We start from the raw sequence: 109,730 nt of genomic DNA, 5'->3' as shown, positions 1-109,730 counted from the left end.
GGCGATCGTCGGAATGATGAATTTCGGCTGGCGGTTGGAGCCGTCGAGGCAAAGCCGGCGTATGGTGTCGCCGATCTTCGGATTGGAGAAGCGGTGCTCGATGAGCTGGTAGTAATCTTCGAGGTCGGTGTCCGGAACCGGCGGCACGGTCGGGATGATTTCGTCATGCTCGAGCTTGTCGAGGAAGCCGCGTACCAGCGGCTCCTGCATCGCCTCATGGACGAAATGGATGTCCATCAGCCCGGCCGGATAGGCGATGGTCGCGTGGCCGCCATTGAGGATGCGGATCTTCATCAGCTCATAGGGCGCGACGTCGCTGACGAACTGCACGCCGACCTTTTCCAGCGGCGGGCGGCCGTCGGTGAAACGGTCCTCCAGCACCCATTGCTTGAACGGCTCGCAAAACACCGGCCAATTGTCGTCGAGGCCGAACTCGCTGGAGAGAATACCGCGCTCGCGGTCGGTGGTGGCCGGCGTGATGCGGTCGACCATGCCGTTGGGAAAGGCAACGTTTTCGCTCACCCAGTTTGCCAGATCCTCGTCGATCAGCCGCGCAAGGCCGATGACGCCATCCGAGGTGACGTGGCCGTTATGGGGGATGTTGTCGCAGGACATGACGGTGAAGGGCACGATGCCGTCGGCGCGGCGACGCAGCAGCCCGGCGAGGATGAGCCCAAAAACGGTCTTCGGTGTCGCCCCGGGTTGCGCGTCGGCAACGATGTCGGGATGCGTCGGATTGAAGACGCCGGAAGCCGGATCGATGAAATAGCCACCCTCGGTAATGGTCAGGGAAACGATCTTGATCGCCGGATCGGCGAGCTGCTCGACGATTGCGATCGCGTCGCCAGGCACCAGGAAGTCGATCATGACGCCGGTGACGCGCGCGCTCAGATGGCCGCTGTCCTGCTCGACCACGGTGGTCAGCCAGTCCTGCTCCTGCAACTTGCCGCGGCCGACCTTCTCGCCCTCGAAGACGCCGGCGCCAACAATGGCCCAGTCGTGGCCGACACCCGAATTGAACAGGTCGTCGAGATAGACGGCCTGGTGCGAGCGATGGAAATTGCCGACGCCGAAATGCACGATGCCGGCCTTGAGTGCTACGCGATCATATTTCGGGCCGGCGACCTTGGGCGGCAGCTTGGCGAGGATGGAAGAAGAGAGTTTCACGGTCATCTGCTTTTACCCTTTAGCGGGACGGCTCTTCCCCCCGTGGAGGAGACGGGGAGAAGAGCGCCTTCGCCCCCCTCAACTCATCCACTGGCCGCCATCGACATTATAGGTCTGGGCGACGATGTACTCGGCCTCATCGCTGGCCAGGAACACCGCCATGCCGGTGAGGTCTTGCGCCGTGCCCATGCGGCCATAAGGCACGGCTTCGCCGACCAGCCTCTTCTTCTCGCCCCTCGGCCGGTTCTCGAACTTGGCGAACAAGGCATCGACATGGTCCCAGTGCTCGCCGTCGACGACACCAGGGGCGATGGCATTGACGTTGATGCGGTGCTTGATCAGGTCGAGCCCTGCCGACTGGGTGAGCGAGATGACCGCAGCCTTGGTGGCGCAATAGACGGCGACCAGCGCCTCGCCGCGGCGCCCGGCCTGGCTTGCCATATTGATGATCTTGCCGCCCTTGCCGCGGGCAATCATCGAACGGGCGGCGGCCTGCAGCATGAACAGCGTGCCGGCAACGTTGACCGAGAACAATTTGTCGTAGTTTGCCTTGGTGATCTCGACGATCGGCGCCAGGTCGAACAGGGCAGCGTTGTTGATCAAGATATCGAGACCGCCGGCCTTGGCTTCGACCGCCTTGACGGCCGCATCGATAGACGCGAGATCGGTGACGTCCAGCTTCACCGCGTAGGCATTGCGGCCGATTTCCGAAGCCGTCTTCTCGGCAGCCTCGAGATTGATGTCGCCGATGGCGACCGTCGCCCCCTCGCGCATGTAGGCTTCGGCAAACGCCCTGCCGATGCCGCGCGCCGATCCGGTGATCAGCGCCGATTTACCTCCGAGCCTCATTGCAGCATCGCCTTCCCATCGGTGCCGAAACGATGCAGCTTGGTCTTGTCCGGTGTCAGATAGATCGTGTCGGCGTGATGGGCGGGCAATTCGCCGTCGGCACGCACCGTCAGCTGCCCGACACCATCTGCCTGGACGTGCAAAAACGTGTCGGAGCCGAGATGCTCGGCAACGCCGACCGTCGCCTTCCAGTCGCCTGACGTCGTCGAAATGTTCATATGCTCCGGGCGGATGCCAACTGTCTTGGCGCCATATTTGGCGGCCGGCGCGCCTTCGATCAGGTTCATCTTCGGCGAACCTATGAAACCGGCGACGAACAGGTTCTTCGGCGTCTTGTAGAGCTCCATCGGCGAGCCGACCTGCTCGATATTGCCGGCATTGAGCACGACGATCTTGTCGGCCATGGTCATCGCCTCGATCTGGTCGTGGGTGACGTAGACCATGGTGGTCTTGAGCTGGTGGTGCAGCTCGCTGATCTCCAGCCGCATGGTGCCGCGCAGCGCCGCGTCGAGATTGGACAACGGTTCGTCGAACAGGAAGGCCGAAGGCTGGCGCACGATGGCGCGGCCGATGGCGACGCGCTGCCGCTGGCCGCCGGAGAGCTGGCCGGGGCGGCGGTCGAGGTAGTTGGTGAGGTTCAAAATCCGCGCGGCGTCCTTCACCTTCTTGTCGATGGTGGCTTTGTCCTCGCCCGCCATCTTCAGCGGGAAAGCGATGTTCTTGGCCACCGTCATGTGCGGGTAGAGCGCGTAGGACTGGAACACCATGGCCAGCTTGCGCTTGGCCGGCGCCTCGCCGGTGACGTCGCGGCCATCGATATTGATGGTGCCGCCGCTGGTGTCCTCGAGGCCGGCGATCAGACGCAACAGCGTTGACTTGCCGCAGCCTGACGGGCCGACGAAGACGACGAACTCGCCGTTCTCGATGACTAGGTCGAGGCCGGGAATGATGGATGTCGCCCCGAAGGATTTGGAGACGTTCTTGAGCGTGATGTTTCCCATGGTTTCCTCCCCCGAAGGGCTATTTCGTCGTGTTGCGTCAGGCAGTTTCCGTTACTTCACCGCCCCAAATGTCAGGCCGCGGACCAGCTGCTTCTGGCTGAACCAGCCCATGATCAGGATCGGCGCGATCGCCAGCGTCGAGGCGGCAGAAAGCTTGGCCCAGAACAGCCCCTGCGGGCTGGAGAAGGAGCTGATGAAAGCGGTGAGCGGCGCGGCCTCGGTAGTGGTCAGCCGGATCGTCCAGAATGCCTCGTTCCAGGCGAGAATGATGTTGAGCAGCATGGTCGAGGCGATGCCGGGCACCGCCATCGGCGTCAGCACGTAAATGATCTCGTTCCAGAGCGACGCGCCGTCCATGCGCGCCGCTTCCAGGATCTCGCCCGGGATCTCGCGAAAATAGGTGTAGAGCATCCAGACCACGATCGGCAGGTTGATCAGCATCAGCATGACCATCAGGCCGATGCGGCTGTCGAGCAGCCCGGTATCCCGGAAGATCAGGTAGATCGGAAACAGCACGGCGACGGCGGGCATCATCTTGGTGGAAAGCATCCACATCAAGATGTCCTTGGTGCGTTTGCCCGGCGAAAACGCCATCGACCATGCCGCCGGTATGGCGACGAGCAGAGCCAGGACGGTCGAGCCGACCGACAGGAACACCGAGTTCAGGAAGAACTTGAAATAGCCGTTCTGCGCCTGGACCTCGGAATAGCTCTCCGTGGTTCCCGACGGGAACAGGTTGAAGCCCTGGATAGCCTCCTGCTCCGACTTGAACGAGGTGATGATCGTATAGAGGATCGGGAAGAAGATCAGCAGCGCGACGATCCATGCGGCCGCGGTCGCAATCGTCTTGTGCTGGGTGGTGACTGCACGTGCCATCTTAGCCTCCCTTATTTGTCCAAGTTCTTGCCGACGGCGCGCATGGCGAAGAAGGCGACGATGTTGGCGAGAATGACGGCGATGATGCCGCCGGCGGACGCCTGGCCGATTTTGAACTCCAGCAATGCCTTCTGGTAGACGAGGAAGGGCAGGTTGGTGGAGGCGTAACCCGGGCCGCCATTGGTCGTGACGAGGATCTCGGCATAGACCGACAGTAGGAAGATCGTCTGGATCAGGATTACGACGGTTATGGCGCGCGACATATGCGGCAGCGTCAAATAGATGAAGCGGCTGATGAAGCCGGCGCCGTCCATTTCGGCGGCTTCCTTCTGCTCGCCGTCGAGCGACTGAAGCGCGGTCAACAGGATCAGCGTCGCAAACGGCAGCCACTGCCAGGCCACGATGATGATGATCGCCAGGAGCGGGTGCTGCCCGAACCAGTCGATCGGCTGCCCGCCGAAGAAGCGCGCAATATCGGCGAAAACCCCGTACTGCGGATGCATGATCATGTTCTTCCAGACCAGTGCTGCCACCGGCGGCATGACGAAGAACGGCGAGATGACGAGGATGCGGACGATGCCCTGTCCCCACATCGGCTGATCGAGCAGAAGCGCCAGCAAGATGCCGCCGATTACCGTGATCAAAAGCACGCTGACGACGATGGTGAGCGTGTTGAGGATCGACTGTAGGAATGCCGGGTTGGAATAGAACAGCGCGTAGTTCGAAAAGCCGACGAAGCCGTCGCGCATCGGATTGAGCGGATTGTACTGCTGGAAGGAGAACCACAGCGTGAATGCCAGCGGCACAATCATCCAAACCAGCAGCAGCACCACGGATGGCGCCATCATGAAACGGGCAAGCGAACGGGTCTGCTGAGTAGCCATGACGGTCACCCTTCGAGGTCAGCCAAGTTTTTTCAGCGGTATGAAGCTGGCCGCCCGAACTGGGATTCGGGCGGCCGGGGCCGATTGCTATTGGCAACCGGCACCGGGAGGAACCTACTTGATGTAACCGCCCTCGGTCATCGTCGCGGTGGCGGCGTCCTGCGCCTGCTTCAAGGCATCGTCGACGCTCGACTGGCCGGCAAGTGCCGCTGAGAAGAGCTGGCCGACGGTGGTGCCGAGACCCTGGAACTCAGGAATGGCGACGAACTGGACGCCGACATAAGGCACCGGCTTGACGGTTGGGTGCGTCGGATCGGCGGAGTTGATCGAGTCCAGCGTCATCTTGGCGAAAGGCGCTGCCTTTTGGTACTCGGGATTGGCATAGAGCGAGGAGCGCGTTCCCGGCGGAACGTTGGCCCAGCCTTCCTTCGAGGCGACGAGCTCGGCATAATGCTTGCTGGTAGCCCAGGATACGAACTTTTGAGCGGCGTCGGCCTTCTGGGTGCCGGCGGGGATGGCCAGCGACCATGCCCACAGCCAGTTGCCGCGCTTGCCGAGGCCATTGTCCGGCGCCAGCGTATAACCGACCTTGTCGGCGACGGTGGAGTTCTTCGGGTCGGAGACGAAGGAGGCAGCGACGGTGGCGTCGATCCACATGCCGCATTTGCCCTGCTGGAACAGCGCCAGGTTTTCGTTGAAGCCGTTGGACGACGCGCCCTCGGGGCCGTCGGCCTTCATCAGGTCGACATAGAATTGCAGCGTGTTCTTCCATTCGGGCTGGTCGAATTGCGGCTTCCAGTTCTCGTCGAACCAGCGCGCGCCGAACGAGTTCGACATGGCGGTCAGGAAGGCCATGTTCTCGCCCCAGCCTGCCTTGCCGCGCAGGCAGACGCCGTTCACGCCGTTGGCGCGGTCGGTCATCTTGTCGGCGGCCTGCTTGATGAAGTCCCAAGTCGGTGCATCGGGCATCTTGAGCCCGGCCTTTTCCATCAGGTCCTTGCGGTACATGACGAAGGAGCTTTCGCCGTAGAACGGCGCTGCGTAGAGCTTGCCGTCGACCGACAGGCCGCCGGCTATGGCCGGGATGATGTCCTTGACGTCGTAATCGTCGCCGAGCTTGTCGAGAGGCAAGAGCCAGCTCTGCTTGGCCCAGATCGGCACCTCGTAGGTGCCGATGGTCATCACGTCGTACTGGCCACCCTTGGTGGCGATGTCGGTGGTGACGCGCTCGCGCAGGACATTTTCCTCGAGCGTGACCCACTGCAGCTGGATGTCGGGATTCGTTGCGGTGAAGTCGTCGGTCAGCTTCTGCATGCGGACCATGTCGCCATTGTTGACCGTGGCGATGGTGATGGATTCGGCATGCGCGGCGAAAGCAAGCGCGCTGGCCGAGAACAGGCCTAGGGTGAACGTGCGAAGTTTCATCAAAATTCCTCCCATAAACCAAGATGAGCATTTGCCTTGGTTGTGAGCAATTACTCACTTGCGCTGAATTATGTCAAGACGGATTCGTTGCTGCAGCGCAGCACGCCGGTCTCGTGCAGTGACAAGCCTGGGCCACTCGCGGGATTTGTGGAGAGGGGTTCGGGCGGGCTCATCGCGCCGCCAAAAGCCGGAGCTTTGCTGTCCGGGTGGCTGGGATTCAGCCTATTGGCAAGCGATCTCGCTCAGGATCCAATCGCGGAAGGCGCGGATCTTCGGCACGTTGCGCCGCGCCGTCGGATAGACCAGCCAATAGGCATGGCCGTCGTCACCAACCAGATCGAAGGGCTGGATCAGGCGGCCGTCGGCAAGTTCGGTCTTGAACAGCGCCTTGGTAACGATCGCCACGCCGTGGCCGGCAATCGCGGCATTGGCCTCATAGGCCTGCGCGCCCATGCTGGTGCCGGGGCGCTTGGCCAGTTCCTCGACCGGCAGGCCGGCGGCGGCAAACCAGTCCCGCCACCAGATGTCGCCCGGGTCGAGGATCGGCAGCCGCAGCAGGTCGGCCGGCTCCTTGACGCCGCCGATGCTTGCCGCGAGCTTTGGGCTGAGAACCGGCGTGAAATCGGCCCTGAAAAGCATATGGGTCTCGACGCCCGGCCAGTTGCCGCCACCGGAGCGGATGGCGATGTCGATATCCTCTCTGGCAAAGTCGACAACCCTGTTCGAAGTATCGACGCGCACCGCCAGCGACGGATGCGCGACCTGGAAGGAACCGAGATGCTGCGCCAGCCAATTGGAGGCAAAGGTCAGCAGCGTCGAAACGCAAAGCACGCCATCGGCGCCAGTGCGCGCGGCGGCATAGGCGCCGCTCAACAGCGCGAATGCTTCGCTGACCGCGGGCGCCAGGCGTTGGCCGGGTTCGGTCAGCACGATCTGTTTTGGCTGGCGCAGGAACAGAGGCGCGCCGATGCGCTCCTCCAGAAGCTTGATCTGATAGCTTGCCGCCGCCTGCGTCATTCCAAGCTCCTGGGCGGCCTTGGTGAAGGAGAGATGCCGCGCCACCGCCTCGAACACCCGGATCGCCTGAAGCGGAGGAAGCTGCGAAACCAGCTGTCGTGAATTGAGCTCCGGCATAAGCCCTCCTTATGGGCAGTGATCGACGTTTGATTGGCGGCACCAGCCGGTCCTACCGATATTCCGTGTTGAAAGATCAATTACGCCTAGAGATAGCGAAGGCTGACGATCATGACCACAATACAGGAAAAGCTGCTTCTTGCTCCAGCCCACGGCTGGTTTTCACGGCTGGCGCGGGGATTGGCAAGGCACGCGGCGCGGAAACGGGCCTATCTCGACGTCCGGGAACTGCCGCCGCATCTGCAGCGCGACATGGGCTTCCTCGACGGCAATGATCCTTGCGGACGTCGCCAGTAGTGTCGCTCGTTTTATCGGGGGTTCAGATGCGTTTCGATTTCACATGATCGTTTCCGACCGTCAGGGGCTCGGAGATCATGCGCCCGCCAGCAGGGCGGCGGCGGTCCGCTCATCGGTGATCAGGCCGTTGACCAGCCGCCGGTTGACGGCGGCGAAGATGCCCGGCAGCTTGCGGTCGCCCATGGCAAGCGCGATCACCAGCGACTTTTCGCGCGACGGCAGCGGCGCCGACGACACCCGGTCGTTGGTGATGCCGTCGATCATGCGGCCGTCGCGATCGAACACCCAGCCGACGATCTCGGCGACGCCGCCGGCCTTCTGCAGCGCCTTCAATTCACCCTCCGAAATGAAGCCGTCCTCGTAAAGCGGCGCCTTCGGGCCGAGATCGCCTATGCCGACAAAGGTGACGTCGGCCTCAGCCGCAAGCGCCAGCGTCGGCTGGATCATCGGCTGGCTGAGCAGCATCTCGCGCTCCTCCGGCGAGGAGGCGATGACCGGCAAAGGCATCGGAAACGAGCGCGCCTTGACCCTGTCGGCCATGGTGAAGATGACGTTGTAGAAGGCGGCCGAGCCGTCCGGCGAGATGTTGCCGGTCAGCGATACCACTTTGTGCTGCGGGCATTCCATCGGCGGCAGCTGCTCGATCGCGGCCTTCAGCGTGCGGCCGGTGCCGATCGCCATGACAATCGGGGTCGGCGACCTCAGCCGCCGCTCGATCTCGGCCGCCGCCGCCTCGGCGACGCCGATGACGGTGGAGGACGAAGATGGGTCGCTCGGCACCACCTCGACCAGATCAAGGGCAAAGCGCGATTTCAGCCGTGCCGCAAGGTCGAGGCAATTGGCGATCGGATGGTCGACGCGCACCTTGATCAGCCCTTCGGAGACTGCGAGCGACACCAGCCGCTGCGCCGTCTGCCGCGAGATGCCAAGCGTGGCGGCGATCTGGTCCTGGGTGTTGCCGGCAACGTAATAGAGCCATCCGGCGCGCGCCGCGTCGTCCAGCCTGTTGCCGCCGCTGTCCTGCCGCGAATTCAAGTTCCTGCCTCCCAACCCGCCGAGCATAAGAGGCGGAGTACCATAGTTTCGCAGGGAATGAACTTGCGCGCAATTGCCTATTGTACGAGCAATTGCTTAAGGACTTGGTGGTTCGAACGAAGTGACGGGGTCGACCTAGTCTCGTCGCAACAGCAAGGCTGTCGAGGTCGCACCAATCTCGGTTCCAAAGCGCGACGTGTTCGATCGGCCTCATGCATGTCGTTATCGCAAAACCGCTGCACACTTTTGCGCGACATGCATTAGCGGGGACGCGGCGGTTTATCTCCCGCGCTAAACGCTTTAAGGGATTTTGGAGAATGGAGCCTTGCATGACGCCGAAAGCGGTTTTCTGGGATATGGACGGCACGCTGGTCGACAGCGAGCCGCTGCACGAGGCGGCGCTGATTGCGGCGCTGCACAGCGTCGGCATCGCACCGCCGGCCGACCTGCACGAGCGGGTGCTCGGCATCGCCGCATGGCCGGTCTACGAAATGCTGCGCGACGAGTTCGGCCTCGACCTGCCTTTCGACGACTGGATCGTGCGTAAATACGATCACTATCTGCCGATGGCCGAAACGCTGATGCCACGCACCGGCGCGATCGAGATTTTCAACGAGCTGCGCGCGCTTGGCGTTGAGCAGGCGGTGGTGTCCAATTCCGACCGGCTGATCGTCGACGCCAATCTGCGCGCGGTCGGCCTTTTCTACCCCGGCATGAAGACCATCAGCCGCAACGACGTGCGCGAAGGCAAGCCGCATCCCGAGCCATTCCTGCGCGCCGCCTGGCTGGCCGGCGTCGATCCCGCCGAGGCCGTAGCGGTCGACGACAGCGTGACCGGCGCCACGGCCGGGCTGGCGGCGGGAATGAAGACGGTCTTCTGGCCGGAGGCGCCGATGGAAGGGCCGCCGGGGGCGATTGTCATCAACAGCGCCGAGGAATTGCGAGCTGAACTGGGACTCTGAGCGCACCGCAAACGTAGATGCTGCCCCACATCTACAGGTCGAAAGTACCAATCCTAGCTGATGCTACGCTCGGCCCGCGCCTTTTCAAATGCGGCCACGGTCTCCGGGTCAAGATCAATCAAGCGGGCAAGATCGTTGATATCTGTGAAATGGTCCCAAAGCACAATGAATCCCTTATCATGATCCATATTATGAAACTTAAACTCTGAACCCAATGTTGGGTCGATTATTTCTACATCCTTAAATCCTTCTGCAGCTAAACCGAAAAGACCGTCTTCGGCCACATAGAAAACAACTCGATCCTTAAATTCCAAATCATCAGATATATAAAATGCAATCGCATAAACATCGTATTCTTTCTTGCGGCCTTTATTTCTTATCTTCATGTCAATTGCTTCCGACGCGTCGAACGGGTTTTAGGCCGAGCAGCAACGCAACGGTGAATCCAGTTATTACGCGTATAATCATGCGAACCCGCCCCTGACCGCAAGTATACGCTCAACTAAAGAGAGAGCCGCATGAACGTTAGGCACTGAAAGTTGTGGATGACGGCGCGACTTTGCCAGGGCGCCCTCTCTCGTCAGCGTCCGCGGAAGTCTCTGCTCTCAGTTCCGGTAGCCAGGTTCCTGCTCGTCGAGGATCGCCTTCAGTTCGGAGAAATGGCGTTCGGCCTGGCCGGGATAGTCTTCCTGTTCCCTTGCCGCCTTTTCGGCGATCTCATCCGACAGTACCCGCAGCGGCTGGCCGGTCCACAGCGCCTTGATATAGGTTTCGGCGGCGCGCTCGAAATAGAACATGCGGTTGAAGGTGTCGGCGACGCTGTCGCCGATGACCAGCACGCCATGGTTGCCCATCACCATGACCTTGACCTTCGGGTCGACAAGAAGCCGCGAGCAGCGTTCGCCCTCTTCCTCGAAGGCCAGCCCGCCATAATGAGCGTCGACGACATGGCGGTTGAAGAAGATTGCCGAGTTCTGGTCGACCGGCGGCAGCGTCGAGTCGGCAAGCGAGGCAAGCACGGTGGCGTGGATCGAGTGGACATGCATGACGCAGCGCGCATGACGCACGTTGCGATGGATGGCACCATGCAGCCCCCACGCCGTCGGATCGGGCGCATTCGGGCCGACCAGCGTGTCGGGATCATTGGCGTCGATCAGAAGCAGGTCGCTCGCCTTGATGCGCGAGAAATGCACCTGGTTAGGGTTCATCAGGAATTGCGAGCCATCGTCGTTGACCGCCAGCGAAAAATGATTGGCCACCGCCTCATGCATGTTAAGCCGCGCCGTCCAGCGGAAGGCGCAAGCCAGATCGACGCGCTCCTCATAGAACGGCAGGTTAGTCAGCACTTCCTTCTGCAGGCGCGTGATGCTCATCGTAGACCTCCGTGAATGGAGCGAGCATGCCGCGCGGCTGGAACAGGCGCAACCGGTTTCGTTTGGTGCAGGCGAGCGCCGTTATGCCGCCGTGCTGGTGGCCGCGCCGGCTCTCAGCCCGCCATGCTCGACGATGAAATCTATCACTTCCTGCAGTCCCTTGCCGCGCGACAGGTCGGTGAAGCCGAACGGCCGTTTGCCGCGCATGCGGGCAGCGTCACGTTCCATGATGTCGAGATTGACGTTCACATAGGGCGCAAGGTCGCTCTTGTTGATGACCAGGAAATCGGACCGGGTGATCGCCGGTCCGCCCTTGCGCGGAATCTCCTCGCCCTGGCAAACCGAGATGACATAGAGCGTCAGGTCGGCAAGGTCCGGCGAGAAGGTGGCGGCGAGGTTGTCGCCGCCCGATTCGATGAAGACGATGTCGAGATCCGGGAATTTTTTGGTCATCTCGGCGATCGCCTGCAGATTGATCGAGGCGTCCTCGCGAATGGCGGTGTGCGGACAGCCGCCGGTCTCGACGCCGACGATGCGATCCTCGGGCAGTGCCTGCAGCCGGGCCAGCATCATGGCGTCTTCCTTGGTGTAGATGTCGTTGGTGACGACGGCGATCGAGAACTCGTCACGCAGCGCCTTGCAGAGCTTTTCGGTGAGCGTCGTCTTACCCGAGCCGACCGGACCGCCAATGCCGATGCGAAGAGGACCGTTGGGCGATATCATGCGGGGAACTCCGTGAGGGCAAGAACAGCAAAGCCAAGCCCGATCAGCAGGCACAGCGGCGAATAGTAACGCAGATCGAGCCGCGCGAAAGGCTGTTCGGGCGTCAGCCGGCGCCACCACGGCGTGAAGCCGGCAATGCCGCGCGCCAGGAAAACCAGCGCGATGAGTAGCGACGTGGCGGCAAGCCCGGCCTTGTGAAAGGGCGTGGCGAAAACACCCTTGAGCGCCATCGGCCACAGTGTCGCCAGGCCGAGGCAGGCGGCAACGGCGAAGCTGGCGAAGGGTGCCGGCATTTCGTCGACGCCATGAAAGCCGATGACGGCGCGGGCGCAGGAGGCAGCATCCCTGCCCGGCCAGATTCCGCCAATGCCCCAATAGACATGCAGCGCGGTGATCAGCAGCAGGACCAGCGAGAGGGCGAAAGCGAGGACGATCATGAGCGGAACAGCCGCGAATACTGGGTTTCGTGCTTCATCGCCATGATGTCGGAGATAAAAGCGCAGCCGCCGAGATCGTCGAGCGTGGAGCCGGCAGCGCGGGCTGCGGTCGCCAAGGCTAGCGGCTCGAAGCCGGCGAGCAGCGCGGTCGCTCCGGTCTGGCCAACGACACCAAGCCGGATCGCGGCCTGGACGAGGTTGGAAAAGAAGGCCTGCAGGAAGCCGGCCAGCGCATCCCGCAGCATAATTCCGTGGCCGCCGGCGACGGCACCGACGGCGACGCAATAGGCACATTCGGCCGGCAGGCGATCCAACACCTGGCACGGCCAGGCGGAGGCCGCTTTCAGGAAAGCGGCGCCCTGCAGCATCGTCTCGGTATGACGCTCGCGTGAGCCGACCAAGGCCTCGGCGAGTGCTGCGATTTCGGCGAGATCGCCGGCTTCGCGGGCACGGCGCCAGCTTTCGGCAAACAGCACCGCATCGTTCCAGCCGGAACCCATCTCGACCAGCGTCTCCAGCCACGCGGCGAGGTCTTTGCTGTCGGCAACCAGCCCGGCATGCACGGCTTGTTCCAGACCATGGCTGTAGGAAAAACCGCCGACCGGAAAAGACGGCGACAGCCACGCCATCAGCCGCAACAATGCAATGTTGGAAGGCTGGGCAACGTTGGAAGGCTGGTCAGTCATGGTCATGGTCGTGCGAATGGCTGTGGGAACGCGATTCGCTATGGCTATGGGAATGCGCTTCGGCGTGGCTGTGCGCATCCGCCTCGGAATGAGCATGGCCGTGCCCGCCATGGCCGGAATAGGCGCCGCGCACCGGCTTGAACGGTTCGGAGACGTCGCTCACGGTGGCGCCCAATCCCTCCAGCATCGCCTTGATGACATGGTCGCGCAGGATGAGGATGCGCCCAGCTTCGATGGCGGCGGCGAGATGGCGGTTGCCGATGTGCCAGGCAAGCTCGGCCAGACGGACAGGGTCGCTGGCCCGGACATCGTAGAGCGGCTCCTCGGCCGCGATGATCTCGATGTGGCGGCCATCTTCCAGCACCAGCCGGTCGCCATCATTCAAGGTCACCGGTACGGGCAGGTCGACCAGTACCTTGTCGCTACGGGCCGTTTCGATGGCGCGCCGGCGCAGATGCCGCTCGTCATGGGCAAGCACCGCACTATCGTATGGCGTGGTGGTTCCGGCTTCGCCTGCGGCCAAGACGGAGACGGCGCGCGGGAATTTGGTGAAGTCAGTGCGGATATCGAGCGTCATGTAAAACTGCCTCTCCCAAAAAAGCCTAGACTATCCGATCAGCCGCTCCAATGGCGCTCAAACAATCGTGTCGAAGAGCCGCAGGATAAACGATATCTGATAGACGAGCGCGCCGGCGACAAAGGCGATGTGAAAGCGGCGGTCGCTGATAAGAATCGCGATGACACAAAGCGCGACGAACACTGGGGTGCGGAACAAATATTCAACGCCGAAGCGGGCAAAATGCTCGGGCCCTTTCAGCAGCGTGTCGACCACGTCCAGCAAATAGGTCGCCGCCAGCAGGCCGAAGAACCAGGCCCGGCGCGAATAAAAGAAATCCTCATAGCTGGTGTAGTCCAGCATCGAATCCGGAAACAGCAGCGCGCAGAGCAGAAACAGCGTGACGGCGTAGAAGATGATGAACAGGTATTTGCCGAAGGTCCAGCTCTCGATCTGGAACAGGCCGAACTCCCACCACCAGAAATGCACCAGCATCAAAAGCACCGACGCAACCCAGGCGAGGTGCACGGGATAGAGCCGGTACTGGCCGGGATGCTGGACGATGCGGGCGAGCCCCGACAGCAGCCGTGTGACGCCAAGGCCGATCACCATGCCCAAGACGATGCGAACATGCGGGAAAATGTCGTGGGCGTAGGGGAGTTGCTGGTCCATAAGCCTGGCGCGGCATGTTCTACATCGGTCGTTCTAACGCCTATGGTTCAGAACAGGAAGTAGCGTTGCGCCATCGGCAGCACGGTGGCCGGCTCGCAGGTGAGCAACTCGCCGTCGGCGCGGATCTCATAGGTTTCGGGGTCGACCTCGACATGCGGCGTGGCGTCGTTGAGCACCATCGAGTGCTTGCCAATGCCGCCGCGGGTGTTCTCTACCGCCACCATCTGCTTGTCGATGCCGAGCCTGCCGCGCAGGCCGGAATCGAGCGCGGCCTTCGAAACGAAGGTCACCGACGAATTGGTCATCGCCTTGCCATAGGCGCCGAACATCGGCCGGTAGTGCATCGGCTGCGGCGTCGGGATCGAGGCGTTGGGATCGCCCATCGGGGCGGCGGCGATCATGCCGCCAATCAGCACCATGTCCGGCTTGACGCCGAAGAAGGCCGGATTCCACAGCACAAGGTCGGCGCGTTTTCCCACCGCCACCGAACCGATGTCCTTCGACAGGCCATGCGCGATGGCCGGATTGATGGTGTATTTGGCGATGTAGCGGCGGACACGGAAATTGTCGTTGTCGCCGGTCTCCTGCGGCAGCGAACCGCGCTGGCGCTTCATCTTGTCGGCGGTCTGCCAGCAGCGGATCGCCACTTCGCCGACACGGCCCATGGCCTGACTGTCCGACGAGATGATCGAGAAGGCGCCGATGTCGTGCAGAATGTCTTCGGCGGCGATGGTTTCCTTGCGGATGCGGCTTTCGGCAAAGGCGATATCTTCGGGGATCGACGGCGACAGATGGTGACAGACCATCAGCATGTCGAGGTGTTCGGCCAGCGTGTTGACCGTATAGGGACGGGTCGGATTGGTCGAGGACGGAATGACGTTGGGCAGGCCGCAGACCTTGATGATATCAGGTGCGTGGCCGCCGCCGGCGCCTTCGGTGTGGAAGGCATGGATGGTGCGGCCCTTGATCGCCGCGACCGTGTTTTCGACGAAGCCGGACTCGTTCAGCGTGTCGGTGTGGATCATCACCTGCACGTCGTAATCGTCGGCGACCGACAGGCAGCAGTCGATTGCAGCCGGTGTCGTGCCCCAGTCCTCATGCAGCTTCAGCGAGCAGGCGCCGGCGAGCACCATCTCCTCGAGCGCGGCAGGCAGCGACGCGTTGCCCTTGCCCGACAGGCCGATATTCATCGGGAAGGCGTCGAAAGACTGGATCATGCGCGCCAGATGCCACGGCCCCGGCGTGCAGGTGGTGGCCAGCGTGCCGTGCGCCGGGCCGGTGCCGCCGCCGAGCATGGTGGTGATGCCCGACATCAGCGCTTCCTCGATCTGCTGCGGGCAGATGAAGTGGATATGCGCGTCGAAGCCGCCGGCGGTCACGATCTTGCCCTCGCCGGCGATAATCTCGGTGCCCGGGCCGATGATGATGGTAACGCCGCCTTGAGTATCCGGATTGCCGGCCTTGCCGATCGCGGCGATGCGGCCGTCCCTGAGGCCGATATCGGCCTTGATGATGCCGGCGGTGGCATCGACGACCAGCGCATTGGTGATGACGGTGTCGACGGCGCCTTGCGCGCGCGAAACCTGGCTCTGGCCCATGCCGTCGCGGATGACCTTGCCGCCGCCGAATTTCACCTCCTCGCCGTGCAGGGTGAGATCCTTTTCGACCTCGATGAACAGCTCGGTGTCTGCGAGCCGGACCTTGTCGCCGACGGTCGGGCCGTACATCTGGGCATAGGCGGCGCGGGTGATTTTAGCCATCAGCAATTGCTCCCGAAATACAGCCCGAAAATACCGCTTGTCGAAGCCGAGGCCCACATTGCCGCCATCCTATGGTCACGCAATGACCCGCTGAGCGACACTTTCCGATCCCATTTAGCGTTTGAGGTGGCTGGGCCACCCCAAAACGACCATTTGCCAATCGATGGAAAGGAACATCCATGCGCAAAACGACTCTTCTGGCAGCCGCCGCCACGCTGGTGCTCGCAACTGCCGCCAGCGCCCAGCAACAGCCTGCTCAGCAGCCCAGTCCGGCGCCGGCCGCGCCTGCTCCTGCCGCGCCCGGGGCGCAGCCACAGGCGCCCACCATCCAGGCGATCAACGTCGTCGATATCAAGGACCTGCCGGCGGACACTCAAGCCAAGGTCAACGAGGTGATCGCAAAGCGTAGCGATGCCGACCTGCAGAAACTGCGCGGCTCGATCGACGCGACACCGCAGGTCAAATCCGCGCTCGAAGCCAAGGGGCTCACCTCGGCGCAGGTGATCGCCGCCAGCATGAGCACCAATGGCGCGCTGACGCTGATCACCAAGAAAGCGAGCTGACGAGACGAGGCGGCGGGCCGGCGCTCGGTCAGCCCGCCGCATCGCAAAGGGAACCTTCACGGGGGACGTTACGTTTCGGTCCTGTCGCCCTGACACAAGCCTCGAAAAGGACCCTGAGAACGAGCGATGGCGATCACCACCTTCTCCGACACCAGATGGCTGCATGGGATTGCCGCGACCGCGTTTCTGGCAGCCAGCATCCCGCACGCCGCGCTGAACGCGCAGAGCCTTGACAGCGCCGAGACCGTCAACCGGATCGTCGGCTCGGAGGTCGGCCAGGAAGAGACCAAGACAAATGCGGAAGCCGGCAAGGTCAGTTCGGCGATCGACCGCACGCGTGAAAACATCGCGGTCGTGCGCAAGACATCCAAGCTCGACAAGGTCGATATCGTGTTTCTTACCGACGCCGCGCGCACCGAAGGCGGCCCGCCACCGGCGATCGAGAACAAGGTCAGGCAACATCGGGACGACATTGCCGAGTTGCGCAAGGAGATCGAGGCGAACGCATTGCTGTTCAACGCCATCGACTCGCGGCGAGTGCAGACCGAGGACGTTCTGGCGGTAGAATTCGACGATCCCGGAAAGGTCGTCATCTATGCGGCGGCCAAGCCGCCCGGCTGAGCCGAAACTGCTCGACGCCTTCGATCTCACAGCGCGCCCATGATCTTCTGCTGAAACCCGTAGACCTCGCGCTTGCCGCCGAGCGGCACCAGGGTAACGTCACGCTCCTGCCCCGGCTCGAAGCGCATGGCGGTGCCGGCAGCGATGTCGAGGCGCATGCCCCGCGCCTTGTCGCGATCGAATCTCAGCCCTTCATTGGTCTCGAAGAAGTGGTAGTGGCTGCCGACCTGGATTGGCCGATCGCCGCTGTTGGCTACCTTCAAGGTGACTGTCGGCAGACCCTTGTTCAGCTCTATCTCGCCGCTTGCCGTGATGATTTCGCCGGGGATCATTGATTGCCTTCCGTTTCACGCCGTTTCACGGTCGCCGGATCAGGCGGCCTTGCGGGGGCCGCAGCCTTCGGCCTTCAGCACACGTCTGGTGGAGGCCGGATATTTCGTCAGCAGCGCTGCCGCACGGATCGGGCGGGCCGAGAAGTTGCCGCCGCAATTCGGGCAGGCGCCGCCGAGCACGTTTTGTGCGCAGTCGGCGCAAAAGGTGCATTCGAAGGTGCAGATCACCGCATCCGTCGCATCGGGCGGCAGATCCTTGTCGCAGCACTCGCAGTTGGGACGCAGCTCAAGCATTTTCCTCTCCTTGGCGGTGTTATCTGATCGGCTCGTGCACGGTCACCAGTTTGGTGCCGTCTGGAAACGTCGCCTCGACCTGCACGTCGTGGATCATTTCGGCAATGCCTTCCATCACCTGGGCCCGGGTGACGACATGGGCACCGGCCTCCATCAGCTCGGCGACCGCGCGGCCGTCGCGGGCCCCCTCAACGACGAAATCGGTGATCAGCGCGATCGCTTCCGGATGATTGAGCTTGACGCCGCGTTCGAGCCGCTTGCGGGCCACGATCGCCGCCATGGCGATCAGCAGCTTGTCTTTCTCCCTCGGCGTCAGATTCATGCTTTTTCCTGCAGTGGGACGATCGAAATCAGAGTGACCATAATTTGGGCAGGCCTGCCCGTCCGTTGAGCGATTCGACAAGCGGCACCAGCCGCTTGCGGAGCTGGTAGCCGTCCTCGGCGAACAGCCTCGCAAGAAGCTTGCCAGATTTCCGCACGCTCCAGAAACTGACGCCGCCCTGGCCGCCGACGATATTTCGGGCCGGCTCGAGCAAAGCTTCTGCCCGCGGCGACACCATCAGCAGCGTCGCCACGGCGATGCCGCCGCCGGCCACTGCCTGACGGTTCAAGGGGGCCGCGATGTCCGGCCCGATGCGGAACTCCTCGGCGTGCATCAGCGCCCCGTCCTGGCGGACGCGCCAGCGGTCGTGGAATTGACCTTGCGAAGCCCGTTCCCCCATGGCCAGGCGGCCGAAGACGGTAGCCTCCAGGATCAGCGCCTCGGCTCCGGCGGCAAGCTCAACGTCAAGCGTGCGGGCAAAGGCCGAGCGGTCGAAGACGATGGTTTCCTGCGGCAGCCAGGCAATATGGCCATCTTCGCCGACGGTCAGCTGCACCCGCACTTCGGCGCGGTCGGATGCGGCGCGGTAGATTTTCTCGCAGGCCTGCGTTGTTATGGTTGCGGAGGCGCCGGCACCGACATCGACCTCCCAGGCGAGACGGTCGCCACCGGTCAGCCCACCGGCAGTGTTGATCAGGACGGCTTCGAGCGGATCGGCCGAGACCGCCGGCATGCGGATCTTGGCAGAGCCGTCCTGGTACAGCCGCCGAAGACGCGTGCGGCCTCCGTTCCAGTCGCAGGCAAGCCGCGCGACGCCGGCAACACGCTGGGCCGGCGGCACTGAGGTCAAGCTATATGCGATCGTATCCACGACACCAACGTTAAGCACTGCGGCGGCTTTGTCGATATATAGCTTGTTGCTTGACAGCGTTTCGGTTTCTATAGAGGGAGCCACCTTGGTACGGTCACCGGCGCTTGGCGGGGGTAAAAGGCGACGATGACGACGTAATCGAGGACAAAAGGGGCGCTGATCAGTTGGCGTCGGGAAACGACAGAGTTGGGGAAGAAACCGAATGGCTGACCAGCTGGCAAACGATATCATCGCCAAGATCAAGGCTCATGCCGAGCCGGGCGGCGAGGAAATCACCACCAGTACCGAACTGACCGCCCTTGGCATCCATTCGCTGGAACTGACGGAGATCATCTTCGATCTCGAGGAAGAGTATGGCATCGAAATCGAGATGAACACCGTCGATGCCTGGAGCAATCTGAAGAATGTCGGCGACATGGTCGAGGCGGTTCGCGCGCTGATCGCGAAAAAAGCCTGACTGAATGCACAAGCGCATCGTCATCACGGGCATCGGTGGGTTATGCGGCCTCGGCACCAATGCACCGGCAATCTGGAATGAGATGCGCGCCGGCCGTTCGGCAATCGGCGCGATCGACAATCCGCTGCTGCATGATCTGAAGGTCAAGGTCGGCTGCGAAATCAAGGCGCTTCCCGAGCACGGCATCGACCGCAAGCAGGTCGTGTCGATGGACCGCTTCAGCCTTCTGGCGACGATCGCCGCGCGGGAGGCGGCACAGCAGGCGGGATTGAACCCGCACGCGGCCAACACATACCGGATGGGTACCATCGTCGGCGTCGGCGTCTGCGGCTGGGAGGCAATCGAAGAGAACTATCGCGCCATCCTGCTCGAAGGCAAGAACCGCGCCGGCATCTTCACCGTACCGAAAGTAATGCCGGGCGCAGCCGCCGGCCATGTCAGCATGAATCTTGGTCTGCGCGGGCCGGTGTTCGGCATCACCTCTGCCTGCTCGTCATCCAACCACGCCATTGCCTCGGCGGTCGATCAGATCAGGCTCGGCCGGGCCGACGTCATGGTCGCCGGCGGCACCGATGCGCCGCTGGTCTGGGGCATCCTCAAGGGCTGGGAGGCCCTGCGGGTCCTGTCGCCGGACACCTGCCGGCCGTTTTCGGCCGACCGCCAAGGGCTTGTGCTCGGCGAAGGCGCCGGCATGGTGGTGCTGGAAACATATGAGCATGCCATGGCGCGCGGCGCGGCCATCCTTGCCGAAATCGCCGGCGTCGGCCTTTCCGCCGACGCCTCCGACATCGTCGCGCCAACCATCGAAGGGCCCGAGGCGGCGATGCGCTTCTGCCTCGTCGATGCCGGGCTCAATCCGGAGGACGTCGACTATCTCAACGCGCATGGCACCGGCACCAAGGCCAACGATCAGATCGAGACGGCGGCGATCAAGCGTGTCTTCGGCGGCCATGCCTACAAGCTTTCTATCTCCTCGACCAAATCGATGCATGCCCACTGTCTCGGCGCGTCCGGCGCGCTGGAAATGATCGCCTGCGTGATGGCGATCCGCGAAGGCATCGTGCCGCCGACCGCCAATTATCGGGAAGCCGACGCCGACTGCGATCTCGACATCACGCCGAACGTGGCGCGCGAACGCACCGTGCGCACCGCGATCAGCAACAGCTTCGCCTTCGGCGGCACCAATGCGGTGCTGGCGGTCAAGGCCGTGTAACCGCACCCCTTGCGGCCCTTCACCGGGGCCGGTGAAACTTTCCATGCGCATATTGATGGCGCCAGGCGTCGCGCCTAACTCTCTGCGACCCGCCATGACCGTGCCGCTCGGCGCGGTCCCCGACCAGGAGCTTCGATGACCGATCTGTCCGCGTTTCCGATCGCCACGCGCTGGCCGGCGAGCCACCCCGACCGCATCCAGCTGTATTCGTTTCCGACGCCGAACGGGGTGAAGATATCGATCGCGCTGGAGGAACTTGGCCTGCCGTACGAGCCGCATGCCGTCGACATCGGCAAGAACGAGAGCTGGACCCCGGAATTCCTGTCTTTGAACCCGAACGGCAAGATACCGGCGATGATCGATCCGGACGGCCCGGGCGGAAAGCCGATCGGCCTGTTCGAATCCGGCGCCATACTGCTCTACCTCAGCGACAAGACCGGCAAGCTGGTCCCGGCAGACGCAACGCTGCGTTACGAGACGATCCAGTGGGTGTTCTTCCAGATGGCTTCGATCGGGCCGATGTTCGGCCAGGTCGGGTTCTTCCACAAATTCGCCGGGCGCGAAATCGCGGACAAGCGCCCGCTGGAACGTTATCGCGACGAGTCGCGACGGCTGATCGGCGTCCTCGAAACGAGGCTCAAGGGCCGCAGCTGGATCATGGGCGACGATTACACCATCGCCGATATTTCGATGCTTGGATGGGTGCGCAATCTGATCGGCTTTTACGAGGCACGGGAACTCGTCGGTTTCGACGACTTCCCCAGCGTGGGCGCATGGCTGGAGCGCGGCCTCGCCCGGCCGGCGGTGCAGAGGGGCCTCGCCATTCCGGCCAGAGCCTGATCGAAAGCCTGACTGGACCGGCTATTTTGCCTTGGTCCGGCGTTTCGAGCTCTTGCCGACTACGGAAGCGGCAAGCGAGGCCGCACCTTTGGCGGTCGCTAGCACGGCACCGGCGGCGACGTTGGCCGTCGTTTTGACGGTGCGCATTGCGCTGCCTGCGATCGATCCTCTGCTGCTTGCCGGCTTTTTAGGGCTGGCGGCTTTGGGAGTTGCGGCCTTGCTCGCAGCAGGCATCACCTTTTTCGGCGCTGCCTTGCCAAAGCTGGGCTTTGCCGCATCCTTGGAGCGGGCCGCCGCTGCCGGGCCGGCGCTGGTTTTCGCTCGAGTTACTTTTCGTGTTGCCCTGCCCTTGGCGGGCGCAGGCTTTCTTGCCATGGTTTCCATCGAACTGTTCCCTCATGCGGCACGATTGCCGTGTCCGGGATAACGGCCTGAAAGTGTTAAGGTTCCGGCCGAACAGTCCTTACAGATCAGGCTTGGTCGCCGACCACCAGGTCGGCGGGTCGCCGACGGGCAAGCACCCGATCGATGTTCGGCATGTCGTTGGAAGCGATCCAGGCGCGCGCGTCCTCGTCGGACCGGCCGTGCTCGTGCCATCGCTCCAGCAGCCGGCGCTCGAGCTCGGCGCGCGGCACATCGACGAAGATCGAGAAGTCGAACAGCGGCGCCAGCCGCGTCCATGGCTTTTCGTCGAGCAGCAGATAATTGCCTTCGACCAGGATGAATTTGGTCTCGGCGGCGATGATCGCAGCGGCGGCGCGCGACAGCTCCATGCTGCGGTCGAAGACCGGGATGGCGATATCCGGCTCGCCGGCGCGGATGCGCTTCAGCAGCGTTTCGAAGCCGGCAAAATCAAAGGTTTCCGGGGCACCTTTTCGCGCGCGAAGGCCGCGTTGCTCGAGCACGACATCGTCGTAATGGAAGCCGTCCATCGGCACGACCTCCGCCGTGCCTTCCGGCAGCAGGTCGTGCAAGCCTGCCGACAATGTCGACTTGCCGGCGCCGGGCGGACCGGCAATGGCAACGACGAAGCGCTGTGCCTTGCCGGCGCGCTTGAAAATGGCAGCAGCGATATGGGCGATCTCGGACATTGGAGCCTTTCTGGCTGAGTGTTTTCGATCTTGGCGACAATTCGCGGGAATTTCAAACCCGAGATTAGCTTCCTCGCTCAGGGATTTTGACCGTCCGTTGGCAAATCGCAAAGCTTTGAGATTGCCCGAAACGATCGTCCCTTTCGTCATCCCAGGGTCTCCGCGACGTCGCTTCGCTCCTGCTCCGCCCTGGGATGACGAAGGTGGGGAGGCGAGCTCTCAAGCTGGGACCGACCTGCCGATCCGCAGGAAATCGCTGTCGAAGACAATGTCGCGCACGGCGTCGTCGGCGGCCAGGATGCGCATGCGGCCCGGCGAGGTCGTGACATCGCGCGGCTCGCCGGATGGCCACGGCAGCGCGCCGATGACATGGCGGAACGAAAAGCTGCGCCCTTCAGAAAGGGCAAAGGCGGTCGCCACGCCTTCGCGCTTCAGCCAGTTGTCGCCGAGCGATGCGGCATGGCCGACGGCGGTGCGGCCGTCCTCGATGCCGAGCACGCCGCGGTGGCGGCCACTCCATGGCGCATAGTCGCGCCCGCCATTGCTGACCCACAGCATGGTGACCGGCAATTCGGCCGGGTTCTTCAGCACCAGCACGAGATCGGCTTCCGCCTGGCGCGCCAGCGCGGTCCAGCCCGGCCCGCCATGATCCGCCTCGACCAGCGTGACGAAGTCCTCACGCTCCTGGTCCATGCGATAGGCGGTCAGGTCGATCGTGCCGCCGTTGGCGGCGGGAAAGCGCGTCAGGTCGGTGCTGCGCGCCGGGTAGGCAAGCAACGAGCGGCCGCGGGCCGGATCGGGCTCCGGCGCCTCGTTCGGCGTCGCGGCAAGGCGCTTCGGCGAGAAGGCCAGCCTGCCGCCGGCCGTCATTACCGTCATCGGGTGATGGGCGACGGGAATGACGCCGGCGCCGCCGGAAAAGACGTGCTCCTGATAGAGAAACGGATGATCGTCGCGCAAGGTCAGGATCTTGTCGACGGTCGCGCCCATAACCGGGCGCTGCAGGCGGAAGACGGCGCGCCAGCCATCGGCGGTTGCCGCGCTGTCGACGACATCCCAGCGACTATTGGCCGGCCAGCCATGCAAAGGTGCCGCTTCGACGTCGCTGACCGAGAACGGCGCGCAGAGGAAATCGCCGGACAGGTGGACCGTCCCTTCAGGCAGGTCTTTCGGCAGCGTCTCGCGCGGCTCGCCGACCCAGGGTGCGCGATGCAGCGGCTTCAGCCGGCGGCCATCGATATCGACCGTCATGTCGGCGAGATGGCCGACGGCCAGATCGACCGATACCGAAATGCCTTTTGCCGCGATCGCGACCGTATCCATGTGCACCTACCGATCCTCCCGGATTCTGCCAGCCCGATTCTGCCGGCGCCAGCAAAGCCCACTCGCCGTCGGCTGCGCAAGCGGTGCGGCCGGCAATTCCCATCACACGGCGCCTGCACGGCCGCATCGCGAGCCTGTGGACAGGGCACCAATCCAGGGCCAGCCCGATATTAACCAAATGGACTGTGCCTTTGCGTTAAGATAGCTTCGCCTCGTCTCAGAAACAGCCTGCCTTCGGAACTGACTTGTCCGCCTTCCGGTTCTTTTCGTTCATCCACAAATGCGTCGCTGTGCTGGCGCTGCTGCTGTTTGCTGCCGGCTGTACGACGGTGACGCCGCCCGACAGCGTGCTGGCGGTACCGGCGCCGCCGCAGAAATATGCCGCGATGGTCATCGATGCCGGCACCGGCAAGACGCTGTTCGAGGTCAATTCGACGGCGCCGCGTTATCCGGCGTCACTGACCAAGATGATGACGCTCTACCTTCTGTTCGAGGCGCTCGATTCAGGCCGCATCAGCAAGGAGACGCAAATTCCGGTGTCGGACAACGCCGCCCGGCAGCCGCCGACCAAGCTGCGGTTCAGGCGCGGCGAGACCATCGACGTCGATTCGGCGATCCGCGCCATCGTCGTCAAATCGGCCAACGACGTTGCGGTAGCCGTTGCCGAATATCTCGGCGGCAGCGAAGAGGCGTTCGCCGGCATGATGACCGCCAAGGCGCGCCAGATCGGCATGAGCAGCACCGTTTTCCGCAACGCCTCGGGCCTGCCGGACGGCGACCAGCACACGAGCGCGCGCGACATGGCGGTGCTCGGCATGGCGCTGCACACCCGCTTCCCGCAGCATTTCCACTATTTCTCCGAAAGCGACTTCATGTTCCGCGGCAGGCTGGTGCGTGGCCACAACGACATGCTCGGCCGGGTGCGCGGCGTCGACGGCATCAAGACCGGCTACATCAGGGCTTCCGGCTTCAACATCGTTACTTCCTATAATGCGGACGGGCACAGGCTGATCATCGTGGTGATGGGCGCCGACAGCGCGCGCCAGCGCAACGACCATGTCGAGGCGCTGATCCAGCGCAGCCTGTTGCCGACCTCCGAGGCAAAGACGCGGCTGCTGTATGCCGAGGAGCAGTGACGGTTGAAGTCCGAGAGTTGACCGCGTGCGGGTTCAGGCGACAAACGCAGAACCGCCGTTTTGCGCGATACTGCTGAGATATTTTGCCGGCGGCTTGCCAAGCGCTTTCTTGAACATGGTGATGAAGGCGGTGACCGATTCATAGCCGAGATCGGCCGAAACCTGCTGCACGCTGGCGCCGGAGGCCAGCTCGCGCAATGCGACGATCAGGTGCAATTGCTGGCGCCAGCGCCCGAAGGTCAGCTCTGTCTCCTTGACCACGAGACGTGCGAGACTGCTTTCGCTGAGCGCAACGCGATTGGCCCATTCCGCCAGGGTGCTGCGATCGGCAGGATCTTGCGCCAACGCCGCGGCGATGCGCCTCAAGCGTTGCTCGGACGAGATCGGCAAATGTAGCTTCTGGACAGGCATGCGCGGCAGTTCGGTCAGCACAACCCTGGTCAAGAGCTCGCTCCTTGCATCATCGTCCTCACCGCGATCCGCCAGCTCGATGATCAGCTCGCGCAGCAACGGCGAGATCGACAGCGTGCAGCACCGGTCCGGCAGGTCGGCAGCTCCCGGTTCGATATAGACGAAGAAAATCCGGGCATTGGCGGTCGCGATATTGCTGTGCTCCATATCGCTGGGAATCCACACCGCGCAATGCGGCGGCACCATCCACAGGCCGCTGGGGACGCGACATGTGACGCCACCGCCGAGCGCGAAGACGAGTTGCCCTTTGCGGTGGTGGTGGTCCGGCACCTCTGCCCTGGTTTCGGTAACGTCGACGCGCACGGCGATTGCCGGCGCGAGGACGTCATCCGGATCGAAAGGCCAGGGGTAACGGAGAGGCTGTCTCATATTGACTGATTTTAGCGATTAACTGCCAAGACATCTAAATTACTCAAGCAGGAAAGTCGATAGTTTAGGCCTCCAGATGAGGAACTCAGGAGCCGGCAGCGGGCCTTCAGTGCCCTGCTGGCGTTCTGAACGTCGAACCGGCAAGCCCGGCACAGGAGAACCGGCTGGCGTCCGCCAGGCAGCAGGAAAGTACTAACCATGCTCGGCTTAATCACATCTCCCGACAGCGCCACCGGGTTGAGGCTCGCAGAGCTTGGCGAGCCCGAGCCCGCCCCGCACGAGGCGCTGGTCTCGGTCCGGGCAGTCTCGCTGAACCGCGGCGAACTGCGCCTGCTCAAGATCCGACCGAACGGCTGGGTGCCTGGCCAGGACGTCGCCGGAATTGTCGAGCGCGCCGCGGCCGACGGCTCCGGGCCGCCCATCGGCGCCCGGGTTGCGGCTCTGGTCGACGAGGCCGGGTGGGCCGAACGGGTCGCCGTTCCGACCGACCACCTTGCCGTCCTGCCGGACGAAGTCAGCTTCGTCGCCGCCGCCACCGTTCCGGTTGCAGGCACGACCGCGCTGCGGACTCTGCGCCTCGGCGGCGACCTGGCCGGCCAGCGGGTCCTGATTACCGGCGCAAGCGGCGCGGTCGGCCGTTTCCAGATCCAGATCGCCCGCCAGCAGGGCGCATCGGTGGTCGCGGTCGCCGCTGCCCGGCATGCCGAAGACCTCCACGGCCTCGGAGCCGAGCGGGTCGTCGAAACGATCGAGCTTGCCGAAGGACTGTTCTCGCTGATTACCGAATCGGTCGGCGGCGATAGCCTGGCCCACGCGATCGAACGGGTGGCGCCCGGCGGGACCGTCGTCATGTTCGGCTCGAGCAGCGGCGAACTCACGCCCATCGGCTTCCGCCAGTTCGTTCCGGGTCACGAAGGCGCGCGGCTGCAGACCTTCGCCTACTACGCTTCCGGTCCGCAGGTTGGCGCCGACATCGCCTCGCTGCTCGCGCTGATCGCAGCCGGCCGGCTCGAAACGCGCGTGGTCCTGACGGTGCCGTGGCGGGACGTCGGCCAGGCCCTGGACGCGCTGCGGCAGCGCAGCATCAGCGGCAAGGCAGTGCTTACCGTGACAGAATGAGCAGGCGCGGCGCCGGACGGGACAGCGTCTGGGTTGCTACGGCAAGTTGGGCCCGTCCGCGATTGCCCGTTGAAGCCGGCGCGTGCTTCCGCTAAGAAGCCGTGGCTGGCCGGTTTACCGGCTGGTTCGTTTTTGGGATCGCCGATCCTGAAGGCACCCGTAGCTCAGCTGGATAGAGCGCTGCCCTCCGAAGGCAGAGGTCACAGGTTCGAATCCTGTCGGGTGCGCCATATTTTCAAGTGTACGGCCCGGACACATGGGATCCGTTTCTGCTCAGTAGCCACTCTGACAGCCTCAGTCGTTGAGGATGATCTCGGCGCTATGGTCCAGCCGCGACTTGATCACCTCCCAGCCCGGCATGGACCGTGTGAGAAGGCGGAAGAACTCGGGACTGTGATTATGTTCCCTCAAGTGGCAAAGCTCGTGGGTGATGACGTAGTCGACCGCCTCGCGTGGAGCCTTGACCAGGAACGGATTGAGCGTGACTGAGCCGCCCCTCGCGCAACTCCCCCATTGCCGTTTCATGTCGAGCAGCCGGAAGGGCGGCGACTCCTGGACCCAGGGCAGCGCCTTGGAAATGGTCTCGATGCGGCCGGCGAAATAGTCCCGCGCCTTGACGCGATACCAGGCCCGCAGGCGAGCCCGGAGCGCCGCCCTGTCGGTGTTGTCGGTCGCAACAACAAGCAGGCCGCGCTTCAGCTTGATGGACCGCTCGGCCTTGGACACCTGGATGACCTTAAGGACATAGCGGCGTCCGAGATAGAGTGCCTGCTCGCCGCTGACATATTGCCGTGGCAGGACATGTTCGAAGCGCTTTCGGGCGTCGGTGACGTGCCGGAGGACCCAGCGGGCGCGTTTCATCACGGCCTTGCGGATGGCCTCCTCGCTGGCGTCCTCGGGGGCCTCGACCTCGACGGCTCCATCCGGATGAACATGAATGGCAATGCGCTCGCGCCGGGCAGGGTTGACCCGCACGGCATAGGCGATGTTCTGGTCGCCATAGCGCAGCGTCGACAGGTTGCGCTCAGAGAGTGCCACGGGAAGCCCCCAGGCGAACGATTTCGACGATGCGGTCTACCAGCGCCTGGGCCTTGTCCAGCCCGCCCAGCGCCTTGAAATAGCGCGGCAGGAGCCTGTTCCTGATGTCGGCCTCGATGTTGGCCGGATTGATCGAGAATGTCGCTACCGAGTTGCTCACGATCCCGTCGATGTGGAAGGCCTCGGCGACAAGCCAGTCCTCACCTCGATCCCGCGCTGCGACCTCGCCCATGACGATAGGGAACAGACCGAAATAGGCCTGCGCATGGGGATTGTCCGGAAAGCGGTCGGGGACATGGGGATTGGCCCGCATCCGCGCCTTCTCCTCCAGGTCCTTGAACAGAATGTATTGCTTGTGCGGATGATCGAAAAGGGATTCCGCCTCCCTGATCGCTTGGCGCAGCAGGTCGGAAAAGACCGCCTGGGCATAGGGGTCATCGGCCAACGTCTGTTCTATGGTTTTGGTCAGCCTGGTCTTGATGACATCGGTTTCGGCGCGGGCCTTATCGTCGCTCCACCCCGACGCGTCATAGCCAGCCTGCGTGTGGTCGCTGAAGCCCGTGAGGTCGATAACTCCTTGATCTCGACGCCGACGACCTGCTTGTCGACTAGCTTGCGTATCTGCTCCTCGTAAGCTGAAAAGTCGACGGTCTCCATGGCATCTTGCTTGGCCTGGATGCGCAGCTCGGTGAAGAACTTCAGGTCCTTCTTGTACCCGGCAATCGTCGACTCGGTGAAGGAGCCATCCTCGAAGAAGGCGCGTGAGGAAAGGGCGAGCTTCAGGCACATGCCGAACTCGGTCAGCGCGGCATAGAAATCCTCGCGAACTTTCTGATTGCGATCGTAGCTTGCGCCGTCTTCGCCAAGAACCGCATCCGGGGTCAACACCAGGCGGAACTGCTCGCGGTCGCCCTTGTTCTTGACGCTGCCGAAGATTGCCCACAGCGAGGCATGGAGGCTAGGCAGGCGCTTGTACTCGGTCGCAACGCTGGCGAAGGTGCCTTCGATGTCCTCGATGTCGTAGCCGCCCTGCGTGCGCTCGGCGAAGTCCTGGTAGTCCTTCAGCGAAGTGTCAAGTTCCGTCAGGATGCCGCGATAGTCGATCAGAAATCCGAACTGCTTAGCCTCATGCAACCGGTTCACCCGCGCGATGGCCTGGAGCAGATTGTGCTCCTTGAGGTACTTGTCGATGTAGAGCACGGCATTGCGCGGCTCGTCGAAACCGGTCAGCAGCTTGTCGACGACGATGAGGATGTCGGGCTTGCCCGGTGTGCCGAAATCCTCGATGACGCGCCGCTCATATCCCTCCGCATCGTTGCCCACATTGGCCGCCCACCATTTCTGCACTTCCGGGGTCTTCGCCTCGTCGGTGTCCTCATGGCCTTCGCGGGTGTCGGGCGGCGAGATGATAACGGCGCTGGTGACAAGGCCCGTGGCATCGAGCGCCTGCTTGTAGCGGATGGCGGAGAGCTTGGAGTCGGTCGCCAGTTGCGCCTTCAGCCCGGTGCCAAGCTCCTTGAAATTCTGCGAGAAGTGCGTCGCGATGTCCCAGGCGATAAGGTCGATGCGGTTGCCGGCCCGGTAGACGCTGCCACGGGTGGCGAACTTCTTCTTCAAGTCCGATTGCTGCTTGTCGGAAAGGCCCGTGGTGATCTTGTCGAACCATTTGTCGATCGCCTCGGCATTCACGTCTACCACTGGCCGGCGCTCCTCATAGAGGAGTGGCGTTACGGTCCCGTCCTCCACCGCCCGCTGCATGGTATAGGCGTGGAGGATCGGCCCGAACTTGTTCTGCGTCTTGTCGTCCTTCAGTAGCGGCGTCCCGGTGAAGGCGATGAATGCGGCGTTGGGCAGGGCCTTGCGCATCCGCTCATGGTTCTCGCCGCCATGGCTGCGGTGCCCCTCGTCGACCAGCACGATGAGGTCTTCGGACGCGTTGTGGCATTCCTTGAAGCGTGTCGCCGAGTTGAACTTTTGAAGCAGCGTGAACATGATGCGCTCGCTGCCCGAGCCGATGCGCCGGGCCAGGTCGCGACCTGACGAGGCCTTCGCGTTCTCGCCGTCCTTCTTCGTCGCCACCGCAGAGCCGAAAGCGCCGCCCGCCATGAAGGTGCTCGACAGTTGGCGCTCCAGGTCGACCCGGTCGGTGATGACGATAATGCGGCAGCGGGCAAGTGCGTCGTGGATCAACAGCGCCTTCAGCAGAAAGACCATGGTGAAGGACTTGCCCGAGCCGGTGGTGTGCCAGATGACGCCGCCCTCGCGCCCGCCGTCGCGGTTGCGCTTTCCCATCCGCTGCAGCATCGACTTGATGCCGAAGACCTGCGGATAGCGGGCGGCGATCTTGCCGAGCTTGCGATCGAAAAGGAGGAAGTAGCGGATGAACTCTAGAAGGCGATCGGGCCGCAACAGGGAAATTATCAGCCGATCCTGTCCGGTCGCGGCGACAGGCTTCGACCAGAGGCCATCGAAGAAGGCGCGGACATGGGGCGGGCGCTCGGCGAACAGGGCGGAATGTTGCTGCGCCGTTAGCCTGGTGTTGGCCATTGAGTCGATGTTAGTGGCGGGAATCTCCTCCTCGCGCCACAGCGACCAGAATTTGGCCGGGGTCTCGGTGGTGGCGTATTTGCCGTCCTGCCCGGAGATGGAAAGCAGGAGCTGGGCAAAGGCATAAAGCGCGGGAATGCCGTCAGGCTTCTGGTTGCGAAGATGCTGCGAAACGCCCTCGGCCAGCATCAGCTTTTCGGCATGGCTGCCGGTGGGGCGCTTGGCTTCGATGACGGCTAGGGGGACGCCGTTGACGTAGAGCACGATGTCGGGCCGATAGCGGCCATGCCCGCCCTCCCGTTCGACGGAAAGCTCCTCGGTAACGTTGAGGCGGTTGCCCGCGGTGTCCGCGAAGTCGACCAGCGGCACGGTGACGGAATGCTTGTGTCCGTCCGGCATGAACTCGGACACGGTGACGCCAAGAGCGAGATGCTTCCAGACGCGCTCGTTGGCCAGCGTCAGGCCCTCGTTGAGGCCGGTGTCATTGAACGCCTTCAGAACCTGGGCGATGCCGCCGGCAGAAAGCGCGTGGCTCGCGCCGCGATAGGCAAAGCGCCAGGCTGAGAGATAATCGCGGATCACAGCTTCGAGCAACACCCTCCGTTCGCTGCCGCGCAACCCTAGGCACTCTTGCGGTGATAGGTAAGACCAGCCAAGCTTCATCAGCAAAGCGAGCGCCGGGACCTTGGCCTGGGTTTCCTCGTCGGTCCTTGGGCGTTCGAGAGCGTTCATTAGTCTTCGACCACCTCGTAGGGCCAATCAAAATGGCTATAGAGAAACGGTTTGCCACCTTCACGGTCCGTTTCCCTGGCGTAGATTCGAAACCTGGTTCCGAGGGGATAATTCTTTCGCATAGGGCGGGAGCACTCGACATCCATCGTTGTCGGAAATGGCTGCCCTTCGACAGGCCGAACATGGATCAGGGAACTCTTACCAGGTTTTCTACCAGAGTAGGTCTCGACAATGACCTGCTGGTGTTCGGACCAAGGCTGGCTCATGGTCGAACTCTTCGCTTGCCGCTCAGAAGTTGCTGCATAAGAGCGCGTCTTTCATACCTCAAATTTTCAACCGAGCTTGCATGCGCCCGGGTTGCCATTTCAGCGTATTCCAAAGCTTCAGCAATCGCGGCCTGCTCCTTAAGAGATATCCAAGGGGTCTGAATTGCCCCGACGATCGTTGTATTGAGATTTTTCTGGGTACCCGGCTGCCCTCCGGCTGACAACTTTTCTGCTATAAATTGGAGAAAGAAATACAAAAACGAAGTGTCCAATGATTTATCGTGTTTTCTAAAAACGACGAAACCATCGTGAATGCAGACAGGTACTCCAACAAGACGCGGAACCCCTATGGTTGCACAGATGGACATTATAAGCTCGCCAGGGTCGACAGATACGCTCTTAGAAACGCCCGCGTCAGATAGGTATTGTTCCGTAGTTAAGAGCTTTGACGACTGAGCCGCAGTGACATCGCGTATGCGGACCCATCCACGACCTTTATCGGCAAACCATTTTGGATCATCGATAGGGCGAGGCGATGCTCCACGTCTTATTTCGTCAAGTTCACGTAGCGCCCGATACGTCCATTCCCGATCCTCAAATCACTTCAGCCGCCTCTTCCCCGTGAGCAGCTGTTGCATAAGGGAAAGCTTTTGCGCTTCGGCGTTGGTTAACAGCTTTTCGCTCGTCTCGATGGCCGCGTCCCAGGTCGAAAGGATTTCGGCGATCTTCTTCTGTTCATCTACCGGTGGCAAAATAAGTTTCAGCCGGTCGAATTCAGTCTGTCCAAGAGTCTTGTTCCTGCCCGCACCGCCCGGCGATGCAAGTCCAAGAAGGTATTTTCCGAGCGGAGTTCGAAAGAGATAATTGAGGAAGTCAACATCAGTTCGGCCTCGACGTGGTCGATACATAGGAAACCGATGAGATGCGACTTTGCCCTTATGCGAGGGGGCCGTTCGAGCGACGGCTTGCTCCCACGCAAAAACGATGTTCACGATAAAACAATCCGGCTCAACCCAGAACACCCGCTTGTCGCCGAGCTCAGCACCCGTAACGGGCTCCTTGTCAAAGATACCTTTGCCATGCGAGCGAATGCCTATCTGTTCATAGACAGCATTAGGATCGACCTCTACCGGATTTGATACCCGCTCCAATACATCGCCGATAGACTGTACCGCCCACCCCTCAGGCACCATAGCCGAGTTCCTTCAGATGTCCGTCCATTCTGGCCTCAAGCTCGTCCATCTCCGCCTTCAGCTTCAGACGTTCCGACCGCACCGCCATGAGGTCGATCTCTTTTTCTTTCTCGTAGGTGTCGACATACCGCGGAATGTTGAGATTGAAGTCGTTGTCGGCAATCTCTTTTGCCGTTGCCAGATGGGCGTACCCGTCCATTGAGACGCGTTCGTGGAAGGCGGCGAATATTTTCAGGAGCTGCTCGTCACCCAGTCGGTTCTGGTTCGTGCCTTCCTCGTAGTCGCGACTGGAGTCAATGAAGAGTACGGTGTCATCGGATTTCTTCTTACGGAAGATAAGGATCGCTGCGGGAATGCTGGTGCCGAAGAACAGTTTTTCGGGCAGGCCAATGACTGTATCCAGAAGGTTTTCCTCGATTAACTTGCGGCGGATTTCGCCCTCGCTCGATCCCCGGAACAGAACGCCATGCGGTACGACGACAGCCATGCGGCCCGTCTTCGGCTTCATGGTCTCGATCATGTGCAGGATGAAGGCGTAGTCGCCCTTGGTTTTCGGCGGCAGGCCCCTACGGAAGCGCCCGAAGCGATCGGCCGTGGCTTTTTCGGATCCCCATTTGTCGAGGCTGAAGGGCGGATTGGCAACCACGACATCGAAATGGCGCAGCCGGTCTTCCGCAGTGCGCAGCTTCGGGTTGCCGATGGTGTCGCCCCATTCGATCTGGTGGTTGGTTTCGCCATGCAGGAACATGTTCATCTTGGCCAGCGCCCAGGTCGAGCCGATCGCTTCCTGGCCATAGAGCGCGTATTTCCTGGAACCGGTGTGCCTGGTGATCTCCTGGCCGCATTTCATCAAAAGCGAGCCTGAGCCGCATGTGGGATCGCAGATGTCGTCGCCCTCCTGGGGCTCGACGAGTCGCGCCATCAATGTGGAGACTTCGGCCGGAGTATAGAACTCGCCCGCCTTCTTGCCAGCGGATGCCGCGAAGCGCGAGATGAGGTATTCGTAAGCGCCACCGATGATGTCGAGGCTACCGACCCGGCTCGGCCTGAGGTCGAGACTGTCCTTGGCGAAATCCTCCAGGAGCATGCGCAGGATATCGTTCTTCTGTTCCTCGTCACCCAGCTTGTTGGCGTTAAAGGAGATGTCCTGGAACACGTCGCGCAGCTTGTTGCCGTTCGCCTCTTCGATGGCATGGAGCGCCTTGTCGATGCGCTCGCCATTGCCGGCCTTGTGGCGGTCTCCATAGAGGTCATAGAAGCTCGCGCCCCTGGGCAACACGAACTGCTCGTTCTTCATCAGCGCTTCGATGAGGTCGGGATGGTCGCCGTGCTCCTTGCGGTAGGTCTCGTAGTGATCCTTCCATACATCGGAGATGTATTTCAGGAAAAGCATGGTGAGCACGTAGTCCTTGTAGACCGACGCGTCGACCGTGCCCCTGAAGGTGTCGCAGGCACCCCACGCCGCCTTGTTGATTTCCCCCTGTGTGACCTTGCCAGCCGCCATCATGTCCCCCGATCGAATCGGTGGAATACATCAGTCCAGCGCTGGCTTTGCAATCTCAAATGCGCCGCGAATTCTAGAGGACCGGGCCTCCTGGGAGAGGACAAAAATGAAGGTGTTTGCTAGTCTGGAACCCAATCCACCTCGAACGACTTCTTCGTGAGTTGATCTCAAAGGAGCGCCGCCGTGCCTGCACCGCCCGAAATGGATGTCGTCCTCGAACAACTGCCGTTGAGGATCGGCGCCTATGTCCCCGATGACTTGCTGGAGGACTGGTTTGCGCCGGGAACCGGCATGAACCCGGTCAGCAAGGAAGCGCTTGCCGCCGCCAAGAACTACGGTTGGCGCTTCGAATGCGAGTTCAAGCACTATCCCGAACGCAAGGAGGGCGTGTTCTGGAAGTGGGTACCGGCGATCTGACCGGCGCTTGTCAACCGATCGGCGTCATCACCTTGCCGGTTCCGCCGCATTCGGGGCAGGTGCGCCCGTCGATCATGCCTGACCCCGCACAGCGCCGGCAAATATTCTCGCCAGCGCCGGGAATGCCTGCCGGAACTTCGTCCGTGTTGGTCTGACCGACTTGCCGGGGTTTTCCAAGCAGCTTGTTTCTCAGCCGGGCGACCCAGCCTTCATCGACCTCGAGCGGTTTGCTGCTGTCGTCCGGCAGGCCTTCGCCGGATTGGCCGATGGTTTCATTGCGCGGCCGGTCGTTCGCGCCTGTCGTGATCTTCTGAGCCATTGCCGTTGCCTCTACGCTTTGCAATTTCGAACGCCTCAGCCCCACGGAGGTTCCGGTAGCGGCCAGCCGCCTTCAGCCGGGTTTTTTCCGAGCCGCCCTTCGGCCGCGGCTGGCGAGGATGGTGGTTAGCGTGACCGGACGAAAATCCCAGTTGTCGACGCCGACGTCATACTGACGCGTGACCGGGGTGAGCCTGCCGTGAGAATGGCCATGCAGGTCGATCGATTTCCTGCCGATCTGGTTCCAGGTGCGAAAAGGGTAGTGGCAAAGGATCAGCAGACTGCCGTCGAGCGTCAGCTCCTTGTAGTGTTGCGTGCTCGCCCAACCCGTGGCGCCGATGGTGGCCGCAGCATCGTTGTTGCCGATGATCAAATGCTTGCTGCCATGAAGAGACGACAGCAGCGACAACACGAATGCGGCCGATCCCCTGGCAAAATCGCCGAGATGCCAGACCTCGTCGTCCGGCCCGACAATCTCGTTCCAGAACGCAATGAGCGCCCGGTCATGTTCCGCCAGCGAGCCGAACGGACGGCGATCGATGCGCAGGATGCGCGGGTCGCTGAAATGCGTGTCGGCGGTGAAGTAGATCATGAGCACTCGCTGGGCCGATTGTCGAACAGCCGCGCATCTGGGCGCGTGGCGCACCAAGTCCATCTTGCTCTCCCCAATGCTTGCCCCAACCTGCCCGGTCGCCGGTTGTTCCTGGAAGGAACTGGTGGTTTATGCTCCGCTGAATATCGCACCCAGGTTCAGCGGCGCTGTGGCTGGACATTTTGCTTCCGGTCCGGGACCTTGTTGCCGCGCAACGTTCAGGCGTGACCGAGATCTGATGCACATTGACCACCAACCATCAATTCTTTGCCCGTGACGCCACCATCGTGGCGCGCGACATGATTGGCGCCACGCTGCTCTTGCACGGCGTTGGCGGCATCATCGTCGAGACCGAGGCCTACCGGCCTGATGACCCGGCTTCGCATGCTTTCGGTGGCAGGACGGTGCGCAATGGCGCCATGTTCGGCGCCCCGGGCAGCGCCTATGTCTATCGCTCCTATGGCCTGCACTGGTGCCTCAATGCCGTCTGCCTGCCCGGCAGTGCCGTGCTTATCCGCGCAATCGAACCGCAATCCGGGCTGGATATGATGCGGGCCAATCGCGGCGTTGACGATCCCCGGCTGCTTTGTTCGGGACCAGGTCGGCTTTGCCAGGCGCTGGCAATCGACAAATCCCATGACGGGCTGCCGCTGGACGTGCCGCCATTCGAATTCAGGCTGCCGGGCGACGCCAGCGCCATTCTTACAGGCCGCCGGATCGGCATTTCCAAGGCTGTCGATGCGGAGTGGCGGTTCGGCCTGCGCGGCTCGGATTATTTGAGCCGCAAGTTCTGACGCTGCGGCAGCGGCAGAGCAGCTGCCTGGCATCACTCGTCGGGTTTGCCGAGATGCATAGGCGTTCTCTGTTGGCGGGCTTCGCTGGTCACCTCGTCGGCTCCGGCAGGTGAAATCCCTCGCAACGCCTTCGCGGCTTCGATCAGGCGCCCGCGATCATTGCCGAAGCTCTTGATCAGCTGGCGGACCTGGTCGGCGGTGATGCCGTTCTGTTGGGCAAAATACTCGACCTCACGGTCGTCTTCCGCAGCAACGCGATCGCGGTCGCGGAAATCTCGCTTGCTCTTATCGTCAGCCATTTTTTCCTCCTGGTGGAGCTTCGCATCACTGGCAACGTGGGCAAGCGGCTTTCGTTGCCGCGACCAGGCGGACTTTTGCGCCGTCGTGCCGACTGACCAGGAACCATGAGGCGAGCAGCCGGTTTGGCTTGGATGCAGCAGCCACCAATTCATACCGATGGAGATTACGATGACGCTCGCAAGCAAAACCACTGTAATTGCAGGGGCGCTGGCTATGTTGGCCGCGCCGGCATTCGGCCAGACGAGCCCGCCCGCGGCGCCGGCGCCGGATCGTGGCACCGAACAGTCGCCCGCAGTGAACGGGCAGGATGCCATGCGCGATATGATGCGCCAGATGATGACCGAGATGCTGGAAGAGAGAATGCAAGAGGATCGCGCGCCCCGGACAGAACGGCGAGGTCGCGACCACTGGCATCGCGACTACAGGATGGGCCCGCCCCACCGAGATTGGGAGACGGGAGGCCGCGGTGGCATTGGACGCGGGATGCATGGCGCGAGGATGCGAATGATGTTCGCCATAGTAGATGCGGATGGCGACGGCGCGCTTTCTCAGAGCGAAGTCCAGGATTTCGTCGGGCGGATATTCAACGCCGTCGATGAGGACGGTGACGGCAGCGTCGACATGCAGGAAATCCGATCCTTCTTCCACGGAGCAGGCGCCGAGGATCAGGAGTAAGTCTCCTGCCGGTTGGCAGGAGGCCTGTCGGCCGGGGAGGATGAAAAGCGCTGGCAACGGGATACCAGGCTGCCAGCCAGGGGATACGTGCCTTGGCTGGCCTTGGAACGCCCGCGGACCAATCAGACCAGCAAGGATTCGTTGGCCATGACAGAGAGAACTACCGAGAAAATCCCAACCATCGCTCGTATCTGGCGCGGCAGAACCGTGCCTGAAAAGGCGGATGCGTACGAGAGTTACAATTACGAGGCCGGCATCAAGCCGCTGATCCAGAAGGCACTGGGCGTGCAGACCTTTCGCGAGGACACGCCGACCCATTCGGAATTCGTGACGATTTCCTATTGGGAAAACATCGAGGCGATGGCGGCGTTCACCGGCGGCGATCCGACAAAAATCCACCATCTGGAGCGGGACGAAGAGTTCCTGATCGAGCTGCCGTCGAGGGTGCAGGTGTTGCGCATCCGCTCCAGTCACGGCCAGCTCCGATAGCCCTGGCGACCGCCGCCCGGTTCGGCCCGATCTAGGAAATCGCCCTCAAGTCGATCTCGGTGATGTGCCAGCGGCCGAGATTTGCGGTGTAGAGCTTGTCGCCCTTGAAGGCGATGTTGGTGGGATGGGCGAGCGTCGTTGCCGCCGGATCCTCGATCAGCACCTCGAGCCCGCTATCTTTTCGCCAACGATAGATGCGGCTCGGCTCGTAGCATGAGATGAACAGCGAACCGTCCGGCGCGAAGGCGACGCCATCTGGAACGTTGTTCACGCCGTCCACGACAAGCTGGCGAGGTCCTGCCGTGCCGTCGGCACGGATCGGCACATAGTTGACGCAGGCCGCATGGCTTTCCACGACGTAAAGCCCATTCCCACCCGGCGCCATCGCCATGCCGTTGGCGAAGGCCATGGCCTCGCTGCACCACAGGCCGCCTTCGCCGGTCTTCAAATCATAGCGGAAGATGCCGGAGCGGTTGTCTTCGCCTACGCTGTCGGAAACGTAGAGCCAGCCGCGCGCCTCGTCGATCACGGGATAGTTCGGCACGCGAATGCCGGCCGAAGCGAAGCGCGTCATATCAGCCGTCGCGGCATTCCAGCGAAAGATCGCCGAATGTCTCAAATCGCAGGCAAAACAGTTTCCCGCGCTATCGAAGGCTATACCGAGCAGAAAGCCATCCGTGCCGCCCATGCGTTCGACCGAGCTGCCATCGGCGGCGAGGCGCAGCAGGTCGCCGGTTTCGGTGCCGCACCAGATCGAGCCGTCGCGATGGATGGCCACGCCTTCCGGATGGGCGACGCGCGGGCTGGTGAAGATGCCATCGAAGAAGACCTTCGCGGCCGACATTTCGAGCAACGGCTTTGCCATGCGCCGCCCCCTCTTCAGCCTGTTGCGGTATGCGACCGCTGCGCGGCAATACAGCGCTCGACCATCAGCCGGTCGGCCGCCAGGATCTCGGCGATCAGCGCGCCACGCTCCTTGGCGCTGACGAATTCGAGGCGCCGCAGGCCGAGCGGGTCGATGCGGTTTCGCAGGATGTCGAGCGTCTCGTTCGAGGGCAGCGCAACCTCGCGGCAATCGGCATCGAATGTCAGGGCAAAGCCGGTGGCATCCTGGACCTGCTGGCGCGTCACGCCCGGCATGGTCTCGACGACGACCAATTGCCGGCTCTCCTGGTCGAGCCGAAACACGCAAAGGTCCGTGAACACCAATGCCGCGCCGGTCCGATAGCCCATCGGCTCGCGCTCGGCCTCAGTCAGCAGGCCGCGCGCCGAGCTGGCGATCTCGACCGTCTCGACCAGCGACTGAACGGAATGGCGGGGGACGTAGAGCAGATAATCGCGGTGCATGTTGGCGACATCGGCCATGCCGCCTTGCCCGGGCAGCCGGATGAGGCTGCCGTCGCGCTTGCGCAGCGCAATGGTGTTGACGCGCCGGCCTCGATCGACCTGCGCGGCACCGACGATCTCATGCGTCACCGCGCCGGCCTGGTAGTAGGTCGAATAGGTGTCATCGCCGCCGGCATGCGCCACCGCCGTCTCGCAATCGAGGCTTTCGATCAGCGACAGGATCATCGGGCTCGGCGCTATGTCGAGATGGCCGCAACTCATGGTGGCGATGATCATGTCCGGCGCGTGCGTCGCTTTGGCCAGCCGGTAGGCGACATTGGCCAGCGGCGACACCGCGCCGGCACTGGCAAAGCTCTCATTGTCGAGCTCAGCGGCGATGCGGGCGGCGATGATCTCGTCGATGGACGCCTCCTTTTCGCCGTGCACGAGCCCGGGCATTGCGAGGACTGTTTCAGCGCGGACTTTTGCAGCGTCTTGAACCCGCTCCGGCACGCCTTCCGAAGGCATACTCAGGCTGTCCGACAAAGGTATTTCCTTGGCCGCGAACGCCCCCGCCAACGCTTGATAATCCGTCACATAGAATGGCAGGCAGGAGGCGGGATAGGCACCGCCTGGCGCCAGGGCGATCGCCGACACCTGATTGCGGGTCAAAATGCTCTGCCGGCCATCATACCGCAGCGCTCCGACCGGGACGATTTCCTCAACCGTGACCAGCACCTGGCGCGCCGCGCCGGCCATGGCGAAATCCAGCGCTCGTGGCCCGATGATCTGGACATTGCCGCTCTCGTCGGCACGCTGGGCATGGACGACGAACGTATCGAGCCGCAAGGCCGGGATGATCCCGGTCGTGATTCCCGCGATCGGATCGGGCACGGCGATCGCGCCGGGCACGCGCGCCAGCATGTCCGAACCCTCCGGAAGCTGAAACGGCATCGACGGCAGGTTCTGCTGCGCGGCCCGCAACGCCTGGATCATGGCCAGCGCCGTCCAGTCGCGGACCGGCACGGCATTGGTCTCGGCAGCCGCGCGGAAGCGCGGCGGCAAGCCAAAAATATCGAGGCTGGAAAAGCAGATATCGACCTCCGCCACGGCATTCGCTTCGAGAAGCAGTTCGAGTGGCAGGCCGCCGGCCCAGCAGACATAGCGAAGGTGCTTGACGCCCGAGCGGGCGATGGCCCGCAACAAGGCGATCGGCAGCCGGGCAAAATGATGGCCACCGACACCGAAGACGTCGCCGCCGCCGACCATCGCAGCCAGGCCCTCGACGTCGGTGAAGCGCGGCCGGTTCGGCTTGACCAGGGACGTCATTTCGCAGCCTTCGGCCGCGCCGCGCTCTTTTCAGCAAATTCCTTGACGCGACGCTGGCCGAGCTCGCTGCGGTAGAGGCCACCCAGGGCATCGCGCTCCATGGCAAGGCCGCCGGCCAGATCGCCCGACACGGCATGCGCTGTCAGCGCTTTTAGCCCCTCGATCGCTGCGGCTGGTTCGGCGGCGATCATCTCGGCGAGTTCCAGCGCCCGCGGCATCAGCCTTTCGGCATCGACGATCTCGTTGACCAGCCCGGCGCCGACGAACTCGGAAGCCGGCACTATGGCGCCGGTCATCAGCAGCAGATTGGCGCGGTTGCGGCCGAGCTTCTGGACGCTGCGCTGCGTGCCGCCGCCGCCGGGGATCAGCCCGAGCTTGATCTCGGGCAGGCCGAGCTTCGCGAACTGGTTGGCGATGACGAGGTCGCAGCACAGCACCAGCTCCATGCCGCCGCCGAGCGCAAAGCCGTTGACCGCCGCGATGACCGGCTTGCGGTTCTGCTCGATAGCCGCATACATGCGCGTGCCGGCGGCCTGGAAGGCGTCGAACTCGATAGCTGTCTGGGCGGCGTATTCCTTGATGTCGGCGCCGGCCATGAAGCCGCGCCCCTCGCCGGTCACCACGATCGCGCCGACCCCGTCATCCCGCGACAGCGCCTCGAAAACTTCGGTGATCTCGCTTTGCATCAGCCGGTTCATGGCGTTGAGCTGATCGGCGCGCCGGAAGGTGACTACTGCGACGCGCCCGGATATTTCCAAGGTGAGTGTCTGGTAAACGCTCATCGTCAGGCAGCATCCACGGTCATGTCGCCGGACGCCTCAAGTGCTGCAATCTCGCCGCTGGAGAGGCCGAACTCGGCCAGTATCTCGCGGCCATGCTGGCCGACCAGCGGCGCCGGCCGCTCTATGGTAGCCGGCGTCTCGCTCATCTTGACCGCCGGTGCGACCACCCTGACCTTGCCACCGCGCGGATGATCGTAGCTGGTGATCATGCCCAGGTGCCTGACCTGCGGATCCTCGGCCGCGCGGCGGATGTCTTTCACCTCGGCACACCAGATGTCGGCTGCGAGCAGCCGCGCCAGCAGCTCCTGCGTGGCAAACTTCCTGGTCTCGGCGTTGACCTTGTCGAACACCTCGTCGCGCTTGTCGAACAGCGTCTTCAGATCGTCGTAGACAGCAAGCTGCGGCGCCTCCAGCACTTCATACAGCGTCTTGAACGGGCTCATGGCGATCGACACATAGCCGCCGTCCTTCGCTTCGTAGATACCGAACGGCGCCTGCATGCCGGGGTGGCCGATGCCGGAATTCGGGCGCACGAAATCCTCGCCGAGATTGAGCACCGCGACATATTCCTGATTGAGATGCGCCAGCATGCCGGCGAGCAGATTGACCTCGATCTTCTGGCCCTTGCCGGTCTTCTCGCGATAGTAGAGCGCCGACAGGATGCCGTAGACCATGTTCATGGCGCCGATCTGGTCGGCCAGGCCGGCGCCGGCCGGAACAGGAGCCTGATCGCCGCGGCCGGTGTTGGAAATCAGCCCGGACAGTCCCTGGATCAGCATGTCCTGGCCGGGGCGTTCGACATAGGGGCCTTCCTCGCCATAGCCGGAGCCCGAGCAATAGATGATGCCGGGATTGACCGCCCTGAAATCCTCGTAGCCATAGCCGAGCCTGGCGAGCACGCCAGGGCGGAAATTCTGCACCACCACATCCGCCTTCTTGGCCATGTCCATGATGATGGCATGCACCTTGCGGCTTTTCAGGTTGAGCGCGATGGAGCGCTTGTTGCGGTTCCAGGCTAGAAAGTTCGGGCTTTCGGAGCCGCCGACCCATTTGGCGAAGAAGGTCATGCCGCGGAACATGTCGCCGGCGCCGGCACGCTCGATCTTGATGATGTCGGCGCCCATGTCGCCGAGCAGCTGCGTGGCGAACGGCCCTTGCAGCAGATGGCTGAAATCGAGAATGCGGACGCCTTCGAGGGCCTTGTTCATTTTTGTCTCGTTGGTTGTCAAAGCAGGTCGGGTACGTAGCGGGGTGCCGCGGTGAGGCCGCCATCGACGCGCAGGTCGGTGCCGGTGGTGAAGCCGGCAGCGTCGGAGGCGAGATAGACGGCGGCTTCGGCCACTTCGGACGGTTTGCCGATGCGGCCGAGCGGATGCATCTTTACCCAGGCCTTGGCGAGGTTGCCACCGATCTCCTTGACCAATTTGTCGTTCATCGGCGTGTTGATGGTGCCGGGCGAGATCGAGTTGACGCGAATGTTGAGCGGACCGAACTCGACCGCCATCTGGCGCGTCATTGCCATCACCGCGCCCTTGGCGCCGGCATAGGCGGTCCAGCCGTCAAGCCCGATATGCCCTTGTGCCGAGGCCATGTTGATGATCGAGCCGGATTTCTGCGCGATCATATGCGGCAGCGCATATTTGCAGCCGCGGAACACGCTGGTCAGGTTGACCGCGATCAGCCGGTGCCACTGCTCGTCGGTCATTTCGTGAACCGGCATGCCGCCGATGGCGATGGCGGCATTGTTGACGAGAATGTCGAGATGGCCGGTCTTGCCGACCGCGCCGTCTATCAGGGCGGCGATGTCGGCCTCCTCCGCCACGTCGCAGTGGATGTAGTCGGCGCGGTGGCCGGCGGCGCGCAGCTCGGCTGCGAAGTTTTCGCCCTTCTCGTCGGCGATGTCGCCGAGGAAGACGTGCGCGCCTTCCCTTGCCATCGCCTCGCTGATCGCGTGGCCGATGCCGTCGGCGGCGCCGGTGACGATTGCGGTTTTCCCTTTGAGACGATCCATATCAGCCTCCAATGGCGCGCCGGCGCTTTGCTTCGTCGAAGGCGACGGCGGCAATGATGATCATGCCGGTGATGACCAGTTGCCACTCGGTCGGCAGGCCGAGACCACGCAGCCCGTTGGAGAGGAACTGCAGGATCAGCACGCCGAGCGCCATGCCGGTCAGGCTGCCGATGCCGCCGGCAAGGCTCACGCCGCCGAGCACGGTGGCGGCGACGACCTGGAACTCGAAATTCAGCCCGGCCGTATGCTGCGCCGAGCCGACACGGGCGGCCAGAATGATGCCTGCGACCGTTGCCAGCAGCGCGCTGATGATGAAGCAGATGAACTTGACGCGGCGCACGTCGTAACCCGCCAGCCGTGCCACTTCCGGATTGCCGCCGACGGCATAGATCTGCCGTCCGAACGGCCGGTGCTGCATCATGTAGGCGAAGACGACGAGCAGGACGATGGCGATGACCGCCGAATAGGGAACGACATTGAACAGGCGGCCGTCCGACAGCGCGATGAAGCTGTCGAGCGCAGCATCGTCGGGGATAGCGCGCTGGCCGGTGTAGAGGTAGACACCGCCGCGCATGATGAACATCGTGCCCAGGGTCACGATCAGCGAGTTGATGCCGGCATAGGCCGTCAGATAGCCGTTCACAACGCCGATGATCAGCCCGAACAGCAGCGCACCACTGATGCCGAGCACAAGCGAGTTGGTGTCGTTCATGATGATGATCAGCGGCAGCGCGATCGTCGCCAGCAGCGAGCCGATCGAGATGTCGACCTCGCCGGAGATGAAGACGATGGCGCAGCCGATGCCGGCGGTCAGCGCCAGCGAAGCCTGACCGAGCACATTGGTGATGTTGCGCACCGAGAAGAAATTCTCGGCGGTGAAGGAAAAGAACGCGATCACCAGGATGAGGCAGAGGAGCAGCGCCAGTTCCTGCCGCGCCAGCAACCGCGCCAGCATGGACGGCGCGGCTTCGATGGACCGGGTGCCTGCAAGGCTCATTACTTGCTCCCTTTGCGAAGTGCCATCATCTTATCCGATCGCCGCATTGAGGATGTTCTCCTGCGTGGCCTCGTCGCGAGGCATGATCGCGGTGAGGCGGCCTTCGCACATCACCGCGATGCGGTCTGCAAGCCCCAGCAGTTCGGGCATTTCGGACGTCATCATGACGACCGCCAGGCCTTCGCCTGCGAGCCGGTCGATGAGCGCGAAAATCTCCGACTTGGCGCCGACGTCGATGCCGCGGGTCGGTTCGTCGACGACGATCACCTTGAGACCGCGCATCAGCCAGCGCGAGATCAGCACCTTCTGCTGATTGCCGCCGGACAGGTTCTTGACCTGCTGGAACAGGCTGGGCGTCCGGATACGGAAACGGTCGACATAGTCCTGCACCGCCTTGCGTTCGCTGGCCTTGTCGACGAAGCCCATTCTGGCGAAGGCACCGAGCGAAGCGAGACTGGCGTTCTGGTAGACCGGCAGCTCGCCCATTAGCCCTTCGCTCTTGCGATCCTCGGTGAGCAGCCCGATGCCGAGCTGGACGCCGGTGTGCGTGTCGTGCGGCAGCAGTCGGCTGCCATCGACCGAAATGGCGCCGGAAGTGATCGGGTCGTAACCGACGATGGCCTTGGCGAGCTCGGTCCGGCCTGCCCCCATCAGGCCGAAGAAGCCGAGAACCTCGCCGGCATGCGCCTCGAACGACACATCCTTCAGCTTTTTGGCGGTGCTGAGCCCTTCAACGGAGAGCGCGACCTTGCTGCCCGGCGCGCCGCGCTTGCGCGGGAACAGGTTTTCGATGCGCCGGCCGATCATGTCCTGGATCAGCGTATCGTTGGTGTGCTCGCCGATCGGCCTGGTCGAGACGTGGCGGCCGTCGCGCAGCACGGTCACCGTGTCGGCGATCTCGAAGACCTCGTCGAGCTTGTGGCTGACATAGAGCACGGCTATGCCGAGCGCGGCCAGCCGGCGAATGACGGTGAACAGCAGCGAGACCTCGTTCGGCGTCAGCGAGGAGGTCGGCTCGTCCATCACGACGACGCCTGCTTCATGGGCGAGTGCGCGGGCGATCTCGACCATTTGCTGCTGGCTGACCGGCAGCGATCCCGTGCGTGCCGCCGGGTCGACGTTGAAGCCGATGCGCTTGAACAGAGCGGCCGCATCGGCACGGATCTTCTTCCAGTCGATCGAGCCGCCCTTGCCGGTCGGATAGCCTTCGAGGAAGATGTTTTCGGCGACGCTGAATTCGGCGATCAGCGCGATCTCCTGGAACACCACCTTGATGCCCTCTTTCAGGCTGTCGCGCGGCGACTTGATGTCGGCCTCGCGGCCGCGCAGGCGGATGGTGCCGGCATCCTTGCCGTAGACCCCGGCCATGATCTTGATCAGCGTCGACTTGCCGGCGCCGTTCTCGCCCATCAGGGCGTGGATTTTGCCGGGTTCCAGGGTCAGGTCGACATTGTCCAGCGCCACCACGCCGGGAAAGCGCTTGCCGATGCCGCGCATCTCCAGCGCCGGCACGCTTCTGTCGACAGCCACGGTTTCGCCGGGGTGGAGGAAATCAACCGACATTGGCTCTGTTCCGCACGATGTCGAGATAGGTCGCCAGGATGATGACGATTCCCGGCACCACCATCTGCAGATCCTGGTTCCAGCCGAGGATGATGATGCCGTTGTCGATGACCTTCAGCACCAGCACTCCAAGCAATGTGCCGAGCAGCGAGCCGCGGCCGCCAAGCAGGCTGGTGCCGCCGAGGATGACCGCGGCAATCACCGTCAGCTCGAAGCCGCGGCCGGCGGTCGGCTGGCCGGCATTCATCAGCGACGACAGGATCATGCCGGCAATGCCGACGCAAAGGCCGGTGACGACGAAGGCGAAGAGTTTCAAGCGTTGCGAGCGCACGCCGGAGAGGCGAACCGCGCGCTCATTGGCGCCGACCGCGTAGAGATAGCGGCCGAGCGTGGTGAAGCGTAGCGTTGCCGCGGCCAGCGCGAAAATCAGCGCGGCAATGACTACGGGCAGCGGGATCGCGCCGATATAGCCAGCGCCGAGATCGGTGAAACTTGCAAGCCGGTGGTGGTTCTGCACCGCTTCACGCGTGAACAGATAGACGCCGCCCTGCAGCATCATCATGGTGCCGATGGTGGCGATCAGCGAGTTCACCTTGAGCCTGGTGACAACCAGGCCGTTGAACAGGCCGACCGCACCGGAAAAGGCGAGCGCCGCCAGCAGGCCGAGCGTCAGGCTGTGCGTTGAATTGAGCACGGCCATGCCGATGCAGCCGACAAACGCCAGCGATGCACCGACCGACAGGTCGACCTCCGCGGTGATGATCAGCATCGTCATGCCCGAGGCGACGATCAGCACCAGCGCGCATTGGCGCAGGATGGCGATGATATTGGCCTCGGAGTAGAATTGCGGCGCCGCAATCGAAATGGCGATGCAGAGCACGGCCAGGATCACGCCGAGCACCAGCTGGCTGCTGCCCAGCAGCTGGCCGCCGATGAAACGCCTTGGCGCGGAGAATTGCGTAAGCTCGCTCATGTCCATTTCATTTTCGGGCAGCACCGGGTGCCGTCGCCGTTTGGAACTTGCCGGCCAAAACAGGGCGGTTGACCTGTTTTGCCGTCTGCATCCGGTCCGATGCCCTTCCCGCCGTGCGGGAAGGGCTACCCGGTATCCTTACTTCTTCAGGTCAGCCGAGGTTTTCATGCACTTTTCCGGCGGCTGGAGCGCATTGACGGCATCCCATTTGATCGTTCGTGTGGTGCCGTCGTACTCGTAGAACTTCTTCCAGTCGTCGCCGTTCATCGGCGCGGTCGGGCTGACGATGTGTTCCGGCACCTCTTCGCCGTTGAAGAGCTTAACCGCTGCATCGATGGCGGTGTAGCCTTCCTTTTCCGGGAACATCGCGGCTTCGATGCGGTAGGACGGCTCGTTCTGCATCGCATTGATGAAGGCGAGGCCTTCGCCGCCGGTGCCGACCGTCAACAGGCCGTCCTGCGATTTGCCGGCTGCTTTCCAGGCCTGAAGGCCGCCGAGCGACGAGGAATCGTTGATGCCGTAGATGATGTTGATGTCGGCGTTCTTGGCAAGTGCCGCCGAAGAGACCTCGAGCGCGCGATCGGGATTGCCGCCGCCGTCGAGGTCGTGGACCATGACCGCGTCGGGGATGATGGTCTTCAGGCCGTCCATGAAACCCTGCGACCGCAGCACCGTGGCGGACAGCAGCGGCAGGCCGACATTCATCACCTTGGCTTTGCCTTCGAGCTTCTCCTTGGCGTATTTGCCGGCTTCAACGCCGGCGGTGTAGCCGGTGTCGTAGTCGCAGATCGCGACCATTGTGGTCATGCCCTTGACCGGATTGCCTTCGAGCACGACCGGAACGTTGTTGGATTTCGCCTGGCGCAGCAGCGGCACCACGCCCTCCTCGTTGACGGGCGTGACAATCAGCACGTCGACGCCCTTGGCCATGAAGTCTTCGGCGGCGGAAACCTCCTTGGCGATGTCGAGATTGGCGTCCTGCACCTCGAGCTCGATGCCGAGTTCCTTGGCGCGGGCCTGCATGCCCTTGATGACGTTCTGATACCACTCGTGCGTGGCATAATTGGTGACGTAGCCGATGCGCTTAGGCATGTTTTCGGCGTGTGCCGCGGCGGCGCTCAGAGCCAGCGCGGCCGCCGAGGCAAACAGCTTCGATTTGGACCAGTTCATGTTTCTTCTCCCTGTATTTCTTGTCAGTTGCTGAACGGATAGTCCCGCCGTTCCGGGTCGGCACGTGAAGAGGCGGCAGCTTCGCCCGCGCCCAGCGCCGCCGATATCGTCTCGGCCGCCGCCTTGGTTCGTTCGAAGACGGTCTTGCGATCGAAGCGCGCGGCCTTTTGCGGCAGGAACGGGACGGTGAGCGCGGCAATGGCCGTACCGGTATGGTCGCGCACCGGCATCGAGATGTTGGTGCAGCCCTCGACAGCCAGCGAGGCGCGCATTTCATAGCCGAGCCTTGCGACTTCGTTCAGGCGCGCTTCGATTTCCGCCCGGCTGCCTTGGCCCTCGCCCGCAGCGACGATCCGCTCGACGATGCGGTCGCGCTCGGCGCGGCTCGAATGCGCCAGCAGCACCGCGCCGGAACTCGTTTCGAGGATCGGGAAATGCGAGCCAAGGGCAACCGAATAACGCATCGGCAAAGGCGAATCGATCTGCAGCACGACCAGTGCGCTCTCACCTTCGCGCACGACCAGATGGCAGCTCTGGTCGGCATTGGCGGCAAGGCCGCGCATCACCGGCAGCGCACATTCGACCAGGCGGTTTACCGGCGGATGCATATGCGCCAGTTCGAACAGCTTCAGCGACAGGCGAAAGCGGTCCGATTGCGTCCGGAAAATGTAGCCGCGCTTCTCCAGCAGCAGCAGGATGCGGTAGATCTCGTGAATGGAGCGCCCCATTCCCGTGGCGATCTCGGTCTGGGTCAGCGGCTCGCCGCTGGCAGCCATGAATTCCAGGATGTCGAGCGCCTTCTCCACCGCAGGCACGCGGTAGCCGTTGCGGCCGCTTTCGCCTTCGTCGACGATCTGGGCAATATCGGTGGCCATTACGCGACGCTCCGTTGCGGCTGGCCATGCCTGGTCTCGCGATAGAGCCGGTTCAGCCGATCTGCGAGCTCGGCCGCCGGCAATTCGCCGGCGATGGCCGCCGCGGCATGAGGGGCGCATTGGCGGAAGAAGCTGATGAAGCCCGGATGGGTCGGGCGCAGATAGGAGGCTTCGATCGTCGCCAGCGTCGACGCGAAGAAGCCGCCTGAGAGAGCGTTGACCTCGCCATCTTGCCATGCCGTCAGCGATCCCGGCTGTCCGCCGGATTTCACATAGTCGCCACGCTGATAGCCGGGCGAGCACAGAAACAGCGCGTAATCGATGGCTGCCTGCTTGTGTTTCGATTGGGCGCTGACGCCGATGCCGGCGCCACCGAGCAAGGCGCCGGCGGATCGCGGCGTCGGCACGTCGGCGAAGCGCAGATACGGCCTGTCTGCCTTGGAGGCATAGTTCACATAGCCGAAGGCGAACGGCACGTAGACCACGTCGTCATGTGCGATCATATGATCGTAGCAGCGGATCGGGTTCCATTTCGGCGAGTTCGGATGCGACAGCGCCGCAAGCTGGCGCAACTGCCCGACGGCCTGCTCGATTTTTTGCCTGGCGATGAACTCGTCGCCGCCGTCGCGGGGCTCACCGAGCGTCAAAAGCAGGCACATGGCGTCAGTCGGCACCAATGGCAGCCCAAGCCATTTGCCGTCCTTCAAGGCGCTCCGGCCGAGCTCCAGCACCTCGTCATGGCTGCGCGGCAGCGGTCCGTAGCGCTCCACGAGATCGGGGCGATACGAGGCAACCTGACAGGCAGCATCGATCGGCAACGCCCATTGGCGCCCGTCCCTTGCGTAGGATTGCCAGGATGCGCCAACTGAATCCTGTTCGAAGCCGCGGCGCTGCTCAGCCGACAAATCGAACGGCACCATCAGCCCGCCTTCGGCAATATCGCCGATGAACGGATGGTCGAACACGACGAGATCATAGGCGTCGAGCACCGGACCAAGCGCGCCCTCGCCGAACTCGTAAAGGCTGCGGCGGTCCCATTCGATCTCAAGGCCGGGATTGGCGGCACAATACGGCCCGATGCTGGCGTCGAGCGGACCCCAGCAGCGTCGGTGATCCCACGCGAGGCCGCGCAGTCTTGTCATGCCGTAATTCCTCCTGAACCGGCCATGCGTCGGCCCAGCCGATTAGTAGCAACTATTTTTACCTAGACAAGTAATTTTTACATACGCAAAGCCGACCTCGGCTTCCGCTAGGCAGGAGAGCCGCCCATGCGGCCCTGATGCGCATCGCGTGGCCGCCGGACTGCAACCAAAGGCTGCGTTGGATCTGGCTTTTTGGAACCTTCGCGACGAACATACGTTCGGTTGGCGCAACCATTCAGAGCAGCGTCATTGGGCAGCGTCACTGGATTCAGCGACGAGTCGCAGGGAGCGGACTAAATGGACCAACTGTGGGCGCGGCCATGAACCGGTTCACCGCCTTGGCATTCGCCACGTTTCTGGCGATAACTTCGATCTGGGTACTGTTTCTGGTTTCTTAAGATTTGCCGCTGGTTTTTAGGATTTGGAGGGGTTCTCGACAGGTCGACCGCTTAACGATGACGTCCGCCGCATGTGGTTCTGCCAGCCGGAGCCGCGTGCATGAAGAAACTGTCGCCAGGAGCATACCGGCGCGCACATTCGGGGTTGGCAGCCACGCTGCCTGCGACGTTCCAATCGGTTTTCAGGAAACGGCGAGATTTCATGTTGCTGAGGGCGATCGTTCGAAATTGTGCCGTCATCCGTTTTGGCCGCGTCGGCGCGACGATGCTACTTGCTGGGCTACTTGCTGGGCTGCTTGCCGGCTGCCAGGGCGGCGTGCTCGACCCGCAAGGGCCAGTCGGCGCGGCGCAGCGCACGATCCTGCTCAATTCGGTCGCCATCATGCTGGCCATCGTCGTCCCGACGATCGTGGCGACGCTCGGTTTTGCCTGGTGGTTCCGGGAGACCAACACAAGGGCGCGGTATCTGCCGGAATGGGCCTATTCCGGACGCATCGAACTGGTGGTCTGGTCGATCCCCATCCTCGTCATCCTGTTTCTGAGCGGCATCATCTGGATCGGGTCGCATGACCTCGATCCAATGAAGCCGCTGGATTCCCAGCAAAAGCCGCTTGAGGTGCAGGTCGTCTCGCTCGACTGGAAATGGCTGTTCATCTACCCCGAGCAGAATATCGCGAGCATCAACCAGCTTGTGGTGCCGGCGGGCAGGCCGGTGCATTTCTCGCTCACCTCGGCAAGCGTCATGAATGCGTTCTTCGTGCCTCAGCTCGGCGGCATGATCTACACGATGAACGGCATGACAACGCAGCTTCACCTGCAGGCGGATCAGCCGGGCGAATTCTATGGGCGGTCGGCCCATTTCAGCGGCGACGGTTTTCCAGGCATGCAATTCGTGCTGCATGCCGTGGCGGCGGACGCCTTCGATGCATTCGTCAATTCGGCGCGAAACCAGGGACAGGCACTCGACAAGGCCAGCTACCAGGAACTGGCCAGACAGAGCCTGGACGTGCCGCCTTCGACCTATCGCTCGGTCGAGCCGGACCTTTTCCATGAAATCGCGACGCAGGGCGTTCCGCCCGCGCCCGGCCCCCAGGCCGGTCGCCCCGAGCCGAGCGTATTGCCCAAGACAGGAGGCTGACAATGCTCGGAAAATTGAGCTGGGACGTCATTCCGTTCGATCAGCCTCTGCCGATGATCGCCTCGGCGGTCGTCGCCCTGGCAATCCTCGGCGTGCTGGCCTGGGTCTTCCTGGCCGGCCATTTCCCCTATCTGTGGCGCGAATGGATCACCAGCGTCGATCACAAGCGGATTGGCGTGATGTACACGCTGCTGGCGCTGCTGATGCTGCTGCGCGGCTTCAGCGACGCCATCATGATGCGGTCCCAGCAGGCCCTCGCCTTCCAGGCGCCCGGCTATCTGCCGCCCGACCACTTCAACCAGGTCTTTTCCGCCCACGGCACCATCATGATCTTTTTCGGGGCGATGCCGTTCGTCATCGGCCTGATGAACCTGGTCGTGCCGCTGCAGCTCGGCGTTCGCGACGTTGCCTTTCCAACGCTCAACTCGGTGAGTTTCTGGCTCACCGCCACCGGTGCGCTGCTGGTCAACATCTCGCTGGTGATCGGCGAATTCGCGCGCACCGGATGGCTGCCCTATCCGCCGCTCAGCGAGACCGCCTACTCGCCGGGCGTCGGCGTCGATTATTATCTGTGGGCAGTGCAGATAGCGGGCGTCGGAACGCTGCTCACCGGCATCAATTTCGTCACCACGATCCTGAAGATGCGGGCGCCCGGCATGAGTTACCTCAGGATGTCGATGTTCTGCTGGACCTCACTCGCCGCCAGCTTGCTCATCGTCGCCGCGTTCCCGGTCCTCACCGCGACGCTCGCGATGCTGACGCTCGACCGCTATTTCGGCTTTCATTTCTTCACCAATGAAGCCGGCGGCAACATGCTGATGTTCGTGAACCTGATCTGGGCCTGGGGCCATCCCGAGGTCTACATCCTCGTCCTGCCGGCGTTCGGCATCTTCTCGGAGGTTATCTCCACGTTCTCCAGCAAGCCGCTGTTCGGCTACCGCTCGATGGTGGCCGCGACGCTCTTCATCTGCATCGTCTCCTTCATGGTGTGGCTGCACCACTTCTTCACCATGGGAGCCGGCGCCGACGTCAATGCCGCGTTCGGCATCGCCACCAGCATTATCGCTGTCGGTACCGGCGTGAAGATCTACAACTGGATGTTCACCATGTATGGCGGCCGCATCCGCTTCGCGACGCCAATGCTGTGGTCGCTGGGCTTCATGGTGACGTTCGTCATCGGCGGCATGACGGGCGTGTTGCTGGCCGTGCCACCGGCCGATTTCCTGCTCCACAACAGCCTGTTCCTGGTGGCGCATTTCCATAACGTCATCATCGGCGGTGTGCTGTTCGGCGCCTTCGCGGGATATACCTACTGGTTTCCCAAGGCATTCGGCTTCCGGCTGCACGAGGGCTGGGGCAAGCTGGCCTTCTGGCTGACGCTGATCGGGTTCTACGCCACCTTCGTGCCGCTCTACGCTGTCGGCCTGCTTGGCATGACCCGCCGCATGCAGCATTTCGACGTGCCGGCTTGGTATCCCTGGGTGCTGGTTGCCGGCGCCGGCATATTAATCACCACCGCCGGCGTGGTCGCGCAGATCATACAACTCGTCGTCAGCATCCGGCAGCGTGCGGCGCTTCGAGATGCCACCGGGGATCCCTGGGACGGGCGCTCGCTGGAATGGGCCACGCCCTCGCCGCCGCCGGTCTTCAACTTCGCCGCGCTTCCGCATGTCGAGGGCGAAGAGCCCTACTGGAACATCAAGCAGCGGGCACGCGAGCAAAACCGGCTGCGCGACGAGCCTGAATACGAGCCGATCGAGATGCCGCGCAACAGTCCCACCGGGTTCATCTGCGCCTTCTTTGCGACCGTGATGGGCTTCGCCGTCATCTGGCACATCTGGTGGATGGTGGCGCTCGGCGCGCTCGGCGCTTTCGCCACCTTCGTCATATTCGCGTGGCGCGACATCCCCGAATACGTCATTCCTGCCGCCGAAGTCGCCCGGATCGACCGCGCCAACCGAAGTGCCCGCCGCGAGGCGCTGGCCACTCATACTGGGCCAAGGCCATGACCGCGATCGACGTTCGAGAGCGTGACCCCTACCGCCTTAGCCATCGCAGCCACGGCCATGCACCCGGCCACGGCGACAGCGGCCCGGCACCGATCCGGATCGTCGTGGGCTACGGCTTCTGGATCTTCCTTCTGAGCGACATCGTGATGTTCTCGGCCTTCTTCGCGGCCTATGCCGTGCTGGCGGGCAAGACGGCGGGCGGACCAAGCGGAGCCGAGCTGTTCGACCTGCGCAACGTCGCGATCGAGACGGCCGCTTTGCTGTTGTCGAGCTTTACCTGCGGTCTCGCCAGCCTCGCCGTGACAGCGCGGCGAAGCTCCTGGTTCTATGTCGCGATGGCTGTCACCTTCGTGCTCGGCGCCACCTTCATCCTGCTCGAGTTGCGCGAGTTCGCGCATATGGTTGCCAGCGGTGCCGGACCGACGCGCAGCGCTTTCCTGTCGGCGTTCTTCACGCTGGTGGGATGCCACGGCCTTCACGTCACGGCGGGGCTGCTGTGGCTGCTTACGATGATGGCGCAGATCTTCGCCAAGGGATTCCGCGACGATATTCTTCGGCGTTTCATGTGCTTCAGCCTGTTCTGGCACGCCCTCGACATCATCTGGGTCGCCCTGTTCACGGTGGTCTATCTCCTGGGAGCAAGTCGATGAGCAATGCGGACGATCGCCACGCGCAACGGCGCGACACCGATGGCCTGGAGCGCTACGATACGGCGCCGGGTGACGAATACCTCGGCGACATCGAGGTCGGATCCGGGTTACGCGGCTATGTGATCGGCCTCGGGCTGGCGACGCTGCTGACCATCGCCTCGTTCTGGTTGCTCGGAACGAACCTGATATGGGCACCCGGCATTCCGGTGGCGCTGGTCGTGCTGGCGATCGCCCAGATGGGCGTGCATCTCGTCTTCTTCCTGCACATCACGACGGGGCCGGACAACACCAACAACGCCCTGGCACTTGCCTTCGGCGTGCTGATCGTTGTGCTGGTGATCGGCGGCTCGATCTGGATCATGGCCAATCTCGACCACAATTTGATGCCGATGAACGCGAACATGAACGTGAACCGCTAGGGATTATACCGGCCGTTGGCCGCAGTTCATGCGACAGCGAGCTCGGTCTCAAGCCCGTTCGAATGTGCCTGCGACCTCGGTCTCCCCCAGGGCGCGCGGCGCGGCCTCCTTGAGCACATCCATCTCCCTGTCTGAGGCTCCCGCATAAAAACCATGAGCCGCGCCGCAACTCGGCCAACCGGATAGCGCGCCGTTGCCCGGAACATTCGCCGAGGACGCGGGTTTTTCGGTTCGGACGCATCGCCGCGGAATAACGGCAATGGGCTCGGCAATGGACGAAGGGCGCGACATGACCGGGCTAAGCGGTAAGCAACCAAGCGGGGCGAAAGGTGTTGTGGTCGTATTCTCCGCGCCGGGCGGCGAGACCATCTACGCGCACGAATGGGAAACCGTCGCTGCCGTCGCGCGCACGATTGCAGCGTTGAAGGGATTTTCCTTCCGCCAGGGCCTTCGTGATGGCGGCGGTGACAGCGGCGGGCTGTATTTCGTGCCGGACGACAGCCTGCTTGCTGCCGATGCGGTCCAATTGGGCATCAACGGGCCCGACGACCTCTTCGGCGGCGTGGTGCCCTGGCGCCTCGCAACCACCAAGGCCATAACCCACGAGTTGGTGGACGGGTCGGCGGCACGGCCAAAAGAATGGCCCGCCGGCTTCGGCAGCGCCGTCGCCGCGGCCGTACTGCCCGGCTACACTGCATTTTCACGCCATGACGCGCTGCGCGCAGCGCAACGTCTGCTGGAGCTCGGGCTGGTCCGGTTCAAGCCACCGCGCGCTTCGCGGGGCCGCGACCAGCACACCGCCGCGACGGTCGGCGATGTCGAAAGGCTGCTGGACCAATATCCATCCTCTGACCTAAGCGAATACGGCCTTGTTCTCGAAACGCAGCTTCGCGACATCGTTACGCTGAGCGTTGGCAGAACCACGATCGACGAATTGTCGATCAGCTATTACGGCACCCAGCGGACGACGACCGACAACGACGGACAGCCCGTTTACGGCGGATCCGATCTGGTTATCGTGCGCGGCGGATGGGAGGCGCTGGATGAGCTGCGGCTATCTCCGGCGCTGGGTTTGGCCGTGGCGCAGGCGAGAACCTATGACGCAGCGATGGATCGTTATCCCGGATTCTTCGCCTCGCGACGCAACTACGACATCGGCCAAGGTGTCGATTCCTTGGGCATCTGGCGATCGGGTGTGCTGGAAGCCAGCTGGCGGATCGGTGGAAGCAGCAGCGCCGAGCTGGCAGCAATGGACGCCATGAAGCGCGACCCCGACATGCAGATCATGCATGTCTCCGCCGTCAAGCAGTTCGGCAGCACTGCGCCGCTGCCGCTGAACGCAGAGATCCATTTCCAGGGGGAGGACCCCGAGGAGGGTCAAATCACGCGTTATACCGTCGTCACCCAGGCGATCCGAGGGCCGATCGGGGAAGCCGGCCGATCGTAACCGCGGCGGCAATTGAAGGTTCCGTGGCTTCGGATTTCGTTACCGCTACAGGTCAAGGGCGAAGATCACAGCCGCGCCTTGGTGGTGCGCGGCGTTGCCAGGAGCAGGCTTGTTTCACTGCCGGTAATTCCGGGGATCAGGCGGATACGTCTCAGCACCGCGTCGAACTCGCTCAGGGTCTGGGTTCCGAGTTCTATCACCAGATCCCAGCGGCCATTGGTGGTGTGGATGGTCGAGACCTCGGAGAAGCCGCCCAGCGCCCGGATGACGCGATCGGCGGCGTGGCCTTCGATCTCGATCATCATGATGCCACGCACGCGCTGATCGACCGCGTCGGCGCGCAGAATGACGGTGTAGCCGACGATGACGCCGTCCCTTTCAAGTCGCTCGATCCGGGACCTTACCGTTGCCCGGGAGACACCCAGGCTGATGGCAAGATCGGAAATGCTGCGCCGGGCGTCGTGCCGCAAAGAGGTGATGATCTGCTCGTCGAGCTGGTCCATGATTGCTCACAACGGAAGTAGATGATTCCACAATGGTAAGGCACTTCGACAAATTTGCCAATTTGACATGTTCATTCTGCCAGCGATGCCGGCTTCAATAAAGGCATCGCAATTCGGTGGGATATGAGCATGCATTGCACGATCGTTGGGGCGCCGATCCAGGCTGGTTCGGGCCGCATGGGCTGCGAGATGGGGCCGAGCGCGCTGCGCACGGCCGGCCTGGCCAGCGCATTGACCGAACTCGGCCATACGCTGACCGACCTCGGAACCATCGTCCCTGCCGACATGCGCCCTGTCGTACATGGCAACGCGGCGGTGAAGGCGCTGCCGGAAATTGCCGCCTGGACGGCAGCAATCAGCGAAACGGCCTATGCCGCGAGCGCCGACGCGATGCCGATCTTCCTCGGCGGCGACCACAGCATTTCGGCCGGCACGCTCGCCGGCATTGCCCGCCGGGCGGCGAATGCCGGTCGGCCGCTCTTCGTGCTGTGGCTCGATGCGCACCCCGATTTTCATACACTCGACACGACGACCAGCGGCAATTTGCATGGTGTGCCGCTGGCCTATGCCAGCGGGCAGCCCGGCTTCGAGGGCTATTTCCCCCGCCTTGCAGCGCAGGTGGATCCGGCTCACATATGCGCGCTGGGGATCCGCAGCGTGGACCTGGCGGAACGGGAAACGTTGCGCAGAGCCGGCGTGACGGTCCATGACATGCGTTCGATCGACGAGCACGGCATTGCGCAACTGCTTCGCGCCTTTCTTGAACGGGTGAGCGCCGCCAACGGCATGCTGCACGTCAGCCTCGACGTCGATTTTCTCGACCCGTCGATCGCCCCGGCGGTCGGCACCACCGTTCCCGGCGGCGCCACGTTCCGCGAGGCGCATCTGGCGATGGAAATGCTGCATGACAGCGGCCTCGTCACCAGTCTCGACCTGGTCGAGCTCAACCCTTTTCTCGACGAACGCGGCCGCACTGCCACGCTTTTGGTCGACCTGACCGCAAGCCTGATGGGCCGGCGGATCATGGATCGCCCGACGAGGGGGTTCTGAGCCATGACCGTCAATTTGAACATCGTCCCGTTCGTCAGCGTCGATCGCATGATGAAGCTGGTGCTTGCCATCGGCATCGAGCGTTTCCTGGTCGAGCTTGCCGCCTATATCGAAGAGGATTTCAGGCGCTGGGAGCTGTTCGACAAGACGCCGCGCGTCGCCTCGCACAGCGTTGACGGCGTCATCGAGTTGATGCCGACCAGCGACGGGCAGCTCTACGGGTTCAAATACGTCAACGGGCATCCGAAGAATACGCGTGACGGTCGCCAGACCGTAACCGCTTTCGGCGTGCTTGCCGATGTCGGCAACGGCTATCCGATGCTGCTTTCGGAAATGACCATCCTGACCGCGCTCAGAACCGCCGCAAGCTCGGCCGTCGCGGCGAAATACCTCGCTCCCGAGGCCGCCAGGTGCATGGCGATCATCGGCAATGGCGCGCAATCGGAATTCCAGGCGATTGCGTTCAAGGCGCTGCTTGGCGTCGACAGGCTGCGGCTCTACGATATCGACCCGGCGGCCTCGGCGAAATGCATGAAGAACCTTGCCGGCATGGGTTTCGACATCAAGCTCTGCGCGTCGGCGCAGGAAGCCGTTGAAGGTGCAGAGATCATCACCACGGTTACCGCCGACAAACGGTCGGCAACAATCCTGACCGACAACATGGTTGGATCCGGCGTGCACATCAACGCGGTGGGCGGCGACTGCCCGGGCAAGACCGAGCTGCATCGCGACATACTGCTGCGCTCGGACATTTTCGTCGAATATCCGCCGCAGACGCGCATCGAAGGCGAGAGCCAGCAGCTCGATGCGGATCATCCGATCACCGAATTGTGGCAGGTGATGACAGGAAAGGCAGCAGGCCGGACGGATGCCCGACAGATCACATTGTTTGACTCCGTCGGCTTTGCGATCGAGGATTTTTCCGCGCTGCGCTACGTCCGCGATCAGCTGCAGCGGACCGGCCTTTTCGAGGAACTAGACCTTCTGGCCGATCCTGATGAGCCGCGCGACCTGTTTGGCATGCTGCTGCGCGCCGAAAAAGCGACCGGGCTGGCGGTTGCTGGCAGCTGAGCTGCGATCCCGTCGGTCAGTCCTTCTTTTCCTGATACAGGCGCTCGGTCGCACGCTCGCTTTCCCTGCGCTCCGCCGGGCCGCGACGGCGCTGCGTGAGCAGGGCGTAGGCGATCAGAATTGCCAGAAGCAGTGGACCGCCTGCAACAACGAGCAACCACAAACTATTCCCAGACATCGACCGTCTCCTTTCCCTCACAACCGGAAAGGACCCGAACCGTTCCTCCGTCTTGTTGGATGTCGCCCGCAGGACGTGGTGCGATTCAGGATTTTGTGCCTCGAGCAGGACGGTCCACGCCTTGTCTGCACTCAGGACGCGCTTATCTAACTCTTATCATTCGGTCACATGCACTCTCTGCGAAGTGAAGGGAACCACAAGGGCTTTCCAACATTTGGTTGTTCAAGAGACAAACGTGCAGCCACACCGGCTCCGGGGCGAGGAATACCATGCGTGAGAATCAATCCGACGTCTTCGATCTGTTTTCCGAGGTCTACAAGAATGCGGCGCAGGAGGAGATAAGCCTCCAGCAATATCTGCTTGCCTGCCGCGAGGACAAGTCGATGTACGCCTCGGCACCCGAGCGGATGGTCGAGGCGATCGGCGAGCCGACCTTTGTCGATACCAGCAAGGACGAGCGGCTCGGCCGTATTTTTTCGAACCGGACGATCAAGATCTATCCGACCTTCGCCGACTTTTACGGCATGGAGGATACGATCGAGCGTATCGCCGGTTATTTCCGCTATGCCTCGCAAGGGCTCGAGGAACGCAAGCAGATCCTCTATCTCCTCGGCCCGGTCGGCGGCGGCAAGTCCTCGCTTGCGGAGCAGCTGAAAAGGCTGATGGAGCAGCGTCCGATCTATACGCTGAAGGTCGGCGGCCAGGTCAGCCCGGTCTTCGAATCGCCGCTCGGGCTGTTCGATCCCGACCGCATGGGCGACCTTTTGGAGGACAAATATGGCATCGCCCGGCGGCGGCTGAACGGCCTGATCTCGCCCTGGGCGGCCAAGCGCCTCGACGAATTGTCCGGCGACATCTCCAAATTCAGCGTCGTCAAGCTGATCCCGTCCAGGCTGCGCCAGATCGGCATCGCCAAGACCGAGCCGGGCGACGAGAACAACCAGGACGTGTCGGCCCTGGTCGGCAAGGTCGACATCAGGCAGCTGGAAAACTTCAGCCAGTCCGATCCGGACGCCTACTCCTATAGCGGCGGGCTGAACCGGACGACGCAAGGGTTGCTCGAATTCGTCGAGATGTTCAAGGCGCCGATCAAGGTGCTGCATCCGCTGCTGACCGCCACCCAGGAAGGCAGCTACAACGGCACCGAGAATTTCGGCGCTTTCCCCTATCAGGGCATCATCGTTGCCCATTCCAACGAATCGGAATGGCTGCAGTTCAAGAACAACAAGAACAACGAGGCGTTCCTCGACCGCATTCTGGTGGTCAAGGTGCCGTATTGCCTGCGCGTCACCGAAGAGCGGCAGATCTACGAGAAGCTGTTGCGCGAAAGCGAACTGGCTAACAGCCCCTGCGCTCCGGAAGTGCTCGATATCCTCAGCCGGTTCACCGTCTCGACCCGCCTGGCCGAACACGATAATTCGCCGCTCTACACCAAGATGCGCGTCTATGACGGCGAGAACCTCAAAGAAACCGATCCCAAGGCGAAGTCGGTCCAGGAGTACCGAAACGCGGCCGGTGTCGATGAAGGCATGACCGGCGTCAGCACCCGCTTCGCCTTCAAGATCCTGTCGCAGACTTTTAATTACGACACCGAAGAGGTGGCCGCCGATCCAGTGCATCTGATGTACATCCTGGAAGAGGCGATCAAGCGCGAGCAGTTCCCGAAGGAAACCGAGGCGGACTATCTCGATTTCATAAAGTCGGAGCTGGCCACCCGTTATGCCGAGTTCATCGGCCACGAGATCCAGAAGGCCTATCTGGAATCCTACAGCGAATACGGCCAGAACCTGTTCGACCGCTACATCGCATATGCCGATGCCTGGATCGAGGATCAGGACTACAAGGATACCGATACCGGCCAGATCCTCAATCGCGAGGTTTTGGATAACGAACTGTCGCAGGTCGAAAAGCCGGCCGGCATCGCCAATCCAAAGGACTTCCGTAACGAAGTGGTGAAGTTCACGCTGCGCGCGCGGGCCAGAAACCATGGCCGCAACCCGTCATGGACAAGCTACGAAAAGCTCCGCGAAGTCATCGAGAAGCGGATGTTCGGGCAGGTCGAGGACCTGCTGCCGGTGATCAGCTTCGGCTCCAAGCAGGACAGCGTGACTGAGAAGCGGCATACCGAATTCGTGCAGCGGATGATCCAGCGCGGCTACACCGAGCGCCAGGTCCGCCGGCTGGTGGACTGGTACATGCGGGTGAACAAGGCGGGTTGAAGCCAGTCCGGGGTAACATATGCCGATCTTCATCGATCGCCGACTGAACCCGAAGGACAAAAGCCTCGGCAATCGGCAGCGTTTCCTGCGGCGGGCTCGCGAAGAGTTGAAGCGCACCATCCGCGATCAGATCCGCACCGGCAAGATCGCCGACGTGGACGCCGAGCATGCCGTTTCGATGCCGGCGCGAGGCACCGGCGAGCCGAGCTTCAACGATGCCAGGAACAGCGGCAGCCGCCAGCACGTCCTGCCCGGCAACAAGCATTTCGCCCCAGGCGACCGGCTGCCCAAGCCCGGCCAGGGCGGCGGCAGGGGATCCGCCCCGGGGAGAACCGAATCGGAGGACGATTTCCGTTTCGTGCTGTCGCGCGAAGAGGTGCTCGACCTCTTTTTCGAGGACCTCGAACTGCCTGACATGGTCAAGCTCAACCTCAAGGAGATCCTCGCTTTCAAGCCGCGCCGGGCCGGCTTTGCCGCGACCGGTTCGCCGACCAACATCAATGTCGGGCGCACGATGCGCAACAGCCATGGCCGCCGCATAGCGCTCAGGCGCCCCAAGCAGGAGGAACTCGACGCGATCGCGCAGGAGATCGCGTCGCTGGAGGCGAAGCCGCAAAACGCCGAGATGCGCCAGCGCATCGTGGCGCTGCAGGAAGAGTTCGATCGGCTGGAGCGTCGCCGCAAGCGGATCGCCTATGTCGACCCGGTCGATATCCGCTTCAACCGCTTCGACGCCCAGCCGGTGCCGAACGCCAACGCGGTGATGTTCTGCCTGATGGACGTGTCGGGTTCGATGGGCGAACGCGAGAAGGATCTGGCCAAGCGCTTCTTCGTGCTGCTGCACCTGTTCCTGAAGCGGCGCTACGATCGGACCGAGGTGGTCTTCATCCGCCACACGCACGAGGCGCAGGAGGTCGACGAGGAAACCTTCTTTTACAACACCCAGAGCGGCGGTACGGTGGTTTCCACGGCGCTCGAGGAGATGCACCGCATCGTCGAGCAACGCTATCCCAGCCGCGAATGGAACATCTATGTCGCCCAGGCCTCGGACGGCGACAATTTCGTCACCGATTCCGAGCGCTGTATCGCACTTCTCGATGAACAGATCATGCGGCTCTGCCAGTATTTCGCCTATGTCGAGATCCTCGACGAGCGCGAGAGCCATATCTTCGGCGCTACCGACAACGGCACGTCGCTATGGCGTGCCTACAGTGCGGTCAAGCTGAGATGGTCGAATTTCCAGATGAGCCGCATCGCCACGGCGGCCGACATCTACCCGGTTTTCCGCCAACTCTTCGCCAGACAGCCGGGTTATCAAAAGAGCGGTGAAAGAGGGGGCTGATGGAGAGCAGATCCGGGCTGCTGTTTTCCGGTTCCGACTGGGATTTCAGGACGCTGTCGCGCGCCTACAAGACCATCGAGGCGATCGCCACCGAAGAGCTCCACCTCGACATCTATCCGGTACAAATGGAGATCATCTCGTCCGAACAGATGCTCGACGCCTATTCCTCGGTCGGCATGCCGCTAATGTACCGGCACTGGTCCTTCGGCAAGCACTACCTCTACCAGGAATTGCTCTATCGCAAAGGCGGGCGAGGGCTCGCCTATGAACTCGTCATCAATTCCAATCCCTGCATCGTCTATCTGATGGAGGAAAACACCATGGCCCTCCAGGCCCTGGTGACGGCGCACGCGGCACTCGGGCATAACCATTTCTTCAAGAACAATTATCTTTTCCGGCAGTGGACGGACGCCGGCGCCATCCTCAGCTATCTCAACTTCGCCAAGGGCTATATTGCCCGCTGCGAAGAGCGGCACGGCGTCGATGCGGTGGAAGAGATCCTCGATGCCGCACATGCGCTGATGGAACAGGGCGTGTTCAGATATCACCGGCCGCCGAAGCTGTCGTCGGAAAAGCAGCGCGAGGGGGTTCGCGAGCGCCTGGAATACGAGGAACGTTCCTACAACGATCTGTGGCGCACGCTGCCGCCTTCCAAGGACGGCACCAAGGTCCGCGAGACGGATACCATGGCGGAGCGCAAGAAATCGCTCAAGCTGCCCGAGGAGAACCTGCTTTATTTCCTGGAGAAGAACAGCCTGATCCTGGAACCGTGGCAGCGTGAGGTCATCCGGATCGTCCGCGTCATCGCGCAGTATTTCTATCCCCAACGGCAAACGCAGGTGATGAACGAGGGCTGCGCCACCTTCGTGCATTACACGCTGATGAACCTTTTGTTCGATCGCGGCCTGATCGGCGAAGGTGCCATGCTGGAAATCCTGCGCAACCATTCGAACGTGATCTTCCAGCCAGGGTTCGACGATCCGCGCTTTTCCGGTATCAACCCTTACGCGCTGGGTCTCGACATGATGCAGGACATCCAGCGCATCTCGACCGCGCCGACGGCCGAGGACCGCGACTGGTTCCCCGATATCGCCGGCAATGGCGACTGGCGCCAGACCTTGCTGGACGCCTGGGCCAACCATCGCGACGAGTCCTTCATCCGCCAATATCTGAGCCCTACCCTGATACGGAAATGGCGGTTCTTTGTGCTTGCCGATGCCGCCAACGACCCCCATTACGAAGTCGCCTCGATACACAATGAGCGCGGCTACGAGAGCGTCCGCGCCGCACTCGCCCACAGCTACGACATCGGCGCCAGCCGGCCGGACATCCAGGTGGTGGACGTGGACCTGCTCGGCGACCGGCATCTGCGCCTGCAGCACAAGGTCAAGGACGGCATCGTGCTGGAAGGCGGCAGCCGCGACGCCACGCTGCGCCACATCCGCAAGCTCTGGGGCTACGAGGTCAGCATGGTCGCGGTCGACGCGCAGACCGGCGCCACGCTCCACGAACGGTCTACCAGCCAGATCGGGGAATGACCCGACCGGCTTGCCGGCGACGTCGGGTGTCATAGCCTTTACCGGATCACCAACGACCCTATCTACGCGCGCACCTTGGCATGATCGGGAGCAGGAACATGCGCGCATTGATGATCGCCACCCTTCTTCTGGTCGCCGTCTCGATGGCGCTCTCGCTCGCGCACGCACTGGAATTGCCCGGCAAGTTGCGTCTCAAGGAGGCCACCTACAGATCAGTGCAGGCGATCTACTATCCCGGCTTCACGATCGGCGGGTTCGCCGAGATCGGCGGCATCATTGCACTCGCCGTCCTGCTCTACCTGACGCCCTATCCAAGCGCCCGATTCTGGTGGACCTTGGCGGCGCTTGTCTTCTTGCTGGCGGAGCATGCGACCTATTGGTTGGTCACGCATCCCGTCAATAATTTCTGGGTGCAAGACACTGCCATGCCGAAATCAGCCGCGACGTTTTTTTCAATGTTCTCTCGAAAGCAGACCGGCGACTGGAGAGATTTGCGCAACGTCTGGGAGGCTTCGCATGTCGCCAGGGCAGGCCTCGCGATGCTGAGCCTAGTCTCAATTGCTGTCGCCGCGACATTTTTTGCCGAATAGCGCCGAGGAGATCAAGACGGCGTCCTCGTTCGCCAATTTGCGGCTACGAACGCTGCATCCGTCAGATCAGAGAACGGACCCGGCGCCGTATTGTCTTAACGTCAAGCGATCCGGCCGTTCAGCGGTCGGCGCGATGCTTGTTGTGGGCGCTTTCCTGGTGCTCGCCGCGGATGATGTTGCGATCGTCGGGATCGGCAATATCCTTCGGGTCCGATCTGAGCTCGGCACCGCGCCGGAACGCCTCGCGCTCTTGCCTGGTCTTTTTCAAATCCGCTTCGGCGTCGAAATCCTTGCCGGCGTTTTTCGTGTTCTCGCGCTCTTCGATGATGCGCAACTGCTGCTCATGAGTCTTTCTTCCGGCCATCGGTGACCTCCTTCTTTCTATTTTCCGCTTCCCAAGCTGCTAAAGCCCGAAAGGATAGGTCTCGGGAAGGCCTGTCCCCGCATGTTCCGGCCCAAGCGGCGTCACGGCACTGGTTTCATCGAACCAGACGAAAGCATCGAACTGGCGGGCGAGCGAGGCATCCGCATAGTGGCTGTGCAACTCGGTCTCGGGCCGGTAGATGACGCCGATAAAGCGCTCCAGCCGGCGCTCGAGAAGCCGTTGGCGCAGCGTGTCGTCGCGCTCGAAATCGAGAAGGAAAGGCGAGACGCCGCTGTCGTGGCAAAGCCGCTCATAGCTGTCGTTGTGGGAAGGCCGCACCAGTTTCACTTCCATGTCGCCGTCCCAGTCGGTCGCCGCGGCCACCGTCCCGGAATGCGTACTGAGCCCAATCAAGCCAACCTCGTCGCCAAGACGCTGGCGGCAGAGCTGGCCGATGTTCACTTCGTCCCTGACGATCCCCATCTCGGTGTAGCGAGCATCGCCGATATGGGAATTATGTGCCCACACCACCGCCTTGGCATTCGGGCCGCGGGCCTGCAGCAGGTGCTCCAGCGTTTCGAACATGTGGGTGTCGCGCAGGTTCCAGGATTGCGCGCCGCCATAATACATGGTGCGGTAATAGCGCTCGGCGGCGGCGACTAGGCGGGCGTTCTGGGTGGCGTCGAGGAAATCGATACCGTCCTGCTGCGCATAGTCGAGCTCCCTGGAAAGCAGTTCCCGGCATTGCTCGAGCACGGCCTTCTCGCATTTCTGGTAACCGGAGGTGAGTGCGACACGGCCATAGGTGGCCGGGTCGTTCTGCCACGGCGTCAGGCAGCCATAGCGTTCGCGCGCGATCCTCGCCGCCTGCGGATCGACCCGGTCGAGATATTGCAGGACCGCCGCAATCGATCCGCCCATATTGTAGATGTCGAGGCCATAGAATCCGGCCCGCCGGGAGGATATGCTGATCCGCTCATTACGCACTCGCATCCAGTCGACGAACGCCGCGACGTCGGTGTTGCGCCACATCCAGGTGGGAAAGCGCTGGAACGGCGGCGCCGCGCCCGGCCGCGGCGGCCGATGGCGGACGTAGCGGTCGATCGCCGCGGCATCGGGCCAGTCGGCCTCCACCGCGACGATGGTGAAGCCATGCTTCTCGATCAGCCTGCGAGTGATCGCGGCGCGCGCACGGTAGAACTCCGACGTACCGTGACTGGCTTCGCCGAGCAAGACGACGCGGCGGTCGGCAAACCGGTCGAACAGCGCACCGAAGGCCGGATCGTCGAAATCCGGAAGCGGTTCGGCTGCGGCCGCTATCATCTGCGGCAGGCTGCTCCTGCGCTGATGCCGGTGCGGAAGATCGGCCGCTATTTGGCTGTCGCTGCCTGGCTCGCCCCAGCCTTGCTCGCCGATCAGCGGAACAAACCGCACGCCGCCGAAATCCTCCTCGGTGTAAGTTGCTGCGCCGGTCCGGGTGACCTTGAGCAGCCGCTGCGCGTCGAATTCGTCGCCGACCGGGATGATAAGCCGGCCGGCGACGTCGAGCTGTTCTTGCAGAGCGAGCGGTGCGCCGGGTCCAGCGGCGGCAACCAGGATCGCATCGAAGGGCGCCGCTTCGGGCCAGCCCTTGGTGCCGTCGCCAGTGCGGACTTCGATATTGTCGTAGCCAAGCTTTTTGAACCGTTGCCTTGCCGTTTCAGCCAACGCGGCGTGGCGCTCGATCGTGTAGACGCGTTCGACGATGCGGCTCATTACGGCAGCCGCATAGCCGGAGCCGGTGCCGACCTCGAGAACATGGTCACCAGCTCCGATCTCCGCCATTTCGATCATGAACGCAACGATAAAGGGCTGCGATATCGTCTGACCTTCGGCGATCGGCAGCGGCCCATCCTCATAAGCGAACTCTTCGAAGCCCGGATCGACGAAAGCCTCGCGCGGAACCTCCCGCATCGCCTGCAGGACATTGCGGTCGCGAATGCCACGGCGGCTTAGGTGGACGTCCACCATACGATCACGGGCATCGGAGAGATCGAGCATTTTTTGCTCCTTTTGCAGACCCCTCCGCCCCAATGAGCCAAGCGTCCTCAAGGGCAACTAGGTTCATGTCCCGTACGTCCCTGGAATTGCGGTCCCGTGAATTCCTGGATTACGCACGTCTCTCTAACCGTTGGCGAGCCTCGAGGTTCCCAAGTGACCGATCGGCTTTTGCTGGCGAGGGGCAGCGCCCGCCCAAACTTATTTCGAGGCAAATCCTTTCTCCGAGGCGACGCCACTCCAGATACCGACGGACGAGGGTATTCCGGAGGCATTTCCATGAACGACGAGGCCCGCACCACTGCGCAGACAACCGGCCTTGACCAGATCGATCTGATGGACCGCTACTGGCGCGCCGCGAACTACATCTCGGTTGGCCAGATCTATCTGCTCGACAATCCGCTCTTGCGCGAGCCTTTGCGGCCCGAGCACATCAAGCCGCGGCTGCTCGGCCATTGGGGCACGACGCCCGGCCTCAATTTCATCTATGTGCATCTGAACCGGATCATCCGTGAACGTGGTCTCGATGTTCTGTTCATCTGCGGGCCGGGTCACGGCGGCCCGGCAATGGTCGCGAACACCTGGCTCGAGGGCACCTACAGCGAGATCTATCCCGAGGTCGGCGGGGACGAAGACGGCCTGCGAAAGCTGTTCCGGCAGTTCTCGTTTCCCGGCGGAGTGCCGAGCCACGCGGCTCCGGAGACGCCCGGCTCGATCCACGAAGGCGGAGAACTCGGCTATGCGCTGGTTCATGCCTTCGGCGCCGCCTTCGACAATCCGAACCTTGTCGTTGCCTGCGTCGTCGGCGACGGTGAAGCCGAGACCGGCCCGCTCGCCGCGGCCTGGCATTCCAACAAGTTCCTGAACCCGGCATCCGACGGTGCCGTCCTGCCGATCCTGCATCTCAATGGCTACAAGATCGCCAGCCCGACGATCCTCGGCCGCATGGAAGACGAGGCGTTGCGCAGCCTGTTCCTCGGCTATGGCTACGAGACCTTCTTCGTGGAAGGTCATGAGCCTGCCGCGATGCATCGGGAGATGGCCCGCACGCTCGATACCGTGCTCGACCGGATCCACTCCATCCAGGAGCCTGCACGAGCCGCGGGCTGGATGGGAGAGCGGCCGCTGTGGCCGATGATCGTGCTGCGCAGCCCAAAGGGTTGGACCGGGCCGAAAGAGGTCGACGGCAAGAAGGTCGAGGATTTCTGGCGCTCGCACCAGGTCCCGGTGTCGAACGCACGCGGCGACGCGGCGCACCGCCAGATCCTCGAAGACTGGATGCGCAGCTACGAACCGAAGACGCTGTTCGACGAAGGCGGGCATCTCCTGGCGGAACTCGCGGCGCTGGCGCCTACGGGGTCAAGACGCATGGGCGCAATCCCCTACGCCAATGGTGGCCTGCTGAAACAAGACCTTGTGCTTCCCGACTGGAAAGGCCTCGCGCTCGACGTACTGCGTCCGGGCGGTACTGTTGGGGAGGCGACGCGGACCGTCGGAAGCTATCTTCGCGATGTGATCCGCTTGAACGCCGATGCCAGGAATTTTCGGCTGATGGGACCGGACGAGACATCCTCCAACCGCCTCGACGACGTGTTCGAGGTTACGGACCGCGTCTGGATGGAGCGGATCGAGCCTTACGACGTCCATCTTTCCCGCGACGGCCGCGTCATGGAGGTGCTCAGCGAGCACCTTTGCCAAGGCTGGCTGGAGGGCTATCTGCTGACCGGCCGCCACGGCCTGTTCTCGTGCTACGAGGCGTTCATCCACATTGTCGATTCCATGGTCAACCAGCACGCCAAATGGCTGAAGACCTCCGGCGAACTTGCCTGGCGCAAGCCGATCGCCTCGCTCAACTACCTGCTGACCTCGCATGTCTGGCGGCAGGATCACAACGGCTTCAGCCATCAGGACCCGGGATTTGCCGATTTCGTCGCCAACAAGAAGGCCGACACGGTCAGGCTCTATTTCCCGCCGGATGCCAACACGCTGCTGTGGATCACCGACCATTGCCTGAAAACCTACAACCGCATCAACGTCATCGTCGCCGGCAAGCAGCCGGCGCCGCAATGGCTGTCCGCCGAAGACGCGGAAGCGCACTGCAAGGCCGGTGCCGGCATCTGGGAATGGGCCGGGACGGTTGCCAAGGGCGAAGATCCGGATGTGGTCCTGGCCAGCGCCGGCGACGTGCCGACACTGGAGACGCTTGCCGCAGCCGACATCCTGCGCTCAGGCATTCCGGACCTGAAGATCCGCGTCGTCAATGTCGTCGACCTGATGATTTTGCAGTCGAATTCCGAGCATCCGCATGGCTTTGCCGATGACAGATTCGACGCACTGTTCACCAAGGCCAAGCCGGTCATCTTCGCCTATCACGGCTACCCCTATCTCATTCACCGTCTGACCTACCGGCGCGCCAACCACGACAACATGCATGTGCATGGCTTTCGCGAGGAAGGCACGACGACGACGCCGTTCGATATGGTGGTGCTCAACCAGCTCGACCGCTATCATCTGGCGCTCGCCGCGATCGCGCGCGTGCCGGGGCTGGCCGAGCGGGCGAAGGATCTTGCCGCGGCGCTGCATAGGAAATTGGCTGAGCACACGGCCTATGTCCGCGAACATGGCGAGGACATGCCCGAGATCCAGAAATGGTCCTGGCCGCAGGACGGCGCGACGAGGGCCGGCGATTGATGCGACGATCGATCCTTGCGTTGAATGCCGGCTCGTCGAGCATCAAGTTCAGACTTTACGACCTTGCAGCATCCGCCGAGCTGGATCTTGCCTCGCGCGGTTCGCTGGATCTGGGCGACGCGCCAAGGCTGACCGCGAAAGCCGCCGATGGGGCGGTGCAGTGCGATCGGCCACTTGCCGCAGACGCATCACGCGACATGGGCATCGGCCAGATGCTGCAATGGATCGAGAACGAACTTGGCGGAAGGAAACTGATCGCCGCCGGCCATCGCATCGTCCATGGCGGACGCGAGTTCGTCGCACCTGTCCGCCTGATGCCGACAGTTATCGAGGCTCTCGACAGGCTGACCCCGCTTGCGCCACTGCACCAGCCGCGCAGTCTCGCACCAATCCGGGCGCTTGCTGCGCTGCGGCCGGACCTGCCGCAGGTCGGATGTTTCGACACGGCCTTCCATCGGACCATCGAGCCTCTGGTCAGCCGTTTCGCACTGCCGCGCCGCTATGAGGCAGACGGCATCCACCGCTACGGCTTTCACGGGCTTTCCTACGAATATGTCGCCGGCCGGCTCAAGCAGATATCGCCCGATCTGGCGGCGAAAAGAACCATCGTCGCCCATCTCGGCAACGGGGCGAGCTTGTGCGCCATGCGCTACGGGCGAAGCGTCGATACTACTATGGGCTTTTCGGCGCTTGACGGCCTGGTCATGGGCACACGCTGCGGCGCCATCGATCCGGGCGTGCTTTTGTACCTGTTGTTGGAAAGAGGCGTTTCGGGAGAGGCGCTGCAAGACATGCTCTACGAGGAATCCGGCCTGCTCGGCGTGTCCGGCATTTCCGGCGACATGCGCACGCTGGAGGCCAGCGACGACCGCCGGGCTCGCGAAGCGGTGGAGCTTTTCGCCTTCCGCGCCGCCCGGGAGGTTGCCGCCCTCGCCAACACGCTGGGCGGGCTGGAATGCCTGGTGTTCACCGGCGGCATCGGCGAGCACTCTGCCCCGGTCCGCAAAGCGATTTGCGGGAGGCTTGGCTGGCTCGGCGTGGCGATCGACGAGGCCGCCAACAGCTCCCATGCCGCGCTCATCAGCCAGGCAGACAGCAAGGTCGAAGTCCGCGTCGTGGCGACCGACGAAGAAGGTGTCATCGCCCGCCACACCCGCAAGGTGATGGAGGAGCCCGGCTGATGCGGATGGCCTTGAGTGGCGGCGCCTACGACCGCACTGGTCGAGCGGCTACGCCGCTAGCGCGGCCGATCTGTTGAACACAATGGTCACCCGCGTTCCTTTGCCAGGGGTCGAATCCACCTCGAACCGGGCATTGGCATTTTCGGTCAGCGATTGCGCGATCAACGCTCCGAGCTTGCCGGGTTTCGGCCAGGTCTCGCCTTCGGGCAGCCCGATGCCGTCATCGGCGACTACGATGCGAAAACCGTCGCCATCGACGACGCTGCGCAGCGTGATCGTCCCGCCTTCGCGGCCCAAAAGGCGTGCTTCAGCGCGTTCGTCAAAAGCTCATTGAGGTCACTCGCCAACTGCGAAGTCCCGGCGCGGCCACGCATGGCGGAGAGCCGAGATGATGGTTGGGAAGCGCCTGAAGGCTCAGCTCGAATGGCTCTGCTCGACCAGATGGAATTTATACCGGTCGCGAATATGCGCGTTGAAGAACCGGCCCTTCGACGAGGCTTTGCGGAATGCCGCGTGGACCTGCGGCGGCACGTCCTCGTAGTCATAGCGGTTTCCGCTCGGGACGAACCATACGGAGAGCACCCTCGTCACCGGCTGGTAATCGATGCTTCTGATCGCAGTTGAAGGCATCTCGACAGGTCCAATGCTCGGCAGTGCTCCAATCCAGGCAATCGTGTGAATAACCCTGCACGGAGAGCGAGGTTCCTTCATGCCGAAGCAGCCTTGCCGCTACGGGCCGACTTCACCAAATACGGTTGATGCCACCCCTCAAGACATCAGCTGCAGCCCGGCAGGGCGATCTCTTTGCCGCCACCGACGACCTGCCGGAAGGATTTCACTACCGGCCCGAAGTGATCACGCCGGACGAAGAAGCAGCGTTGGCAAGCCAGCTCGCAAGCCTGCCTTTTCAGGCCTTCGACTTTCACGGCCATCTGGCAAACCGGCAGGTAGTCGGCTTCGGGTTGCGTTACGACTACGACCGGCGCGAAATCGTCGAAGCACCGCCGATACCCGGCTTTCTGCTGCCGCTCAGGGAAAAGGTTGCAGCCTTTGCCCGCCTGCCGGCCGAAACCTTCGTGCAGGTGCTGATCAACGAGTACCGGCCGGGCGCCGGTATCGGCTGGCACCGTGACAAGCCTCATTTCGAGGCGGTCGCCGGCGTTTCGCTGCTGGCCGCCTGCAGCTTTCGCCTGCGCCGGAAAAATGGCACGCGATGGGATCGCAAGACGGTCACCGTCGAGCCAAGATCGGCCTATCTGATGACGGGCGCTGCGCGCAACGAATGGGAGCACAGCATTCCGCCGGTTGCCGAGCACCGCTATTCGATCACGTTGCGCACGCTGCGGCCGTAACGCGCTTAAAGCAGAGCGGTGAGGAAGCCCGAGCACTGCCCTTGAGAACTGGGCTGAAACAAATTCATCCGTCGCCATGCCGACCGGCCAAATCCGCCAGCATGGCGCGCTGGCCCTTCAGGATCTTGAGGTTGGCTTCAGGCAGGGAGAACCAGCCCGCTCTGTCGACTTCGGGAAATTCCTTCATCGAGCCGGACCTTGGCGGCCATTCCATGACGAAGGTGTTGCTGCTGATGGCGTCGCTGTCGAAGTCCGCTTCGACGCACCATGCGATGACGAGCTTGCCACCCGGCTGCCGGTAGCTGCCAAGGTGTCCGAAAACTCCATCGATGGCGATGCCGAGCTCCTCTTCTGCCTCGCGTTTGGCCGCCGCCAGCTCGTCCTCGTTCTCGTCGACCAAGCCCTTCGGGATCGACCATGCGCCGTCGTCCTTCTTCGCCCAGAATGGGCCGCCCGGATGCACCAGCAACACCTGAAGTGAACCTCTGCTTTGGCGATAAATGAGCAACCCTGCGCTGCGTTTGGCCATTCCGCTATTCCCCTGACGAAAATGAAACGAACGTTCTCGTCCGGGCCAGCGTATGGAGCAGCCTGCCACGGCGGAACGATTTCCGCTCGCAGCCGTTCCGTCCGTTCGGCAAATGAGTGATTGACATGGCGACGCCGCGAGCTGCCTGGAAGGGCTTTATGAAAGTCGGATCGGTTTCCTGTGGCGTCAAGATCATCGGCGCCGTCAGCGAGGCCGAGAAAGTACATTTCAGGATCCTGAACCGCAAAGACGGTCTCCCGGTCAAGAGCGCCTATATAGACGAGGAGACCGGCGACACGGTCGAGGCGGCCGAACAGGTAAAGGGCTACGAGGTCGAAAAGGGCAAGTTCATCCGCATTGAGCCGGACGAAATCAAGAAACTGAAGATGGTGTCGCAGCACACGCTCGAGATCGGCGAGTTTGTGCCCACCGCCGAAATCGACGCACGCTACCTCGAAAAGCCCTATTATCTGGTCCCGGCCGATGTGCCCTCCACGGAGGCATTCGCGGTGATCCGGGACGCCATGGCCAGGAAGAAAGTGGCAGCCCGGTCTTGCGTCGTGCTGTACCAGCGTGGCCGAGAGGTGCTGATCCAGCCGCTGGGCAAGGGCATGGTGATGACGGAATTACGCAACCACAATGAAGTGGTCGCGGCGGACGCGGTGTTCGAAGGGCTGAAGGCTCGCAAGGTCGATCCCGAGATGCTGGAAATCGCGCAATTGCTGATCGACAAGAAGCCGGCCAAATTCGACCCGTCGAAGTTCGAAGACACTTATGAACAGGCGCTGGTTGCGATGATCGAAGCCAAGCGCAAGGGCAAGAAACCGCCCAAGCCGGCACCCCAGCCGAGGACGAACGTCGTCAATCTCGCCGATGTTCTTCGCAAGAGCCTCGCGCAAGAGGGCGGCAAGGCTCCGAACAAAAGTCCGAGAGCGGCGGCGAAACGCAAATCGGCCTAAATGTCCGAAAGCAGATCGAACGGAACCGAAAACACTCGCGCGCATTTAGATGACGTAGCAATCCGTCGGCAAGCTAAGCGGAGCGGGGGACTGGTGGACGTCGTTGAACTAAGGACTGGCGGAATCCCGCAAGTTTCTTCCGCCGATCTGATGCAGGCGTTGCCTGTCGCCGTCTACACCACCGACAAACAAGGCTACATCACCTTCTTCAACGAAGCCGCTGCCGATCTCTGGGGATATCGTCCAGTTATCGGCCAGGACCGCTGGTGCGGATCATGGAAGCTTCGCCACGCAGACGGGCGGCCGATGGCGCATGACGAATGTCCGATGGCCGTTGCCTTGCTGGAGGAGCGGGAGGTTCGTGGGGGCCGGGCGATCGCCGAGCGGCCGGACGGCCAGTTCATCCCGTTCAGCGCGCACCCGGTCCTGCTTCGCGATGCGCGCGGTGAGGTCGTCGGCGCCATCAACACCCTGCTCGACCTGCGCACCCAGGCGCTGGCTGACGACGCCGGCATAAGGCTCGCTGCCATCGTCGAATCCTCGATGGACGCCATCGTGTCGAAAGATCTGAATGGCATTATCACCAGCTGGAACGACGCGGCACAACGCCTGTTCGGCTATACGCCCGCCGAGGCGATCGGGCGCCCGGTGACGATCCTCATCCCGCCCGACCACCTGGATGAGGAAGCCATGATTATCAGCCGCATTCGCGCCGGCGAACGGATTCCTTCATACGAGACAATCCGGCAGCGCAAGGACGGCACCCTGGTTCCGGTTTCGCTCACCATCTCGCCGATACGCGACGGCATCGGGCGTATCATCGGCGCCTCCAAGATCGCGCGTGACATCAGCCCGCACAAGGAGAGCGAACGGCGTATCCGCACCCTCATGCGCGAAGTCAACCATCGCGTCAAAAACCAGTATTCTGTGATCGTCTCGATGATCCGCGAGACCAGCAAGCTGGCGGGTACGCCAGAGGCTTTCCTTTCCCAGGTCCGGGAACGTATCATGGCACTTTCGGAATCACACGATCTGCTGGTCGATGCCGAATGGCGTGGCGCGACTATCGGCGAATTAATCCATGCCCAGACCAAGGCCTTCGCGACACAGGCCAGGCTGTCGATGAGCGGGCCGATGATCATGCTGCAGCCGAACGCGGTGCAATATCTCGGCATTGCCTTTCACGAGCTGGCCACCAATTCGGTAAAGCACGGAGCGCTGTCGCGCCTTGACGGACGGGTCGAGGTCGAATGGACCGTGACGCCAGCCGCCGATGGCAGCGATGGCTTCCGCCTTGTCTGGCGGGAACTGGACGGACCATTGGTCGATGAAAACACGCGACGCGGTTTCGGAACGGTTGTGCTCAAACGCGTCACCCCGCAGGCGCTCAGCGGCACCGGCCGCCTGGAATTCGCCAGGCACGGCATCACCTGGACGCTGGAAGCGCCGCTGCGCTTCGTTCAGATGTCGATGGCTGGCATCGCGGCTGATTGAAGGCTGCTACACCAGCCGCGGCTTGGCGGCCGTGTGGCAACGCAATCCCTTTGGTAGCAATCAGGAGGAGCAGCGATGAGTTGGCTGGGCACCTGGCGGAACCAGTACGGGTCGGTCGTCGAACTGACCAGCGAAGAGGGCGGACGGATCAGCGGAACCTTCAGGACGGCACTGGAGGACAGCGCCTTCTTCGGCATGACGGTGCCGCTGTTCGGAGCCTGCCATGGAGACGTCATCGGATTCACCTGCGCGGCCGAAGGGCGGATCGGAGCCGCGGCGGTGAGCTATACCGGCATCCTCAGGAACGGGAAGCTGGAGATGCTGTGGCACACCGTTGCGGATGCCGCTTTGTCGGCTGAAAAGGAAGGTGCCCCGGCCCGAGCCAGGAAACTCCCCGCCTGGCGCGCTTTTGGAACCAGCCTCGACAGTTTTGAACGCGTCTCCTGACTGTCGCGGGCATTCAGCTCGCGAGTGAGGCAGCAGGAGTCCCGCAGTGCACAGGAACTCGCACTGACGATGGCGCGTTGGTGCGCCAGGACATGCGCTGTTCGTTACGGGGTCGACCCAATGAGCGTGCTTTATCGCGCAGCGAAAATCGCCGAACAGGCTCATGCCGGGCAGACGGACAAGACAGGGCGGCCTTATATCGAACATTGCCGCCGGGTCGTCGATGCCGTCGAAACGCTCGACCAGAAAGCCATCGCCTATCTTCACGACGTCATCGAAAAAGGCGACGGCTGGAACCGCGACCGGCTTGAGGCGGCCGGGTTTGGACCGTCCATCGTATCCGCCGTCGATGCCATGACGCGGCTGCCGAACGAGGACGATGCGGCTTTCGTTCGCAGGGCCGCGGCCAACCCGTTGGCGTTGCCTGTCAAGCGCGCCGATCTTGCCGACAATCTATGGCAGGCACGGCAGATCGGGGCCTCGACAGCGAAATACGAAGACGGCTTGCGCATTCTCAGAGAAGAGTTTGCGAGCTGACGGAAGGCTGCGCTGTCGCCGATTTGAGTTTACTCGGTGACGTGCGGCGTATGCCGCTTGTCCTCCGCGGGATCGGCCTCGATCCGCGCCCTGCCGGGATCGAACGCGCCGTGGCGGGCGATCGCCAATGCCGGGGTGTCGGGCGTCTCGTAGGCCCACATGAAGTCTTCTGCCGACGAACCGACCGCATGAACACGCCAATAGCTTGCCGTGCCCTTCAGCGGGCTGTGGCTCGTTGTGTTCGTCTTCTCCAGAAGGTCGAAATAGATGTCCTCGAAGGGTATGTAGAAGACAGGATCATGACCGTCTTCGTAGAGCAGCTTTGCCCGCTGGCTCGACGCGATAATGGCATCGGAAAACCGAACGGTCACGGTTCCATCGAACGGGACAATGCTGAGCGGGCCTGGCCGGGGGGCGGAATTTGCGGCTAAGGGCTGCATTCGACTTCTCCGTTGACTGCGCTGCCCTCCTGAAACGTGTTGTTGCCCGTCACGGTTCCAGGCCGCGGGCGCGCCGAGGCCGGCGGTGGAACGGTTTTGCAAGGTCGTCGTTGTTTCAGACCTCCGCACGCGCCATAATCGCGATGGCCGCCACTCACCGACTCAACAGCAAATGGATCACATGCTGGATCGATCGCCTACCCTTCCAAGGTCGCTTGGCGCTGCGCTGCGAAGGGAAGTGCCGCGGTTTACGGCACCCGGCAATGAAATTTCGTGCACCACGGTCGCATCCTACAATGTGCATAAATGCGTCGGCACCGACGGCAGGTTCGATCCGGAGCGGGTCGCAGCCGTGGTCAAGGAACTCGACGCCGATATCATTGCTTTGCAGGAGGCCGACGAAAGAACCGGAAGCAGGCAGGGTTTACTCGATCTCGCAGCACTCGAGCGGGACAGCGACCTCGTCCCCACCCATGTCCCGGAAAATCGCCGCAGCCATGGCTGGCACGGAAATCTGATCCTGGCGCGCCGCGGCGTGGTCGAAAGCGTGAACCAGATCCGGCTGCCCGGCCTTGAGCCGCGCGGTGCGGTCATCGTGGACCTGGAGCTGAAGGGCGTCTCCCTCAGGATCATAGCCGCACATTTCGGCTTGCTGCGGCGGTCGCGCTCGCAGCAGGCCAACGCGCTGGTCGAAGCCACGCACCCGGTTCTGCGGCCAACAATCCTGCTTGGCGACCTCAACGAATGGCGCGTCCGCAACAGGTCTTCGCTGCTGGCCCTGCTGCCGCATTTCGGTCCGATCGATGCGGTTCTGCCGAGCTTTCCGTCGCGCTTTCCGCTGTTTGCGCTCGACCGCATCCTGGCCAGGCCGCCGCACCTGATTTCCAGCATCGAGGTGCACAAGACGCCGCTGGCGCAACGGGCTTCCGATCATCTGCCGATCAAGGCCCGGCTGAACCTGGACGCGATACGGCAGCCGCGACTGCAACCAGAATGAACCTGAACGGTTGTTAGTCAGATTTCAGACCGTTTGCTTCGCTGATGTTTGCCGGTGCACCTCATGGATACAGCCATTTCGCGGTTTGCCCGGGACAAGATCGCGGCCGGCAATAGCGGGCTGCTGCTGATCGCCGACAATTATGACGCGTTTGCCGCGCGAATCCTTGCCACGCGCAGTGCCACAAGCAGCCTCGACCTGATGTACTATCTCTGGCACGACGACCATAGCGGCCGGCTGCTGATGCAGGAGGTCGTCAAGGCGGCGGAGCGCGGTGTCCGCGTCCGCATACTGCTGGACGATATAAATCCGCGCAACAGCGACGCCGCTTACCTGGCGCTCAACAGCTACAAGAACATCGAGCTGAGGCTGTTCAACCCGAGCGGCATGAGGAATGGCAGCATCTTTCGCTCGCTGGAGATGGTCGCCCGGCTGTTTGCGATGACCCGCCGCATGCACAACAAGGCCTGGATCGCCGATGAGGGCTTGGCCATCGTCGGCGGAAGAAATATCGGCGATGCCTATTTCGACGCTGCGGAGACGAATTTCCGCGATCTCGACCTGTTGCTTCTCGGTCCTGCCGTAGGGCAGACGATGCAGATCTTCGAGGCGTTCTGGAATTGCGAGGCGGCAAAGCCGATCCAGCTGCTCAACCCGGCTGCGGCGGGCTCGCGCGCAGATTTTCTCGACAATCTCGACGCGACCGCGGACGGGCAGCTTTTGAACAGCCTCAGTGCCTGGCGCACGATCACGGAGTTCATTGTAGCGCACAGCGACGTCTGCTGGACGAAAGGCGTTCGCGTCATTTCCGATCCGCCGGAAAAGGTGCGCGGCAAAAGGCGCAGGAACTGGCTGACCAAGGAGCTGCTTCCCGCTATCGCAGCGACCAGGCAGCGCCTCGAAATCGTCTCGCCCTATTTCATCCCCAGCCGCACCGGGTTGGCCATCCTGTCGAAGCTGGTCGACCGTGGCGCCGAGGTTGCAATCCTGACCAACTCGCTCGCCGCGACGGACGTCGCCGCCGTGCACGGCGCCTATGCCAAATACCGCCGCAAGCTGCTTAAAAAAGGTATCCAGCTTTTCGAATTGCAGCCCTTCGACCGCCAGGCCAACATCTCCGTTTTCGGTTCAAAGGGAGCCAGCCTCCACACCAAGGCCTTCACGGTCGACGACACGCTCGGGTTTGTCGGCTCCTTCAATTTCGATCCGCGTTCGGTGTCGTTGAACGCGGAAATGGGCGTGCTTTTCCATGATACCAATCTGGTGATGGAGTTGCGCCGGCTGTTCGAGCACGAAAAGTCACCGCAGACGAGCTACCAGCTGGTCCTGGACAAAGGCGCCTTGCGGTGGCTCGGCATGGCGGATGGCGAGATGCGGCAATATTCGCGTGAACCCGAGGCCAGTCTCTATCGGCGCATCGTTGCAGCGCTGGTTGGGTGCCTGCCGATCGAATCGCAATTGTAGAGGCAACTCATTGTCGGAACGGAACTCCGGGATCACGAGTTGTAACCCGTGTCCGGAGCATGCCGATGAAGACCACGATATACAGTTTTCTTGCTGAGCTCTTGCCGTTCTGGATGGCGCATAAACGCAAAATGCGCGCCGACCGCGCCGCTGAGTGGCCGACACGACCGGCTGCTGCGGATGACGATGGTCGGCCGTCGGGCGATCCGAATCGAGCAACATCGGCGCGGCGGCGCAACACGTCCTAAGGGCGGGATACCTTCAAATTGGATCCCGCTCCAACTGTCTGGCTAGCCGCATTTCTGCGACGCCAAGTGATCCCATTTGGCTGCAGAAGCTCTAGCCCCTAGGCGATCACGCTATCGTCAAGTGGCGTAATTCGAAATCCGGCGTTGCCAAGCATCCATTTTGCAGCACGTACGTTAATGTGCACTACAGGTTGCCGCTATAGGTGAGCGCCATGAGTGCTAGTGCGATAGAATTCTTGCAGGACTGGATCCACGAAAACGTTCATCTACCGCCGCCTCCGATCAAGCTTGAAAAGGAGGCGGAAACCCTCGCCAGGGAATGCAAGGAAGAGGCGGCAGACGCCGGCGTACCCATCGAAGATATCGAGGAAGAGGTTGGTGACCTCAAGGATCTGCTTGTCGCCAAGCTCGAAGACGCAGCCGAGGACGAAGCCAGGCCAACTCAATGGCAAGGGGCGCGACATGAATAGGGCGGATGGAGCCAACGGGCCGGCGACCCTGCAGAACAATCTGTGACTCAGGGCGGGCCGAACGAATGCGCCGCTGAGGGAGCCGCAATCTCCTAGGCTTTTCAGCGGGTCCGTACTGCAGCCGGTGCCGTGGGTTAGACTCCGCACGATCCGCCCGGGCTGAAGGAATGACGCCGTCGCATAAACCTTTTCGCTGGACACGCGTTGTTGGGTTTCAAGCCAGGGAGATGACCATGCAGATGAAGTCGGAAATCGCCGGCGAGGCCGCCAAGCAGCGGCACATCCAGCGCCGTATCGACGAGAAGGATAAGTCCAAGTCCAATGGCAAGCAAAAAGGCGCCATGCAGGCCGGTGCCCGCAAATATCCCGAGCCGCCCTTCCCCGAGCAGCACCAGCCGAAGCCGGGGCATGAATGGGCGATCGAGCCGGCGCCGCTTTACGATGCGCCATTTTATATCGGATCGAAAAAGCTCGACGGCAAAGTGGCCGTCATTACCGGCGGCGACTCAGGCATCGGCCGTGCGGTGGCCGTGCTCTATGCGCGTGAAGGCGCCGATGTGGCGATCATCTATCTCTCAGAGGATAGGGACGCCGAAGATACCAAAAGGGCCGTCGAAGCGGAAGGCCGGCGCTGCATCCTGATCAAGGCCGATGTCAGCGAACGCGACCACTGCCACAACGCGGTGGCTGAGATCGTGCAGGAGTTTGGGCGGATCGACGTGCTGGTCAACAACGCCGCTTTCCAGGTCCACTCCAGCGATTTCAGCGAGCTGACCGAGGAGCATTTCGACACGACGCTGAAGACCAACCTATACGGCTATTTCCACATGGCGCAGGAGGCCGTGCTGCACATGAAACCCGGTTCGGCGATCATCAATACCGGTTCAGTGACCGGCATCGAGGGCTCGAAGCAACTGGTCGATTACTCCATGACCAAGGGCGGCATTCATGCCTTCACCCGCGCGCTCTCGGGCAACCTTGTCGACAAGGGCATAAGGGTCAACGCCGTGGCGCCAGGCCCGGTTTGGACGCCGCTCAACCCCTCGGACAAGGAAGCCGGCGATGTTTCGAAATTTGGCGCTGACACGCCGATGAAACGGCCGGCCCAGCCGGAGGAGATCGCGCCGGCCTACGTGTTCCTCGCCTCGCCGCACTGCTCCAGCTATATCACCGGCGAGATATTGCCGATCGTCGGCGGCTACTGACGACATGTATTTCATAGCCCTGGCCACTGACTATGACGGCACGCTGGCGCATGAAGGGATCGTTGCCGAGAAGACTCTTGCGGCGCTCGAGCGCTTCAAGAAGAGCGGCCGCAAGCTCATTCTCGTTACCGGGCGCGAGCTGCCCGACCTGAAGCGTGTCTTTCCCGAAGTCGCGATCTTCGACAAGGTCGTCGCGGAAAATGGCGCGCTGATCTACACGCCGGCCAGCGAGGAGGAGCGGGCGATATCTCCGCCGCCCGCCCCCGAGTTCATCGCCAAACTCAGGAAACGCGGTGTCAAACCGCTTTCGGTCGGCCGCTCTATCGTGGCTACCTGGGAACCGCATCAGGCTACCGCACTCGAGGTCATCAAGAAATTGGGGCTGGAGCTGGAAATCATCTTCAACAAGGGCGCGGTTATGATCCTGCCCAGCGGCATAAACAAGGCGACCGGGCTGACAGCCGCGCTTCAGGACCTCAGATTGTCGCCGCACAACGTCGTCGGTGTCGGCGACGCCGAAAACGACCACGCCTTCCTGCGCGCCTGCGGCCTCAGCATCGCCGTCGACAATGCACTGGCGGCGGTCAAGGATACAGCGGATCTCGTGACACGCGGCGCGCGCGGAAAGGGCGTCGAGGAGCTGATCGACAAACTTGTCGAGCGCGATCGCGAGCTTATTCCGAGCCGCGACGGCATTCTGCTTGGCTCGGATGATGGCAAGGAGGTGCATCTGTCGCCAACCGATACGGTGCTGATCGCCGGCAGTTCGGGTATCGGCAAATCGACCTTGGCGACCGCACTGACGGAGCGCTTCGTCGAGAGAAAGTTCCAGTTCTGCATCTTCGATCCGGAAGGCGACTATGACGGCCTCGAAGGCGCCGTCCGGCTGGGCGACGGCTCGAATGCGCCGACGAAGACGGAGCTGCTCGATCTCCTGGAGAAGCCGGACAACAACCTGGTCGTCAACGGCCTGGCGCTGCGCGTCAATGAGCGACCGGACTTCTTTGCCGACCTGCTTCCGGGGCTTGGCAGCGTTCGCTTCCGCACGGCACGACCACACTGGCTGATCATCGACGAAGCGCATCACCTCTTGCCGAAGCGGCGCGACGACACGCCAATGGTGCTGGCCATGGAATTGCCGGGCACGATCCTGATCACGGTTCATCCGGACGCGATCTCAACCGAGGCATTGCGGCTGGTCACCGCCGTCATCGCACTCGGCCCCAAGGCGAAAAAGGTCATCAAGACGTTCTGTCGCGAGACCGGCACCGAACCGCCAAAGGACAAGGACCTGAACTCTCCAAAGGACGAGCGCGTGCTGTTCTGGCGGCCGCAGGCGCGCAAGAAACCTGCCATGGTCGAGCCGATCGAACCGCGGCAGTCGCTTAAGCGCCATAGCCGCAAATATGCCGAGGGCCAGCTGGACGAGAAGGGCAGCTTCTATTTCCGCGGCCCAGACAATGCCATGAACCTCCGCGCCCATAATCTGATGATTTTCGCCCAGATCGCCGAAGGCATCGACGACAAGACCTGGGAACACCATCTGCGCGCCGGCGACTATTCCGAATGGTTTCGCCACCAGATCAGGGACAAGGAACTGGCACGCGAAACCGCCGAAGCGGAGAAAGACGGCACACTTTCGGCGCAGGAGAGCCGCAACCACGTCCTGGACGCGGTGCGCCGCCGCTATACCGCGCCCGCGACCGCGCCGAAGGAATAGATGCAAACGGCGCCCAGCCGGTCCCAAGCCGGCTGGGTTCACCTCGTGGTCGATCTCCATCTCGAGCCGGCAGAAGACCGGGTCCCAGTCGGTTCCAATCGTCGATGGTCCATCGTGGAACCTCATCCGCCAAACGAGATTGTGTTCTATCGGGCGCCAGATCCATTCAATGCCGAATAATTGCCCGGAAGGAGACGATGGATGAGCAACGACCGGGACAAGGATGGTCCTGTCTTTTCGGCGGAGCAGGCGCGGCAGGGCGAGATCATCCTGCGGACGCGGGCGCGCCGGATCATTTTCATCGCCGGCCTGGCGGGTCTCGTCTTGCTGGCATTGCTGGTGTGGTGGATTTGAATTCCTGACGGCTGGAGCGAAATCATGAAATCACAGCTTGTTGCCGAAAGCGCCGGACAGAGAACGTTCGTCATTGTGCTTGATCCCGGCGAAGAGGCGTTTGCGCAGCTGACGTCATTTGCGGTCGACCGTGGCGTCGGCAGTGCGTCGCTGACCGCGCTCGGTGCTTTCGAAAGGGCAACCGTCGGCTGGTTCGACCCTGGAGAGAGGACCTACCGGAAAATCCCCGTCCGGGAACAGTGCGAAGTGCTGAGCGCGATCGGCGATGTTGCCATCGGCGACGACGGCAGGCCCAGCCTGCACGTCCACGCAGTCCTTGGATTGAGTGACGGCACCACGAGGGGCGGTCATCTGCTGGACGGCATCGTGCGGCCGACGCTCGAGGTCACATTGGTGGAGACGCCTGGCCATCTGCGCCGCAGGCACCGTCCCGAACTCGGCGTCGCCCTGATCGACTTGGAGGCTTGATCCGAGCCGATCACTTCGTTGATTTGACCGCGGCCGTTTCGGGTACGACCTCCCAACCGAAGACGCTGCGGCCGCCGAGCAGATGCGATTGCTCGAACTCCCCGGCGACGATTTCCTTCAGGCTTGGACCGGTGACATAGCGCTCGACCTGCCGCGACTGGTCGTCCAGCCGCCGCAACGCACCGATCTCTTCCTCACGGCCGAGCCTGGCCTTCTGGACAGCCGATTTCAGCACGCCGATCGTCTCGTCATAGACCTTCAGCGGCACGGGGAACGGGTGCCTGTCCTTGCCGCCATGCGCCAGCGAGAAGCGGCCGGGATCGGAAAAACGGCACGGCGCTCCATGCACCACTTCGGCGACCAGCGCCAGCGCCCGCACCGTGCGCGCACCGACATTGGGCACCAGGAGAAGCCCGGCGAAATCTGTCGGGCCGCGCTCGGCCGCCGCCGCGATGTTGCCGTGCAGGCGGCGCATGACGACATCGCTTTCGCGTACATCGTGGTGCGCCGGCATCACCAGATGCGGCAGCAGCTTTTGTGCCGGCTCCGGCGCTGGCGCCGAACCCCGCTCCAAAGCGGCAAGCTCCCTCACGATGCGATCCGGTCCAAGGTCGTGCAGAAGGTCCAGTTGTCCCTGGCGCGACACTTCGGCGCGGCGGTCGGTCAGGTTGACGATCTCGCCCTGGTTGGCGCCCTCGATGGCGGCATGCGGCTGGTCGACAAAGCTCTTCAGGCCCTCGGACAGCCAGTGATAGCGGCGCGCCACCTTGCTGTCGCCGTTCATGCCTTGCTGCACCACCACCCATTTGCCGTCATCGGTGACGACAAAGCCGTGCAGATAGAGATCGAAACCGTCCTGGACCGCGGCGCTGTCCACCTTGGCGACAAGCCGGCTGGCAGTCGCGAGGCCTTGCCCGTCGAGGCCGACACGCTCGCCGATCAGGGCAAGCTCGTGCGGGGTCTTGCGCGAATGCGCGCCGCGGCCGCCGCAAACGTGGATGCCGAGTTCGCCGGAAAGCGGCGACAGGCCGCGCTTCAACGCACCGACGACGCTGGTGGTGATGCCGGAAGAGTGCCAGTCCATCCCCATCACGGCGCCAAAGGACTGGAACCAGAACGGATGCGCCAGCCGGCGCAGCAATTCATCGCGGCCGTAATGGTGGATGATCGCCTCGCACATGACCGCGCCAAGCCGCGTCATGCGGTCGCCGAGCCATTTCGGCACGCGTCCGCCGTGAAGTGGAAGATCAGCACTTCCCGATCGCTGTGCCACGCTCTTTTGCTTGCTCCTTGAGTCCTGCCTCCACAGATAGGTATCGAAAGCGCCGCGAAGAAGCGATGGCCTGATTCAGGCCGCGATCGTTGCGAGCCGCTAGAGCAATTCCAGGAAAAGTGTGAAACGGTTTTCCGTCCGGGATTGCGCAGAAACAAAGAGATAGAGCGGTTCGGCGTTTCCGTGAAACGATGAACCGCTCTAGCGGGCAGGCTCGCTGAGGAGATCAAACTTTTGGATCTCGCAATGCTCGCCCACCGATGCCAGCAGATCCATTGGCGGTGCGCCAGTGTCGGGCCGCCTCCAACTGATCTCGAACGAGAACACAGGATCCTTGAGATCTGGGCGCCTCTCTATTGCGACGAGGCGCGCCTGGTAGCCAAGCGGCCCGATGAGCGCATCGAGCTCCTGTCGAGCCGCGGCCTTCCACGTCAGTTCCAACTGGGCATGGTGTTCGCGCGACATTCGAAGGTCCACCCATTTCAGGACCAGCAAGGTGGCCAGCGTCAGCGCCGTGCCGGCCGCGCCCAAGCCGTATTGGCCACCACCGAAAGCCAATCCGATCGCCGTCATCACCCACAAAGTGGCCGCCGTGGTGACCCCGCTGACAAGATTGCCGCGGCGAAGAATGGCGCCACCGCCGATAAAGCCGACGCCGGTCAACACGCCCAGCGGAAAGCGCAAGACGTCCATCGATGCAAACGAATCCGGGTGCTTGCCAACGGTCTCGAGCAGAATACTGGCCTGGATCATTGTGATGGCGGCTGCCAATCCGACCAGCACGGTGGTGCGTAGCCCCGCCGCGTGCCCGCGCGCCTCGCGGTTGAGGCCTATCAACAGGCCGGCGAGCGCGGTCAGAAGCAGTCGTGCCGCGATGTCCTGCCAGACCGGAACAACGAGGAGCATCGCGGTCACCCGTCAGGCCAAGCGCTGCTGGCCAGGAATAGCGCCAGGGTCAAAGCGAACAACGGCAAGAGCGTCTTCATCGCAAATTCTTTTCGTCGATAAGCAACAAACGATGCGCTTGGATTTTGGTTGCGCCGCCGACGATTCACTCCGGCGATGGGCAGCGGCGGAACAAAACCTTCGGCCTGTGGGTTGGTGGGTTCACGCCAACGAAGGATTTGCAGTCATGGTCCGCTTGCTGCTTGCCGGAGCCGTCGCTTATCTGGCCTATCGCATCACCAAGGAGATCGGTGGGTCCGACGAGGTCGATCCGCGGTCGCCTTCACCCGACCAAACCGGCCGCAAGGTGCCGAGGCGGGAAAGCGGGGCGCAGAGGAATGGCCGACGGCGGTAGCGAATGCCTCCGCGGCGGCGCGGACCCGCCATGACCGCATTTCCGTTGCCGCTCGACCTTCGTCCGATGGAAGCCAAAGCCGCCGATGCAATTCCTGGCGGTGACGGGCTTTGGCAGTACGAACCGAAATGGGACGGGTTTCGCTGCCTCGTGTTCAAGGGCGACGATGCCGTCGATCTGCGTGCAAAATCGGGCAAGCCGCTTGGCCGCTATTTTCCCGAACTGGTCGCGGTGCTGCGCTATGTGAATTCGCGACGGTTTGTTGCCGACGGCGAGATCGTCATCGAGGTCGACGGATCGTCCTCGTTCGAGGCCCTGCAAATGCGCCTTCATCCAGCCGAAAGCAGGATCCGCAAGTTGAGCCTGGAGACGCCTGCCATGCTGGTCCTGTTCGACATGCTGGCCGAACCCGGCGGCAGGATCATCATCGAAGAGCCTCTCACCACCAGGAGGCAGGCGATTGAGGCCTTTGTCGCGTCGGCGGCACGGCCCGAACTGCACCTGTCCAATTATACGCACGACGCCGCCACCGCCGAGCGCTGGCTGCAGGGCGCCGGCCACGGCTCGACCGACGGTGTCGTTGCAAAACTGATCGCCGGGCCATACCGGCCCGGCGAGCGCGCCATGGTCAAGGTCAAGCGGCTGCGCACTGCGGATTGCGTGGTCGGCGGCTTTCGCTATCTCGCCGGCGGCAACGAAGTCGGATCCCTGCTGCTCGGCCTCTACAACGACGAAGGCAGGCTGGACCATGTCGGGTTCACCTCGACCATCGGCAAGGACGACAGGGCGGCGCTGACCAGACGGCTGGAAAAACTGCGGGCCAAACCGGGTTTCACCGGCAAGGCGCCGGGCGGACCAAGCCGCTGGAGCACGGAGCGCAGCGGACAATGGGAACCGATAAAGCCTGAACTGGTGGTCGAGGTTCGTTTCGACCATGTGACAGGCGACCGGTTCCGGCATGGAACCAAGCTGTTGCGCTGGCGGCCGGACAAGGAGCCCCGGCAATGCACGTTCGAGCAGATCGAGTAAGTCGGTCCCGAGGCACCGCTTCAAGCTCTTGCTGCCCCGTTCTGCCGCCGACGACGGAACCAATGCAGAATTCGCTGGTTCGCCGCACTAGCCGAGCCACGGCAAACACTTGCCGAGGCTCGGAGGCGATCTGGTAGATCAAGCGGCTTCTTGCATTGCGCGTTCGTTGATACCGCTTTCGCCGAGCTTGGAAAGCGCTTCGTCGGTCGCGACCTCTTCCTTGAGAGTTGCCCTGAGCAGTTCGACAACGTCGCTCTTGCCAAGTTCTTCCGCCCACGCGATCAAAGTGCCGTAGCGAGCGATCTCGTAATGTTCGACAGCCTGCGCCGCACCGACAAGCCCGGCGTCGAGCGCGGGAGCACCGTTATACTCCTCGAGCATTTCCGAGCCCTCTTCGATGATTCCGTCAATAGCCGGACAGGTTTTGCTGCGAGCCGGCTTGCCGAATTTCTCGAACACCTCTTCCAGGCGGTCGACATGTCCTTCGGTTTCCATGCGGTGTTTCTCGAAGGCGGCGGTCACTTCTTCCGACTCCGCGCCCTTGGCCATTTTAGGCAGCGCTTTCAGTATCTTCTTCTCGGCGTAGTAGAGGTCTTTGAGCCCGTCGAGGAACAGATCCTCAAGGCCCTTGCTTGCCGCCTTCGCGGCCTTTTTCGTAGTCGCCATGATCCTCTCCCGAAGGTTGGTGGCCGCCTCTCAAAATAGAGGCGTCCGATAACCCACCGACGGGAAACAAGTTCCCTGACGGTCCGGGAGCTTTGAAAATTTTTCCGACCCGCCGTGTAGTGTCGCAAGGGGCCTCAACCTGCGGCAGCAATCGGCCAGGAAAGCGCCGTCAGCGCTCGCCGATATGCTCGACCAGGCGGGTATATTCGGCCTCGGCCAGGCCGTAGCCGCCATCCGCCAGTGCGACGAGACCATCGCGATCGCGAATGATAATTTCGCCGCGGCGGGACCGGATGAGCCCTCGCCCCTCAAGCAGCTGCAGCGCGACCGTGACGCCCGGGCGCCTTACGCCAAGCATGATCGACAGGAATTCGTGAGTGATGGTCAGCCGGCCGCCGTCCACCCGATCGTCACACATGAGCAGCCAGCGCGCCAGCCGGTCTTCAAGTTTCGATCGCGCGTTGACCAGCGCGGTATAGCCAGTCTGGACATGCAGATATTGCACGTAGCGCAGCAAGAACAGCCGCAGCGTCGGGCTTTGCGTCAGCGCCGCCTTGAACGGCTCGGCGTCGATCCTGGCGGCTTCTCCCGCCAGCTGCACATAGCAATCATGGACCGTACGGTCGTCGCCCATTATCAGGGCCGAGCCGGTCATACCTTCCAAGCCGACAAGGCCAACTTCCGCATCGCTGCCGTTCGGCATTTTCGCAACCACCGAACCGATGCCGTCCTCGAGGAAATAAATGGCCTCGATCGGCGATCCGGACACTTCGAGCGATTGCCGTAACTCCAGCGAACAGCGCTCGATGTGCGGCTCGAGAGAGGCGAAATCGCCGGCGCTCATCCGGCGCAACAGCTTGTTTTTGTATAGATTTTTATTGGAAATTGCTGGATCAGACATAGCTAGCCGCAAAACAGGGCAAGAGCTTTTTTATCTCCCAGCCGTCCGCGCCCGGTATAACCTGCGGACGATAACACCTATATAAGCACTCAAAGGTATGGAGCCTACTAAATAAAAAAATGAATCGATGCACGGCAGTTTCTCCTGCCGCTTGCCTACGAAAACATCCGACTGAAAGTTAGAGTTGGAAACGTACCAAAGACAGTTTGGTACGAAAGCGACAATTGAGATCATCGGGCGCGAAAGAGCCCGTCGCGAGGGATGCAACGGGCTCCATTCGGGCGTCGTGGGCTACGCCCAGTGATCCAAATGAGGGGTGGGTTGGATCGCAGCAACAATGCAGGTGGAAGGCAGTCGTTCCCAAACTGTCTGCTTGGTAATTTCCGTACATTGAGTTTGGAAGAGAGCGGCGCTAATTGAATTGGAGTCGTCCACACAGACATGGCGAGTGGACGCTTGAAAGACGCTTCGCGCTTTCGCCCTTTTCAAGGGAGGATGGCATGTCGATGCAAGGTGCAGCAACTCCAGCCGAACTGAGCGTGCTGAAAAAAGCGCTCGACGACTGCTGCCGCGAGTTGGGTGTTGCGGACGACAGTCCTGTCCGCGAGCGGTTGGCCGCCCGTATCATGTCGCTATTCAACGAGGGTGTGCTCAGCGCCGATCTGAAAGAAGCGCTGGCCGCCGATCGCCAACACTAAGCTGCTGCTATTGTGGTGTCCTCGGTGCCGAAAGGTTCGGCACCGGGTCGCCCTTTTTAGCCAGGGATCCTGGTTGGCCAAGGATCTTGGAAATCTTGTCTCTTCACGACAAAACGCCCGGCGCTTGTTACCAAGCGCCGGGTGTTTGGTCGTGAGCGTGACACTAAAGTGCGTCGCGCTCGACCGGCCCCATGCGACGCGCTTTAGGTTCCTGTTTTATGCATGTCGCTATCACAAAACCGCTGCACACTTTTGCGCGACATACATCAAATGCGCCCAAGCAGGACCAGGATGATGACTATAAGCAACACCAGGCCGAGGCCGCCACCACCGTAATAGCCGGTGCCATAGAACGGTCCGCCGCCCAAGCCGCTGAAGCCGCCAAGCAAGGCAAGGACCAAGATAATGATGAGAATGGTTCCAAGGCCCATGATGTCTGCTCTCCTTGTTTGCGCTGCCGCCATTCGCATCAGCGCGTCGCATTGTACAAAGGTATGAACTCGCAAGGAGCATTCCTGTTCCGGCGGGACGGTAAGGCGTACGCTCATGCGGCGAGCAAAATGCCGGGCTGTGCCGTTAGAAAAGTCCATAGATGCGTGCCCGCGGAGAATGGCATGCCGGCCACCTTGAACACCTGAGAACATGCTGAATTTCATAGGAAATTTGTCGGAACCTTCGCCAGCTCGAACGGTTGTTTTCGTAGTCGCAACGCGACGACCCTCGTAAAAAGGAGAAGCATCATGCTCACGAAAATTCTCGCAGCTTCGGCGCTTACGATCGGTCTGGCCACGTCAGCGATGGCCCAGAACGTCGGCGACCCCTCCGGAGCCGCTGCCGACGGTAGCGGGCGGACGGTCGTAGTCCCGGATAATGGCGGCCCTGACACCGGCACGGATTCGACCATCACCAACAGCATTCGCGATTTCTCAACGACGAATTCGAATGCCGACCGGAATTGCCCGCCGGGCCCGCAGGGGGCTCTGCCCGATGCGACCGGCAAGGCTCCGGACACGATGGCGCCGACGGTGAACGACAACCACTGCGGCAAGTAAGCGCCCGGTCATCACAGCCTGACGAGGCCGCGGAGCATAGGCTCCGCGGCCGGCTGGTTTTGCCGTAAAATCAGCCTAACGGCCGCGGTGGTCGAAGCTGACCGCGATATCCCGACCGTCCAGCGCCCGAACGATAAAGCCAACCAGCTCCTCGTCGGTTTGCCGGAACCAGGGAAAGCGTTTGCGCAAATCGGCTATGACGACGGTGGTCGAGAGAATGTCGCCGGAATGATAGTCGGCCATGATGGTATGAACGGCAGCGTCGGTGTCAATACCGATTCCTAGCGGCGACTTGATCTGCCCCACGGAAGCCTCCACCCATCTCTCCCAGCCAACGATAGCAAGACTGCGGCAAAGCGAAAGAGCTTGTACGATTCCGTACGATCTCGCGGCTTGCGTTGCACTTTCCACGACCCGGCCGGCGTCTTTTGTTTTGCGTTTCCAAACCATTGTTTGGCGTCGCGGCGGCTGTGGCCGCCGCGATCAGGCAACCTCGCCGCAGCTTCCGCGTTGAGCCATCGGAGGGATGACATCGGCCTCGGAGAACTTCCATGAAAACACTTCTATCCATCACTGCGGCAGCGCTGATGGCCGGCGCGCCTTTGGCTGCTTTTGCTCAATCGGCGACGCTGACGCCTCTAACGACCGACACCATGAGCAAGGTTGACACCGCGACGTTCGTCAAGACCGTGCCCATCGCCAATACATTCGAAATCGAATCGAGCCGACTTGCGCAGACGCAGGCGACTGCCGACGACGTGAAGGCATTCGCGGCGCAAATGGTCACGGACCACACCAAGGCCGGCGAGGACTTCAAGGCGGCGCTCAGCAGGGGTCAGACGACTTCGGCCACCGCGCCAGCCGGCCCGTCGCTGGACACCAAGCACCAGGCGCTGCTCGACCAACTTAAGGAGGCCAGCGGTGACAGCTTCCAATCGAAATATATCGACATGCAGACCCAGGCGCATAAGGAAGCGGTGGCGCTGTTTTCCGCTTACGCAAATTCCGGCGACGATCCGGCGATGAAGGAGTTTGCCAAGAAGACGCTGCCGGTGCTGCAAATGCACGAACGTCATGTCAAGGACCTCGCTGCCGCGCATCAATGAGAGCGAGGAGTGCCTTTTGCAAACGAAAGGCCGCCCCACACACGGCCTGTGTGAAGCGGCTGTCGTCCGGCCACACGGCCGGGAACAAAGCACCGAGAGTGCCGTTATTTATCCAATGGAAGGCGGCATTCGCCAGGCCTCAAGGATAGTAGCGCCGGCTTTCGGCACCGTCCTGGTCGCCGCTGTCACAGGCTGAAATCGCTTTCCGAACGGGACAGGCTGCCTTCATGCGCTACGGCGAGATATTTGCAAATGTTACGGCATTCATGTTGCTGGCGCTAATGGTCGGCGGCATCTTCATCTTGTTTGGAGAACCGCTGTGGCCGCGGCACTACGCGAGAATGGTACTGGTCACGGATATCGATGCCATGATCACCGCGTCAGTCCGAACAAGCTGCGTGCCCACTCCGTGCCTGCCCGACACCGTCGATCAGACCATGCTCACTCCTCGCCCCGAGGACGGACCTTGATTTGCGATTTGCAGACGCTGGAGCCGGGGTCGGAAAAGCCCGCCGCCCGAGCTGCGCGGCGGGCTTTTGGTGCAATCAACCCAACGTAGACCGTTTGGCCACAACTAGGTCAGGATAATCACGATCTTGTAGGTATTCGGATCGACGATGACGATCCGGCCATCGGCGAGCACGAAATACTCATAGCCTTCGTAAGCCGGAACGATCTTGACGATGCGCGCCGGAAGGCGATGCAGCCGGACCTTCTTTCGCGGAACCTCGATGCCGACAGAGATGTCGAAATCGACGCTGGAAACGGGTTGGACGTTCGTCTCCTTGATGACCTGAGTGATCTCCGTCTTCTGTTCAACGGTCACATTGCTGATGGAAGCGGTCGAACTCTGGTCCTGCGTCTGCGTAGAAGCATTGCCCTGAGTCTGCTCGGTGGTGGTTCCAGCCTTGCCCTGGGCTTGCTCATCGGTCTTCATCTTCGGTTTGCCCTGCGCCTGCTGGTCAGTCGTAGCGCCGGCCTTGCCCTGGGCCTGCTCGTCGGTCTTCAGCTTCGGTTTGCCCTGCGCCTGTTGATCAGTCGCAGCGCCGGCCTTGCCCTGAGCCTGCTCGTCCATCTTGGCGCCATTCTGGCAATTGGCAGCGCCGGCTGCGCAATTGGCGCCGGACTGGTCGTCGGTCGACTGCTGCGTCTGGGCAAGAGCAGCTCCGCAGCTGACGCTGATTGCTAGCATGCTGGTGATCAGAACGCCTTTCATGAGAGATCTCCTTGGAAAATGCGTCCCTTCACCGCGTAAAACTGCGGCTAAAAAATTTTGTTCCAAACCAATGGAGCGAAACGGCAAGCGATCCGAGTGGCGGAACAAGCTCCACCTGATGACGTTACCGGCCTATAGCGACCCCGCTGCGAACAGCATGACGCGGCGCAGCGCAGAGGTGGCTCACGACGAAAGGAGACGATCATGAGAATGCATCTTTCGGCAGCCGCGGCTGGGTTCTTGCTGCTTGCGGGTGTCGGCGCCGCTGCCGCTCAAGACGTGGTCATCGAACCGCAGCAGGAGACGATCGTACGCGAGTATGTGAAAAAGCAGCCTCTGGCGTCCGTCCAGCTTCCCGGCGTGGAGCTCAATGTCGGCTCGACCCTGCCCGATACCGTCGAGCTTCATGAAGTTCCCGACGTCAAATACCGCTATGTCGTCGTCGACAACCAGACCATCCTGGTCGATCCGGGCACACGCAGGATCGTGAAGGTCATCCAGTGAGCAATGCGCGTCGTTTTTTGAAGGGATATGCGGCGCGTCCTGCATTGTCGACATTCCAAACCGCTGCCCGTGTTGGGCATTCGGACGCAGAAAGGTCCGCCGTTTCGAAGCATGGCGGGCCTCATAGCGGAGACGACGTCCGGACAATTTCTGAACCAGCATTGGCTTAGAACGCTTGATCCCAGCACGCCCTGTGCTCGCCAGGCCCGAAACTTTGAGAGAATATTCCTGGCTTCGCATTTCGCGGGAAATACGGTGCTTTGATCCGACGGTCAGCATTCCCGATGATGCCGGTAAGGCTTGGCACTCCGCCTGGCCGCAACGACTTCAGAACCGACGGGATAGATCATGTCTGGGAACACCAACACTTTGCTCTCATTTCTCTCCGCAAGTATAAACCGGCGCGCCGGTCTGGCTGTACTTTTCGCGTCGGCGGTTGCGATTGTCGGCCTTGCTGCGCCGTCGTTCGCCGAAGACAAGACGGCGGTCAAGGTCGGCATCATGAGCGGCGAGGACGAGGATGTGTGGCGCGTCGTCACCGCCCAGGCGGCGGAGAGGGGGCTGACGATCGAGACCGTGGTGTTCAACGACTACACCCAGCCGAATGAAGCACTCGAGCGTGGCGAAATCGACGCCAACGCCTTCCAGCACAAGCCCTATCTCGACAACCAGATCAAGACGCAGGGCTATCACATCGTCCCGGTCGGCTATACCGGGGTCTGGCCGATCGGCCTCTATTCCAAGAAGTACACGAAGATTGCCGACCTGCCCGAAGGCGCGGTCATTGGCGTGCCGAACGACCCGTCCAATGAGGGCCGCGCACTGCGCGTTCTGCAGAGCGAAGGTCTGATCAAGCTCAGGGAAGGCACCGGCATTCTGGCTACGACGACCGACATTGCCGAAAACCCGAAGAAATTGGTCGTCAAGGAGCTTGACGCCGGGATTGTCGGGCGCTCGGTGGAAGACCTCGACGGGGCGATAGTCAACACGGATTGGGCACTGAAAAGCGGCCTCACACCGGAGAACCGCATCGCCCAGGAGGCGGTGGCCGACAATCCCTACCGCAACTTCATCGCGGTCAAGGCCGGCAATGAAAACCAGCCCTGGGTAAAGACATTGGTCGCCTCCTACCAGAACGAAAAGGTGAAGGCCGAATTCGACCGGGTCTACAAGGGAACCGGCATCAGCGCCTATTGATTTGCCGAACCGGTCCGGGTGCTGAAGCCCGGTCCATGAGGAAAGCGGTCCGTGTTGCAACGCGGACCGCGATCGCGTTTGTGGATCGCGAGACAGGAATTTTCATGAACCAGCATTTCGCCTCGGCCACCGAAATCATGCATCCCATCGGCAGCCGTTCCACCGGACCGGACGATGTCGTGCGCCTCGTCGAGCTGAAGCGCCGCTTCGGCGCTACGGCGGCGCTGGACGGCGTATCGCTCAGCGTGCGCCAGGGCGAGATCCTCGGCATCATCGGCCGCAGCGGCGCCGGCAAGTCGACGCTGATACGCTGTCTGAACGGCCTGGAGCGGCCGGATACAGGACAGGTCTTCATCGAAGGCCGCGACATCAGCCGGCTCGGCGAGCGCGAATTGCAGCCGCTGCGCCGGCGCATCGGCATGATCTTCCAGCATTTCAATCTGCTGTCCGCCAAGACGGTCGAAGACAATGTAGCGCTGCCGCTCAAGATCGAAGGCCGGCCCAGAGCCGAACGCCTGGCGCGCGCTGCCGAGTTGCTCGAGCTCGTCGGCCTGTCGGAGAAGGCGAAAGCCTATCCGGCGTCGCTTTCGGGCGGGCAGAAGCAGCGCGTCGGCATTGCCCGGGCGCTTGGGGCGCGCCCGGCGCTGCTGCTGTCGGACGAAGCGACCTCGGCGTTGGACCCGGAGACGACGCGCTCCATCCTTGCCTTGCTCAGAGACATCAACCGGCAGCTCGGCCTGACCATCCTGCTCATCACCCATGAGATGGAGGTGATCCGTTCGATCGCCGACCGGGTCGCGGTGATCGATGCCGGACGAATCGTCGAGCAAGGGCCGGTGTGGTCGGTGTTTGCCGATCCGAAGTCGGCGATCACACAAAGCCTGCTCGGCGGCATCAGGCCGCAATTGCCGGCGGAGATCGCAAGCCGGCTAACGCAGAACGCCGGCGTGGAGGCGATCCTCAGGATCGACGTGGCGGGTGAGGCCGCGCGAAGCCCGCTTTTGTCCGATCTTGCCTCGGCAGTTCCCGGCTCGTTCCGCCTGGTGCATGGCGGCATCGATCACGTCCAGCAGCAGCCTGTCGGGACACTGTTCGTGGCGGTCGCGGGCAGCAATGAAGGTCACCTGGCAGAGGTGATCGCGTTCTTGAAAGCTCGCCAAGCGCGGGTGGAGGTGCTTGGCCATGTCGCCGGTTCTGTTTGAGCTTCTCGTCCGTTCGATCTGGGAAACGATCCTGATGACAGCCGCCTCCGGCCTCATCTCGCTGGTTTTCGGGCTGCCGCTCGGCCTGGCGCTGGTCGCCACCGACCGCGGCGGCATCGCCGAAAACCTGTGGGTGAACCGCGCGCTCGGCGCGGTCATCAACGGTTTCCGCTCGGTGCCTTTCATCATCCTGCTGGTTGCGCTGATCCCGGTGACGCGGCTGATCGTCGGCACCTCGATCGGCACCTGGGCAGCGATTGTGCCGCTGTCGATCGCGGCGACGCCCTACTACGCCCGGATCGCCGAAGTGTCGCTGCGCGAGGTCGACCACGGGCTGATCGAAGCGGCGCGCGCCATGGGCGGCAACCGCTGGACGATCATTCGCGAGGTGCTGGTGCCGGAAGCGTTGCCCGGCATCGTCGCCGGCTTCACGGTGACGCTGGTGACGCTTATCGGCGCCTCGGCCATGGCCGGCGCCATCGGCGCCGGCGGGCTGGGCGACCTCGCCATCCGCTACGGCTACCAGCGCTTCGAAACGTCCGTCATGATCGCCGTGGTCATCGTCCTGATCGTCCTGGTCTGCGGCATCCAGTGGGCCGGCGACCGGCTGGTCGCGAGGCTGGATCACAGGGCATAGCTGTGCGCAGCGGTCTGGGCGATATGCCAGCACCCGGTGAGACCCTCACTGCCGGTCCGGCTTCTCCACCGCGCTCAGCGCCGCCAAGCCTTGTAGAGGCTGCTCTCCGGTTTGCAAAAATAGCTGGATCGGTTGCTCATCCTCTGCGCCTTTATAGGCTAACGGAATACCTCTGATTTGAGCGGGCATGTCCCAATCGAGCGGCCGATCCTCCGACGCGAACCACTTGCATCGCCGAATCTCCACCCAATGCCGGCGAATTGACAAACAATTGCCGAGGCCGTCGTCTTCGTAGCCGAACTCCACTCCACAGCACGAACATATGATGTAGCTGGGTTCTTTGCCGTTCTCGCCCCATGGCAGATCGGGAGATTGATCGAGGCCGCAGACACGGCATTTGAATTTGTCTTGTGGATTCATTTGATCCCGAACAGGTCTCTGGCTTGCTCTGCCGTATAGTAGCCGAGCTTGACATCCCGAGCGACCAGTTCCGAATCGCGCTGCAAGGGATCGCCATAGCCGCCACCGCCCGGCGTGCCGACGCGCACGCGGTCGCCGGCCTTCAACGCGATGTCCTGCTCCTTGGAGAGGTGCGGCGGCACATGCGCCTCGCCGTCGCGGAACACGGTCACCGTGTTGACCGCGCCGTCCTTGCCGCCGAGCGCGCCTTGCGGGCCGAACCGGCCGTGATCCATGACGAAGGAGGCGCGGGCGTCGCCGCGCAGGATCTCGACCTCATAGGCAAGCCCAAAACCGCCGCGGTGCTTGCCGGCGCCGCCCGAGCCTTCGCGCAGGGCGTAGTGGCGGTAGAGCACCGGGAAGGCCTGCTCCATGATTTCGACCGGCGGCGACTTGGAGATGCCTATGGTCGAGCAGCCATTGGTCAAACCGTCGTGACCGGCATTGCCGCCATAGCCGCCGCCGGAGATCTGGTACATGACATAATCGCGGCCGCGGGCCGGATCGTTGCCGCCGAGCGCGAAATTGCCGCTGGAGCCGGCCGGAGCCGCCGTCACCTTGTCCGGCAGCGCCTGCACCATCGCCGCGAACACCGCCTCGGCGATGCGCTGCGAGACTTCGGCCGCGCAGCCCGACACAGGGCGCGGATATTTGGCGTCGAGGAAGGTGCCCTCCGGCCGCTTGACGATCAGCGGCTCGAAGGCGCCGGCGCTGATCGGCACGTCGGGGAAAATATGGCGCATGGCGAGATAGACCGAGGACAAGGTCGTCGCTAGAACGCTGTTCATCGGCCCAGCGCAGGGCTTTGACGAGCCCGAGAAGTCGAAGCTGAGTGTGTCGCCTTTTTTCTCGACGGCCAGCGCGATGATCAGGGGCTCGTTGACCACGCCGTCGGAATCAACAAAAGCCTGCGACCGGTAAGTGCCGTCGGGAATGGCCGATATGTTGGCGCGCATCTGTTCAGCGGCGCGGCGCCGCAATTCGGCGATCGCATCGACAACCGTTTCATCTCCGTAACGATCCAGAATGCCGTTGAGCCGGTCCTGGCCGATCAGCAGTGCCGCCGCCTGCGCCCGGATGTCGCCGATGCGCTGGTCGGCAACCCTGATGTTCGAGCAGATGATGGCGTAGATCTCGCGATCGAGCACGCCCTTCTTGAATAATTTCACCGGCGGCAGTCGCAAGCCTTCCTGCTCGACCGCTGTTGCCGAGGCGGAGAAGCCGCCCGGCACCGAACCGCCGATGTCGGGCCAGTGGCCGGTGTTCGACAGCCAGCAGAATATTTTGCCGCCGCGATAGACCGGCATGGCGAAGCGCACATCCATGAGATGGGTGCCGCCGAGATAGGGATCGTTGACGATGTAGATATCGCCTGGCTCGGGCGGCAGGCAGCGACCGTCGGCGATCATCTCGATCACCGTTTTGGTCGAATACTGCATGACGCCGACGAACACCGGCAGGCCCTGGCTGCCTTGCGCGATGAGCGAACCATCGACTGCCGAATAGATGCCATCCGAACGGTCATTGGCCTCGGCGATGACAGGCGAGAACGCGGCGCGCGAAAACGTCAGGTCCATTTCGTCGCAGACCTGCTGTAGCGCCGCCTGGATGACCGAAAGGGTGATGGCGTCGAGCTTTTCCATCTCAGGCCTCCCCGACATCGATAATGATGTTGCCGTCGGCATCCGATCGCGCCCGGTCGCCGGGCTCCAGCACCGTGGTGGCGTCCATCTGTTCGAGGATCGCCGGCCCCACGATGACGGCGTCGAGCGGCAACTTTTCCCTACTGTAGACCGGCGTGTCGTACCAGCGCCCGCCATACCAGACAGGCCGGATCTCGCGTCGCGCCTCTTCGAGCGTTTTGGCGCGGCCAGCCGGGTCGATCAGCCGGGACAGATCGATCGCCGGCCGCACGCCGGTGACCGAGGTGTTGAGGTTGACCAGATTGGCGCGGATTTCCGGCAGCTCGACCTTGAAGCGGGCGAAATAGGCCTTCTCGAACAGTTGCTGCAGTACCTCGCGCGTCACCGCAGACGACGGCAGCGGCACGTTGATGATATGCGTCTGGCCGACGAACTGCATATCAGCGGAATGCGTCACGCGGATCATCTCCGGCTTCACCGCTTCCTTGCCGATCAGCTCCTCGCCTTCGTTTCGGTGCCGTTCTAATACTTGGTGAAGCTGAGTTTCGTCGAGCCCCGCCACCGGCTGGTTGACCGTGTTGACGAAGTCGTGCCTGAGATCGGCGACGACGCAGCCGAGCGCATTGGTGATGCCTGGCCGCGCCGGCACCAACACCTTGGGCAAGCCGAGCTCGCGCGCCAGTGCCGTCGCATGCAGCGGCCCGGCGCCGCCGAAGGCGAACAGCGCGAAATCGCGCGGGTCGTGGCCGCGCGACACCGAGACCATGCGGATGGCGCCGGCCATCTTCATGTTGCCGAGCCGCAGCACCGCACCCGCTGCCTCGACGCCGGACAGGCCGGTAGGTCGGCCGATCTTGTCCTCGAATATGCCGGTGACGCGTTCGACGGTGACCGGGTTTTCCACCGCAAGCAGCTTTTTCGGCGCTAGCCGACCGAGCACCAGATTGGCGTCGGTGATGGTCGGCTCCAAGCCGCCGCGTCCGTAGCAGATCGGCCCGGGATTGGCGCCGGCGCTTTCCGGGCCGATCTGGATCAGGCCGGCCGCATCGACACGGGCGATCGAGCCGCCGCCGGCGCCGACCGTATGCACCGCCACCATCGGCACATGGATCGGCATGGCATATTCGATCTCGATCTCGTTCGACACCGCCGGCTCGGCGTTGCGGATCAGCGCCACATCGGTCGAGGTGCCGCCCATGTCGTAGGTGACCAGGTTTTCGAAGCCGGCGCGCTTGCCGGTATAGGCGGCGGCAATGACGCCGGAGGCGGGTCCCGACATGACGGTCTTGGCCGACTCACGTGTGACAAAGCGGGCCGAGATCATGCCGCCATTGCCGTTCATGATCAGGAAGTCGCGGGCGTAGCCTTTTGACGCCAGTTCCTTGCGCAGCCGTTCGACATAGCGTTCGAGGATCGGCTGCACCGAGGCGTTGACCGAAGCGGTCACGCCGCGCTCGAATTCGCGCGCTTCCGAAAGCAGCGCATGGCCTGTCGTGATGTAGCCGTTCGGCCAAAGCTCGGCGGCGATCTCGGCCGCGCGCCGCTCATGCGCCGGGTTGGCGTAGGAATGCAGGAAATGGATGACGAGGGATTCGCAGCCGGCTTCGATCAGTTCTGAAATCGCTGCCCGCATCTCGGCCTCGTCGAGCGGTATGCGCACCGCGCCCGAGGCCTCGACCCGCTCCGACACTTCGAGCCGCAGATCGCGCGGAATGATCGGCACGAAAGTGCCTGTCATGCCGTAGGGTTGCGGCCGTGTCCGCCGGCCTAGCTCGATCACGTCGCGAAAGCCGCGCGTGGTGATCATGCCGGTTTTGGCCAGCCGGCGCTCCAGCACCGCGTTGGTTGTGGTGGTCGTGCCGTGCACGATAAGGTCGATGCCGTCGATCGGAAAGCCGGTGGCACCAAGCGCTGCAACGACGCCGAAGGCCTGGTTGTCGACCGTGGTCGGGGTCTTGGCGATATGCACCCGGCCACCGTCGCGGCCGTCGATCAGAAGCAGGTCGGTAAAGGTGCCGCCGACATCGATACCGGCCACGACGCTGCCCGTCGAATCCAGAGCTTGCGCCGAAAAATTCTGTTCCATTGTCGAAATCCGAAATGCCCGAACTGCTTACATGCCTCAGTTTGGAAAGCTGTTTTACGGCGGCGTCTTGACGCAAATATCGTTTGTATACTAATAAATTCCGGACACAAGAGCTTACCGCTTCGGAGTGTGCAAACGGCACGTCGGAACCTGACCGGTTCGGGCGCGCAGGTGAAGATTTGGCGCCGGCGTTGAGCCGGCCCAGAAGGTTAGGTTTGATGAACACCACATCCGCGTTCAACACCGCCGGTGCCCGGCCGCTGCAGTTTCCGATACCGGCCAATGTCTATGCCGAAACCGTGGTCTCGGTGAAGCATTATACCGACCGGCTGTTTTCGTTCCGCATCACCCGGCCGCAATCACTGCGCTTCCGTTCCGGCGAGTTCGTCATGATCGGCCTGCCCAATGCCGAGAAGCCGGTGTTCCGCGCCTATTCGATCGCCAGCCCTGCCTGGGACGACGAACTCGAATTCTTCTCGATCAAAGTGCCGGACGGCCCGCTCACTTCGGAGCTGCAGAAGATCCAGATCGGCGACACCGTCATCATGCGGCAGAAGTCGACCGGCACGCTGGTGGTCGACGCGCTGACGCCAGCCAAGCGCCTGTTCATGATCTCGACCGGCACCGGTATTGCGCCCTTCGCCAGCCTGCTGCGCGATCCCGACACTTATGAGAAGTTCGAGCAGGTGGTCCTGACCCATACCTGCCGCGACAATGCTGAACTCACCTACGGCCAGGAGTTGGTGGCGGCGCTGGAGAACGATCCACTGATCGGCGAGCTGACTGGTGGCCGCGTCACGCTCTACAATTCAACGACGCGTGAGACCTCCGAGCGCATGGGCCGCATCACCGCGCTGATCGGCTCGGGCAAATTCTACACCGATCTCGGCATCGACAAGCTCAATCCCGAGACCGACCGCATCATGATCTGCGGCTCGATGCATATGCTGAAGGACGTCAAGGAGCTGGCTGAAAGCCACGGCTTCCAGGAAGGCTCGCTGCATCATCCGGCAAGCTTCGTCGTCGAGCGCGCCTTCGTCGGCTAAGGCCCAATGCTTCAATGCCCGATTTCCTAGATTGTGATTTTGACCATATGGTCAAAACCAGCTGTCTTTGCAGCCTTTTTCAGCTATGACCGCATGAGGGACTCGTGAAGCGCTGCTTCACGGTCTATCTTCGGCACAAGTCGCTGAACAAGGGGCAGGAGATGAGCAGCACAATCCGCGAAACCGATCTCGGCACGTCCAAGATCACGCCGCTGCCGGCGCGGCCCGCCGCCAATGCGCCGATGCCGCAGGCCCATGGCATTGCTCGCAATCCCGGCATGAGGCTCGATCTTGGCTTCATGGAATCGATGCGCAGCGTCAACCGCTCGGCGCTGGAACGCCGCGTCGCCAGCCTGACCAAAAGACGCTCGATCAAGGCAGATAACCAGGCCGCCTGGCTGCTGCGCGCTGTCGCCTGCATGGACCTGACGACGCTGAACTCGAACGACACGGAAGAGCGAGTGCGCCGGCTCTGTGCCAAGGCGGTCAACCCGTTCCGTCGCGACATTGCCGAGGGGCTCGGCATTACTGGTGAAAAGATCCGCCCGGCGGCGGTCTGCGTCTATCATCCCTTCGTCGCCACTGCCGTCGAAGCGCTGCGCGGCAGCGGCGTCCATGTCGCCGCCGTTTCGACGGCTTTCCCGCATGGCCTTGCCCCGCTTTCGACACGTCTGCAGGAGATCGAAGCATCGGTCCGCGACGGCGCCGACGAGATCGACGTCGTCATTCCGCGCGGCCTGGTATTCGGGGCGAAATGGCAGGAGCTCTATAACGAGATCGTCTCGATGCGTGCCGCTTGCGGCGAGGCGCATCTGAAGGTGATCCTCGGCACCGGCGACCTCGCCACGCTGCGCAACGTCATGCTCGCCTCGATGGTGGCGATGATGGCGGGTGCGGACTTCATCAAGACCTCGACCGGCAAGGAAAGCGTCAACGCGACGCTGCCGGTCGGCCTTGCGATGGTGCGCGCCATCCGCGCCTATTTCGAGGAAACCGGCTATCTCATCGGCTTCAAGCCGGCCGGCGGCATTTCCACGGCAAAAGCCTCGCTCGATTGGCTGGTGCTGATGAAAGAAGAACTGGGCCGGCCGTGGCTGGAGCCGGAGCTGTTCCGCTTCGGAGCATCGAGCCTTTTGACCGACATCGAGCGCCAGCTCGAGCATCATCTGACCGGCCACTACTCGGCCAATCATCGCCACGCGATGGCGTGATTCGGAGCGCTTCATGAACATTCTCGAACGCTATCACGCCATGGATTACGGCCCGGCGCCGGAAGCCCGCAACGAGGCCGATGCCTGGCTTGCCACGCGGGACTTCGGCAAAGCGCTGTTCATCGGCGGCGACTGGAAAGCCGCCACAAGCGGCAAGACCTTCGACACCAGCGATCCGTCCTCAGGAAAGCTGCTAGCCAAGGTGTCAGACGCTGGTGCCGCCGATATCGACGCGGCCGTTTCGGCCGCCACAAAAGCGCTGCCGAAATGGAGCGCCAGCACCGGTTATCAACGCGCCAAAGTGCTCTATGCCATCGGCCGCGCCATGCAACGTCACCAACGGCTGTTCGCGGTGCTGGAATCGATCGACAATGGCAAGCCGATCCGCGAAAGCCGCGACATCGACGTGCCGCTGGCGATCCGTCATTTCATCCATCACGCCGGCTGGGCGCAGGCGCTGGACAGGGACTTTCCAGGCCATAAGGGCGTCGGCGTCGTCGGCCAGATCATCCCGTGGAACTTCCCGCTCTTGATGCTGGCCTGGAAGATCGCGCCGGCGCTCGCCGCGGGCTGCACCGTGGTGCTCAAACCCGCGGAATTCACGCCGCTCACCGCCATCCTGTTTGCCGAGATCTGTGAACGCGCCGGCGTGCCGAAGGGCGTCGTCAACATCGTCCAGGGCGGGCCGGAGGCGGGCGCGGCTATCGTCAACCATCCCGGCGTCCAGAAGATTGCCTTCACCGGTTCGTCCGAGGTCGGCAAGACCATCCGCAAGGCCACTGCCGGCTCGGGCAAGAAACTGTCGCTGGAGCTTGGCGGCAAGTCGGCCTACGTCGTTTTCGAGGATGCCGATCTCGACAGCGCCGTCGAGGGTCTGGTCGACGGCATCTGGTTCAACCAGGGCCAGGTGTGCTGTGCCGGCTCGCGCCTTCTGGTGCAGGAAGGCATCGCCGACGCCTTCATCGCCAAGGTCAAGACGCGGATGAGCCGGCTGCGCGTCGGCAGCCCGCTCGACAAGAACACCGATATCGGCCCGCTGGTCGATTTGACCCAGCTCGATCGCGTCAAGGGCCTGATCGCCGAAGGCGCCAAGCAGGGCGCAATCTGCTGGCAGCCGGACTCGGCGTTGCCGTCCTCGGGCTATTACCATCTGCCAACGCTGGCGACAGGTGTTTCGCCGGCTAACATTCTGGCACAGGAAGAGGTGTTCGGGCCGGTGCTCGCCACCATGACCTTCCGCAACACCGAGGAAGCGATCGACCTCGCCAACAACACACGCTATGGCTTGGCCGCTTCGGTGTGGAGCGAGAACATCAATCTTGCCCTGCACGTCGCACCGCAATTGAAGGCCGGCGTCGTCTGGGTCAACGGCACCAATATGTTCGACGCCGCCTGCGGTTTCGGCGGCTATCGCGAGAGCGGCTTCGGCCGCGAAGGCGGGCGCGAGGGCATGTTCGAATATCTCTCGGCAAAACTGCCGCTTGGCCCGGTCATCAAACCGGCAACGTCTTCGGCTCAACCTATCGAGCGCCCGGAGGGCGATGCCATCGACCGCACGGCAAAGCTGTTCATCGGCGGCAAGCAGGTCCGGCCGGACGGCAATTATTCCATTGCCGTCGCCAGCGCCAAGGGCAAGCTCGCCGGCGAGGTCGGGCTCGGCAACCGCAAGGATATCCGTGACGCCGTCGCGGCCGCGCGCGCCTGCAAGGCCTGGCCGGAGGCGACCGCCTACAACCGCAGCCAGGTGCTCTACTACCTGGCCGAAAACCTTTCCGGCCGCGCCGACGAGTTTGCCGCCCGTTTGACCCAGCTCACCGGCGCGACCGCCAAGGCGGCGCGCGAAGAGGTCGAACTGTCGATCGAGCGCCTGTTCCTCTATGCCGGCTTGGCCGACAAGTTCGAGGGCCGCGTCCACCAGCCGCCGGCCCGCGCCGTCACACTGGCGCTGCACGAACCGGTCGGCGTCGTCGGTATCGTCGCGTCGGACAACGCACCTTTGCTTGGCCTGATCTCGCTGGTGGCGCCTGTGCTCGCCATGGGCAACACCGTGGTCGCGGTACCATCCGAAAGATACCCGCTGCTTGCCACCGACCTCTACCAGGTCATCGAATATTCCGACATTCCAGCGGGCGCCATCAATATCGTCACAGGCCGCAGCGCCGAACTCGCCGGCGTCCTGGCCAAGCATGACGATGTCGACGGGCTCTGGGTGTTCGCCGATTCCGAGACCTGCGCCAAGGCCGAGGCCGAGTCCATCGGCAATCTCAAGCGCGTCTGGACCGGCAATGGCCACAGCCTCGACTGGGCGTCGGGCGAAGCAGCCGGCAATGCCGTGCTGCGTCGGGCGATCGAGGTCAAGAACGTCTGGGTGCCCTACGGCGACTGAGTGTCCCGGAGGGACGTCCGGGCTTGACGGGTCAAAAGATGTTCTTTACCGAGAAAAAACATTTGGCTGGCAGGCGGATATCGAAACAGGCGGGATGGTAGTGCCCGCCTGGCACATTGCGCCCCGGCCTTGTGCCGGTAAAAAGCCGAACGATCACAGACGGGCGAGGAGAAAAGCATGGCGGATCTGACAGGCAAAATCGTTGTCGTCACGGCGGCGGCGCAAGGCATCGGCCGGGCGAGCGCGCTGGCTTTCGCCAAGGCAGGCGCCGTCGTCCATGCCACCGACATTAACGAGGTTGTGCTCGCCGACCTCGGCAAGACCCCCAGCATCAACACCCGCAAGCTGGATGTGCTGAACGACGAGGCGGTGAACGCCGCTTTTGCCGAGATCGGCGCCGTCGACGTGCTGTTCAATTGCGCCGGCTTCGTCCATTCCGGCTCGATCCTCGAGATGAAGGACGGCGATCTCGACTTTGCCTATGACCTCAATGTCCGCTCGATGATCCGCACCATCCGCGCCGTGCTGCCCGGCATGCTGGAGCGCGGCGACGGCTCGATCATCAACATGGCGTCGCTGGCCAGTTCGACCAAGGGCGTGCCTAACCGCTTCGTTTACGGGCTGACCAAGGCAGCCGTCATCGGCCTGACCAAATCGGTCGCCGCCGACTATGTCGGCAAGGGCATACGCTGCAATGCGATCTGTCCGGGCACGGTCGAAAGCCCGTCGCTGCAGGACCGCATGCATGCGCAGGGCGACTACGACGCAGCCCGCGCCGCTTTCATCGCCCGCCAGCCGATGGGCCGCCTCGGCACGCCCGAGGAAATCGCCGACCTCGCCGTCTATCTCGCCGGTGCCACCTATACGTCGGGGCAGGCTTATAATATCGACGGTGGCTGGTCGATCTAAGAGGCCATTTGAAAACCCTACTCCGCCGGGCGCCTGACGCGGCTTTCTGCGCTTCCGGTGCTCACGTACTTTAAGTACGCTCCGCTCCGGTTCTCGAAACCCACGCCATTCGCCGCAGCGGAGCGAGTTTGCAAACGGCCTCTGGTCGCAACTGGGAGAAAACTGTATGAAACTGCTGCGCTATGGCGAGGCGGGGAGCGAACGCCCCGGCCTGCTCGATGCCGATGGAACGATCCGCGACCTCTCCGCCCATGTCACCGACATTGCCGGCAAGGCGCTTGACCCGGCATCGCTTGAGACATTGTCGAAGCTCGACGTGAAATCGCTGCCGGTGGTTTCCGGCAAGCCGCGCATCGGCGCCTGCGTCGCCGGCACCGGCAAATTCATCTGCATCGGCCTCAACTATTCCGATCACGCTGCCGAAACCGGCGCCACCGTGCCGCCGGAGCCGATCATCTTCATGAAGGCAAGCTCGGCCATTGTCGGGCCGAACGACGACGTGCTGATCCCGCGCGGCTCGGTCAAGACCGACTGGGAAGTTGAGCTCGGCGTGGTCATCGGCAGAAAAGCGAAATATGTCACCGAGGCCGAGGCGCTGGACTATGTCGCCGGCTACTGCGTCGCGCATGACGTCTCCGAGCGCGCCTTCCAGGCCGAGCGGCAGGGCCAGTGGACCAAGGGCAAGAGCTGCGACACGTTCGGGCCGATCGGTCCGTGGCTGGTGACCAAGGACGAGGTCAAGGACCCGCAGAACATCCCGATGTGGCTGACGGTCAACGGCAAGACCATGCAGAACGGCTCGACCAAGACCATGGTCTTCGGCGTCGCTTATCTCGTCTCCTATCTCAGCCAGTTCATGTCGCTGCATCCCGGCGACATCATCTCGACCGGCACGCCGCCCGGCGTCGGCCTCGGCATGAAGCCGCCGGTGTTCCTGAAGCCAGGCGACGTCGTCGAGCTCGGTATTGAAGGGCTTGGTATACAGAAGCAGACGTTCAAGGCGGATTTGTAGGCGTTTCACTTTGGCAAGTTTGCGCCGCCCCTCATCTGCCTGCCGGCATCTTCTCCCCGTATAGTGACGGGGAGAAGGACGAAGCTCCAGCGCTGACGCCCCCCTCTCCCCGTCTCTATACGGGGAGAGGGTAAGGGTGAGGGGCAGCGCCAACCTTTGCCGCGAAGCTACTTCAGCACCTTCCCATCGGCTCCAAACCGGTATGTCTTCGCCGGATCCGGCGTCGCATAGAGCGTGGCACCAGGCTCAGCGTTATAGACGCCAAAAATGCGCACGGTGATCAGGCCGGCCATCTCGCAGTCGAGATAGAGGTTGGTGTCGGCGCCGAGATGCTCGGCATGGACGACCGTGCCTTTCCAGGCGCCGGATTTGGGATCGACCGTCAAATGTTCGGGACGGACGCCGATGGTCTTTGCCGTTTCGCCAAGCCTGGCACCGTCGACGAAATTCATCTTCGGTGAGCCGATGAACCCGGCGACGAATTCATTTGCCGGCGAATTGTAAAGCTCCATCGGTCCGCCGATCTGCTCGATCTTGCCTGCGTTGAGCACGACGATCTTGTCGGCCAGCGTCATCGCCTCGACCTGGTCGTGGGTGACATAGATCATCGTTGCCTTCAGCCGGCGATGCAATTGCGCAATCTCCAGCCTGGTGTTGACGCGCAGCGCGGCATCGAGGTTCGACAGCGGCTCGTCGAACAGAAAAAGCTTTGGTTCGCGCACGACGGCACGGCCGATGGCGACGCGCTGGCGCTGGCCGCCGGACAATTCGGCCGGCCGCCTCTCGAGATAGGGCTCCAGCGACAGCATCGACGAAGCGATGCCGATGCGGCGGTCGATCTCGGCCGCCGGCGTGCCTGCCTGCTTGAGGCCGAGGCCCATATTGTTCTTCACCGTCAGATGCGGGTAGAGCGCGTAGGTCTGGAACACCATGGCGATGCCGCGCTTGGCCGGCGGCGTTGCGGAGACGTCCGCGCCGTCAATGACCACGCGGCCCGAGGTCGAGTCCTCCAGTCCGGCAATGACCCTCAGCAGCGTCGACTTCCCACAGCCGGATGGACCGACGAAGACGACGAACTCGCCGTCGGTCACCTCGAGGTTGATGCCCTTCAGCACCTCGACCGGCCCGAAGGCCTTTTTCACGTTCTCGATGTTCAGCGAGCCCACGGCTTAGTCCCTGTTCTAGAGTTTCACGGCGAGGCCGCTGCGCACGCTCTCGTCTGCGGCCAGGCAGACGGCGAGCGACTTCACCGCGTCGTCCATGTGGCGGGTCAAGTCCAGATCCTCGCGGATCGCCTTCAGCACAAACGCCTGTTCCAGGTCGCAGAGGTCCTGATGGCCGGGCTCGCCTTGCATCGACAGCATCTCGTCCGGTTTGGCGAACTTGCCGTCGGCGCCGGTCGCCGCACTGTGCAGGCGGATGGTCGAGGTCTTGGTGTGGGTGTCGATGTCGTCGGACCTGGCGCCCTCTTTCATGACGATCGACACGCAGCCATTGGGCGAGATCACGTCTTTCACGAAGAAAGCCGTCTCCGAAATCATCGGCCCCCAGCCGGCCTCGTACCAGCCGACCGAGCCGTCGTCGAACAGCACCTGCAGGTGCCCGTAATTGTACATCGACGGTGCAATCTCGTCGCTCAGCCGCAGCCCCATACCGCGCACCTCGACCGGCCTGGCGTCGGTGATCTGCAGCATCACGTCGAGATAATGCACGCCGCAATCGACGATCGGCGACGTCGTCTGCATCAGCTGCTTGTGCGTCTCCCAGGTATGTCCGGAGGATTGCTGGTTGAGATTCATGCGGAACACGTAAGGGCCGCCGAGCTTCCGCGCCTCGGCGATCAGCCTGATCCAGGACGGGTGATGGCGCAGGATATAGCCGATCACCAGTTTTCTGCCGCTGGCTTTGGCCGCCGCGACGACGCGCTCTGCATCCGCGACCGTCGTTGCCAGCGGCTTTTCGAGGAAGACGTGGCAGCCGGCCTCGAATGCCTTGACCGCATAATCGGCATGGCTGTCGGAATAGGTGGCGATGCAGGCGACGTCGGGCCGTTCGTCACGCAGCGCCTCGTCGAAGGAACGCCGGATGCCGTAGGTTGAAAGCCCTTCCGGCAGCGGCACATCGGAGCGGTTGACCAGCGCGGCGATCTGGAATCCCGGATTGGTGTGATAGGCCAGCGCATGGCTGCGCCCCATATTGCCGAGCCCGGCGACGACAACGCGGAGAGGTGTTTGCGAACTCACTTGACCGCTCCCGAAGTAATGCCGCGGATCAGCTGCCGCGAGAAAATGACGTAGAGGATCAGCACCGGCATGATCGCCAGCGACAGTGCGGCCAGAATGGCGTTCCAGTTGGTGACGAACTGGCCGAGGAACAATTGCGCGCCGAGCGTCACCGTCTTGGTCTCCTCCGACGGCGCCAGGATCAGCGGGAACCATAGATCGTTCCAGATCGGGATCATGGTGAAGACCGCGACCGTCGCCATCGATGGCCGCACCAGCGGCAGCACCAGCCGGAAAAAGATGGTGTATTCAGACAGGCCATCGATCCTGCCCGCATTCTTCAGATCGTCGGAGACCTGCTTCATGAATTCCGACAGGATGAAGACGGCAAGCGGCAGGCCTTGCGCCGTGTAGACCAGGATCAGCGCCGTCAGCGTGTTGACCAGTCCGCTGGCCACCATCAACTGCAGGATGGCGACGGTGCCGAGGCGGATCGGGATCATGATGCCGAGCGCCAGATAAAGCCCCGTCAGCGAATTACCCCGGAAGCGGTATTCGGACAGCGCGAACGCAG

Annotated in this window: 116 protein-coding genes, 1 tRNA gene and 2 pseudogenes (2 of these 119 only partly in view); 55 read left to right on the top strand and 64 right to left on the bottom strand. The window is 62.5% G+C overall.

Annotated features, from left to right (window positions below):
• The 7 genes from NKI95_RS09990 to gcvA all read right to left on the bottom strand — a co-directional run.
• A protein-coding gene (locus NKI95_RS09990; RefSeq protein ID WP_352716346.1) for a mannitol dehydrogenase family protein crosses the window boundary here: on the bottom strand, positions 1–1,173 show its 5' portion. It extends 306 nt beyond the left edge of the window; only the first 1,173 of its 1,479 coding nucleotides appear in the window; its start codon is at positions 1,171–1,173; the stop codon falls past the left edge of the window.
• 72 nt (positions 1,174–1,245) lie between these two features.
• The gene (locus tag NKI95_RS09985) at positions 1,246–2,016 is read right to left on the bottom strand and encodes an L-iditol 2-dehydrogenase (RefSeq protein WP_352716344.1); all 771 of its coding nucleotides are present in this window, start codon (positions 2,014–2,016) and stop codon (positions 1,246–1,248) included.
• On the bottom strand, positions 2,013–3,017 hold the full coding sequence (locus NKI95_RS09980) for an ABC transporter ATP-binding protein (RefSeq protein WP_352716342.1): 1,005 nt from the start codon (positions 3,015–3,017) through the stop codon (positions 2,013–2,015). Before NKI95_RS09980 ends, NKI95_RS09985 begins: the two co-directional genes overlap by 4 nt.
• A 51-nt stretch (positions 3,018–3,068) precedes the next feature.
• Positions 3,069–3,893, bottom strand: a complete 825-nt coding sequence (locus NKI95_RS09975; RefSeq protein WP_292662404.1) for a carbohydrate ABC transporter permease — start codon at positions 3,891–3,893, stop codon at positions 3,069–3,071.
• 11 nt (positions 3,894–3,904) lie between these two features.
• Positions 3,905–4,777: a carbohydrate ABC transporter permease gene (locus NKI95_RS09970; RefSeq protein ID WP_031195183.1), complete on the bottom strand. Its 873-nt coding sequence runs from the start codon at positions 4,775–4,777 to the stop codon at positions 3,905–3,907.
• 114 nt (positions 4,778–4,891) lie between these two features.
• Positions 4,892–6,202, bottom strand: a complete 1,311-nt coding sequence (locus NKI95_RS09965; protein WP_352716340.1) for an ABC transporter substrate-binding protein — start codon at positions 6,200–6,202, stop codon at positions 4,892–4,894.
• 222 nt (positions 6,203–6,424) lie between these two features.
• Complete coding sequence (gene gcvA / locus NKI95_RS09960; RefSeq protein ID WP_292662413.1) at positions 6,425–7,336, bottom strand: transcriptional regulator GcvA; 912 nt, start codon at positions 7,334–7,336, stop codon at positions 6,425–6,427.
• Between the two features lie 111 nt (positions 7,337–7,447).
• On the opposite strand from gcvA, the gene NKI95_RS09955 reads away from it, so the two are divergent.
• Positions 7,448–7,633, top strand: a complete 186-nt coding sequence (locus NKI95_RS09955) for a hypothetical protein (protein WP_292662415.1) — start codon at positions 7,448–7,450, stop codon at positions 7,631–7,633.
• A gap of 75 nt (positions 7,634–7,708) precedes the next feature.
• Here the strand turns inward: NKI95_RS09955 and NKI95_RS09950 are convergent, their stop codons facing one another.
• Entirely contained in the window at positions 7,709–8,668 is a 960-nt protein-coding gene (locus NKI95_RS09950; RefSeq protein ID WP_352716338.1) for a sugar-binding transcriptional regulator, read from the bottom strand.
• Between the two features lie 329 nt (positions 8,669–8,997).
• Here NKI95_RS09950 and NKI95_RS09945 point away from each other — a divergent pair, with 329 nt between their 5' ends.
• Positions 8,998–9,630, top strand: a complete 633-nt coding sequence (locus tag NKI95_RS09945; RefSeq protein WP_352716336.1) for an HAD family hydrolase — start codon at positions 8,998–9,000, stop codon at positions 9,628–9,630.
• 53 nt (positions 9,631–9,683) lie between these two features.
• Here NKI95_RS09945 and NKI95_RS09940 read toward each other — a convergent pair whose 3' ends face one another.
• From NKI95_RS09940 to ureC, 8 genes are all read right to left on the bottom strand, one after another.
• Positions 9,684–10,016, bottom strand: coding sequence for a hypothetical protein (locus NKI95_RS09940; RefSeq protein ID WP_352716334.1), 333 nt, complete (start codon positions 10,014–10,016; stop codon positions 9,684–9,686).
• Positions 10,017–10,235: 219 nt separating this feature from the next.
• Positions 10,236–11,003: a class II aldolase and adducin N-terminal domain-containing protein gene (locus tag NKI95_RS09935; RefSeq protein WP_352716332.1), complete on the bottom strand. Its 768-nt coding sequence runs from the start codon at positions 11,001–11,003 to the stop codon at positions 10,236–10,238.
• 81 nt (positions 11,004–11,084) lie between these two features.
• Complete coding sequence (ureG, locus tag NKI95_RS09930) at positions 11,085–11,726, bottom strand: urease accessory protein UreG (RefSeq protein WP_352716331.1); 642 nt, start codon at positions 11,724–11,726, stop codon at positions 11,085–11,087.
• Positions 11,723–12,163 carry a DUF3995 domain-containing protein gene (locus NKI95_RS09925; RefSeq protein WP_352716329.1) on the bottom strand — a complete coding sequence of 147 codons (441 nt, stop codon included), beginning with the start codon at positions 12,161–12,163 and terminating at the stop codon, positions 11,723–11,725. The genes ureG and NKI95_RS09925 overlap by 4 nt, the downstream gene beginning before the upstream one ends.
• On the bottom strand, positions 12,160–12,849 hold the full coding sequence (locus NKI95_RS09920; protein ID WP_352716327.1) for an urease accessory protein UreF: 690 nt from the start codon (positions 12,847–12,849) through the stop codon (positions 12,160–12,162). Before NKI95_RS09920 ends, NKI95_RS09925 begins: the two co-directional genes overlap by 4 nt.
• Positions 12,842–13,426 (bottom strand): urease accessory protein UreE, encoded by a 585-nt coding sequence (locus NKI95_RS09915; RefSeq protein WP_352716325.1) that lies wholly within the window; start codon positions 13,424–13,426, stop codon positions 12,842–12,844. The genes NKI95_RS09920 and NKI95_RS09915 overlap by 8 nt, the downstream gene beginning before the upstream one ends.
• A 57-nt stretch (positions 13,427–13,483) precedes the next feature.
• Entirely contained in the window at positions 13,484–14,077 is a 594-nt protein-coding gene (locus NKI95_RS09910; RefSeq protein ID WP_352716323.1) for a hypothetical protein, read from the bottom strand.
• A gap of 47 nt (positions 14,078–14,124) precedes the next feature.
• On the bottom strand, positions 14,125–15,837 hold the full coding sequence (ureC, locus tag NKI95_RS09905) for an urease subunit alpha (protein WP_502909138.1): 1,713 nt from the start codon (positions 15,835–15,837) through the stop codon (positions 14,125–14,127).
• Between the two features lie 179 nt (positions 15,838–16,016).
• On the opposite strand from ureC, the gene NKI95_RS09900 reads away from it, so the two are divergent.
• Positions 16,017–16,400 carry a hypothetical protein gene (locus tag NKI95_RS09900; RefSeq protein WP_023677006.1) on the top strand — a complete coding sequence of 128 codons (384 nt, stop codon included), beginning with the start codon at positions 16,017–16,019 and terminating at the stop codon, positions 16,398–16,400.
• 126 nt (positions 16,401–16,526) lie between these two features.
• Positions 16,527–17,021 carry a hypothetical protein gene (locus tag NKI95_RS09895; RefSeq protein ID WP_023722544.1) on the top strand — a complete coding sequence of 165 codons (495 nt, stop codon included), beginning with the start codon at positions 16,527–16,529 and terminating at the stop codon, positions 17,019–17,021.
• Positions 17,022–17,047: 26 nt separating this feature from the next.
• Here the strand turns inward: NKI95_RS09895 and NKI95_RS09890 are convergent, their stop codons facing one another.
• From NKI95_RS09890 to NKI95_RS09875, 4 genes are read right to left on the bottom strand one after another with little or no spacing between them, the layout of a single operon-like run.
• Positions 17,048–17,353 carry an urease subunit beta gene (locus tag NKI95_RS09890; RefSeq protein WP_352716321.1) on the bottom strand — a complete coding sequence of 102 codons (306 nt, stop codon included), beginning with the start codon at positions 17,351–17,353 and terminating at the stop codon, positions 17,048–17,050.
• A 39-nt stretch (positions 17,354–17,392) separates the two neighbouring features.
• Complete coding sequence (locus NKI95_RS09885) at positions 17,393–17,647, bottom strand: DUF1272 domain-containing protein (protein ID WP_352716320.1); 255 nt, start codon at positions 17,645–17,647, stop codon at positions 17,393–17,395.
• 19 nt (positions 17,648–17,666) lie between these two features.
• On the bottom strand, positions 17,667–17,969 hold the full coding sequence (locus NKI95_RS09880) for an urease subunit gamma (RefSeq protein WP_023677011.1): 303 nt from the start codon (positions 17,967–17,969) through the stop codon (positions 17,667–17,669).
• 28 nt (positions 17,970–17,997) lie between these two features.
• On the bottom strand, positions 17,998–18,840 hold the full coding sequence (locus NKI95_RS09875; protein WP_352716318.1) for an urease accessory protein UreD: 843 nt from the start codon (positions 18,838–18,840) through the stop codon (positions 17,998–18,000).
• A 202-nt stretch (positions 18,841–19,042) separates the two neighbouring features.
• Between NKI95_RS09875 and NKI95_RS09870 the strand changes: the two genes are divergently transcribed.
• The 4 genes from NKI95_RS09870 (at position 19,043) to NKI95_RS09855 (ending at position 21,777) form a co-directional block, all read left to right on the top strand.
• A complete protein-coding gene (locus tag NKI95_RS09870) occupies positions 19,043–19,297 on the top strand; it encodes an acyl carrier protein (protein WP_023677013.1) in 255 nt (84 codons plus the stop codon).
• A gap of 4 nt (positions 19,298–19,301) precedes the next feature.
• Entirely contained in the window at positions 19,302–20,510 is a 1,209-nt protein-coding gene (locus NKI95_RS09865; RefSeq protein ID WP_352467770.1) for a beta-ketoacyl-[acyl-carrier-protein] synthase family protein, read from the top strand.
• 135 nt (positions 20,511–20,645) lie between these two features.
• Positions 20,646–21,350, top strand: coding sequence for a glutathione S-transferase family protein (locus tag NKI95_RS09860; RefSeq protein WP_352716316.1), 705 nt, complete (start codon positions 20,646–20,648; stop codon positions 21,348–21,350).
• Between the two features lie 121 nt (positions 21,351–21,471).
• A complete protein-coding gene (locus NKI95_RS09855) occupies positions 21,472–21,777 on the top strand; it encodes a hypothetical protein (protein ID WP_352716314.1) in 306 nt (101 codons plus the stop codon).
• Between the two features lie 43 nt (positions 21,778–21,820).
• Here the strand turns inward: NKI95_RS09855 and NKI95_RS09850 are convergent, their stop codons facing one another.
• Together NKI95_RS09850 and NKI95_RS09845 are read right to left on the bottom strand one after the other, a co-directional pair.
• A complete protein-coding gene (locus tag NKI95_RS09850; protein WP_352716313.1) occupies positions 21,821–22,441 on the bottom strand; it encodes a nucleoside triphosphate hydrolase in 621 nt (206 codons plus the stop codon).
• Positions 22,442–22,660: 219 nt separating this feature from the next.
• Positions 22,661–23,764, bottom strand: coding sequence for a hypothetical protein (locus NKI95_RS09845; RefSeq protein WP_352716311.1), 1,104 nt, complete (start codon positions 23,762–23,764; stop codon positions 22,661–22,663).
• 245 nt (positions 23,765–24,009) lie between these two features.
• On the opposite strand from NKI95_RS09845, the gene NKI95_RS09840 reads away from it, so the two are divergent.
• Positions 24,010–24,900, top strand: a complete 891-nt coding sequence (locus NKI95_RS09840) for a D-alanyl-D-alanine carboxypeptidase family protein (protein ID WP_352716309.1) — start codon at positions 24,010–24,012, stop codon at positions 24,898–24,900.
• Positions 24,901–24,933: 33 nt separating this feature from the next.
• Here NKI95_RS09840 and NKI95_RS09835 read toward each other — a convergent pair whose 3' ends face one another.
• Positions 24,934–25,740 (bottom strand): AraC family transcriptional regulator, encoded by an 807-nt coding sequence (locus NKI95_RS09835; protein WP_352716307.1) that lies wholly within the window; start codon positions 25,738–25,740, stop codon positions 24,934–24,936.
• Between the two features lie 198 nt (positions 25,741–25,938).
• Here NKI95_RS09835 and NKI95_RS09830 point away from each other — a divergent pair, with 198 nt between their 5' ends.
• The gene (locus NKI95_RS09830) at positions 25,939–26,859 is read left to right on the top strand and encodes a zinc-binding dehydrogenase (protein ID WP_352716305.1); all 921 of its coding nucleotides are present in this window, start codon (positions 25,939–25,941) and stop codon (positions 26,857–26,859) included.
• A 153-nt stretch (positions 26,860–27,012) separates the two neighbouring features.
• Positions 27,013–27,089: transfer RNA gene (locus tag NKI95_RS09825), tRNA-Arg, on the top strand.
• Positions 27,090–27,153: 64 nt separating this feature from the next.
• On the opposite strand, the gene NKI95_RS09820 is transcribed toward NKI95_RS09825, so the two are convergent.
• The 6 genes and pseudogenes from NKI95_RS09820 to NKI95_RS09795 form a co-directional block, all read right to left on the bottom strand.
• A complete protein-coding gene (locus NKI95_RS09820) occupies positions 27,154–27,897 on the bottom strand; it encodes a M48 family metallopeptidase (protein ID WP_352716303.1) in 744 nt (247 codons plus the stop codon).
• A complete protein-coding gene (locus tag NKI95_RS09815; protein WP_352716301.1) occupies positions 27,884–28,342 on the bottom strand; it encodes a hypothetical protein in 459 nt (152 codons plus the stop codon). The genes NKI95_RS09820 and NKI95_RS09815 overlap by 14 nt, the downstream gene beginning before the upstream one ends.
• A gap of 20 nt (positions 28,343–28,362) precedes the next feature.
• Entirely contained in the window at positions 28,363–31,176 is a 2,814-nt protein-coding gene (locus NKI95_RS09810) for a type I restriction endonuclease subunit R (RefSeq protein WP_352716299.1), read from the bottom strand.
• Positions 31,177–31,438: 262 nt separating this feature from the next.
• Positions 31,439–32,017 (bottom strand): annotated as a pseudogene (locus tag NKI95_RS09805) (restriction endonuclease subunit S); the annotation flags it as partial.
• Positions 32,018–32,041: 24 nt separating this feature from the next.
• Entirely contained in the window at positions 32,042–32,635 is a 594-nt protein-coding gene (locus NKI95_RS09800; protein WP_352716297.1) for a restriction endonuclease subunit S, read from the bottom strand.
• Positions 32,625–34,139, bottom strand: a complete 1,515-nt coding sequence (locus tag NKI95_RS09795) for a type I restriction-modification system subunit M (RefSeq protein ID WP_352716295.1) — start codon at positions 34,137–34,139, stop codon at positions 32,625–32,627. The genes NKI95_RS09800 and NKI95_RS09795 overlap by 11 nt, the downstream gene beginning before the upstream one ends.
• A 183-nt stretch (positions 34,140–34,322) precedes the next feature.
• On the opposite strand from NKI95_RS09795, the gene NKI95_RS09790 reads away from it, so the two are divergent.
• Positions 34,323–34,556, top strand: a complete 234-nt coding sequence (locus NKI95_RS09790; protein WP_352716293.1) for a hypothetical protein — start codon at positions 34,323–34,325, stop codon at positions 34,554–34,556.
• Positions 34,557–34,566: 10 nt separating this feature from the next.
• On the opposite strand, the gene NKI95_RS09785 is transcribed toward NKI95_RS09790, so the two are convergent.
• Complete coding sequence (locus NKI95_RS09785; RefSeq protein ID WP_352716410.1) at positions 34,567–34,875, bottom strand: hypothetical protein; 309 nt, start codon at positions 34,873–34,875, stop codon at positions 34,567–34,569.
• 72 nt (positions 34,876–34,947) lie between these two features.
• A complete protein-coding gene (locus NKI95_RS09780) occupies positions 34,948–35,466 on the bottom strand; it encodes a metallophosphoesterase (RefSeq protein ID WP_352716291.1) in 519 nt (172 codons plus the stop codon).
• A gap of 245 nt (positions 35,467–35,711) precedes the next feature.
• Here NKI95_RS09780 and NKI95_RS09775 point away from each other — a divergent pair, with 245 nt between their 5' ends.
• Positions 35,712–36,260 carry a DNA-3-methyladenine glycosylase gene (locus NKI95_RS09775; protein ID WP_352716290.1) on the top strand — a complete coding sequence of 183 codons (549 nt, stop codon included), beginning with the start codon at positions 35,712–35,714 and terminating at the stop codon, positions 36,258–36,260.
• Positions 36,261–36,292: 32 nt separating this feature from the next.
• On the opposite strand, the gene NKI95_RS09770 is transcribed toward NKI95_RS09775, so the two are convergent.
• Complete coding sequence (locus NKI95_RS09770; protein WP_352716288.1) at positions 36,293–36,559, bottom strand: DUF3606 domain-containing protein; 267 nt, start codon at positions 36,557–36,559, stop codon at positions 36,293–36,295.
• A 169-nt stretch (positions 36,560–36,728) separates the two neighbouring features.
• Between NKI95_RS09770 and NKI95_RS09765 the strand changes: the two genes are divergently transcribed.
• Together NKI95_RS09765 and NKI95_RS09760 are read left to right on the top strand one after the other, a co-directional pair.
• On the top strand, positions 36,729–37,235 hold the full coding sequence (locus NKI95_RS09765; RefSeq protein ID WP_352716286.1) for an EF-hand domain-containing protein: 507 nt from the start codon (positions 36,729–36,731) through the stop codon (positions 37,233–37,235).
• A 147-nt stretch (positions 37,236–37,382) separates the two neighbouring features.
• Positions 37,383–37,724, top strand: a complete 342-nt coding sequence (locus NKI95_RS09760) for an antibiotic biosynthesis monooxygenase family protein (RefSeq protein ID WP_352716284.1) — start codon at positions 37,383–37,385, stop codon at positions 37,722–37,724.
• 31 nt (positions 37,725–37,755) lie between these two features.
• Here the strand turns inward: NKI95_RS09760 and NKI95_RS09755 are convergent, their stop codons facing one another.
• From NKI95_RS09755 to NKI95_RS09705, 11 genes are all read right to left on the bottom strand, one after another.
• Positions 37,756–38,589, bottom strand: coding sequence for an SMP-30/gluconolactonase/LRE family protein (locus tag NKI95_RS09755; protein WP_352716282.1), 834 nt, complete (start codon positions 38,587–38,589; stop codon positions 37,756–37,758).
• A gap of 14 nt (positions 38,590–38,603) precedes the next feature.
• Entirely contained in the window at positions 38,604–40,379 is a 1,776-nt protein-coding gene (locus NKI95_RS09750) for a CoA-transferase (RefSeq protein ID WP_352716280.1), read from the bottom strand.
• Entirely contained in the window at positions 40,376–41,161 is a 786-nt protein-coding gene (locus NKI95_RS09745; RefSeq protein WP_352716279.1) for an enoyl-CoA hydratase/isomerase family protein, read from the bottom strand. Before NKI95_RS09745 ends, NKI95_RS09750 begins: the two co-directional genes overlap by 4 nt.
• Before the next feature lie 2 nt (positions 41,162–41,163).
• Positions 41,164–42,369, bottom strand: coding sequence for a CaiB/BaiF CoA transferase family protein (locus NKI95_RS09740; protein WP_352716277.1), 1,206 nt, complete (start codon positions 42,367–42,369; stop codon positions 41,164–41,166).
• A 17-nt stretch (positions 42,370–42,386) separates the two neighbouring features.
• On the bottom strand, positions 42,387–43,172 hold the full coding sequence (locus NKI95_RS09735) for an SDR family NAD(P)-dependent oxidoreductase (protein WP_352709131.1): 786 nt from the start codon (positions 43,170–43,172) through the stop codon (positions 42,387–42,389).
• Between the two features lies 1 nt (position 43,173).
• Entirely contained in the window at positions 43,174–44,169 is a 996-nt protein-coding gene (locus tag NKI95_RS09730; RefSeq protein WP_352716275.1) for an ABC transporter permease, read from the bottom strand.
• Positions 44,170–44,199: 30 nt separating this feature from the next.
• Complete coding sequence (locus tag NKI95_RS09725) at positions 44,200–45,732, bottom strand: sugar ABC transporter ATP-binding protein (RefSeq protein WP_352716274.1); 1,533 nt, start codon at positions 45,730–45,732, stop codon at positions 44,200–44,202.
• Positions 45,722–46,705: an ABC transporter permease gene (locus NKI95_RS09720; protein ID WP_352716272.1), complete on the bottom strand. Its 984-nt coding sequence runs from the start codon at positions 46,703–46,705 to the stop codon at positions 45,722–45,724. The genes NKI95_RS09725 and NKI95_RS09720 overlap by 11 nt, the downstream gene beginning before the upstream one ends.
• A gap of 138 nt (positions 46,706–46,843) precedes the next feature.
• The gene (locus NKI95_RS09715) at positions 46,844–47,875 is read right to left on the bottom strand and encodes a sugar ABC transporter substrate-binding protein (protein ID WP_352716270.1); all 1,032 of its coding nucleotides are present in this window, start codon (positions 47,873–47,875) and stop codon (positions 46,844–46,846) included.
• A gap of 23 nt (positions 47,876–47,898) precedes the next feature.
• Complete coding sequence (locus NKI95_RS09710; RefSeq protein ID WP_352716268.1) at positions 47,899–48,750, bottom strand: IclR family transcriptional regulator; 852 nt, start codon at positions 48,748–48,750, stop codon at positions 47,899–47,901.
• The gene (locus NKI95_RS09705) at positions 48,750–49,892 is read right to left on the bottom strand and encodes an extracellular solute-binding protein (RefSeq protein ID WP_352716266.1); all 1,143 of its coding nucleotides are present in this window, start codon (positions 49,890–49,892) and stop codon (positions 48,750–48,752) included. Before NKI95_RS09705 ends, NKI95_RS09710 begins: the two co-directional genes overlap by 1 nt.
• 663 nt (positions 49,893–50,555) lie before the next feature.
• On the opposite strand from NKI95_RS09705, the gene cyoA reads away from it, so the two are divergent.
• The 5 genes from cyoA (at position 50,556) to NKI95_RS09680 (ending at position 55,953) form a co-directional block, all read left to right on the top strand.
• Positions 50,556–51,428, top strand: coding sequence for a ubiquinol oxidase subunit II (cyoA, locus tag NKI95_RS09700; RefSeq protein ID WP_352716403.1), 873 nt, complete (start codon positions 50,556–50,558; stop codon positions 51,426–51,428).
• A gap of 2 nt (positions 51,429–51,430) precedes the next feature.
• On the top strand, positions 51,431–53,437 hold the full coding sequence (gene cyoB / locus NKI95_RS09695; protein ID WP_352716264.1) for a cytochrome o ubiquinol oxidase subunit I: 2,007 nt from the start codon (positions 51,431–51,433) through the stop codon (positions 53,435–53,437).
• Complete coding sequence (cyoC, locus tag NKI95_RS09690) at positions 53,434–54,087, top strand: cytochrome o ubiquinol oxidase subunit III (protein WP_352716262.1); 654 nt, start codon at positions 53,434–53,436, stop codon at positions 54,085–54,087. The genes cyoB and cyoC overlap by 4 nt, the downstream gene beginning before the upstream one ends.
• The gene (cyoD, locus tag NKI95_RS09685; RefSeq protein ID WP_352716261.1) at positions 54,084–54,506 is read left to right on the top strand and encodes a cytochrome o ubiquinol oxidase subunit IV; all 423 of its coding nucleotides are present in this window, start codon (positions 54,084–54,086) and stop codon (positions 54,504–54,506) included. The genes cyoC and cyoD overlap by 4 nt, the downstream gene beginning before the upstream one ends.
• 259 nt (positions 54,507–54,765) lie before the next feature.
• On the top strand, positions 54,766–55,953 hold the full coding sequence (locus NKI95_RS09680) for a DUF3182 family protein (protein WP_352716259.1): 1,188 nt from the start codon (positions 54,766–54,768) through the stop codon (positions 55,951–55,953).
• Positions 55,954–56,018: 65 nt separating this feature from the next.
• On the opposite strand, the gene NKI95_RS09675 is transcribed toward NKI95_RS09680, so the two are convergent.
• Positions 56,019–56,456 (bottom strand): Lrp/AsnC family transcriptional regulator, encoded by a 438-nt coding sequence (locus NKI95_RS09675; protein WP_292655471.1) that lies wholly within the window; start codon positions 56,454–56,456, stop codon positions 56,019–56,021.
• 129 nt (positions 56,457–56,585) lie between these two features.
• On the opposite strand from NKI95_RS09675, the gene rocF reads away from it, so the two are divergent.
• Both rocF and ocd read left to right on the top strand, forming a co-directional pair.
• Entirely contained in the window at positions 56,586–57,506 is a 921-nt protein-coding gene (rocF, locus tag NKI95_RS09670) for an arginase (protein ID WP_352716257.1), read from the top strand.
• A 3-nt stretch (positions 57,507–57,509) separates the two neighbouring features.
• Positions 57,510–58,577 carry an ornithine cyclodeaminase gene (gene ocd, locus NKI95_RS09665; protein ID WP_352716256.1) on the top strand — a complete coding sequence of 356 codons (1,068 nt, stop codon included), beginning with the start codon at positions 57,510–57,512 and terminating at the stop codon, positions 58,575–58,577.
• Between the two features lie 16 nt (positions 58,578–58,593).
• Here ocd and NKI95_RS09660 read toward each other — a convergent pair whose 3' ends face one another.
• Complete coding sequence (locus tag NKI95_RS09660; RefSeq protein ID WP_292655465.1) at positions 58,594–58,755, bottom strand: hypothetical protein; 162 nt, start codon at positions 58,753–58,755, stop codon at positions 58,594–58,596.
• 269 nt (positions 58,756–59,024) lie between these two features.
• Here NKI95_RS09660 and NKI95_RS09655 point away from each other — a divergent pair, with 269 nt between their 5' ends.
• The 4 genes from NKI95_RS09655 to NKI95_RS09640 all read left to right on the top strand — a co-directional run bounded on the left by NKI95_RS09655 (position 59,025) and on the right by NKI95_RS09640 (position 64,444).
• On the top strand, positions 59,025–60,974 hold the full coding sequence (locus NKI95_RS09655) for a PrkA family serine protein kinase (RefSeq protein WP_292655462.1): 1,950 nt from the start codon (positions 59,025–59,027) through the stop codon (positions 60,972–60,974).
• 19 nt (positions 60,975–60,993) lie between these two features.
• The gene (locus NKI95_RS09650; protein ID WP_352716254.1) at positions 60,994–62,316 is read left to right on the top strand and encodes a YeaH/YhbH family protein; all 1,323 of its coding nucleotides are present in this window, start codon (positions 60,994–60,996) and stop codon (positions 62,314–62,316) included.
• Positions 62,316–63,854, top strand: coding sequence for a SpoVR family protein (locus tag NKI95_RS09645; RefSeq protein ID WP_352716252.1), 1,539 nt, complete (start codon positions 62,316–62,318; stop codon positions 63,852–63,854). The genes NKI95_RS09650 and NKI95_RS09645 overlap by 1 nt, the downstream gene beginning before the upstream one ends.
• Positions 63,855–63,952: 98 nt before the next feature.
• A complete protein-coding gene (locus NKI95_RS09640; protein WP_352716251.1) occupies positions 63,953–64,444 on the top strand; it encodes a DUF1772 domain-containing protein in 492 nt (163 codons plus the stop codon).
• Between the two features lie 118 nt (positions 64,445–64,562).
• Here NKI95_RS09640 and NKI95_RS09635 read toward each other — a convergent pair whose 3' ends face one another.
• Together NKI95_RS09635 and NKI95_RS09630 are read right to left on the bottom strand one after the other, a co-directional pair.
• On the bottom strand, positions 64,563–64,808 hold the full coding sequence (locus NKI95_RS09635; RefSeq protein WP_352716249.1) for a hypothetical protein: 246 nt from the start codon (positions 64,806–64,808) through the stop codon (positions 64,563–64,565).
• A 39-nt stretch (positions 64,809–64,847) separates the two neighbouring features.
• The gene (locus NKI95_RS09630) at positions 64,848–66,848 is read right to left on the bottom strand and encodes a protein-L-isoaspartate(D-aspartate) O-methyltransferase (protein ID WP_352716247.1); all 2,001 of its coding nucleotides are present in this window, start codon (positions 66,846–66,848) and stop codon (positions 64,848–64,850) included.
• A gap of 276 nt (positions 66,849–67,124) precedes the next feature.
• Here NKI95_RS09630 and NKI95_RS09625 point away from each other — a divergent pair, with 276 nt between their 5' ends.
• Together NKI95_RS09625 and NKI95_RS09620 are read left to right on the top strand one after the other, a co-directional pair.
• A complete protein-coding gene (locus NKI95_RS09625) occupies positions 67,125–69,536 on the top strand; it encodes a phosphoketolase family protein (protein WP_352716245.1) in 2,412 nt (803 codons plus the stop codon).
• Positions 69,536–70,717: an acetate/propionate family kinase gene (locus NKI95_RS09620; RefSeq protein WP_352716243.1), complete on the top strand. Its 1,182-nt coding sequence runs from the start codon at positions 69,536–69,538 to the stop codon at positions 70,715–70,717. Before NKI95_RS09625 ends, NKI95_RS09620 begins: the two co-directional genes overlap by 1 nt.
• A gap of 48 nt (positions 70,718–70,765) precedes the next feature.
• Here the strand turns inward: NKI95_RS09620 and NKI95_RS09615 are convergent.
• A pseudogene (locus tag NKI95_RS09615) lies at positions 70,766–71,052 on the bottom strand (ATP-binding protein); the annotation flags it as partial.
• A 79-nt stretch (positions 71,053–71,131) separates the two neighbouring features.
• Entirely contained in the window at positions 71,132–71,347 is a 216-nt protein-coding gene (locus tag NKI95_RS09610; protein ID WP_352716241.1) for a KTSC domain-containing protein, read from the bottom strand.
• Between the two features lie 128 nt (positions 71,348–71,475).
• Here NKI95_RS09610 and NKI95_RS09605 point away from each other — a divergent pair, with 128 nt between their 5' ends.
• A complete protein-coding gene (locus NKI95_RS09605) occupies positions 71,476–72,069 on the top strand; it encodes an alpha-ketoglutarate-dependent dioxygenase AlkB (protein ID WP_352716240.1) in 594 nt (197 codons plus the stop codon).
• Between the two features lie 64 nt (positions 72,070–72,133).
• Here NKI95_RS09605 and NKI95_RS09600 read toward each other — a convergent pair whose 3' ends face one another.
• Positions 72,134–72,598 carry an NUDIX hydrolase gene (locus tag NKI95_RS09600; protein WP_352716239.1) on the bottom strand — a complete coding sequence of 155 codons (465 nt, stop codon included), beginning with the start codon at positions 72,596–72,598 and terminating at the stop codon, positions 72,134–72,136.
• 125 nt (positions 72,599–72,723) lie between these two features.
• Here NKI95_RS09600 and ku point away from each other — a divergent pair, with 125 nt between their 5' ends.
• The 4 genes from ku to NKI95_RS09580 all read left to right on the top strand — a co-directional run bounded on the left by ku (position 72,724) and on the right by NKI95_RS09580 (position 76,035).
• Positions 72,724–73,557 (top strand): non-homologous end joining protein Ku, encoded by an 834-nt coding sequence (ku, locus tag NKI95_RS09595; protein ID WP_352716238.1) that lies wholly within the window; start codon positions 72,724–72,726, stop codon positions 73,555–73,557.
• Between the two features lie 93 nt (positions 73,558–73,650).
• Positions 73,651–75,051 carry a PAS domain-containing HWE histidine kinase family protein gene (locus NKI95_RS09590; protein ID WP_352716237.1) on the top strand — a complete coding sequence of 467 codons (1,401 nt, stop codon included), beginning with the start codon at positions 73,651–73,653 and terminating at the stop codon, positions 75,049–75,051.
• Positions 75,052–75,126: 75 nt separating this feature from the next.
• The gene (locus NKI95_RS09585) at positions 75,127–75,498 is read left to right on the top strand and encodes an avidin/streptavidin family protein (protein ID WP_352716236.1); all 372 of its coding nucleotides are present in this window, start codon (positions 75,127–75,129) and stop codon (positions 75,496–75,498) included.
• A 120-nt stretch (positions 75,499–75,618) separates the two neighbouring features.
• Positions 75,619–76,035, top strand: a complete 417-nt coding sequence (locus NKI95_RS09580) for an HD domain-containing protein (RefSeq protein WP_023677074.1) — start codon at positions 75,619–75,621, stop codon at positions 76,033–76,035.
• Between the two features lie 29 nt (positions 76,036–76,064).
• On the opposite strand, the gene NKI95_RS09575 is transcribed toward NKI95_RS09580, so the two are convergent.
• Positions 76,065–76,475, bottom strand: a complete 411-nt coding sequence (locus NKI95_RS09575) for a DUF427 domain-containing protein (protein ID WP_353016094.1) — start codon at positions 76,473–76,475, stop codon at positions 76,065–76,067.
• A 181-nt stretch (positions 76,476–76,656) separates the two neighbouring features.
• On the opposite strand from NKI95_RS09575, the gene NKI95_RS09570 reads away from it, so the two are divergent.
• From NKI95_RS09570 to NKI95_RS09540, 7 genes are all read left to right on the top strand, one after another.
• A complete protein-coding gene (locus tag NKI95_RS09570) occupies positions 76,657–77,472 on the top strand; it encodes an endonuclease/exonuclease/phosphatase family protein (RefSeq protein ID WP_502909136.1) in 816 nt (271 codons plus the stop codon).
• A 63-nt stretch (positions 77,473–77,535) separates the two neighbouring features.
• Complete coding sequence (locus NKI95_RS09565) at positions 77,536–78,936, top strand: phospholipase D family protein (RefSeq protein ID WP_352716232.1); 1,401 nt, start codon at positions 77,536–77,538, stop codon at positions 78,934–78,936.
• Positions 78,937–79,396: 460 nt separating this feature from the next.
• The gene (locus NKI95_RS09560) at positions 79,397–79,654 is read left to right on the top strand and encodes a hypothetical protein (RefSeq protein WP_352716231.1); all 258 of its coding nucleotides are present in this window, start codon (positions 79,397–79,399) and stop codon (positions 79,652–79,654) included.
• A gap of 233 nt (positions 79,655–79,887) precedes the next feature.
• Positions 79,888–80,859, top strand: a complete 972-nt coding sequence (locus NKI95_RS09555) for an SDR family oxidoreductase (RefSeq protein ID WP_352716230.1) — start codon at positions 79,888–79,890, stop codon at positions 80,857–80,859.
• A gap of 4 nt (positions 80,860–80,863) precedes the next feature.
• The gene (locus NKI95_RS09550) at positions 80,864–82,579 is read left to right on the top strand and encodes an HAD family hydrolase (RefSeq protein WP_352716228.1); all 1,716 of its coding nucleotides are present in this window, start codon (positions 80,864–80,866) and stop codon (positions 82,577–82,579) included.
• A gap of 201 nt (positions 82,580–82,780) precedes the next feature.
• Positions 82,781–82,933 carry a peptide ABC transporter permease gene (locus NKI95_RS09545; RefSeq protein WP_352716227.1) on the top strand — a complete coding sequence of 51 codons (153 nt, stop codon included), beginning with the start codon at positions 82,781–82,783 and terminating at the stop codon, positions 82,931–82,933.
• A 24-nt stretch (positions 82,934–82,957) separates the two neighbouring features.
• The gene (locus NKI95_RS09540; RefSeq protein ID WP_352716226.1) at positions 82,958–83,401 is read left to right on the top strand and encodes a PPC domain-containing DNA-binding protein; all 444 of its coding nucleotides are present in this window, start codon (positions 82,958–82,960) and stop codon (positions 83,399–83,401) included.
• Between the two features lie 10 nt (positions 83,402–83,411).
• On the opposite strand, the gene NKI95_RS09535 is transcribed toward NKI95_RS09540, so the two are convergent.
• Together NKI95_RS09535 and NKI95_RS09530 are read right to left on the bottom strand one after the other, a co-directional pair.
• On the bottom strand, positions 83,412–84,674 hold the full coding sequence (locus NKI95_RS09535) for a DUF763 domain-containing protein (RefSeq protein ID WP_352716225.1): 1,263 nt from the start codon (positions 84,672–84,674) through the stop codon (positions 83,412–83,414).
• 201 nt (positions 84,675–84,875) lie between these two features.
• On the bottom strand, positions 84,876–85,580 hold the full coding sequence (locus tag NKI95_RS09530; protein WP_352716224.1) for an MgtC/SapB family protein: 705 nt from the start codon (positions 85,578–85,580) through the stop codon (positions 84,876–84,878).
• Between the two features lie 226 nt (positions 85,581–85,806).
• Here NKI95_RS09530 and NKI95_RS09525 point away from each other — a divergent pair, with 226 nt between their 5' ends.
• Complete coding sequence (locus tag NKI95_RS09525) at positions 85,807–85,974, top strand: hypothetical protein (protein ID WP_352716223.1); 168 nt, start codon at positions 85,807–85,809, stop codon at positions 85,972–85,974.
• Between the two features lie 30 nt (positions 85,975–86,004).
• Positions 86,005–87,003: an ATP-dependent DNA ligase gene (locus NKI95_RS09520; RefSeq protein ID WP_352716221.1), complete on the top strand. Its 999-nt coding sequence runs from the start codon at positions 86,005–86,007 to the stop codon at positions 87,001–87,003.
• A gap of 138 nt (positions 87,004–87,141) precedes the next feature.
• Here NKI95_RS09520 and NKI95_RS09515 read toward each other — a convergent pair whose 3' ends face one another.
• Positions 87,142–87,669: a YciE/YciF ferroxidase family protein gene (locus NKI95_RS09515; RefSeq protein ID WP_352716220.1), complete on the bottom strand. Its 528-nt coding sequence runs from the start codon at positions 87,667–87,669 to the stop codon at positions 87,142–87,144.
• 169 nt (positions 87,670–87,838) lie between these two features.
• The gene (locus NKI95_RS09510; protein ID WP_502894902.1) at positions 87,839–88,513 is read right to left on the bottom strand and encodes a Crp/Fnr family transcriptional regulator; all 675 of its coding nucleotides are present in this window, start codon (positions 88,511–88,513) and stop codon (positions 87,839–87,841) included.
• A gap of 557 nt (positions 88,514–89,070) precedes the next feature.
• Between NKI95_RS09510 and NKI95_RS09505 the strand changes: the two genes are divergently transcribed.
• Positions 89,071–89,268 carry a hypothetical protein gene (locus NKI95_RS09505; RefSeq protein WP_292655400.1) on the top strand — a complete coding sequence of 66 codons (198 nt, stop codon included), beginning with the start codon at positions 89,071–89,073 and terminating at the stop codon, positions 89,266–89,268.
• A gap of 266 nt (positions 89,269–89,534) precedes the next feature.
• Here the strand turns inward: NKI95_RS09505 and NKI95_RS09500 are convergent, their stop codons facing one another.
• A complete protein-coding gene (locus NKI95_RS09500; protein ID WP_023677107.1) occupies positions 89,535–89,699 on the bottom strand; it encodes a DUF3309 family protein in 165 nt (54 codons plus the stop codon).
• 309 nt (positions 89,700–90,008) lie between these two features.
• Between NKI95_RS09500 and NKI95_RS09495 the strand changes: the two genes are divergently transcribed.
• The gene (locus NKI95_RS09495) at positions 90,009–90,320 is read left to right on the top strand and encodes a hypothetical protein (RefSeq protein ID WP_352716217.1); all 312 of its coding nucleotides are present in this window, start codon (positions 90,009–90,011) and stop codon (positions 90,318–90,320) included.
• 75 nt (positions 90,321–90,395) lie between these two features.
• On the opposite strand, the gene NKI95_RS09490 is transcribed toward NKI95_RS09495, so the two are convergent.
• On the bottom strand, positions 90,396–90,638 hold the full coding sequence (locus NKI95_RS09490) for a hypothetical protein (protein WP_023677110.1): 243 nt from the start codon (positions 90,636–90,638) through the stop codon (positions 90,396–90,398).
• A gap of 233 nt (positions 90,639–90,871) precedes the next feature.
• Between NKI95_RS09490 and NKI95_RS09485 the strand changes: the two genes are divergently transcribed.
• A complete protein-coding gene (locus NKI95_RS09485) occupies positions 90,872–91,426 on the top strand; it encodes a DUF4142 domain-containing protein (RefSeq protein ID WP_352716216.1) in 555 nt (184 codons plus the stop codon).
• 227 nt (positions 91,427–91,653) lie between these two features.
• Positions 91,654–91,896 (top strand): polymerase, encoded by a 243-nt coding sequence (locus NKI95_RS09480; protein WP_352716213.1) that lies wholly within the window; start codon positions 91,654–91,656, stop codon positions 91,894–91,896.
• 104 nt (positions 91,897–92,000) lie between these two features.
• Here NKI95_RS09480 and NKI95_RS09475 read toward each other — a convergent pair whose 3' ends face one another.
• Positions 92,001–92,642 carry a DUF1236 domain-containing protein gene (locus tag NKI95_RS09475; protein ID WP_352716401.1) on the bottom strand — a complete coding sequence of 214 codons (642 nt, stop codon included), beginning with the start codon at positions 92,640–92,642 and terminating at the stop codon, positions 92,001–92,003.
• Positions 92,643–92,846: 204 nt separating this feature from the next.
• Here NKI95_RS09475 and NKI95_RS09470 point away from each other — a divergent pair, with 204 nt between their 5' ends.
• The 4 genes from NKI95_RS09470 (at position 92,847) to NKI95_RS09455 (ending at position 96,182) form a co-directional block, all read left to right on the top strand.
• Positions 92,847–93,146, top strand: a complete 300-nt coding sequence (locus NKI95_RS09470) for a DUF1236 domain-containing protein (protein WP_352716210.1) — start codon at positions 92,847–92,849, stop codon at positions 93,144–93,146.
• A 348-nt stretch (positions 93,147–93,494) separates the two neighbouring features.
• Positions 93,495–94,343: a MetQ/NlpA family lipoprotein gene (locus tag NKI95_RS09465; protein ID WP_352716208.1), complete on the top strand. Its 849-nt coding sequence runs from the start codon at positions 93,495–93,497 to the stop codon at positions 94,341–94,343.
• Between the two features lie 104 nt (positions 94,344–94,447).
• Positions 94,448–95,545: a methionine ABC transporter ATP-binding protein gene (locus tag NKI95_RS09460; protein ID WP_352716206.1), complete on the top strand. Its 1,098-nt coding sequence runs from the start codon at positions 94,448–94,450 to the stop codon at positions 95,543–95,545.
• Positions 95,526–96,182: a methionine ABC transporter permease gene (locus NKI95_RS09455; RefSeq protein WP_254815748.1), complete on the top strand. Its 657-nt coding sequence runs from the start codon at positions 95,526–95,528 to the stop codon at positions 96,180–96,182. The genes NKI95_RS09460 and NKI95_RS09455 overlap by 20 nt, the downstream gene beginning before the upstream one ends.
• Positions 96,183–96,227: 45 nt before the next feature.
• Here NKI95_RS09455 and NKI95_RS09450 read toward each other — a convergent pair whose 3' ends face one another.
• Genes NKI95_RS09450 through NKI95_RS09440 form a run of 3 tightly spaced genes read right to left on the bottom strand, consistent with a single transcriptional unit; the run spans position 96,228 to position 100,370 of the window.
• Positions 96,228–96,602, bottom strand: coding sequence for a hypothetical protein (locus tag NKI95_RS09450; RefSeq protein ID WP_352716204.1), 375 nt, complete (start codon positions 96,600–96,602; stop codon positions 96,228–96,230).
• On the bottom strand, positions 96,599–98,284 hold the full coding sequence (locus NKI95_RS09445; protein WP_352716202.1) for a hydantoinase B/oxoprolinase family protein: 1,686 nt from the start codon (positions 98,282–98,284) through the stop codon (positions 96,599–96,601). The genes NKI95_RS09450 and NKI95_RS09445 overlap by 4 nt, the downstream gene beginning before the upstream one ends.
• A 1-nt stretch (position 98,285) precedes the next feature.
• Complete coding sequence (locus NKI95_RS09440; RefSeq protein ID WP_352716199.1) at positions 98,286–100,370, bottom strand: hydantoinase/oxoprolinase family protein; 2,085 nt, start codon at positions 100,368–100,370, stop codon at positions 98,286–98,288.
• A 218-nt stretch (positions 100,371–100,588) separates the two neighbouring features.
• On the opposite strand from NKI95_RS09440, the gene NKI95_RS09435 reads away from it, so the two are divergent.
• The 5 genes from NKI95_RS09435 to NKI95_RS09415 all read left to right on the top strand — a co-directional run bounded on the left by NKI95_RS09435 (position 100,589) and on the right by NKI95_RS09415 (position 106,934).
• Positions 100,589–101,416, top strand: a complete 828-nt coding sequence (locus NKI95_RS09435; protein WP_352716196.1) for a ferredoxin--NADP reductase — start codon at positions 100,589–100,591, stop codon at positions 101,414–101,416.
• Between the two features lie 161 nt (positions 101,417–101,577).
• Positions 101,578–102,627, top strand: a complete 1,050-nt coding sequence (gene deoC, locus NKI95_RS09430; RefSeq protein ID WP_352716194.1) for a deoxyribose-phosphate aldolase — start codon at positions 101,578–101,580, stop codon at positions 102,625–102,627.
• Positions 102,628–102,640: 13 nt separating this feature from the next.
• The gene (locus NKI95_RS09425) at positions 102,641–105,013 is read left to right on the top strand and encodes an aldehyde dehydrogenase family protein (RefSeq protein WP_352716192.1); all 2,373 of its coding nucleotides are present in this window, start codon (positions 102,641–102,643) and stop codon (positions 105,011–105,013) included.
• A gap of 177 nt (positions 105,014–105,190) precedes the next feature.
• A complete protein-coding gene (locus NKI95_RS09420; protein ID WP_352716189.1) occupies positions 105,191–105,922 on the top strand; it encodes an SDR family oxidoreductase in 732 nt (243 codons plus the stop codon).
• A 166-nt stretch (positions 105,923–106,088) separates the two neighbouring features.
• Positions 106,089–106,934 (top strand): fumarylacetoacetate hydrolase family protein, encoded by an 846-nt coding sequence (locus NKI95_RS09415; RefSeq protein WP_352716188.1) that lies wholly within the window; start codon positions 106,089–106,091, stop codon positions 106,932–106,934.
• A gap of 167 nt (positions 106,935–107,101) precedes the next feature.
• On the opposite strand, the gene NKI95_RS09410 is transcribed toward NKI95_RS09415, so the two are convergent.
• The 3 genes in view from NKI95_RS09410 to NKI95_RS09400 are tightly spaced (at most 15 nt apart) and all read right to left on the bottom strand, a layout consistent with a single transcriptional unit that may run on beyond the window.
• Positions 107,102–108,100 (bottom strand): ABC transporter ATP-binding protein, encoded by a 999-nt coding sequence (locus tag NKI95_RS09410; RefSeq protein WP_352716186.1) that lies wholly within the window; start codon positions 108,098–108,100, stop codon positions 107,102–107,104.
• A 15-nt stretch (positions 108,101–108,115) separates the two neighbouring features.
• On the bottom strand, positions 108,116–109,177 hold the full coding sequence (locus tag NKI95_RS09405; RefSeq protein ID WP_352716183.1) for a Gfo/Idh/MocA family protein: 1,062 nt from the start codon (positions 109,175–109,177) through the stop codon (positions 108,116–108,118).
• Positions 109,174–109,730, bottom strand: the 3' portion of a protein-coding gene (locus NKI95_RS09400; protein ID WP_352716181.1) for a carbohydrate ABC transporter permease. It continues 283 nt past the right edge of the window; the window shows 557 of its 840 coding nt (coding positions 284–840); its start codon lies beyond the right edge, outside the window; it ends in the stop codon at positions 109,174–109,176. Before NKI95_RS09400 ends, NKI95_RS09405 begins: the two co-directional genes overlap by 4 nt.

The sequence above is a fragment of the Mesorhizobium sp. M0306 genome, assembly GCF_040321655.1.
In the GTDB taxonomy this organism is placed as follows: domain Bacteria; phylum Pseudomonadota; class Alphaproteobacteria; order Rhizobiales; family Rhizobiaceae; genus Mesorhizobium.
The sequence above is the reverse complement of the archived record's forward strand: the minus strand, read 5'-3'. Positions and strand labels throughout refer to the sequence as shown.

Coding starts and splice junctions, on each gene's coding strand:
- NKI95_RS09985 (WP_352716344.1), bottom strand. CDS start 2,016: ATGAGGCTCGGAGGTAAATCGGCGCTGATCACCGGATCGGCGCGCGGC.
- NKI95_RS09980 (WP_352716342.1), bottom strand. CDS start 3,017: ATGGGAAACATCACGCTCAAGAACGTCTCCAAATCCTTCGGGGCGACA.
- NKI95_RS09975 (WP_292662404.1), bottom strand. CDS start 3,893: ATGGCACGTGCAGTCACCACCCAGCACAAGACGATTGCGACCGCGGCC.
- NKI95_RS09970 (WP_031195183.1), bottom strand. CDS start 4,777: ATGGCTACTCAGCAGACCCGTTCGCTTGCCCGTTTCATGATGGCGCCA.
- NKI95_RS09965 (WP_352716340.1), bottom strand. CDS start 6,202: ATGAAACTTCGCACGTTCACCCTAGGCCTGTTCTCGGCCAGCGCGCTT.
- gcvA (WP_292662413.1), bottom strand. CDS start 7,336: ATGCCGGAGCTCAATTCACGACAGCTGGTTTCGCAGCTTCCTCCGCTT.
- NKI95_RS09955 (WP_292662415.1), top strand. CDS start 7,448: ATGACCACAATACAGGAAAAGCTGCTTCTTGCTCCAGCCCACGGCTGG.
- NKI95_RS09945 (WP_352716336.1), top strand. CDS start 8,998: ATGACGCCGAAAGCGGTTTTCTGGGATATGGACGGCACGCTGGTCGAC.
- NKI95_RS09940 (WP_352716334.1), bottom strand. CDS start 10,016: ATGAAGATAAGAAATAAAGGCCGCAAGAAAGAATACGATGTTTATGCG.
- NKI95_RS09935 (WP_352716332.1), bottom strand. CDS start 11,003: ATGAGCATCACGCGCCTGCAGAAGGAAGTGCTGACTAACCTGCCGTTC.
- ureG (WP_352716331.1), bottom strand. CDS start 11,726: ATGATATCGCCCAACGGTCCTCTTCGCATCGGCATTGGCGGTCCGGTC.
- NKI95_RS09925 (WP_352716329.1), bottom strand. CDS start 12,163: ATGATCGTCCTCGCTTTCGCCCTCTCGCTGGTCCTGCTGCTGATCACC.
- NKI95_RS09920 (WP_352716327.1), bottom strand. CDS start 12,849: ATGACTGACCAGCCTTCCAACGTTGCCCAGCCTTCCAACATTGCATTG.
- NKI95_RS09915 (WP_352716325.1), bottom strand. CDS start 13,426: ATGACGCTCGATATCCGCACTGACTTCACCAAATTCCCGCGCGCCGTC.
- NKI95_RS09910 (WP_352716323.1), bottom strand. CDS start 14,077: ATGGACCAGCAACTCCCCTACGCCCACGACATTTTCCCGCATGTTCGC.
- ureC (WP_502909138.1), bottom strand. CDS start 15,837: ATGGCTAAAATCACCCGCGCCGCCTATGCCCAGATGTACGGCCCGACC.
- NKI95_RS09900 (WP_023677006.1), top strand. CDS start 16,017: ATGCGCAAAACGACTCTTCTGGCAGCCGCCGCCACGCTGGTGCTCGCA.
- NKI95_RS09895 (WP_023722544.1), top strand. CDS start 16,527: ATGGCGATCACCACCTTCTCCGACACCAGATGGCTGCATGGGATTGCC.
- NKI95_RS09890 (WP_352716321.1), bottom strand. CDS start 17,353: ATGATCCCCGGCGAAATCATCACGGCAAGCGGCGAGATAGAGCTGAAC.
- NKI95_RS09885 (WP_352716320.1), bottom strand. CDS start 17,647: ATGCTTGAGCTGCGTCCCAACTGCGAGTGCTGCGACAAGGATCTGCCG.
- NKI95_RS09880 (WP_023677011.1), bottom strand. CDS start 17,969: ATGAATCTGACGCCGAGGGAGAAAGACAAGCTGCTGATCGCCATGGCG.
- NKI95_RS09870 (WP_023677013.1), top strand. CDS start 19,043: ATGGCTGACCAGCTGGCAAACGATATCATCGCCAAGATCAAGGCTCAT.
- NKI95_RS09865 (WP_352467770.1), top strand. CDS start 19,302: ATGCACAAGCGCATCGTCATCACGGGCATCGGTGGGTTATGCGGCCTC.
- NKI95_RS09860 (WP_352716316.1), top strand. CDS start 20,646: ATGACCGATCTGTCCGCGTTTCCGATCGCCACGCGCTGGCCGGCGAGC.
- NKI95_RS09850 (WP_352716313.1), bottom strand. CDS start 22,441: ATGTCCGAGATCGCCCATATCGCTGCTGCCATTTTCAAGCGCGCCGGC.
- NKI95_RS09845 (WP_352716311.1), bottom strand. CDS start 23,764: ATGGATACGGTCGCGATCGCGGCAAAAGGCATTTCGGTATCGGTCGAT.
- NKI95_RS09835 (WP_352716307.1), bottom strand. CDS start 25,740: ATGAGACAGCCTCTCCGTTACCCCTGGCCTTTCGATCCGGATGACGTC.
- NKI95_RS09830 (WP_352716305.1), top strand. CDS start 25,939: ATGCTCGGCTTAATCACATCTCCCGACAGCGCCACCGGGTTGAGGCTC.
- NKI95_RS09810 (WP_352716299.1), bottom strand. CDS start 31,176: ATGAACGCTCTCGAACGCCCAAGGACCGACGAGGAAACCCAGGCCAAG.
- NKI95_RS09800 (WP_352716297.1), bottom strand. CDS start 32,635: ATGGTGCCTGAGGGGTGGGCGGTACAGTCTATCGGCGATGTATTGGAG.
- NKI95_RS09795 (WP_352716295.1), bottom strand. CDS start 34,139: ATGGCGGCTGGCAAGGTCACACAGGGGGAAATCAACAAGGCGGCGTGG.
- NKI95_RS09785 (WP_352716410.1), bottom strand. CDS start 34,875: ATGGCTCAGAAGATCACGACAGGCGCGAACGACCGGCCGCGCAATGAA.
- NKI95_RS09780 (WP_352716291.1), bottom strand. CDS start 35,466: ATGATCTACTTCACCGCCGACACGCATTTCAGCGACCCGCGCATCCTG.
- NKI95_RS09770 (WP_352716288.1), bottom strand. CDS start 36,559: ATGGCTGACGATAAGAGCAAGCGAGATTTCCGCGACCGCGATCGCGTT.
- NKI95_RS09765 (WP_352716286.1), top strand. CDS start 36,729: ATGACGCTCGCAAGCAAAACCACTGTAATTGCAGGGGCGCTGGCTATG.
- NKI95_RS09760 (WP_352716284.1), top strand. CDS start 37,383: ATGACAGAGAGAACTACCGAGAAAATCCCAACCATCGCTCGTATCTGG.
- NKI95_RS09755 (WP_352716282.1), bottom strand. CDS start 38,589: ATGGCAAAGCCGTTGCTCGAAATGTCGGCCGCGAAGGTCTTCTTCGAT.
- NKI95_RS09750 (WP_352716280.1), bottom strand. CDS start 40,379: ATGACGTCCCTGGTCAAGCCGAACCGGCCGCGCTTCACCGACGTCGAG.
- NKI95_RS09745 (WP_352716279.1), bottom strand. CDS start 41,161: ATGAGCGTTTACCAGACACTCACCTTGGAAATATCCGGGCGCGTCGCA.
- NKI95_RS09740 (WP_352716277.1), bottom strand. CDS start 42,369: ATGAACAAGGCCCTCGAAGGCGTCCGCATTCTCGATTTCAGCCATCTG.
- NKI95_RS09735 (WP_352709131.1), bottom strand. CDS start 43,172: ATGGATCGTCTCAAAGGGAAAACCGCAATCGTCACCGGCGCCGCCGAC.
- NKI95_RS09730 (WP_352716275.1), bottom strand. CDS start 44,169: ATGAGCCTTGCAGGCACCCGGTCCATCGAAGCCGCGCCGTCCATGCTG.
- NKI95_RS09725 (WP_352716274.1), bottom strand. CDS start 45,732: ATGTCGGTTGATTTCCTCCACCCCGGCGAAACCGTGGCTGTCGACAGA.
- NKI95_RS09720 (WP_352716272.1), bottom strand. CDS start 46,705: ATGAGCGAGCTTACGCAATTCTCCGCGCCAAGGCGTTTCATCGGCGGC.
- NKI95_RS09715 (WP_352716270.1), bottom strand. CDS start 47,875: ATGAACTGGTCCAAATCGAAGCTGTTTGCCTCGGCGGCCGCGCTGGCT.
- NKI95_RS09710 (WP_352716268.1), bottom strand. CDS start 48,750: ATGGCCACCGATATTGCCCAGATCGTCGACGAAGGCGAAAGCGGCCGC.
- NKI95_RS09705 (WP_352716266.1), bottom strand. CDS start 49,892: ATGACAAGACTGCGCGGCCTCGCGTGGGATCACCGACGCTGCTGGGGT.
- cyoA (WP_352716403.1), top strand. CDS start 50,556: ATGCTACTTGCTGGGCTACTTGCTGGGCTGCTTGCCGGCTGCCAGGGC.
- cyoB (WP_352716264.1), top strand. CDS start 51,431: ATGCTCGGAAAATTGAGCTGGGACGTCATTCCGTTCGATCAGCCTCTG.
- cyoC (WP_352716262.1), top strand. CDS start 53,434: ATGACCGCGATCGACGTTCGAGAGCGTGACCCCTACCGCCTTAGCCAT.
- cyoD (WP_352716261.1), top strand. CDS start 54,084: ATGAGCAATGCGGACGATCGCCACGCGCAACGGCGCGACACCGATGGC.
- NKI95_RS09680 (WP_352716259.1), top strand. CDS start 54,766: ATGGGCTCGGCAATGGACGAAGGGCGCGACATGACCGGGCTAAGCGGT.
- NKI95_RS09675 (WP_292655471.1), bottom strand. CDS start 56,456: ATGGACCAGCTCGACGAGCAGATCATCACCTCTTTGCGGCACGACGCC.
- rocF (WP_352716257.1), top strand. CDS start 56,586: ATGCATTGCACGATCGTTGGGGCGCCGATCCAGGCTGGTTCGGGCCGC.
- ocd (WP_352716256.1), top strand. CDS start 57,510: ATGACCGTCAATTTGAACATCGTCCCGTTCGTCAGCGTCGATCGCATG.
- NKI95_RS09660 (WP_292655465.1), bottom strand. CDS start 58,755: ATGTCTGGGAATAGTTTGTGGTTGCTCGTTGTTGCAGGCGGTCCACTG.
- NKI95_RS09655 (WP_292655462.1), top strand. CDS start 59,025: ATGCGTGAGAATCAATCCGACGTCTTCGATCTGTTTTCCGAGGTCTAC.
- NKI95_RS09650 (WP_352716254.1), top strand. CDS start 60,994: ATGCCGATCTTCATCGATCGCCGACTGAACCCGAAGGACAAAAGCCTC.
- NKI95_RS09645 (WP_352716252.1), top strand. CDS start 62,316: ATGGAGAGCAGATCCGGGCTGCTGTTTTCCGGTTCCGACTGGGATTTC.
- NKI95_RS09640 (WP_352716251.1), top strand. CDS start 63,953: ATGCGCGCATTGATGATCGCCACCCTTCTTCTGGTCGCCGTCTCGATG.
- NKI95_RS09635 (WP_352716249.1), bottom strand. CDS start 64,808: ATGGCCGGAAGAAAGACTCATGAGCAGCAGTTGCGCATCATCGAAGAG.
- NKI95_RS09630 (WP_352716247.1), bottom strand. CDS start 66,848: ATGCTCGATCTCTCCGATGCCCGTGATCGTATGGTGGACGTCCACCTA.
- NKI95_RS09625 (WP_352716245.1), top strand. CDS start 67,125: ATGAACGACGAGGCCCGCACCACTGCGCAGACAACCGGCCTTGACCAG.
- NKI95_RS09620 (WP_352716243.1), top strand. CDS start 69,536: ATGCGACGATCGATCCTTGCGTTGAATGCCGGCTCGTCGAGCATCAAG.
- NKI95_RS09610 (WP_352716241.1), bottom strand. CDS start 71,347: ATGCCTTCAACTGCGATCAGAAGCATCGATTACCAGCCGGTGACGAGG.
- NKI95_RS09605 (WP_352716240.1), top strand. CDS start 71,476: ATGCCACCCCTCAAGACATCAGCTGCAGCCCGGCAGGGCGATCTCTTT.
- NKI95_RS09600 (WP_352716239.1), bottom strand. CDS start 72,598: ATGGCCAAACGCAGCGCAGGGTTGCTCATTTATCGCCAAAGCAGAGGT.
- ku (WP_352716238.1), top strand. CDS start 72,724: ATGGCGACGCCGCGAGCTGCCTGGAAGGGCTTTATGAAAGTCGGATCG.
- NKI95_RS09585 (WP_352716236.1), top strand. CDS start 75,127: ATGAGTTGGCTGGGCACCTGGCGGAACCAGTACGGGTCGGTCGTCGAA.
- NKI95_RS09580 (WP_023677074.1), top strand. CDS start 75,619: ATGAGCGTGCTTTATCGCGCAGCGAAAATCGCCGAACAGGCTCATGCC.
- NKI95_RS09575 (WP_353016094.1), bottom strand. CDS start 76,475: ATGCAGCCCTTAGCCGCAAATTCCGCCCCCCGGCCAGGCCCGCTCAGC.
- NKI95_RS09570 (WP_502909136.1), top strand. CDS start 76,657: ATGCTGGATCGATCGCCTACCCTTCCAAGGTCGCTTGGCGCTGCGCTG.
- NKI95_RS09565 (WP_352716232.1), top strand. CDS start 77,536: ATGGATACAGCCATTTCGCGGTTTGCCCGGGACAAGATCGCGGCCGGC.
- NKI95_RS09560 (WP_352716231.1), top strand. CDS start 79,397: ATGAGTGCTAGTGCGATAGAATTCTTGCAGGACTGGATCCACGAAAAC.
- NKI95_RS09555 (WP_352716230.1), top strand. CDS start 79,888: ATGCAGATGAAGTCGGAAATCGCCGGCGAGGCCGCCAAGCAGCGGCAC.
- NKI95_RS09550 (WP_352716228.1), top strand. CDS start 80,864: ATGTATTTCATAGCCCTGGCCACTGACTATGACGGCACGCTGGCGCAT.
- NKI95_RS09545 (WP_352716227.1), top strand. CDS start 82,781: ATGAGCAACGACCGGGACAAGGATGGTCCTGTCTTTTCGGCGGAGCAG.
- NKI95_RS09540 (WP_352716226.1), top strand. CDS start 82,958: ATGAAATCACAGCTTGTTGCCGAAAGCGCCGGACAGAGAACGTTCGTC.
- NKI95_RS09530 (WP_352716224.1), bottom strand. CDS start 85,580: ATGCTCCTCGTTGTTCCGGTCTGGCAGGACATCGCGGCACGACTGCTT.
- NKI95_RS09525 (WP_352716223.1), top strand. CDS start 85,807: ATGGTCCGCTTGCTGCTTGCCGGAGCCGTCGCTTATCTGGCCTATCGC.
- NKI95_RS09520 (WP_352716221.1), top strand. CDS start 86,005: ATGACCGCATTTCCGTTGCCGCTCGACCTTCGTCCGATGGAAGCCAAA.
- NKI95_RS09515 (WP_352716220.1), bottom strand. CDS start 87,669: ATGGCGACTACGAAAAAGGCCGCGAAGGCGGCAAGCAAGGGCCTTGAG.
- NKI95_RS09510 (WP_502894902.1), bottom strand. CDS start 88,513: ATGAGCGCCGGCGATTTCGCCTCTCTCGAGCCGCACATCGAGCGCTGT.
- NKI95_RS09505 (WP_292655400.1), top strand. CDS start 89,071: ATGTCGATGCAAGGTGCAGCAACTCCAGCCGAACTGAGCGTGCTGAAA.
- NKI95_RS09500 (WP_023677107.1), bottom strand. CDS start 89,699: ATGGGCCTTGGAACCATTCTCATCATTATCTTGGTCCTTGCCTTGCTT.
- NKI95_RS09495 (WP_352716217.1), top strand. CDS start 90,009: ATGCTCACGAAAATTCTCGCAGCTTCGGCGCTTACGATCGGTCTGGCC.
- NKI95_RS09485 (WP_352716216.1), top strand. CDS start 90,872: ATGAAAACACTTCTATCCATCACTGCGGCAGCGCTGATGGCCGGCGCG.
- NKI95_RS09480 (WP_352716213.1), top strand. CDS start 91,654: ATGCGCTACGGCGAGATATTTGCAAATGTTACGGCATTCATGTTGCTG.
- NKI95_RS09475 (WP_352716401.1), bottom strand. CDS start 92,642: ATGAAAGGCGTTCTGATCACCAGCATGCTAGCAATCAGCGTCAGCTGC.
- NKI95_RS09470 (WP_352716210.1), top strand. CDS start 92,847: ATGAGAATGCATCTTTCGGCAGCCGCGGCTGGGTTCTTGCTGCTTGCG.
- NKI95_RS09465 (WP_352716208.1), top strand. CDS start 93,495: ATGTCTGGGAACACCAACACTTTGCTCTCATTTCTCTCCGCAAGTATA.
- NKI95_RS09460 (WP_352716206.1), top strand. CDS start 94,448: ATGAACCAGCATTTCGCCTCGGCCACCGAAATCATGCATCCCATCGGC.
- NKI95_RS09455 (WP_254815748.1), top strand. CDS start 95,526: ATGTCGCCGGTTCTGTTTGAGCTTCTCGTCCGTTCGATCTGGGAAACG.
- NKI95_RS09450 (WP_352716204.1), bottom strand. CDS start 96,602: ATGAATCCACAAGACAAATTCAAATGCCGTGTCTGCGGCCTCGATCAA.
- NKI95_RS09445 (WP_352716202.1), bottom strand. CDS start 98,284: ATGGAAAAGCTCGACGCCATCACCCTTTCGGTCATCCAGGCGGCGCTA.
- NKI95_RS09440 (WP_352716199.1), bottom strand. CDS start 100,370: ATGGAACAGAATTTTTCGGCGCAAGCTCTGGATTCGACGGGCAGCGTC.
- NKI95_RS09435 (WP_352716196.1), top strand. CDS start 100,589: ATGAACACCACATCCGCGTTCAACACCGCCGGTGCCCGGCCGCTGCAG.
- deoC (WP_352716194.1), top strand. CDS start 101,578: ATGAGCAGCACAATCCGCGAAACCGATCTCGGCACGTCCAAGATCACG.
- NKI95_RS09425 (WP_352716192.1), top strand. CDS start 102,641: ATGAACATTCTCGAACGCTATCACGCCATGGATTACGGCCCGGCGCCG.
- NKI95_RS09420 (WP_352716189.1), top strand. CDS start 105,191: ATGGCGGATCTGACAGGCAAAATCGTTGTCGTCACGGCGGCGGCGCAA.
- NKI95_RS09415 (WP_352716188.1), top strand. CDS start 106,089: ATGAAACTGCTGCGCTATGGCGAGGCGGGGAGCGAACGCCCCGGCCTG.